This is a genomic window from Nitrospira sp. T9 (assembly GCF_052156535.1).
GTDB lineage: Bacteria > Nitrospirota > Nitrospiria > Nitrospirales > UBA8639 > Nitrospira_E.
This window is the reverse complement of the sequence record NZ_JBQKUP010000032.1, coordinates 1-115,343: the sequence shown is the minus strand read 5'-3', so window position 1 is coordinate 115,343 and position 115,343 is coordinate 1. Positions and strand designations below refer to the sequence as shown.

Here is a 115,343-nt window from a genome sequence, read left to right as displayed (position 1 = left end):
CATCGGTACGGCCAGTGCCTTCATCCCCAGTCGCAACAGCAATCGCAACCTGATCTTCTGAATCAATCACAACTGAATAATTGTTTTCATCTGAGCGTCGCCAGCCAAGGGGAAGGACGTACTCTCGCAGAGCGCGAACCGTTTCTCCCCACGCCCAAATTGGGGGAATCAATGGAGGATGATTAGCAGTGCAGGTGATATAGGCCAGATACCCGCGCCGCACAACATTTCTTAGTGGCTCTTCCTCAAGACCAAGATCGGCCAGACGGTTACGAACTTCCCAGGGTTCACTCAACGTTAAAATATTCATAAAATCCTTTCTCGGCCATTGGCCTTGATGTTAACTTCCTATTTTAATACCACAAATGAGGTAATAAAACAAGAAGTAGCCCGTATATAAGCTTGCAGCTATGGCTTTCAAAAGAACATGTTTAGAACCTTGCTGAGCGCTCCTTCGACATGGTTATTCCCTCAACTCAGCTTGGAAGAATGATTTTTTATTCACAAATTTCCGAATGATGAGTGACAACACTATAATTTAATAAATCTCACGGGGGCGGTGCTCGTTTATAAAATAAAGTTCAGGGATCTAATGGGAAAAGGCTTTTTTTTGTTAAATCTACTGGTAGTGGAGTAAGAACCAAACGAGAGTGGTTTATTTTAACCACTTGATAAAGCCGCCCCAACATAGATGTTTCACTTCTAGTTCCTCTTTGTTGGCTCGTGCGATTGATAGGGAGCAGGTCATGATCGACCAGAGATTAGGAAGTCTTGTGAAGAAAGTTGACCAGGCACCTCAGATAAATTCCACATTGATCTTTGTGAGAGGTTAAATCAAGGCTTTTGATTTTATTGATTAATTTTACTAGACTTGCCAAAAAAAGTATCGACAAAACATGTATCGACAAAATTTTTAAAGCGACAGGAGAAGAGAACCATGAAGGTTAAAAGCATATTGGAGTGGGGATTGGTCGTAGTCATTGTATTCAATAGTAGCGGCAGCTGGACGAGCAATGCCCAGGCCGAAACTGCTGTTCCTTTCAAGTGGGAGAATTGGGAAGAGACCGATCGAACCTTTTTAGAGGAACAACGGACCACTTTGGAAAAGGGTGGAGGAAAAGTGGGACAAGTGGAGGAAACCCATCCCGGTGTCAGGAATCCGGCGGTTGTGTGGTTGGTATTAGCCGGGACAGCTGCGGTAACGGTCTTAGCAGAAACGGTTGTAAAGGCTGTCAAAGAGTTGAATCAATGTGGGGTAGTAGTTGATGCCAAGGGAGAAGAACTCAACATCAGGCGTAATTGTGATTTAGATGGCAATATACTCATTCGTAGAGCTGATGGAACAATCGATTTAGTTAAAAAAGAGCAGCCTGACTCTCTCGCTATTGCAGTCCTCAAGACCGTGCTTGAGGGATTTATGAGCAAACTGGATAAATAGATGCATGAGGGAGAGTTATTTTCAGGTGAGATTGAAGGGGACAATACCACCAGTCAAAGAATTCTAAATGATTCTCTTCCCTTCACAAAGCAATTTTGAGATTGATTCATGAAACTTTTTCTCTTCCCTTGCCTAGTTCTCCTTTGTGTATTGGTTTCTCCCACTGATTTCACAAAGGTTGCCCATGCCGAGAAGGAAAGATCGTGGGCGGTCGTGATCGGAATTAACGATTATGCCATAGGGATCAACAGATTGAACTATGCCGTCTCAGATGCAGTGGCAGTGGCTGGATTGCTCGAACGTCAAGGGTTTTCGGTGACTACACTCTACAATGATAAGGCCACACGAAAAGCCATCTTAACAGAATTAGGAACCAATCTTCCGATACGGGTGGGATTAGAGGATAAAGTCCTCATTTATTTCTCTGGGCATGGGCAAGATTGGCAAGTCCCTGGTGGGGGAATTAGTGGATATCTGCTCCCCGTGGATACAGAACTGGGAGATTTAGCGGGGACCGCAATTAGTATGGGGCGGATTCGAGAAATCGCGAACATTTTACCGGCCAAACATGTGTTATTTCTCATTGACTCCTGTTTTGCAGGCATCGGCGGACAACCTAAGAGCTCTTATCACATGGGGGAACTCAAATTAAAGGAAATAACCAAAGAACCCGGACGCTGGCTCATGACGGCGGGGACGGCCACCCAAACAGCCTTGGAGGTATCGGAATGGGGGCAAGGATTATTTGCTCATTATGTGCTGGAAGCTATCGGAGAACAGCGTTTAGCTGATGCAAATAAGGATGGCATTATTCCGGTTGGGGAGTTATATACCTATGTAGAGGATCGGGTATTTCAGGAAAGCAACCTGAGAGGCAATACCCAGCAGCCTATGTTATTTCCCTTGAGTGGATCCCAGGGGGAATTTGTGTTTGTGTATACCCAATCCACGTCACACCCAATCAAAAATTTACCAAAGGAAATTAAAGGAAAAGATGGTGCGCCGATGGTCTGGATGCAAGCAGGAGAATTTAGGATGGGTTCGCGAAAGGGAGAGGGAGACATTGATGAACATTTGCAACATCAGATTTCCCTTGATGACTTTTACATAGATAGGCATGAAGTAACAAATCAACAATTTCGACAATTTGTTCAAACAAACGACTATAAAACGGGGGCCGAAAAAGAAGGTAAGGCCTGGGGATATATCTCTATACCTGCCTTTGGATTGACACCTAGAATGGCTTGGAAAGAAATTTTAGGAGCCAATTGGCAAAAACCAACGGGAAAACAATCGGTTTTCGAATCTGCTCGGGACAACCATCCGGTAGTATCCATCTCTTGGGAGGATGCAAGGGCATATTGTGAGGGAGTGGGTAAGCGCCTCCCGACAGAAGCTGAGTGGGAATATTCCGCACGTGCTGGTACTTCCACACTATATTGGTGGGGTAATGAGCCTCCCCCAAGTTCAGGCAGCCGTGTGGGAAACTTCGCTGATCTCTCGTTCACTTATGCATTCGGATCAAACCAGATACCCGATGGCTATGATGATGGCTATGCTGGCACAGCACCTGTTGAAACGTACAAAGCGAATCCTTGGGGTTTACATGATATGAGCGGAAATGTGTGGGAATGGGTTGCAGATTGGTATGCCGAGGATTATTACCTGAACAGTCCTCAAAAGAATCCTCAAGGGCCAATGAGCGGGGAGCGCAAGGTCATGCGGGGTGGGTCCTGGTATAATCGTCCGGCGCATGCCCGATCAGCCGTTCGAGCCATGAATGATCCGAAGGTAAGTCATGAGTTTATTGGGTTTCGTTGTGCCCAAAATATTCCTTAACCCTCAATGATATTTTTCTTATACCCAGTTAGCCAAAAAAATAAGAAGGGGCCGGAATTTTTTAAAGAAAAAGTTGAACAAGCCATTGCACAAACGACTCTATCTATACCGTCCATTACAAGCTATCTTAAAAACGAAACCGGCTTAAAAAGACGGTTGAATAGGTAACCCAACGGTCACAATGTTCATTCATACCGTAAATCCTCGGCGATAACCTGCCGACTGGCCCACCTGGCCGGCCCCCACGCCCCCAGCAATGCGGCCAACAGCGCCACCAGGACGGCCATCCCCAACGTTTCTAATTGCAGGGTGAACTGAATGGTCCAGCCAAATGATTGCTTATTGATCACGTTGATTAACAGTACCGACAGCGCCAGGCCCACCAGAATGCCCAGACCGGCACCCAATCCGGCCACATAGCAGGATTCCCAGAAGATCAGGCCTTGGATTTGCCGGCGACTCATGCCCAACGATCGCAACGTGGCCAGTTCCCGACGACGTTCGGTGATGGCGGTCATGAGGGTATTGATAATTCCCAGCACCGCCACGCTCAGGGCAATCAACTCCAACACATAGGTGACGCGAAACGTGCGATCAAAAATCTCCAGAATCTCGGTTTTCAATTCCCCGTTACTGATCGTGACGACGGGGATATCGTTTTTCAATACCTGTTCGATCTCACGTCGCACGACCGGCAGCGCCTGACCGGCCTTGAGATAGACCGCAAAGACGGTTGCATCAGACTCCCCCCAATACCGACGAAAGAGTTGGTCGTCCATAACCACTTTTCCACCATCGGTGGCATAATCATAAAATATACCTTTAACAGGAAATGCCTGTTGTCCTGAAGGGGTCCTCACTTCAATATGCCTACCTACCGCCAATCCCAACCGCCCGGCTAACACTTCAGACACAATCACGCCCTCACCTTCAATCGTTTCTTGTAAGACAGAAGTGGATTCACCTGTCTCAAACAGATATTGGCTGCGCGCGGCATGAAGGGCCATGTCGCGTGCGACCAAGGACACCGACTCCCCTGAAACCTCCCCCGTAGTTTCCAAATAGGGATCAACCGCCTCGACCCCTTGGACCGTCATCACCGTCTTGACTAGAGACAACGGCAGACCAAGCTTGCCGTTCTCGCCCTCTTGGTCTCCTAGCCAGGACACCGGCGCCACGATAATATCTGCCAGCATCGTTTGCTCAATCCAGATTTCTACCGTATTCCGGAAACTCTGGATCATGATGCCCACCCCAACCATAATGGCAAGACCGACGACAATCGCGGCCATGGTCACACTGGTCCGACCGGGATTGCGACTTATTTGTTCCGCCGCCAGGGAGGGAAGAAGGCCCCATCGTCCGCTTTGCCATGTTCTCTTCCACTCATGCACCACTCCGCAGAGCACAGGCCCCAGGGCCGTTCCTCCCACCAGAAGACAAAACGCCGCGGCATACCCTCCGATCGGAATACCGTCCACGGGAGCCATGGTACTCAAGGCGGCACTCCCACCAAAGGCGATTACCGCAATCCACCCTGACCTCCTAAACGTACCAGTTTCTTCATCTTCCGATTGGCTTACCGATAAGGCTTGAACCGGGGCGATCGTGCTGGCATCCCAGGAAGGGCGCAGCGCTCCCAGAAGAGAAACCCCGACCCCAATTCCTATCGCTTCCAGTAACAGCCAGGGATGAACCTGTGACACCGCCAAAGACGTGACCCCATATAATTCACCGACACTTTGCCCGATGAGCGTCGTCAACCCCCCAGCCAGGAAGACCCCGAACCAGCAGCCCAACACTCCACCCACAAGGCCGAGCAGACCCGACTCCAAGAGAAACAATCTCGTGATGGCTCGCCGTTCCATGCCGAGTGCCCGAAGAATGCCAATCTCCCGGCGATGATGGGCCACCGAAAATGCCATCGTGTTATAAACCAGAAACACTCCCACTAACAGCGCAATTCCACTGAGCATGGTGAGATTAAACTGGAAGGCTTTCAACATCGATTCCACTTGCTCCGTCCGTCGCGAGGATTGATTGATTTGAATATCCGGCGGCACCACCGTTTTCAAAGCTTGGATGAGGGTCGCCCCCGACACGCCAGGGTCAGAAACGACCGCAATGGAATGTAGACGCCCCAACCAATTGAACTCCCATTGGGCAGCAGCAATATCCATGATCGCCTGTCGTTTGGTGCCCTGGAGAAGGGCATCGGAGGATCTCAACAGACCCCCCACGATCAGATCATGGGAATTGCCCTGACTCGTCACAGTCAGCGTCTGCCCTTCGGTCACCCCTAATTCCCCGGCAAACTCTTCCCCCAAAAAGACCGTCTTCGGCGAAAAAAACTGCTTCCACTGATTATCCGTGATCGCATTTGTCGAATCCCCTGATGGCCTAACCTCCTCAAATTCCAGAAGATCGACTCCCCAAATCACGAGCGTGAGACCCGTGGAGGGGCCTTCCTGGATCACAGACTCAATTTTCAGAGCAGGCTGAGCCGATTGGACACCGGGAAAACGTTGAATTTCCTCGATAATGGACTCATCCATCCCCTCCGACCCGCGTGATAGGGTGATGGACGCCTTTCCAACAACAGACTCCACCGAATCCTCAAAGGATTGATACACTGCGCCATTGGCCAGGCGAATGGCCAACCAGGCCGAAACCCCGATCGCCACCCCGACCGCTGTGAGAAAGGCTCGGAAGGGCCGATGGCGCACATGGTCAAGGACCAATAGAAGAAGAATTCGTATCATGGGAACGGTTGTCGGAAGTAATGGACGTATGTTAAAACAACTAGAAAATTATGCGTGGGGCACGGACTCAACATGCCAAAAGAGAAAGTGACTGAATCGGAATCAACAGAAGAACTCTTGGAATCAAATTCCGAGGGACAATCTCTCACCGCTCGGCAAAAGGAAATCCTGAGCCTGGTGGCTCAAGGATTTACCAATCGTGAAATTGGTGAAAAGCTTGACATTAGCGTGCGAACGGTTGAAGTCCACCGCTTCAATTTGATGCGCAGGTTACGGGTCAGAAACGTGGCCCAATTACTCCGGCAAGCCATTGCGCTTCGTATCATCCCCCAAGGCCCGACGACTCCGACACCCAAGACCTGAGAGACATGTCTCGACCTGGCCTGTTATTTAAGCGTTGAAAAACGCAGCTGAACGCCTATATTGACTTTACCCTGTGAAGGCGTTCAATCGCATTTCTCTTCAATCCATCTCCCGTAATTTCCCTCGACACGCCATCAATGACGGATAACCTTTTCGTTTCAGGCAATCGGCAATCTCCCCTTCGAGCCTTGCAAACACTTCACAACCTTTCTCAACCAGCACGGTGCCTATCTGAACCGCCGAGGCGCCACACAACACATGCTCGAACACATCCACACCATGTTCCACCCCACCTGTGCCGATAATAGGAATCTGATCGCCCCAGATCTTCCAAAACGCGCGAACATTGGCCAGGGCCACAGGCTTAATGATTCGTCCACCCAACCCACCAAATCCACCCTTGGGTTTAATTATCACCGTTTCTTTTTCCGGATCGACCACCAGCGTATTCCCAACTGAATTGATGACCGTCACAAAGGCCACCCCGCTTCGCTGAAGCACCTCGGCAATTTTCTGATGATGGATCGGATCAAAGTAGGGCGGGAGTTTCACTCCGTACGGCACCGTCAGCAACGCACGAATTTCTGTTAATAACCGTTCCGTTTCCTCAAAGTCATAGCCGATCTGTGGCTTACCGGGAATATTGGGACACGACAAATTCACTTCTACCAAATCCGGTCGAGCGATCTCCAAGGCCTTGGCCCCTTCTAGGAAATCATCGGGATGAAGACCGGCCAGACTGGCGATGACGGGTTTCCCAAACCGCTTCAACTCTGGAATGAGTTTCGCGTAGACGGGAAATCCTAAATTGGGAAGTCCCATTGAATTGATCGAGCCGCCGTCGAACGCCACATACCTCGGTAGAGGATTCCCCTCACGGGCTAGCGGCGTCATCGATTTGGTTACAATCGCACCGGCATGGGACATGCCTAGGGCCTCCAGCTCTTCAGGTGTCACGCACAAGGCTCCTGACGCGTTCATAACACCAAAAGGAAACGAGACACCGGCAATTACTGTTGAAAGATCCATTTCGTATTACTCCAATTGTCCGTCTCGAATCGCGATGATCCGATCCGCCGCCTGAGCGGCGCGCAATGAATGGGTGGCCAAGAGCACCGTCTGGCCAAATTCCTTGGCACATTGGCGCAGCAACGACACAATCTTCTCTCCGGTTTCACCATCCAAATTGCCGGTGGGTTCATCGGCCACAATCAGTCGGGGGCGATGGCCGAAGGCCCTGGCAAGCGCTACCCGCTGCTGTTCTCCTCCGGATAATTCATGCGACCGGTGACCCAGCCGATGACTCATCCCTACCCGCTCCAGCATGTCAGCGGTCCGAGTTCGGATCGTTCCGGATTCCTCACCTCGTAAACGCAAGGGAAGCGCCACGTTTTCTTCGATCGTCAATCCCGGGATCAGATGGAAAGCCTGAAATACGACCCCCACCTCCTCCCGACGCCATCGGGTCCATTCCTGATCACCAAACCCCAGACAGGAACGCCCATCCAGCAGGATATCTCCAGAGGTCACCCAGTCCAGCCCGGCCACCAAATGAAATAGCGTGCTTTTTCCACTCCCGCTGGGTCCCATGAGCGCACAAAATTCTCCCTGCTGAATTTCCACACAGACATCCCGTAGCGCCACGACCGAAGTGGGTCCGCGCTGATATTCCTTATAGACATGTTGAAACTGAATCACGTGAACCTATCAGAAATTTCTGCCCTTAGTTACGCTCTTGAATCATGGCATATTCACTATCTCTCCTATATCATAACGAAGGTAAATGGACCAAGACGCCCCACGAATATTAGGTTTCTTTCCCGGTTGCCATCAGCCCGGAAAGTTCGCCTCCGTTGCTCCACTATTTACCATGACACGTCTACTCCAAAGGCTCCTGCATGTCATTTTTCCCACCGCATGTGCCGGTTGTCAGAATCCCTTGGAGGACGATCCCGTTCCCTTTTTTTGCCGCCGGTGTTGGGATAGGCTCAAACCAATTCCAGGCCCGGTTTGTCCGCGATGTGGACGCCCTTTTGCCTCCCCCATTGCCCTATTACATAGTCCCACTCATCAGTGCGGAGCCTGCCGCGCACGACCAATGGCTCTTACGCAAATCTGGAGCCTCTTTCCCTACCAACCCCCACTGAAAGAAGCCATTACGCTGTTCAAATACCGGGGAAAACTGTCCTTGACTCAACCACTCGCCCAAGTCATGGTTGGAGCGTTGCCCGCTTTACCAACCGTAGATGCCATCATTCCCGTCCCCCTTCATCCGCAACGCTTACGAGAACGTGAATACAATCAATCCCTGCTGCTCGCAAACCAACTGAGTCACCACCTGGGGATTCCTCTTTTCCTGGCGTGTTTACTCCGGATTCGTCCCACAGTCCCCCAAACCTCCTTATCAAGGAAGGAGCGACTCACGAATCTGCGTCGGGCTTTTTCTGTCCCCAAGCCGGCCCGTATCAAAGGCAAACGGATTTTATTGGTGGACGATGTCTTAACCACTGGCACAACCCTGCATGAATGCGCCAAGACGCTTCGGCGTGCCGGCTCAGGCCCGGTGTATGGGCTGACACTCGCCAGAATGGTGTAAGGGGCTGTTGAAAAATGCCGCCAGCGGCGTTCTCGCCATTTTCCCGTGCTCACGTACTACGCCTACGCTCCGCGCGTAAAAACGGCTGCGGCCTTGCTGGACGGACCCTTCGGGAAGACTCAGGGCATGCTTTTTTGAACGCCCCGAGGCCTCTGATATGCAACATACCTGTGGTTCAATATGCCCTTAAAAATTATTATTATTCCACACTCCCTGTAAGGAATTGGTTGCCAAATCCCTTTTGGAGGTCGAGAAAAATAGTCTGCCAACATGGATCTATTGTTGGCCGTTTTCTCTGAATAAATCCCCACCTCCATTCCTTTTCCCCTTGTCTGTCTTTTCTCGATTGGTCCTTTTCACCAGCCCCTTCTTTGAGGGTCATAGAAGAATAAGTCCGATACCTCCGCACCATTCACGTGATTGAGATCTTGCGATTCGCATAAATCAATTTTCGACTCTTCCCAAAGAGACCATTTTGCGATATATACAGCCCGTACATTGCGATCAGGAGGAACGATTCAATGCCCATTTACGAATACCGTTGTCAGGATTGCCGGAAACGCAACTCCTTTTTAATCCTCACCTCGAAAGCCCCAGTCCCATCTTGCAAGCATTGCCAAAGTACCAACCTTGAACGCATCATGTCCCGCTTTGCTGCACCCAAATCGGAAGAAGCCAGAATGGAAGCCTTGGCCGATCCCAGTAACTTCGGGGACCTGGACGAAAACGATCCACAGAGCATGGCCCGCTTCATGAAAAAAATGGGAAGGGAGATGGGTGAAGACCTGGGAGATGACATGGACGAGGCCATGGACGCGATGGACACAGACGAGATGGATATGGGGATGCCTGCTACCGAAGGCGACTAGCTCGACTACTCAAGCAAAACTACTTGACTTTTCTTAAACTTTCGGTAAGCTACACTCACAGATAGGACTTTCAGGAGATCCCAGGAACATTCTGCATGTTTGCCGGACAATATTATTGTAAAATCGACGAAAAGGGACGATTTGTTGTCCCGAGTCCTATTCGTGAAGAAATCGAAATTCACGGAAATAGTCTGATGTTTCTCAAGGGACAGGATATGCCCGTTTCCGCCTATACCAATCCGGAATGGGCCAAAATCCTGGAAAACGCCAAACAATCTCTTGATGAAGATCAACGACGCCTTTTCATGTATCACATGGTCTCGGAAGCCTCCGCCTCAGAAATGGATAAGGCAGGTCGCATCCTCATCCCGGGCCGGTTTCGCAAACTCGTCCCGGTGGATGAGGATCAAGAAGTGGTATTAGTCGGCATGTTTCATCGCCTTGAAGTATGGAATCCATCGGAATGGCGACGTTTTGTCCATGTAAACGAAGACACCTTTGAACACAGCATGAGCAAAATTCAGAGCCTCCTCTAACAGACCCTTTGCTTCTCGTTCCACCACCGATACCATACCCCTTTCATAGATGCTCCATTGAGAACGATTCGTATTCCCTCCCTTCCCAAGCTTTTGCAGTCCAAAGGGAAAGGTGGCCTGGTCCTTCTCCACAGTCATAAACGAAAAGCCAAAACTTCAGATTCTGGGATGGATTGGTCGAATTTGGGCGGCGATACTCTGTCGACTCGCGAACTTTTTGTTGTCTTACCGCTTCCACCCAGCATCAATCATCAATACGCCACCGTCAACGGACGGAGGGTCCTGGCCTCCCCAGGCCGGCATTATAAAACAGCCGTGTCCCGACACTTACTCACCATCTTGCGGCAATCATCCCATAGGACGGAATTTTTAGGGCAATTGGAGAACCACACCCTTAGCCTCTCCCTCCGCTTCCACTTCAAAACTGCCCTGCGACGGGATCTGGATGGCGGGCTCAAAATCGCACAGGATGCCATTTGCCAAGCCATCGATTTAAATGACAACCGCATCACCGAAATTCATTTACACAAAGACCTGGATTCGGTCCGTCCCCGTCTAGAATGCTTATTAGCTATTCAGGAACCCATCGCCCGGACAATCCGATCCCCCAAAACTCTCTCGATGGTCACCAAAACCAGTCCTCGAACTGTCCCTCAGTCCTCAACAGACCATAATCCTCGTTGAAATCTAGACAGCCCGACTCTCTCTAACGGCGGATATTCTATGTACCGTTGGTCCTTCCAATCCTCATTCGCCAGACTTCGCTTTTCTAATTAGCTGAAGACGGAACCAGTCATGGGTGGTGCCTTGGACGAGAACGTTTCATGCTTACTGTTCTGTTCAGGAGTCAGATGAATATCTGCCCAGGATCGGGGACCTGGCTGAAATGATGGAAAAGAAGTAGGACTTAGAGAGAGGTGACTGCGCGGGAGAGAGAATGCAGAACGATGGTCAATGGGTGCTTGGTCGCTCTCGATGGATGGTTGGTCAGGGCCGGGAACAAAAATCCCATCTTTTGCCCCTTGCAGTGCCGGACACGTCCAGGCAACCAAATGCTATCGCCGAGGTAATGCAGTTTGACAGACACCTGCGTGCCCCTTAGCACAGGAGGAATTTGATTGTCAGGGAATTCAACGAGCATGCCCTGAGGACTGAGATTGAGGACACGGCCCCGACACACTGTGTCTTGCCCATAACGTATGGCAACCGGAAGCATTTGGTAGGGTTTGACGGACATCCGGCGAAACGACCGTCGATCTCCTTGAGGAATTGGTATCGGTTGGCGGAGATCTTGTCTCAGTGCAGTCGATGATCCCATCGTCACGACTCCGCTGGATGTTCTTTGCTAGATTCAAAGATCTTCAAGGCTTCATCCTCACTGGAAAAGATGGGGATCCATTCCCCAATTTCAGTGATTTCCAAGACATCCCGTACAAACCCTATCGGAGAAATAATGGCCAGTTTGCCACCAATTCGCTGAAAGCGCCGTTGGGCGAGAACCAACCATCCGAGGGCAGCGCTGTCAATAAATGATACAGCCACCATATTTAACATCACAAACCGATAACCTTGCAGAATGGCATGATCAATCCGCCATTTAAAATCCTGTCTGGCATGTTGATCAAATCGACCCATAAAAGTCTCCACCAAGGTATCGTGGCTGAGACTCCGTTCGGAAATAACCATAGACGATTCTTTCGGGGTGATATTGGGTGGTGTCTTCCTATATCGGTTTTCCTCGCTCCAGTCTTTACCCGGCATGCCGGCAAAGAACAGACTTTATCTTCACAAAGCTCAAAGCTTAAAGGGACCGTTCAGGGTTCGGAAAGGAGTTCCACTACGACATCATCTATAAACTGTACCGGTGACGGCTTGCCGGCACCGCTCTGAAAGGGACGGGTCACCCGAAGCTGTATGGTATGGCGACCTGCTGCCACAGGGACTGTTCCAATGAAATGGTGCTGAACCGTGACACCATCCTCCATCGGACCGACATCGAGATCGGCTATGACTTGATCATCAACGACCCATTCAAACAATCCCCCATTCAGATTCCTTTTATAATCGGGAGAATGGTAGGTGGCCCCCACACGGGCTGAGAGCTGAATAAGGCCGGCAATAGTCATTGTGGTAAGACTAATCCCTCCACCTTGTTGCACGGCATGGGCAGGAGCAAAATGAAGCTGGCCGACTTGGACCTGAAGGCAATAAGAGGTAGGACCTGGGTTCCCAAGATCACACTGGGAAATGGTAGGAAATCCCTTGCCCCCTAAGGTTCCATTCGAGGTAGAAAACACCCTCCAGTCAGAAAGGGTCCCCGATTCAAAATCCGTGGCCATGTGGACCTCGGCCGAAACAGGGCAAATTCCCATCGACACTATGCCAAGGAGAAAAAAGAAGCCCCATCGTTGAACAGCATGTAGGCACAATTCGATTTTTGAAACCATAGCGATATTTCCTTCCATAACCTGCACCTTTTTGCCTCACCTAGTTTTTTTAGACCTGTATGCTTGATAAGATAGGTGATGGGTGGCTAGTTTCTCCATTTGAGTCTCTACTCAGACCACAGATTCTCCCCTTAAGAACCCCCTTTTTTTCCGTTCTTACCGACGGTTTCAAGGACCGAGTAGATTCGTGAACGACATAATTCATTTTTTCACTCACCCGAACATCAAGGTCCATACCATATGAGCACACTCTTCACACCTCTTTTCGTCTTTTGCCAAATAGTCGGAGGAATTTCCTGTCTGCTGGGTCTTTCCTCACCGTCCTGGGCTCAACAAACACCACTGGAGGCTCATCCGGTTCATCCCTTGATTGCAGCCCAAGTCTTAGTGGTCGAAACCATCGCGCTTACGGAGCGAGGGCTCAAGGACTCCACGGCTATCACAAAGACCGTCACCGACCGATTGGCCGACACAGGATTTACCATCGTCTCAACTCCAGAAGAACCTCACGATGCGGACATACGGGTGAAATGCGAAGAACGACAGACATTCACCGGCCCGAGTAACCATCGGAATACCAGTCCGGCCCTTACTTCGCGATTATGGAAAGGCCCTGCCTGTCATATCTCTTATCGCTATGGAGAACAATATCCTCCTTGGAACTGGGATGTTCACACTTCATTTGAAGATACAAGTGAGGCTGCGGAAACCGCAGGAGCCTCGGATACGGGAACCTTCGCCATGACTGCTCTAAACACCCGACTTCAACAGGATGATTTCCCATTGTATCTAGTGGCTGAATGGGAACAAACCGACAGATTGCTGATGCTCTTTCAGAAATCCTCAGACAATATTGAACGACAAACGACAATCCTCAAACTTTTGGGAACTCTGGCTTCCGATCAAGCCTTCGAAACCCTCAAGCAAGCGCTCACCAACCCCGCCCTGACACCGACGGCACTAGCGGCCCTTGGGCAACAAGGAGAAAAGGCTATCCCTGCCTTGGCTTCTTTTCTGGAATCCTCCACAAACTCAGACCACAGATTAGCCGCTATGCAAGCCTTGAGCGCCATTGCCACCCAGAGCAATGCTCCCGCCTTATTCACTCAGTTTATGAAAGCTTTGGATACAGAAGAGCCCAAGATACAAACGGAAGCCGTCAAAGGCCTTGGTAACCTGGCGGATCGACGCGCGATTCAACCTTTGGAAAAACTTAACCTAAAAACCTGGACAAATCCTTCCACCAGTCCTGACATGGTGGCTCTCCGTAAAATGCTAAGTTGGAGCCTCTGGCAACTAAGTCCCAGCGCTCACACCGCAGAATGAATCACACGTGGATATTTCAGCGTGGGAGAAACCATGTCTGAGAATTTCACCCAAGACTCTTCTAATTTTTCAAACATGAATCAAAAAAAATTCTGGAAGTCGCCTTTTCTCTACCCTACTCCCCACCGCAGCCAAAAAAGTCCTCGCCATATTTACCAAACGACCTCGTAGGCTGATGACGGATCGGGGTTAAGAAAGACTCTTCGAAAGCCAATACGGACAGGAGCAAGCAAACGGCTCAGGGGAGTGTTGAATAATAAAGATGTTCAAGGGCAAATTTACCCAGGATTAGATTACTCATCAAAGGCTACGGGTCGGTTCAAAAAAGCATGCCCTGAGTCTTCCCGAAGGTCCGTCCAGCAAGGCCGCAGCCGTTTTTACGCGCGGAGCGTACGCTGAGTACGTGAGCACGGGAAAATGGCGAGAACGCCGCTGGCGGCTTTTTTCAACAGACCCCTCAGGTAAAAAATGCCTGGAGGCCCCTCAATCTTGCCCCCGACAAATCAGCACGTCGGGATTTGGAAAAGATCTGTAAGGGGTTCTAAAAATGAATAACCGAAGATGGTGCGCCCGGCAGGAGTCGAACCGGCAACCTCTTGATCCGTAGTCAAGTGCTCTATCCATTGAGCTACGGGCGCATTTACTGCATTTTCAATACGTTAGGTGAGCTCGTCAAGCAGGGTCAACTGACTAGCGTGAAATTAATGCTAACCCGGGAAAACCGTCCCCCTTAATAGTCTTGGTGAAATCCACTCTACCATTTACCAACTTTTCATGTCTTAATTTTATGGAAAGAAATTTTAAAAATCGGATAAGTGGTCAATCTCTTTTCAACCTGAAACAACCAGCCTTATACCCGTTCTTTCCTAAACGCGTCAATTCGTTGGGTAGGAACAGGCCCACCCATCCTCGGAACTTTTGACTCGCCAATTCTTGTGTGAGGGTCCACAATTTAATTAAGGAGAAAAGTCCGATCATTTTGTCTGGAGATTCATTTTTTTCTTGTGGTGTCAATGATTAATTTCCTGCCTGAGATTATTCTCCGCTCGTTCTCCGGTTAATCCGACCGCCGACTCCTCCTGAACTTCGTGGCTCGAGGGTGGGATCGCAAAAACACTGCTCAAACCTTAGGCTCGCCGCACATAGCGGGTCACTTCTTACCATCTGATGGCACCCTGGTGTGCCATATCCCAGAATGGGACAACCGGAACCTCTAGGAAATACCAGGGTTTCATACGCTTCGTTCAACAGTAGATTCTCCGTTGTGACTGGTCATTTCAATCGGAACGCTGATGCTCCTACCTGACCCACGGGCAAGTACCCATAAAGTTAGCACATGGGTCAGGCATCCTGGCCTTGAACCAGACTTATGAAGACGGAAGAGGGTCCATGCGGTTCGGCAAGCGGACGGAATGATAATTTTTTTGAATTTAGCCGAATCCGTCCTGTTTTCCTTGGCGGAGTTCCCCGATTGAATATACGTATTTTAATTTAGCCTGTCTGTGGAATTGATGCCCATCTCCTGGGAGCGTCAACTGTCAATAAAGCATCACCATAATCTCTCCACGATAGACCCGGAAAATATCAGTATCAGGAATTTAATTTCCGCTAGTCATATGGGAATCAAAAAATAAGGGAGGAATTACCCATGCTTGCCGTCAGAGAGCATTGTCAGCAGAACACAAAAATTCTGGACCTCTCAGGAAGTTTTGACGCCAGTTCCAAGTTAGGCCTTGAAGTCGCCATCCTCGGAGCAAAGGAAATGGGCTGTCAACATATCATCTTGAATTTTTCTGAGATTACCTGGATTGATTCAATAGGATTAGGGCAATTATTCCTTTGGTATCACAAGATGAGACCCAATCACGTGCACCTCAGTATCGTCAGCCCGCAACCGACGGTCAAAGATCTCTTAGAGTCGACCCACCTCTCAGAAATTGTTCCTATCTATCAATCTGAAAAAGAAGCTGTGGAGGCTCACCCCCAGACTCCTTATGTATGAACAAAACCATTTTCAGCCTTTCAGAGAGGGCGGAAGACCTCACTTTGAATTACCCTCCCCACTTTCTTGGAATACCTATTTCCGCAATACTTGATTTTACTGAGCAAGAAACCGGACCACAGCACATGAAGTCAGTAGAGGTGAGCTATCCATTTTCCTGTTGCTATCCAGCAATTTTTCAGACAATTCCTTTCCCTTATTTCGTCACCGATGCTCCAGGAAAATGCTGAAGAACCCGAAATTACGAACACCCGATTTCAGATGCATAGAAGCCATCCTAAAGAATGACCTTTTCTCATGCACCTGTTGTCTTCTTCTCCCCATAGGACAAACGAAATGGAGAATCCAGGAATGAACACACCAGACCCACCGCGGGATTCCCTACATGATTGCTTACATACCAGGAAAACCCGGCCGTGTATTTTGGTGGTTGAAGATGATCCTTCAGTGGCAGAGTTACTAAATACGGTCCTTGAAGATTGGGGATATCACGTGTGTGTGGCAAGAAATGGACGGGAAGGCCTGGACACGGTTGTGAATCATACGGTTGACGGAATTTTGCTGGATATGCATATGCCCGTCATGAACGGGCGAACCATGCTCGATGAATTACGATGGTTGGGATATCAAACGCCGGTACTGGCAATGTCCGGTGGGTTAGACCTTCCAGCCCTTCGGCAGCTTCTAAGGGAAGGGGCTCAAGGCTTCTTCCTTAAGCCCTTTAATCTGCAATCCCTCAAACAATCCTTTCGACAGATCTTTGAAAAGGAAGGATCGTCTTCTTTCCACAACCACATTCGTCTGACATAAAAACTAGAGAGAGAAATTAAACATGTGGCATCAAGACCTATGCGGTCAAACAACTTATAGCCACTCAAGATGTATGGCAAAACCTTTCTCCTTTATAAGCGGCATCACCAACTTCGTGTCAGGCTGGATTCCTCCAGGACGAAGCTCTATGCGGAAAAATTGGTCTAACAAAAATTCTGAAACGCAGCCTTTACAGCAAGGGTATTTTTTACTTTTTGTTGAAAATAAGGCCAGTGAATGATTGGCCGTGATGATGGTTTGTGGGTTTTTTCACAATTGCTGCCGTGTTGGAGTTGGCCGGTTCTTTTTCTAATTTTGTAGCCAGGCCGTTTTAGAAGCGATTTATGCTGATGAAAATCGTAGCCCTAAAAAGGCCTATTTTTTGCTTTTTACATATTCACCTGTTGCAAGCGACTGAGAAGGATCCAATAAGAAAAGCTCGTCACATGAAGCGACAAAATTGGATATATTTACTGTTGATAGTGGGTTTAGCGAGTTCACTTCTTTTGACGTTGCCCTTAGAGAGTTTGCATGCGGCAACCGTGCCGGATATTCGAGGCACTTGGACAAGTGGTCCCTCCAGTGTAACGGTAATGGGATGCCAGGATCCTGATGATAATGGGGTCTATTTTGATCCGGGAGGGGATACTTACAGTATTACCAACCAAACTGGCGCCAACTTTAGTTTCACAATAGTGGTCTCGGAGAGTCAGGACGGAAATACCATTATGCAAACTGGGACGTGCTCCGGCACCGTAGCCGTGGATAGCACAGTGAATGCTTCATGCCCCTATGCGGTTACAGTTAACGGAGGGTTTTGGTTTAGCGGAATCGTTATTATAACGGGTTCCCTTGCGGGTAATAGCTGGACCTACACAAGTGCCGGTCAGGATCTGGCAGGAGATACCTGTCAGTATAATTATTCGACGGCCACAGATACCAGGAGTGGGCCCGTTCCTCCACCTATTGCTTTAGCCATGAATACGCCTTATGACCTTAATGGAGATGGGAAAGGCGACCTGATCTGGCGCAACACAAACACCGGGAGCACGGCCATCTGGTTGATGAACGGGACCGCCCGGGCCTCGGTCGGCTTCCCGGGCGGGGTGACGCTCAATTGGCAGATCGCGGGGATCGGCGATGTGACGGGGGACGGAAAAGCCGATGTCATCTGGCGCAATACTACCAACGGCACAGTGGCGATCTGGGTGATGAACGGCACGACCGTGACGTCCTCAGGTTTTCCCGGAAGTGCGCCGACTGCCTGGGTCATTCAGGCGGTCGGGGATGTCAACGGCGATGGGAAAGCCGATCTGATATGGCGTAACAGTAATGACGGCAACACTGCCATCTGGTTGATGAACGGAACCGCCCTGGCCGCAGTTGCCTTCCCGGGCGGGGTACCGCTCAACTGGCAGATTGCGGGGATCGGCGATGTGACGGGGGACGGTAAGGCGGATGTCATCTGGCGAAACGGCAGCAATGGAGCCGTGGCCGTATGGGTGATGAATGGGATCACTGTGACCGGCACGGGCTTTCCCGGCAGCACCTCCACGGATTGGAAAATTGAGGGTGTTGGCGATTTCAATGGTGATGGGAAGGTCGATCTTATCTGGAAGAATGACACAAGCGACATCGTGGCCATCTGGCTATTGAATGGGACCTCTATTGCTTCGTCTAAAATTCTGGGCGGCATCGCCTCGGCGTGGGAGATTGAGCAGGTGGGGGATATGAATGGAGATGGGAAAGCGGACGTGGTCTTGAAGAATACGTCTACAGGAGAGGTGAAAGTCTGGCTGATGAATGGGGTAACCCTGATTGGAATCGGCTCTCCTGATACAGTCTCTACCGACTGGGACATTCAACCCTAGAGCAATGACAACGCACTTGCTGAACCACTGAGGGAAAGAGAACAAATCTCAAACACGAAGAAAACCAAGTTAACTTTCGGTGATCTCCCAAGAGCCTGCCCCACATCGGGGCAGGCTTTTTTTTGGACCCACTTGCTCATTGGAAAAGACCCATCCCACAACAAACCCTGCCTCGAATGTAGGTCGCATGTGTAATGGCCACCATCAACATACACCTGTATTTTGAAAATCATCAACTGGGGAGATATGAGATGGACAAACGTTTTTATTACCAAAGCGAGGGAGAAAAACTCTCATTGAGTGTCCGGTGGTGGCTCTTTCTCTTTGCCGCAATTCTTTTTTGGGTTATGAAATAATCCTACCTCCATCTTCATGCGATGATCCTCTTTCCTATCGGCAACTCTTTCCCAATCCCAAAAAAGAAGGTAAAAAATCGGACTTTCCCAACGAATTCTTTCGTCTTTGATTCATGAATCTCCCTGTCTCATAGCTCTCCTTTCAGATTCAACATGGCACTCTCCCCCAGCCATTATGAACCAGGGTAGAAATGAGACCTCCGTTTGATCAAATCCACTTGCAACCCAATGTTTTTTTGATGGGGTACGCCACCCCTCTGGTGGGTCAAGCAAAAACACGGCACCAAGACGATATGTCAATTAGCCACAAATCTTTGCACACATTTCCTTTACCTTCCAATTTTTGTATGGTGTAGGAAATCTTGTTTGATCGGAGTTGAATCCAGCCTTATGCACCACGACCAAAGGGAGGACCCTGTTGAAAGAAATAGAACAAAAGGCATGTTTTCATGGGAGAAGTCCCCATTTCTGCCCCTTAAATCAACCACATAGATACAGCTGAAATATGTCGGAACGAAAAGCCCATCAGAATATTGTCATGCCTGAAGGCATTTCTTTCTTGCCCCCAATTCAGGTCGGGTATGAAATCTACTATGAAAATCTTGAGATTCAGGGAATTCAAGAACGGCAGACCATTGTCTGGCAATTTATCCAAGGCTCCAAGCACCTATTGGACTGGGAACAAGAACCGAGCAATCCCCAAGACCCTCATGCCATCAAGATATTTGGGGTATCGGAGCAAATCTTTTCTACGAAACGGGATATGCTGGGCTATGTTCCAGGTGATGTAGCCAAACAGATTGTGACCAGCGGGCTTTGGCCATTTTTGCAACTCAGGCTGGATTCTATCTCTGTAGCAAATCAAGGGTTCGTTGCCATCAAATTTCAAATCCTTGGGCCCATCAGGAAAAAAAACGGTGACGAGCAACCACCTGGTGGACCAGGCATCAAGGGGGAACGAAGGCACACCCAGGCCACGAGACCAACACTCTTGTTCGGTAGAGAAGCAGAACGTCCAAAAGCACCTCGAAGCAAGGTCAAGCATATCGCATTCTTCATTATAAGGATCATCCTGATCACACTTGGTACCGCGCTGGCTTTTGTGGGCGGGACAATGGGCACAGCAGCATGGCAAGCCAAAGGGAACCTCTTTGTATTGATGCTCGTACCATTGGCATTGATCATGATTGGAGGCCTGCTCATCTGGACCGGAATTAAACCCTCAAAACCAAAAGAAAGGACCTCTACATAGAAATACTCCTTTGGGCCATAAATGCGTCATTCAGGCACTACTCGACAAATCTGAAAGGTGCGTATGGCAAGCACGTATCACCTCTGGCTGACACCTACTGGTCAGGCCTGCGACATTCTCATAAAGACCATTGCCGACTTGAGCAAAGCGTATCACGCTCCAATCTTCTACCCGCATGTGACGCTCCTGGATTCTCTTCCAGGAACAGAGGAGGCTATATCCCTTCGATGCGTAAAACTCGGAAAATCGCTTACACCTTTCGATATTTTTTTGGCCGAACCGGCCTATGGTGATCAGTACTTTCAATGCGTGTTCTTAAAGGCTCAGGAAACACCGGCACTCATGAATGCGCATGAACTGGCAAATAGACTGTTCGTCAAGGCATCTAACCCCTTTATGCCCCATCTCAGTCTCTTGTATGGTCATTATTCCCTTGAAATGAAACACAAAATCACGTCCACCTTATCTCAATCATTGTCCCTCAACTTCACAGTCGACACGATCCATCTTATCCATTCCAAGAGCGAACATCCCATGGACTGGTCCTCAATCCTATCAGTCCCTTTGAGTGGATAAATTCTTTTTCCCTCTACACATATTCGCGAGAGAATGTCGCCTTGCGCCTCATGACCCCCTAGGTCAGATCCTCGGCATTTCCTGGTAAATCGACGGACTTGCCCCCCCTTCCCCTCTAAGATAAGAAGCCACGTACAAATCCATTCGGCTAATGGAAGCGATATGGGTTAAATGCTGGGAGACACTCAGGAAAAATCTGGGAGGAACCACTGACTTAAATGGCAGGGATGGGTTCTGAAATTTCCGGTTGAGAGATGCCCGTTACGATTTGTATAAGATGCCCCAACACTTTTTGAATGTCTTCGGGTTTACCCAGGCTGATCTGGAAAAAACTGGACATATCGGGGATTCCGTCAGCAATTTGTTTGGCCACTTCTACAAGTCCGTCAGGTTCGATTTCCAAAAGCTCCTTTGATAATTGAATGGCCGATTGAATAGCCACCTCGGGTTGTTGGTGGCACCACATATCGGCTAACCGCCCCGACAAGGCCACGCATTGAATAGTTAAACGGGAAACGTCATCGCTTCCTGACGCCAAGGAGGGGTCATGGCTCCCCTTGACGGATTCTCGCAATAATTCAGGCAATTCCCACGTCTCGGCCAACCATGCCCCGATCTCGCAATGATCCGTTTTCCACCGATCTTGTTCCAACGCCTGAAGTGCCTGATGATCCTGCGCAGCTTTCTTAAAAAGCAACCCATATTCCATGCCTAACGCCTCGCTCATCACCAATACGCCCAGGTCCTGCAATAATCCGGCAAGGAAGACCTCTTCTTCGTTTGTCACTCGAACGCGTTTGGCCAAAATCTTCGCGGCCAAACTCGCCAAAATACATCGATGCCAAAAGTGGGTATGATCAAATGCACCACCACCTTTTTTTCGTAAGTCCCGATATAACGAAAAGCAAAACGCTAACGTGGCAATGGAATTCATGCCCAATAAGGTCACCGCATGGGTGACCGTCGTCACTTTATGTCGACTGCCCCCGTAAAAACTGGAATTCGCCACATTCAACAGCTTGGCGACAAAGGACGGGTCTTTGCTAATGACGTCACCAATGCGTTGAGCAGTCGTCCTCTCATCCCGACACAGTTGGAGGACTTGCAGAGGCAAGGCGGGGATCGCCGGGAGAGTCTTGCAATTTTTTATACGCTGCAGAATCTGGGGATCCATTATTTGTCAAACCTCATGCCTTGTCTCACCATCTCCCACAACAGCATGCCTTCGAAAACCAATCATCCTGACTTATCACCGTATAAGCTTGTCTTCATCGATCGATTGGATAGGGAATTCTTTTCCGAATGAGCATCAGGAAGTTGAAAAGGACAATCCGTTCCGGCATGCGACCGGAAATCCACAAGTATTCAAAGATTTTATCGGACAATGAGTACCTGACTTGAGGTATAAACCAGCTTACAGTTTGACGGATTTCTCCAACGCAAACACGGCCTCAATCGGGAAAAAGAGACAATTTAGGAGGAACCGAGCATAGGGAATGGCAGAAAAATCGAAGGCTTATAAACGGAGGGTGGGGTTAAGAATGTTTTTGCCTGCGGGAACACACGAAATCCATCAGGATTGGACATGCCCATAGAGGGTCGAAGGCGAGGCATCCATGACCAGAACTGGCACAAGGTCTCCTGGTTGACGGACTTGGTCATCCTTGGGCCAGACAACCGTCACATTGTGGTCGCTATGCCCCATCCATTGAAGGTCTGATTTTTTGGAATGCCCTTCCAGCATAACCTCCACCGAGGTGCCGATGAGTTCTTTATTTTTTGAAAGGGAAATTTCTTTTTGCAATTCCACGATCTGGTTGGTCCTGTATCCCTTCACCTGCTCAGGAACATCGTCCGCAAATTTTCTGGCCGCAATTGTGTGCTTTCGTTCAGAATATTTGAATACGAACGCCGCTTGATATTCCACCTCTTGCATGAGACGATAGGTCTCCTGGAACTCCTCATCGGTTTCTCCACAAAATCCACAAATGATATCGGTGGTCAAAACAAGAGGACCTTTTTTTCGAATGGCCTCAACCAGCTTACGGTACTCCCGTTGAGTGTAACCCCGCCCCATACGTTCCAGAATTCGATCATTCGCCGATTGCAGCGGCAAATGAATCGTCTTACAGATGGCGGGATGCTCCGCAACGGCTTCAAGCAGGGCAGGAGGAAAATCTTTAGGATGGGGAGACATAAAACGCACACGCTGAATCCCTGGGACATCCCCAACGGCGATTAACAATCGGGCGAAATCCCATTCCCCGGACCGGTAGGAATTGACATTTTGTCCCAATAACGTGATTTGCCGAACCCCCTGACCGACCAATTGATGGGCTTCCTGAATAATTCCCTCAGGGTCTCGTGAGCGTTCTCGTCCTCGTGTATAGGGCACCACGCAAAAAGAACAAAAATTATCACAGCCCCGCATGACGGCGATCCATCCATTAATTCCATCCGGCCGGTCCGGGACGATATGGGCATAGGTTTCGTATTCGGACAGATCAACGGCCAATCCTCGTTTACGATGCTCCAGTGCATCCATAAGAAGATCAGGCAGTCGACGGTATCCATCCGGCCCGACCAGCACATCAATGAACGATCGGGTATCCATCAGCTCTTGTTTCAGATTCTGCGCCATACAGCCTAATACCCCGATGACCAATCCACGTTCCTGTTTTCTATTGGTGTAGCGGGCTAAATGGCCATACACGCGATTATGGGCATTCTCACGAATGGCACAGGTGTTAAACAGGATCACATCGGCTTCATCATCATGCGGCGTAAATTGAAATCCCCGGTTTTTTAACAGCGACCGAACGATTTCCGAATCATATTCATTCATCTGACACCCGAAGGTCTCCATATACACCTGATAGCCACTTTGACCAGGGGAACGGGTCCGAGCTTTCAGACTGGTAGGGAGGAGTAAAGGGGGTCCGCTCACAAATATCGCCTTTCTATGACACGCACACAAGTGAAGAAGCAGGAAAAAGATCCTGTGCCGGCGGAGGACTTTCAGAAATTGCCTCCAGCAGCCCCAACGTCGTATCCGACATCATGCCGGTCACGACAACCGGCTGAATAGTATTCCGTAGCGGATGTGGAGAACGAACGGTGACACGAAGAAAATTATCCGTGAGCCCCGGCCAATACCCGTCGGCTTCCGCTGCTTCAAATAACACCGAGACTCGTCGCCCTAGAAACCGCTGTTGGAACGCCATTCGCTTGTGATCGGACATTTCCCGCAAAGATCGACTCCGCTCTTTCGTCGTAACGGGAGACACGGGATGGGGTAATTTGGTGGAAGCCGTACCGGGCCGAGGCGAGTAACTAAACACATGCAAATACGCAAAAGGAAAATCCCTGACCACCGCTTCCGTATTCGCAAATTCTCGTGGGCCCTCCCCAGGAAATCCCACCAGCATATCCGTGCCGAAACACAGGTCTGGAATTCGTTTCAGCGCTGAATCCATGGCCTCCTGGTACTCTCGCACGGAATACCGGCGATTCATGGCCTGCAAGATACGATCGTCACCACTCTGCAAGGGAACATGTAAATGCCGGCACAGCTTTGCGGAACTACTCATATAGTCCAGGAGACTCTCAGGAACCGTGGTGGGTTCAATAGAGGAAATACGGATCCGCTCCAGGCCTTTAATAGCTTCAAAGCGTTGAATGAGCGCCAGGAGATCGGCAGCTCCATCACGGTATTGCCCGATGTTCACCCCCGTCAGCACTAACTCCCGATGCCCCCTTTCCACCAACAGCTCGGCCTCACAAACCGCATCCTCTAGAAACCGACTCCGCTCCCGGCCTCTGGCAAAGGGAATTAGGCAAAACGAACACATAAACTGACACCCGTCCTGAATTTTTAGATTTGCACGAGTCGTCGTATAGGCTCCAACGCCTTCTATCGAAAAATTCTTAGGATCAATCCGTCCATGATGCACCAGTGGCACAGGTTGTTTTTTAAGCTGTGAAAAAGGCGGAATGATCTCAGGCAGCTTCATTTTGAATTGATTGCCGACAATGAGGTCAATATCGGCCATGCGACGAAGCATTTCCAAGCCGGTCTGGGCATAACACCCGGTGACGGCGACAAAGGCATGGGGGGAATGACGGAGGACCTGGCGAACGATTCGTCGACAATCCACCTCAGCCCCTTCGGTGACGGTGCAGGTATTGATCACAAAAACATCCGTTTCCTGGCCAAACTCGACCGGGATAAACCCGCTTTGCTGAAACCCGTCTTTAAGTAGAGCCGTTTCAGCCTGGTTGAGTCGACACCCTAACGTATACAACGTGACACGTGGTTGGGGTTGTTGAAAATCCTCGGAATTCATAGGCAAAGCATTATAAAGAAGGCCTTTCCACACAACAAGGCAGGGGAAACCAGGTTTCCATTGCCGATCGAACATGCTAATATTTTTAAATCCTAGATGCAGCCGGGCACATTCGGGGATTGCCCTACAATTATCTATCGTCTTTCAATCTTGTCTCCCGCCCACTTCTATTTTTTATAACAAAAGGCCTGTGCTTGGATATGGACCACAGCTTGGCAGTCCGGTTGGTTCGAACACCATGACCCTATCTGCCTGTCCTGATTCACGTTCAATCGAACCCTCTCCCCTCAAGCAATGACTGACGGTTTCGGAAGACTCCTGATAGCTCGTTTTGTCGGCTTTCGGTTACTACCGGGCCAGATTGTGGCATTAGCCGCCCTCGGGCTCATTCTCTTCGGTGCCTGCCTGCTCATGCTTCCATTCGCCACTCATCCCGGAGTGAACATTTCATTCCTTGACGCGCTCTTTACGGCAACCTCTGCGGTCTGCGTGACGGGTCTCATCGTCGTGGATACTCCTCAGGATTTCACCTTGTTTGGGCAAGGCGTGGTTCTCGGATTGATTCAGATTGGAGGATTAGGATACGCCTTGATGGCCACGATGATCTTACTCATTTTAGGGCGTCGCCTTGGGTTGCGAGACCGCATGATGCTCAGCGAATCCATGAATACAATGGATTTACAGGGATTGGTCCGGTTCGTGAAGCTGGTCGCCATGATTACTTTCGGGTTAGAGGGCCTTGGCGCGGTGTTGCTCACGCTTCGCTTCTCTGTCGATTTCCCTTGGGGGACCGCTGCCTATTACGGGATATTCCATGCCATCTCGGCCTTCAATAATGCCGGGTTTGCCCTTTTTTCTGATAGCTTTAAGTCCTTTCAAACAGATTGGACGATCAATGGAATCATTACCATTTTGGTGATCTTCGGAAGCATCGGGTTTTTTGTCTTTGAAGATCTTCTGGGCAATCTTCGTGGGCAACGCTTTCGTCTACAGACCCATACCAAATTGGTGCTGGTCACCACCGCCCTGCTTATCGTGGGGGGAACAATAGGCATTACCATATTGGAGTGGAACAATCCCTCCACATTCCAATCTGCCTCCATTGGGAAAAAGCTGACAATTTCCTATTTTCACTCCGTTTCCCGTACCGCAGGATTCACCTCCATCGATATCGTCGACATGCGCGATGCCACCCTCTATTTCCTGTTATTATTGATGGCCATCGGAGGATCGCCAGGGAGTATGGCGGGAGGCCTCAAAACGACCACTGCCGCTATCGTATTTCTGACGATCTTAAACATGCTTCGTCGAGATAGAGACGTCGAGGTCTTTAACCGGCGAATACCCCAGGACCTCATTACCCGAGCCCTTTGCTTCACCGTCCTGGCCATTGTCATGATTACCGCCATGACCCTCCTGTTGGATTCCACCGAATCACAACCGTTTTTATTTCTGATGTTTGAAATCACTTCAGCCATGGGCATTGTGGGTATGTCATTAGGAAACGGCGAAACACTGAGCTTATCGGCTCTCTTTACCGACTTTGGAAAAGTGATGATTATGCTGTCCATGCTATTGGGCCGGTTTGGGCCGTTAATGATCGGGTTATTTGCCGTGAAAACGGCGGTTAGCAAACCCTATCGTTATGCCAAGGCCCGTGTGATTATCGGGTAAATCGACTCAGACAATCCGTCGCTGAAGCCTGAAAATAAAAAATGCCAGCGTCGGAAGCGGAAATAAGACATAGGGCACGATCCACAACCACACATTTTTTCCTCTCACCCTGGCTTGATCATACATCCAGACAAAGATCCAAATCATGAGCAACACATAATTGGCCGTAATCCATTGAGTCGTTCGGACATGCAACTGGCTTTCCCCCTCCCCGCCGATCAGGAAGAAAAACATTCCCTCCAACAAGACCAACGCCAGCACTAATCCAAGAACCAAGGGTTTACTCCACACATACATGATTTGGCTCCTTCTTCAAAAAATAGTTTTCCCGGTCTCCTTAGGGACCCTATCCGGTCCACCTGCGACAAGTCCTAACGTGGCATAAGATACCTTCGCAAATCAAAAAATTCTCCAAGGGACATACTATCGATTCCCTCCTGACGTCTTTCACACCGACACACTGAACAGATTTTTCCTCTATAAATTTTCAGATCATTCATTGTTTTAGAAATTGTCGTGAAAATTTCAAACGGCAACCTGAAATTTTTCCAATATTTTTTTCTTCTTGGGTCGTATGCGTGTGCATAACTTGTTGGGTGAAAATTTCAGCCTGTTGATAACCATGAAAATTCATTCAGAACTCCGCACGAAATATTAGGTTTTTTGAACTCACATGTTCTGCACAGAAATCCCCATTTATGAGGCACCAGTCACAACATTTAGTATTGACATTTTTTTCGATCCGCTATAGATTGTGGGCCATTGGTTTATACCAATTATTTCTTCCGGTTTTATTTTTTCCTATTTTTCTGATGTGTGCAGGCATTTGGCATACGCCCATTCTTTCCTGCTAGAGGCCAGTCATTCGACGCTACGCTGCATTGATGGCTTCTAGTTGCACTGCTTGTTGTATGACCTCCAGGTTCCCTGAGAGAATACCAGGCAGTAGAGAGGCACAATTCCAATGTGCTCTCTTGGAAGGCAGGGACGCCAGATGAGGCGGAAAAAATGACCGAAGAATTACCCCTCAGGTTTGCAGTCTCTTCCAAAGGAGTCCTACATGAAAATTGACCGTCGATTCACAAAAACCGGTGAAAGCCCGTATCAAACCATTCCCTTTTCACACCGATCATCAGAAATTCGCAATCCGGATGGCTCGGCCGTGTTCCATCAAGACAACATTCTGGCCCCGGAACATTGGTCTCAATTAGCGGTCGATATTTTAGCCCAAAAATATTTTCGCAAAGCCGGAGTTCCCCAATTTGACGACCAAGGACAACCACTCCTTAATGACAAAGGCGGCCCCCTGCTGGGAGGTGAACGGGATGCCCGGCAGGTGTTCCATCGACTAGCCGGTTGTTGGACGGAATGGGGCAAGACCCATCACTATTTTGATACCCCTGAGGATGCGGAAACCTTTAAAGACGAACTCAGCTACATGTTGGCCTGGCAAATGGCCGCTCCGAACTCTCCCCAATGGTTCAATACCGGCCTGCACTTTGCCTACGGCCTGTCTGGACCCTCACAAGGACATTTCTACGTAGATCCGAATACCCATCGGGTCAAACAAGCCCGCAATGCGTATGAACGCCCTCAAGTCCATGCCTGCTTTATCCAATCGATCTCTGATGATTTGGTGAATGAAGGCGGGATTATGGATCTGTGGGTTCGGGAAGCCCGCCTTTTCAAATACGGGTCGGGAACCGGCACCAATTTCTCCAAGTTACGGGCCGATGGAGAATCGTTATCGGGAGGCGGCCGCTCGTCAGGACTCATGTCCTTTCTCAAAATCGGCGATCGGGCTGCTGGTGCCATTAAATCGGGAGGCACAACCCGCCGCGCCGCGAAAATGGTGTGCCTGGATTTAGATCATCCCGACATTGAAGAATTTATTGATTGGAAAGTCATAGAAGAACAAAAAGTGGCGGCCATGGTCACCGGATCGAAAGTCTGCGCGCGTCATCTGAATGCCATTTTAAAGGCCTGTCACGTCCCACGTCAGGACGGGACTACTCAGGTCGATACCAATCCCCGAGATAACCATTCCTTGCGTGAGGCGATCCAAGCCGCACGGGAAGCCGCTGTGCCTGAACCCTATATTCACCGGATGTTCAGCTACGCTCAGGAAGGATTTACCCATTTTGTGTTTCATGAATATGACACCAATTGGGATAGCAAAGCCTATCAGACGGTCTCCGGGCAAAACTCGAATAATAGCATCCGAATTCCCAATGAGTTTTTTGAGACCCTTCAGGCAGGCGGGGATTGGAAGTTGACCAGACGCACCGACGGTGCGGTCTGCAAAACCATGCCGGCAAAGGAATTATGGGATCGAATCGCCTGGGCGGCCTGGATTTGCGCCGATCCCGGCGTGCAATACGATACCACCATTAATGAGTGGCACACCTGCCCCCAGGATGGTCGGATTAATGCCTCGAATCCTTGCAGCGAATACATGTTTTTAGATGATACCGCATGCAATCTGGCCTCTCTCAATTTAGGACGATTTCTCTCATCGGAAGGACAATTTGATATTGACGGCTTTCGACATGCGGTCCGGTTATGGACGATTGTCCTGGAAATCAGCGTGCTGATGGCTGGATTTCCGGGTCGTGCAATTGCTGAAAAAAGCTTTGCCTATAGAACCCTCGGCCTTGGCTATGCCAACTTGGGCTCCATTCTGATGAAAATCGGGATTCCCTATGATTCGCCACAGGCCTTAGCCTGGACTGGCGCCATTACGTCCCTGATGACCGGGGAGGCCTATGCCACCTCCGCAGAAATGGCCAAAGAATTGGGGCACTTTAATGCCTATCCACGTAATGCCGAAGCCATGCTTCGAGTTATGCGAAACCATCGCCGAGCGGCCTACAATGCTTCGGCGGATGAATATGAAGAGCTCACAATTCCCCCGGTGGGCATTCAACCGGACCACTGTCCCCACACCCTCTTGCAAGCCGCACAAACATCCTGGGACCGGGCATTGGCACTAGGGGAACAGTACGGGTATCGAAACGCACAAGCCACGGTCATCGCACCGACCGGCACGATCGGCTTAGTTATGGATTGCGATACGACCGGGATCGAGCCGGATTTCGCCCTGGTCAAATTCAAAAAACTGGCCGGCGGTGGCTATTTTAAAATCATCAATCAAAGTCTTCCACCCGCATTACGGCATCTTGGATATAGCTCCAGCCAGATTCAGGATATCATCACCTATGCGACGGGAACCCGAACGCTCAAACAGGCCCCCTATATCAACCATGACACGTTGCTGGCCAAGGGATTCGACCGCGAGGTGCTTGAACGCATGGAGGCCACGCTGGACGGAGCCTTTGATATTCATTTTGCGTTTAACAAATGGACCCTCACCGAGGAATTTTGTCGAGAAAAATTAAGTTTGACCGAATCGCAGCTTCAGAGTCCTCAATTAAATATTCTCAAAATCCTAGGTTTTACTCAGGAAGAAATTCTTGCGGCAACGGACTTTTGCTGTGGCACCATGACCGTCGAAGGCGCACCCCATCTCAAACCTGAGCATTTGTCAGTATTTGATTGTGCCAACCGGTGCGGACGGATAGGACAACGATTTATTTCTCCTCCGGCACACATCCGGATGATGGCAGCCGCCCAGCCTTTCATCAGCGGAGCCATTAGCAAAACCATCAATATGCCGGCAGAGGCATCCGTGGACTCCGTGAAAGAGGCCTATATGCTGTCCTGGACTTCCATGGTCAAAGCCGTGGCCCTGTACCGGGATGGATCGAAACTGAGCCAACCGCTCAATACTGTGAGTGAATGGGGCGATTTATCCGCCCAAAATGAGCACATCGCCTCCGTGGCAAAACAAGCGGCTTCCCGGGTGCTGGTCCGTTACCTGGCGAAACGCCGCCCCCTACCGACCCGTCGAGGCGGGTATACCCAAAAGGCGATTGTCGGTGGTCACAAAATCTATCTCAGAACCGGCGAATATGAAGATGGCACTCTGGGCGAAATATTCCTGGATATGCATAAAGAGGGGGCCGCATTTCGAAGTCTGATGAACTGTTTCGCCATTGCGATTTCCCTGGGATTCCAACATGGCGTACCTCTTGAGGAATATGTGGACGCATTTGTGTTCACTCGATTTGAGCCAAACGGACCGGTCAAGCTCAATGACCATATCAAAATGTCCACATCGATCATCGACTACATTTTCCGCGAACTGGCGATCACCTACCTGGACCGGCATGATTTGGAACAAGTCGCCCCTGAAGATCTTCGCGTGGATGCCCTTAAGAAGGAAACGGATATGCCGGATGATGGCGAAGAAGGCTTAGTGGACCCACGCTCACTCAGCTCAACCTCGATCAGTCCTGAGGTGTTTCCCTCCCGGAAGCCCGTAGGAAACGGGGTAGGAAAGAACGGAGAGCATGGGAAAGTCGCCAGAAAAGTGGAAATGAAGCGCGAGACCCTCACTATCACGGAAGTACAGGAAGCCCGGCAAAAAGGCTATGAAGGCGACCCCTGTCCGGAATGCAAGCAATTTAAGATGGTAAGGAACGGAACCTGCTTGAAGTGTGATAACTGCGGATCCACCAACGGGTGTTCGTAAAAAGCATTTATCTCGTGAGGATCTCTATAATGGAATTGAGCGCTATGTCAGAAAAGAAATTATTTCGTTGTTACTGTGGTTATGAGTTTTATTTAATCTATGATAAGTCTGCCTCCAATCCAGGGAGGAGGTTTAAAGACTTAAATGGAAAACCACTGGGTACCATGAAGATCTGCAAATGTGGGAAAAAACTTTCGCTTGATGACAATCCACTAAGCAGGGAAAATTAGAGCACATTAGGTTTTTTGGTACAACCAATTTTTCTTGCGTTATGCCTGAGCAATATAGAAGGATTCGGGCATAACCCAAAATTCACCTCTAGCTAAGTCTCTTGGGATTACGAAAACGTTGCGAGATTACACATTTTAGTGCCTGACAAGAGTCTTCGCATGAATTACTGCCCCTTGCTAAAAAGCAAATAGCGGGCACGCCTAAGGATCACGACCGCAAGGGAAGTGGCAACTCCTTCGGGGCGGGTTTCTCTTCCGGCTTTCTGACGAGATCGGGTCGGGCCTTCAGTATCCATGAAACGGCCTGCTCGTTATAGCTTCTCAGCTGGCCGTAAACAATCCACCGCATGCCGTGAACGGTATCAATGTAATCATTAAAATGGTCCTGCGTGATTTCGTTTGGGGCCAATTTCAGTAATGTTGGCAGCAGGCAACTTTCACAACCGGAGGCTTGCTCCTGAAATGACGGGTACACAAAGTGTTTCGCCAAATCAAGCCGGTGACACAAGATACGGGCGAGTTGGTTGTAATTTCGTTCTTTGTTTGCCTTCCCGGCAATCCCGAGAATCTCTTCTCCATAAAGGTAGATTTTTTCCCATGTCATAGCGTACGGCGCTTTTTCTAAGAGCTTGTCGAGTAAATGGGTATTGACCCCCAACAGTTGCTCATCAAACGCCGACGTCACCACATGTTTGGCCATTGCCGGATGTTCGCATAAGATATCGGCCATCCAGACAAAACACCTTTCCTGGGTAATTCTATCAAGATAATCGATAATGGATTCAATCAGCTTTATCTCTTCTCTGGTAATGAGCGATCGATCTCGGAGAATGATGTCTTTGGCTCTTCGGACCCGGCTTCTGACGAGTTCAATTTTTGACCCGCCGTTCAGCATATACCCGTTATCGTAATCAGCCCGTTTTTCTTCGTGACTGAGCACGGCATAGGCTTCGTTGATCCTGAACATCCTTTCCTTGGCGGCCTGTCGTTCTGCTTGTGGGACGACATCCTCATGATTTTCTTTGACAAACTTCCGCCATGCGCTCTGAACTTCCTTCAGGAGTGCATCTTCAGGAATCCCCAGAATTTGGTAATAGTTCAATCCGTCAATCATGTTGGTGTACTAAGAGTTAATTCCTGATGCGAACCATAGTCGCGTAAAAATATACGCGAAGGACAGGGCTCCACACCAGAGAATCTGTTGTTAGAATTAGGAAATCAGCCACCTTTTTTTCGATTTTTGCAGATGTCACGCTGGTGCGAACCAATAAACCTGGACACCGCCTACCTCCTACCTTAACCATACGTATTATTTGGCTTGCCTCATTCACATATTGCAAAGTCTTCAAAAAAATATTTATCCCCAGAATTCACATAGTGAATTCCCTTTTCACAAAGGACATTGTGACTTCATAGTGAAATTATCCACCACCGTTCACATCTTTTCCACAAATTGTGACATTGACAGAGGTATCTCCCCTCTATATAAGAGGTCGCATTCATAGAAAATTTAACTCCCTTGCATTCTCTTATCTCTACCCCCATGAATGCACTGCTGGTGCCTTTCTCTGACTTTCCTTCAGTAAGAGTGACTGGCGTATTTCCCTGCCAGCCTTGTTCCTCTCCGCCCTTCTTCCTCAAAAGGAGTCGATGCCTAAATTTCGGCGGGCATCAGCGTATTCATCGGAATTTTTTATAAGGTTTTTATTCTTTAAGAGGCCTATCATGGAAAGCCGTCCTATCATTGACCGTGCAATCGTTGCAAAAAACTGGCATGCTCGCGGATTTTCCTGTGGGGTGTGGATTGATCATGCCGGACGTGAATGGAGAGCCGCCACCCAGGATATGGAAGAAATATTTATGGCAATGTCAGGAGAATTGGAATTAGAAATCGCAGGAGAGCGGGTTCAGACATCTGTGGGAAAAGAAGTTCTTATTCCCAGCGGTGCACCTTATACCATTCGTAATATTGGGGGTACAACGGCTCGTTGGCTCTATGGGCAAAAACGGTCGCCTTCTGCTCCACTCCAACCCATCGAATCAAATCGTGATCTCATCCATACCCCACTGTAGAGTTTGACCGAGTGTGGCCACTCTTAGGAGTAGCCGCACCGTCACTTCGCATCCTTGGCACAACGAAATCCTGTTGTCAGGTCCTGAAAATCAACTTCCCCTTTTGAGCGGGCGGTTACCCGCAAGTTTACCGGCTGATCTTCCCACGAGCCCCCGCGTAATACTTTATAATCGCCTTCCGCCGGCCCTTGAGGATTCTTTTTAGGGCTGTCTTCATAATAAAAACGTTCATACCAATCATTGACCCATTCAGCCGCATTCCCTGCCATATGGTACAAGCCGTAGGCGCTTTTTCCGCCCTGTTTTAACCCGTGACGAATACTCATGCCCCTGGTCCCACTGGTGACCGGAGAAAGCGTCAATTTATAACTTACCCAGCCCGTCGTCCCCTGATTATAGTTGGCAATATCCACAAATGGCTGCATATGACCCCATGGATACCTTCGCCCATCTGTACCCCGAGCGGCTTTCTCCCATTCTGCCTCCGTCGGCAGGCGTTTTCCCACCCACTGACAGTACCGTTGGGCATCGTTCCAGGAAATGCCCACGGCCGGTCGAACCCCAAATTCTCCAGTGGCAATACCATCATCCCACAGCGGTGGAGGTTCAATGCTGTAGTCTTCATCCAATAATTTCTGGTATTCCGCCATGGTCACTTCGTACCGATCGATAGAATAGGCATCCAGCCACACGGTATGTTCAGGACGTTCGTTTCGAGGACCGTCATTATCTCCCATGAGAAATTCCCCTTCAGGAATCAGTATCATTGAACCCGGCGGTCCATCATCCTGCACCGGAGCATCCAGCCAAGAGTTTCCTGCATTGGATTCTTGAGCCAAGGTGGGCTGGCTCAGACCATTGAACATGAAGAATACCGCCATTATGCCCAATAACCATGTGTGCGTCATAACACCTCGCCAGAAATTTGAATTATTAAATTTTGGTCCGCAACACGCGTCACATTCCTTTGTCAAACAGCCACTGGAATCGGAACTGATCATCAAACACATTTAAGTACTTTCAGCGATACCTCGGCCGGTCAAATACCATACGGCCGGATTGAATGACGACTCTGGTGATGATGCTCGTTTACAACATGAGGTGGCAATCAAAAGAATCCCTCTCTCAAATAGTAGAGTAAAATTCGACAGGCCCGAAAAAAGTACGACTGTTATGCTTACCATATCGAACTTCACTGAACGAGTGAAGAGGCCTCAGTCGATTTCCTTCATGACCCGCTACATACTCTGTCATCAATCACCTTCACTGATTAAAATAATTAAAAAAAAAAGCCGTTGAAGAAACCTTCAACGGCTTAAGCTATGGCGTCCCCAACGGGATTCGAACCCGTGTTGCCGGCTTGAAAGGCCGGCGTCCTAGGCCAGGCTAGACGATGGGGACGCAGTAATTCAGGATGTGCGTTAGGCCTTTGTATGATAAACACGGAAGCGATGGACCCGGCATTCTATCAATGGGGAAAAGACGAGTCAAACCAGGAAGTTATTCTCAACCCTCTGAATGCTATCAGCTCCCAGAACAGTACGTGGATCCGACTGTAAGTTTTGCCTCCCTTAGGGGATCTCCCGGAAAACTCCTCGACCCCACGTGAGGAGAAACCACCATAATTTTGGCCAAAAACATAATCAGTAAAGATGGTGAAGGAGTGGGCCTGTAAGCCGGATTCTGTACTAGATGAAACGAGTTTCATCCAGTGGTGACCATTTCTCTGGAACCTAGGTTACCCTAGGCTTCAAGCAACCTACCCGAGAACCTCGACCGGGCCGGTCTCTCTCCCGATCCGAGAAGAAATCGCTTCCTTCGACAAACCGGGAATCGTCCCCCTATTTGGTTTTGCTCCAGGTGACGCTTACCCTGCCACCTGTGTCACCACAGGCGCGGTGGGCTCTTACCCCACCATTTCACCCTTACCTGGCAAAAACCGAGGAATTTGCCATTGGCGGTATATTTTCTGTGGCGCTGGTGTCGGATTGCTCCGCCTGGGCGTTACCCAGCACCTTGCCCTTTGGAGTCCGGACTTTCCTCTCACGAAAAGTTCCGTGAGCGGCCACCCGGCCCACTCGCACCATCAGTAACTATCGTAGGTTGAGAAAATAATGAAAGCAAGAGGCGCGTTACATGGAGAAAAGCTATTCGGTCGTTTCCTCTTCGAGATGCCGAGCCAAATAGAGAATGCGGTGGCAATAGGAACAATCCAATAGTTCGTCACCGCGCTTCACCTCTGCAACCAGTTGAGGAGGAAGCTGAAGCTGACATCCTCCACAGGCACCGTCACGAAGCTGGGCGACGGCATATCCTTTTCTCAAGGTTTTTAATCGGTTGTATCGAACCAGGAGTGGCTTATCCACCAGTTGGGAAAGAGTTGTTTGCTGACGGTCCAAATCGGCTAATTCATTCGCCAAATTGGCAAAATGAGTCTCCAGCCTCGCCTTTTCGCTATCAAAAACTTTCTGGGCTTCTGTGGATTCCTCCTCCAGCTCTTTAAGGGCCTGCTCGTTCTGTTCCACCCGCTCCATGATTTCCAGCACATTCTCCTCAATCGAGTCTTTTTTCTTCCGAGCTAACTCTATTTCAAACAGATGCGCCTGGTATTCTTTGTTCGTTTTTAATTCAGAAAGCCGATTTCTGATTTTCTGGAGTTGTTCTTCTTGAGTAGCGAGTTCCCGTTCAGAGCTTCGTCGTTGTTTGACGAGAGATTCACCGGTATTTTTAAGGACTTGCAGTTTGGCAAGAATATCTTGGAGCGGAGTTTCAGCGGATTTGATAAGCTCTGGAGCTTTCCGCAACTGGTCTTGAATCTGAAAAATTCGAAGATCAAATTTTTGAAGATTAATCAGGTATTGCAACTGCAAATTCACAAAGTCCTCAATATCCTAGAACATGTTTGCTCACCGGTTACTCAAGTCCGGCCCTGTCTCGTGGTGGGCCCACCAGGACTTGAACCTGGGACCAACTGATTATGAGTCAGCCGCTCTAACCAACTGAGCTATGGGCCCGAGATCATCACGGCGCACACACCCTTTTACCATAAATGGCGCTCAGGAAAAACTCCCCCTTGCGAATTTTATTCCCTCGCAGGAGGGAAACTCAGGTGGAAGCCGTTAATAGGGCCTTTTTCTGACGAAGCTCATTGGACTCCGCGACCAAAGCATCGACCAGGTCCTGGCGTCCCTCCCGTTGTGCAACCTTAAGTTGACTAATCACCTCGTCCATGAGGCGTTGGATCTGGTTTTTCTTTAAAACACGGAGGCATCCGGTGACATGAATAGACACTTCGTCACAATTGTATTCCCCCACGCTCAACCGGGAAATGACCGGTTCATAAGCCGGATCCTGACTGAATTCCGCATGCAATGCATCGAGGTTCAAGTGCCCTTCCTCATCCGTATGCTGAAAGGCCTTGCCAAGAATATGGCGATACAGCGGGACAGTAAATACACCCTCATCGAGTTGACGAATCTGATGCGGTTCCAGGCGACCTTGGAGTAATAACACAATAAGATCCCGTTCCTCTGGCTTGCCCTGAGGAATGACCAGAATGGTGGCAGCTTGCTCCTTCCCCTTAGCCGACGGGGCCACACTCATCGTCCGGGAAATAGTCGGGAGACGTTTACGGAGTAATTCCGGTCGAATACCCAATCGTTCTGAGACCACTTTCAGATATTCTTCTTTTTCTATGGGATTTTTAGTCTTATGAAGAATCGCAAGAATGTCATCCGCCCGCTTGACTCGATCCTGAATAGAATCATTTTTGGCTTTATTCAACACAGACATGATGGCAAAATCCAGTAACGTGGCGGCTTTCCCCTCCAACTCACGAAACGCCGGCACCCCGTTTTTCCGAATAAATGAGTCCGGATCTTCCCCAGCAGGGAGCAGCAGCACTCGGACTTCAATGCCGGAATTCATAAACAAATCAAGCGTCCGTAAGGCCGCGCCGATCCCTGCAGCATCTCCATCAAAGACGAGCATCACCGACGGGGCCAATCGGCGGAGAATCTGGACATGATCGGAGGTTAACGCCGTTCCCAATGGTGCCACGGCATTTTCAATCCCGTTTTGATGCAGAGCAATGACATCAAAATATCCTTCTACCAAGTAAAACCTCCCCGCAGCGGTGGCTGACTGCCTGGCCTTGTCCATTCCATAGAGGGATCTCCCCTTAAAGAATAAGTCGGTTTCGGGTGAATTGAGATATTTGGGAGAGGCCCCATCTTTCAGGATCCGACCCCCAAATCCCACCACCTGCCCACGTGGATCAGTAATGGGAAACATCACCCGATCACGAAAGCGATCGTAGGTGGATATTCTGGTGCCATCCTCAGACTCTTTCCGCACGACCAACCCGGCCTGTATGAGTTCTTCCGGCGTGACAGACTGCTGTTCCAACCATTTGGAAAGGCCATTCCATCCTTCCGGAACGAATCCCAACTGGAATGTGTTCCAGGATTCCCTGGTAATCCCCCGCTGATCCAAATAATCCCGGGCGACTTGACCTGCAGGATTTTCCTGAAGATTACGGTGATACCAGGATGCGGCCAATTGATACAGATGAAAATACCGTTCACGAGATAAGCCTGATGTGGTCTTCCCCGCTGATTCCCGGCGTTCAGGCAGAGGCACCCCTGTCCGTTGGCTTAACTCACGCAGAGCCTCCATGAAATCCATGCCTTCCTGTTTCATCAAAAAGGTAAAGGCATCTCCGCCGACACTGCAGCCAAAACAATAAAACATTTGTCGAACGGGGTTGACCGAAAATGAGGGAGTTTTTTCTGAATGGAAGGGGCACAGCCCTTTAAAGTTTTGCCCGGCCTTGGAGAGACTCACGTAGGTGGAAATGAGATCAATAATATCAATGCGATCTCGAATTTGTTGAAGAATCTCTGGAGGAACTCCTCGTTTTTCGCCGGTCATCTCACTTCTCACCACGAACTACGTTAGGGACACATCACGAATGTCGTTCCCTTCGGATACCAAATAATTTCTGGGCGCTTTGTCCCCGGCAAACCAGCTTTACCCTGGAGGCCACGCAAATGTTCGCCCGCCCATGACGTGAAAGTGCAAATGAAAGACACTCTGCCCGGCTTCCCGTCCGGTATTCGCAACGACCCGATATCCACCACCGGCAATGTCCCGCTGCCTGGCCATCTTGGCACAGACCACCATCAGGTGACCTAACAAGCCGGCATCCGTCTCTTTGGTATCATCCAAAGACACCACGTGCCGCTTGGGAATCACCAACATATGCACCTGCGCTTGAGGATTGATATCGTTAAACACGAACGTGTGTTCATCCTCATACAGTGTGTCGGCGGGAATAGCCCCCTTGACGATTTGACAAAAAAGACAATCACCCACGTGGAGAGCCTCCTTCTGGCTGTCGAATTCCTGATTTCCCAAACCGCTTGCCAAGCTCTTGATAGACGTCTTCGGGAGGAATGGAAAAATGCCCGAGCATGATGAGGGTATGAAACCACAAATCAGCCATTTCGTAAATAATTTCTTCCCGATCGCCATTTTTCCCAGCGAGAAGGACTTCGCCGGCTTCTTCCGCCACCTTTTTCAACATACGATCGAGGCCTCCCTCCATTAATTTGGACACATAGGAATCAGGGCTCGGGTGGGCCTTCCGATCGCCTACCATTTCATACAGACGCCGGGTAATCCCCCCCCAGGCCGTACCGGAGAAGAGAGTGGCTGGCTCTTCAGAAGTCGAAGAAGGTAGGGGAGAAAAAAAACATGAACGGGTTCCGGTATGACACGTCGGTCCAATGGGCTGGGCTTTCACCAAAATCGTATCCCGATCACAATCCACAAACATTTCCTTTACAAGCAATTCATGTCCGGACGTCTCACCTTTTTTCCATAACCGTTTTCGAGATCGACTCCAGAAATGCACCCGTTGGGAATCGCAAGTCATCTCCCACGCTTGTTGGTTCATGAATCCCACCATCAAGACGGTCCCGTCCAGCCAATCCTGCACAACACAGGGGAGCAATCCTTGTTCATCAAATCGCAATGTGCTTATCGAAGAAATTTCGCTCATTGGTTGTTATGAAATTGAAACCGGCACGGTTACCGGGCGCACAGGGATACCCTGTTGAGCCAAATACGATTTGGCTTGCCCGATGGAATAGGTTTGATAATGGAAAATTGATGCCGCCAGCACCGCATCTGCTTTCCCCACATGGAACGCCTCATACAGGTGCTGAAGCGTGCCAGCCCCTCCGGAGGCAATGACGGGAATAGAGACGGACTCGGAAATAGCCGCCGTTAAGGCCAAATCATATCCGTCCTGCTTTCCATCCTGATCCATACTGGTCAAAAGAATCTCTCCGGCGCCATACTCCTTCATCCGTTTCGCCCACTCAACGGCGTCCAGGCCGGTCGAGTTCCGCCCACCATGGGTAAACACTTCCCACCCGGGTTCACCCCCTTCACATGTCATTGCCCGTTTCGCATCAATAGCCACAACGATACATTGCGAGCCGAAACGATTGGCAGCGGCTTTTACGAAGTCGGGATGTTCCACAGCAGCCGTATTAATGCTGACTTTGTCGGCTCCCGCTTCTAATAACCGGCGAATATCCTCAATGGTCCGTATCCCTCCCCCAACCGTAAGTGGCATAAACACCTGCTCAGCCGTCCGAATCACCACATCTAAAATCGTATCCCGTTTTTCATGTGAAGCGGTAATATCCAGAAAGCACAGCTCGTCCGCACCTTCTCGATCATACACCTGCGCAATGTGAACCGGATCTCCCGCATCGCGTAAATTCACGAACGAGACGCCTTTCACCACTCGCCCGTCTTTAACATCCAGGCAGGGTATGATTCTCTTCGTCAGCATGATGTTTGGGACGCTTCTGCTAAGGCCACCATTTCAAGAGCTGATTTCAAGTCCAAGGTGCCTTCATATAAGGCCTTTCCGATAATGATTCCTGAAATTTTGCTTCCGAGGGCCTGAATGGTCTGCACATCTTTCAGGACCGTGACTCCACCGGAGGCAATGACGGGAAACGGCGAAATGTCCGCAGCTTCTCGCAGAGCTGAAATATTTGGTCCTGCCAACATGCCGTCCCGGGATATGTCCGTAAAGACCATGCCTCCCAAGGGCAAATCTTTTACTGATTCAAAGACCTGTCGTGGAGTCAGACTGGACACGGTCTTCCACCCATGCACCGCGACTAAACCCTGTTTGACATCAATCCCGATTAAAATTTTATCAGGAAATTCTTTCGCGGCTGCGGCCAAAAAATCCGCATCCTGTAAGGCCGCTGTTCCAATTACCACCCGGTCCACTCCACAGGACAAGTAGGCGCGAATGGTTGACGTGTTTCGTATGCCCCCACCGACCTGCACCGGAATGCCTAACCGTTTGGTAATGGCTTCAATGTGTGAGAGATGCTGAGGTGTTCCAGTCACCGCCCCGTCTAAATCCACCACATGAAGGTAGCGGGCCCCAAGACTCTGCCAATGTTCCGCCATCGCCGCGGGATCATCGGAATACCTGGTGACCTGATCCATCTCGCCCTGTCGCAAGCGGACACATTTCCCGTCCTTCAGATCAATTGCAGGAATCAGTAGCATCAGTTAGGGATTCTCCTTCAAGGATGGAGCAGGAAGAGGAGGCCCCTGTTCGCCCAAGCCGACGGGGAAGGCCTTCATCACTTTGTTGACACCCAATTCAGCAAGTGTATCGGCAGTCACAAACCCTCCACCCTTTTCAAAAAATCCTACTACATCCTGGTTAAGTGGTTTTTGTTCCTCAAAAAATTCCCCGGTCCACAAGACCATACCATCGGACGGTCTCAGGAGGTACACTTCAAACCCTACTGCAGCCGGCTTGGCTCCAAGCTTGCTCCCTTCTCGCTCACGGTATGTCCGGACGAGCCCCGTCACAATTCCATCCACCTTCAAGCGCGTTCCAACCTCTTGGGCCAGGACGGAGAAGGAGGATTCCGCTTCCGGGCTTTCCTTACCTATCACGGCAGAAGACTCCTCTGGACCGATCACCCGCAAGGAAGGCCGGCCGGCCAACACAGAAGCCACCTGTAAGGTAATTCGATGTGCGGCCGTTTCAGGCACTACATAACGAACTTTTCTGAATTCTGTCCCATCCGCCTGATCAGTCCCCGGCAACCGAAATTGTGTACGAATTTCTTCCGGATCCCTTATGCCTCCCCGTGAGCTACTCGCCAATTGAGGCGTTTTGATGGTCTGAAAAGGAAGGATGGCGAGACTGGATATACGGGAGGGGTCAAATTGTGGAGCGGCCTGAATTTGAACTTTAGGGGGAACACAGCCTACACCGAAACACCACCACCCGATAAGGCTCATGACCAGGAACCGGGCAGGCAACGGTCTCGACCGCCCATTGATCGCAAGACACATTCCCCTCATTGCCAATCACCAAAATTCTTTAAGACCTGCAACCCGACGGCCTGACTTTTCTCGGGATGCCATTGAGTCGCAAACACATTGTCTTTCCAGACACTACTCGCAAAAGAAATTCCATAGTCGGTTTGGGTACTGACGAGAGCACAATCCATCGGTTCCACATAGTAGGAATGCACGAAATACACATAGGAGTCGGAGGCAATGCCACGTAAAGGCGGAGCAACCGTGTTGACCTGAATCGTATTCCAACCCATATGAGGAATTTTAAACGACGTCTCTCCATCCTCGGACGGACGGGGAATCGCTTTCACCTTCCCGGCCAGAATCCCTAACCCTTGATGATAGCCAAATTCTTCGCTCTCCGAAAACAGCAATTGATACCCTAAACAAATGCCGAGAAAAGGTTTTCCCGAAGCTATGGAACGGTATATGACATCCATCAACTCAAAGCGAACCAGGTTATCCATGCAATCCCCAAACGCGCCTACACCCGGCAACACGACATGACTGGCCTGGTCAATCACGGGAAGGTCTCGAGTCACGACCGCTTCATGGCCCACACATTCAAACCCTTTCTGCACGCTCCGAAGATTTCCCATCCCATAATCAATAATGGCAATCATGTCCTGGCTGTTTTCCTCTCTCTCCGCCCACTGATTCTCACCATTTAGAGCGACCCTTTGGTGGAGAGCACTCCCTTAATTCGTTCTTCCCGCCTAACCGCTTGATCCAAGGCTTTCGCAAACGCCTTAAAAATCGCTTCCATGATGTGATGAGGATTTCTTCCATACAGCACATTCACATGAAGGTTTAACCCTCCCTGACTCACGAATGCCTGAAAAAAATCTTCAAACAATCCTAAATCAAACGACTTAATATATCGCGTGGGTAACACCACATTGTATACAAGGTACGGCCGGCCACTCAGATCTACGGTCACCTGAGCCAGCGTTTCATCCAACGGAACCGTCGCACACCCGAATCGGGTGAGGCCCTCTTTGGTCCCGAGAGCCTGTGTTAAGACCTGCCCCATGACAATCCCCACGTCTTCGATCGTGTGATGGTCATCAATCTCGATATCCCCTTTCGCTTCCACTGTCAGATCAAAAAATCCATGTTTACCGAATAAATTCAGCATGTGATCCAAAAACGGGATCGAGGTCTTAATCTGATTGTTGCCGCACCCGTCGAGGCCCCATTCCACTCGAATGGCCGTTTCCGCGGTCTTCCGTTCTTGAGAAGCCGTTCTGGGAACAAGATGTTCGTTCATGTCCATCGACTCTCCATTGATCGCCCATGTGCATCCAGGCCTTCCAGCAGAGACAGCCGCATCACTGGAGCATGGGCTTTGCGCAACGCGGCCTTCGAATAGGCCACCACATTGCTGGTTTTCATGTACTCATCCACACCCAAACACGAAAAAAATCTGGCACTTCCACCAGTTGGTAATACATGATTGGGCCCTGCCACATAATCCACCACCGCGGGAGGGGTATAGCGGCCAACAAAAATGGCACCCGCATGACGTATACGTGACACATAGTCTCCCGCCCGATCCATATTTAATGATAAATGCTCAGGCGCAATCCGATTGGCTAATTCAAAGGCCTCATCAAAGGTTCGCACAACAAATGCCAGGGCATGATTTTGAATTGATCGGGACGCAATCGCCTGGCGTCCCAACTGTGCGAGTTGGCGGGTCACTTCAGTCACAACCCGCCTGGCAAGAGTCAAAGAAGTCGTCACCAGATAGACACAGGCTTCCTCATCATGCTCGGCTTCACAAAGCAGATCAGCCGCCACATGCAGCGGGTTACTGGCGGAGTCGGCAATGACCAGCAACTCACTCGGACCCGCAATCATATCAATGTCGACCTGGCCGTAGACCAGGCGTTTGGCCGTGGCCACATACATATTCCCGGGACCGACAATTTTATCTACGGGCCGGATTGTCGAGGTGCCGAAAGCCAAGGCCCCAATGGCTTGGGCTCCACCGACCCGATAGATTTCATCCACTCCAGCGACATCCGCCGCCACTAACAACGCGGGGTGGATGATGCCATTCGGAGTCGGCGTACACATGACGACTCGCTTCACCCCAGCCACTTTCGCGGGGATGGCATTCATGAGCACCGATGATGGATACAGGGCTTTTCCGCCTGGAACATACACACCGACGGTATCTAACGGCGTGATCCGTTGGCCTAATTGAATCCCCTGTTGACGATAGACCCAGGATTTCCTTCGTTGTCGACGATGAAAGGTCCGAATACGATTCGCCGCATATTTCAGGGCTTTAATATCTGAGGACGGTAGTTCAGCGTAGGCACGCTCGACGTCTTTTGACGTCACACGAAGACTGTCAGGACTGATTCGGACATGATCGAATTTCCAGGTCAATCGCTGGAGTGCCTGATCGCCCTCTTGCCGAACAGCATCCAATATGTTCCTGACGGCTTTTTCAACCTTGTCGTTTTGTTGAGCGGCCCGCTGACAGACACGATTCACCGATTTCGAGAACTCTTGATCCTTGTGGGAAACAATTTTCATGCATGAACCTTTTTTGGGGAGCGGGAACGAGAAAGAATTTTCTTCACCCGGGCAATCAGTTCGGTAATCACAGCATGTTTCATTTTTAAGCTTGCCCGGTTCACAATCAACCGGGCAGATGACCAGGCGATCACTTCATCCTCGACCAGATTATTGGCTTTCAGAGTGTTTCCCGTCTCAACCAGATCGACAATCCGATCGGCCAATCCGACCAATGGAGCCAACTCGATCGATCCGTAGAGCTTAATCAATTCCACAGGCAACCCTTGCTGGTTAAAATACCGTTCGGTGATCGTGGGGTATTTGGTTGCCACCCGAAGCTTGGAGGACATCCGTTGCCCAAGCTGTGGCCCGTTCGGCCTGGCGACCACCAACCGGCAGACTCCCAAGTTCAAGTCAACCGGTTCATACACATCCGGACTCTGTTCCAACAGAACATCTTTCCCAACCACCCCTAAATCCGCTGCGCCATATTCAACATAGGCCGGCACATCACTTGGGCGAACAATTAAGACCCGGTGCCCATGCTCCGGAAATTCCAAAATTAATCGACGGTCGTTCGCTCGGACATGATATCCCGAATAGCCTGCCTGGCGGAACAATTCAAGAGTCGGATCAAGAAGTTTACCCTTGGAAAGGGCAATGGTAATCCCTTCGCTCATACCACCTCACGCACGCGAACAATCCTCGCACCCAGGGCTTGAAATTTTTCTTCCAGCCGTTCATAGCCGCGGTCTAAATGATAAACGCGGGACACAATCGTTTCGCCATCAGCCGCTAACCCGGCCAGGACCAAGCCTGCACTGGCGCGTAAATCCGAAGCCATGACGGGTGCACCGGTGAGCAACGGCACACCTTTGACCACGGCATGTGGGCCATCAATCTCAATCGACGCTCCCATCCGGTGAAGTTCCGGAACGTGCAAAAATCGCCCTTCAAAAATTGTTTCGGAGATCACGCTCACGCCTTCTGCCACCGACATCAACGCCATCATTTGGGCTTGAAGATCGGTCGGGAAGCCTGGATAGGGGAGCGTCTTAATTTCCACCGCTTTGAGCGAACCCGACCGGCGGATTCGCACACCGTCATGACTTTCGGTTAACTCAGCACCCATTTCCTGAACTTTTTTCAGGACGCTTCCTAAATGATCTGATACGCACCCCTTTACCATCACATCCCCACCGGTAATAGCTCCGGCCATTAAATAGGTGCCGGCTTCAACTCGATCAGGGATCACCCAATGCCCTGCCCCATGAAGTTCCTTCACCCCTTCAATTGTAATGGTGTCCGTTCCCATCCCATGAATTTTGGCACCCCGCTTGGTTAAGAATGCACAGAGGTCCGTGATTTCCGGTTCCCGTGCGACATTATGCAAACTCGTGGTCCCTTGTGCCAGGCAAGCCGCCATGATCAGGTTTTCCGTGCCCGTGACCGTCGGGAAATCCAAGTCAATCCTTGCTCCTTTAAGACGACCGGCTTTCGCATGGATATATCCATGCTCTACTTGAATTTCAGCCCCCATCATCTCCAATCCTTTGAGGTGAAGATTGACCGGTCTGGTGCCGATCGCACATCCGCCCGGCAGAGAAACTTTGGCTTCTCCCAGCCGAGCGAGTAAAGGGCCTAAGGCTAAAATAGACGCTCGCATCGTTTTGACTAAATCATACGGCGCTTCAATCGAATGCACCTGAGCTGCATCCAGTCTGACCCTGGGGCCTTCCTCTTGAACCGTCACTCCCAACAGGGCCAGTAATTTCCCCATAGTCATCACATCACGAACATGTGGAACATGGTCAATGACGCATTCCCCGCCCCCTAACAATGTCGCTGCCAAAATAGGCAAGGCGGCATTCTTGGCTCCGCCGATTTCCACGGACCCCTTTAATGGCAATCCACCGGTGATTCGAATTTGATCCACTGACAATATTCCCTGTCTACACAAGATGCCGTTGCACGCATACCACTCGTGGAATGCCTTGGGAATCCGGCAGGACCTTTACCATCTTAAACGCATTCGTCAAGGAAGGGTCCCGGCACAGAAGGTCAGCCTGACCAACTCCCACTTCCATCAGGACATATCCCTTTGAGGAAACAAGACCCGGCGATTCATCCAATAATCGCCGGTACACATCGAGTCCGTCCGGCCCTCCATCCAACGCCAGCCGTGGTTCAAAGTCTTTGACATCTGGAGAAAGGTGTTCCCATTCCGCATGGGAGATATACGGCAGGTTAGCAATAATGGCGGTCACTTTACCTGCTAAATTTCCGGATAACAAGTGGGAAAGCAGGTCACCAGCCACCCATAGAATTCGTTGCGCAACTCCATGGCGCATGGCATTGACCTGCGCAAGATGTAGCGCGGAGACTGACTTATCTGATGCGATAATCACCGCTGCAGGAAGGTTGACCGCTAGACTGATCGCCAGACATCCAGAACCCGTCCCGACATCCAGAATCACCGGACGCACATCAGCCCCTAGAAGTCCAATCGCCTCCTCCACCAGCAATTCGGTCTCAGGTCTTGGAATGAGCACCCCGGGTTGGACGAGAAAATCCAACCCAAAAAAATCTTGATTCCCTAATACATATTGAAGTGGTTCATGTAAGGCACGGCGCTGAAACAAGGCCACAGCCCGCTGACAGACTTCCGCATCAACGGGAGCGTCTGGATTCCCATGCAGTTGCAATCGCGTAATACCAAGAGCCTCCTCGAGAATCCACAACGCTTCATGGCGGGCGTTGGCAATCCCCGCTTGAATCAGCGTCTCAACCGCACCACGATATAACTGTGAATAGGAAGTGAAGCAGGGCATCTGAGCCTCAAAAAGCACATGCGCGTTGAATCGTTGAAAGAAACGGAATGGCGCTACACGAAAGACATCATTGGGCTTTGAGGCCGGCGATTAACCCGTCAAGATCGCCTTCCATCACTCGATCCAATTTGTGCAACGTCAGCCCGATTCGATGGTCGGTCACTCGATTTTGTGGAAAATTATACGTGCGGATTTTTTCACTCCGCTCCCCTGTCCCGACTTGGGAACGGCGTTGTTGCGCAATAGAGGCTTCTTGTTTTTCGCGCTCGGCATCACCGATTCGTGTTCGAAGGGTTCGCATGGCCTTCGTTCGATTTTTTAGTTGGGATCGCTCGTCCTGACATGTCACGACCACTCCTGTCGGAATATGAGTAATCCGGATCGCAGAATAGGTCGTATTCACACTCTGTCCACCAGCTCCTGATGAACAATAGGTGTCAATCCGTAAATCTTTCGGATCAATGTGCACCTCCACCTCTTCAACCTCCGGCATCACCGCAACCGTAGCCGTGGAGGTATGAATTCGTCCATTAGCCTCTGTCGTCGGGACACGCTGCACCCGGTGCACTCCACTTTCATACTTAAAATTTCCAAAGGCTCCCTTGCCTTCAACCAGCAAAACCGCCTCTTTGACCCCACCAAGACCGGTTTCCTGGAATTCCATTAATTCGACCCGCAACCCCTTAGCCTCGGCAAACTTCGTGTACATTCGAAGGAGATCGCCGGCAAAGAGTGCGGCCTCACTTCCACCCGTCCCTGCGCGAATTTCAATGAACGAATTTTTATTATCACCTTCATCAGCCGGGCAGAGCAATTCAATGACCTGGGTCTCCATGGCCTCACGTTGACTTTCCAGGCTTTGCAATTCTTCACCGGCCAACCGGCGCATATCGGGGTCTAATTGCAGATCTTCTGTCATCAGGCGAGTCTGGGCAATCTCCTCGACTACCCGTCGGTACCCGCCAAACAACTGTGCAATGGGCTCTATCTCTGATCGCTCTTTATTGAGGGCAACCAGAAGAGTCGGTTGAGACAAGACGGCAGGATCTGACAACTGATCGTTGAGCGTGTCATATTTATTCGCAATGGCCTCCCATTTGCTAAATAAACCGCCCTCTTTCAGCTCTGTCTTAGTAATTGGTGCCATTGATCTAGTTTAACAGGAAATTAAATAACACGACATGTACCCTTTATCCTAGACAACCATTACCCGCTAGCCTCATACGAAAATTTTCATAGAAAGAGGGGATTGAACGGAGGGGAACCGTGTCAACACTCAGGGGAGCCGTTGCTGGGAAACCTGGTCTTCTAGTCCGCAAATCGAGAAAAGCAACAGCCAGGACTGCTTCAGCACCATGCACAGACATCATCCCCTGGGGAATGTTTAGGCAGGACAATGGAGGAGAAAGAGAAAACGGTCTTTACGCTTTGGCTTTGGGCTTCGCCGTTTTGGCGTATTTTTTATTGAAACGTTCCACCCGTCCTTCGGCATCCACAATTTTCTGAGTACCCGTGAAAAACGGATGGCAACTGGAACAGATATCAACCTTTAAGTCTCCCACGGTCGTCCGGGTTTGGTAGGTCATACCGCACGCACAACTCACATTTGCAAATTCATAAGCCGGGTGAATGCCCTTTTTCATACTACCTCCTTCTACGCCATCTCTCGATTCAACATCTAAATATGAAAAGCCCTCAATGCCAAACCTCTATTGTGAATTATCGATTCATAGATTGCAAGAACTCATTATTACTCTTGGTTCCGCCAATTTTATCCATGAGAAATTCCATCGCCTCCATGGTCCCGAGAGGGCTTAACACCTTTCGGAGGATCCACATTTTGTTCAGACGGTCGCGATCAACCAGCAACTCCTCTTTCCTCGTGCCGGATTGACTGATATCGATGGCCGGGAAGAGGCGTTTATCCGCTAACCGACGATCCAAGTGCACCTCCATATTGCCCGTGCCCTTAAACTCTTCAAAAATAACATCGTCCATTCGACTTCCGGTATCAACCAATGCTGTGGCCAGAATCGTCAAACTTCCACCAAATTCGATATTTCTGGCGGCACCAAAAAACCGCTTCGGTCGTTGCAGGGCATTGGAATCCAAACCTCCGGATAACACCTTACCACTGGGGGGGGAAATCGTATTATAGGCGCGCGCCAATCGAGTCACACTGTCTAACAAAATCACCACATCCCGTTTATGTTCGACCAACCGCTTGGCTTTTTCCATGACAATCTCTGCCACTTGGGCATGCCGCTGAGGAGGCTCATCAAAGGTGGAACTAATGACTTCGGCGGCTTTAACTTGGCGCTGCCAATCGGTGACTTCTTCTGGTCGTTCATCAATTAGAAGGACAATCAAGACAATTTCAGGATGATTCGCAATAATGGCCCGCGCCACCGCCTGCAAGAGCATGGTCTTTCCCGTTCTGGGTGCCGCCACGATCAATCCCCGTTGCCCTTTGCCAATGGGGGTCGTGAGCTCCATCACTCTCGTGCAATACTCTTCAGGATCAAATTCAAGGTTGATCCGCTCTTCAGGATACAGCGGAGTAAGATTATCGAACAGAATTTTATCCCGCTGCACCTCAGGCTCATCATAATTAATTTTTTCGACTTTTAAGAGCGCGAAATACCGCTCTCCGTCCTTCGGTGGACGAATCTGCCCTGAGACAATATCACCGGTTCGCAAATTAAATCGTCGAATTTGAGACGGAGAAATATAAATATCATCGGGTCCTGGTAGGTAGTTGGAATCAGGGGCCCGGAGAAATCCAAATCCATCTGATAGAGTCTCAAGGACTCCCTCTCCGAAAATGACTCCGTTCTTGTCGCTCTGCCCTTGAAGAATAGAGAAAATCAGCTCTTGCTTTCGCAAATTTGGCGCGCCATCAATTTTAAGATCACGCGCGATTTCATTTAATTCTCCAATGGACTTTTGCTTCAATTCGGCAAGATACATTAGGTTACTCCATTCATTGGCCGGAAGGGTTTTCTCGTGGGCTTAGCCTGTTACGAGGGGTGGAAAGGATACGAACATTTTCATCTGGGTTATGCGCTGGGAACTTTGGCGATCCCCGAAAAGGGAACCGTACCAGACTTTAATAAAGTTAAAAATTTAGACCGGTATTGTGTATTTTAGGAAGAATGTTTAGAGAAACTGAAGAACCACACTTGTCAAAACCACCGTGTTGTCCTATCTACGATTTGAAATAATACGTGAAGTCCGAGAAGTTAATTGGCGGAAATGGATTTTGCTATCAAATGGGCAGGTCTTAAGTAATTATTTATCTCACTATTGAACAACTTGTCAATAGGCTCCTTTCGGAAGTTGCGACACGAAACTCAAATTTTCCCCAAACCAATCATCGAAAAGTTAGCCCACTCTCTTATGGTTGGCACCCTTAATCTCATTATGTTAAACCATCATAATGGTAATTGAAAGTCAACAAGGAAGGGTCCTCTCCCATGTCTGATTCAGGTTTTCCCTTTTCCAGCGAACGGATTTTCACCCTCTCCGAAGCCAACGGATTAATACCGGAGCTGGAACAATTTTGGGACAATATTAAGGCAGGACGGCAAATACTTATGGACACGAGGGAAGAAGTCAAAAAAGCCAGCGCTCAAGCATCCTCTGGAGGAGGAACGGTCATGGGCGTCCAATATATCAAAGGGTTACAAGACATCAATGGCAGCCTGCATGCCATTCAGGAACTCGGCGTGGTGATCAAAGATGTCGAAATTGGATTATGTGATTTCCCATTTTTGCTTGATGACCGTCTGGTATTTTTGTGTTGGAAGTCCGGAGAAAAACAGGTTCGCTGGTGGCATGATATTGACAGCGGGTATGCGAACAGACAACCTTTAGAAGACCCGAATCCCTAGACCTGCCGCACATTCGCCTATTCGTTTTAATCACACTCTCCGGACAACCGGAGCTTCCGACGCAACATATCCATACGACTGCCTTCTGATATGATCGAAAAGTCATGCCCGTTGCCGAAAAAAGGCCATTGATTCGACTTCGGAAAAGGAACGAGGAGAAAGAATGAAATTCGTCATTTTGGGTAAAGATGGTCCTGAAGGCGCACAAAAACGCCCCCTCTATCGAGAAGCCCACCTCAAACGACTTGAGGCGTGGGCGCAACAAGGCAAAGTTATTTTGGCTGGGCCTCTGACCGATAAAATAGGAAGCTTAATCGTGGTTGAAGCAGAATCACTCGAAGAAGTCCAAGCATTTGCCAAGAATGATCCCTATGCCCTTCATGGGGTTTTTCAGGAAGTCACCATCCACCCGTTTTTACAGGTGTTTCCCAAAGTGAATTTTTCACTTTAACCAGGGAGAAAGTGGAAAAAGAATGTACCAACGTTTGGGAAAATCCTGGTGGTCTACTTTGGGGTGGACGAATATTTTGTAGTATTTTGAGCAAAATCCAACACCCGTTGCCATTCATCCGGACGCACTGGTTGAATCGAGAGCCTGGAACCTTTACGAAGCAGTTCCATTTTTTCTAATCCCTTAACGGCCCGCAATTGATCCAAATGCAAGGCCTGAGGAAACTTTTTGACGAACTGGACATCAACAAGGAACCAACGGGGCGAATCCGGAGCACTACGCGGATCGAAATATCGGCTCCTTGAATCGAATGCAAAAGAGTCGGGATAAGCGGCCCTAACCACTTTAACGATTCCAACTATAGCTGGAGGGTCAGCATTGCTATGGTAAAAAAATCCCAAATCCCCAACATTCATGGATTTAAGGAAATTCCTAGCCTGGTAATTACGTACGCCTTCCCAACATGTGGTCTTACGGGGAGAGTGAACCAGATCATCAATGGAAAATGTTGTCGGCTCTGATTTAAACAACCAATACTGTACCATCATGCCTCACTCAATCATTGGCTTTGAAAACCACCAGCACCATTAAGCAATTATAAAGTGTATATTTTTCAGAGTACAATTGGACCCTTTCCTATCACTTCCACCGCGTGATGGCGTAATATTTTTAAGGCATCATGACCAACCATGATTGATCAATTAATTCAATTTGCCGAGTCTTGGGTTCCCAGGGAAATCTGGGTCGGCATGATCACTCTTTCCCTGATTGCGTTTGTCGGAACCCTTATTGCGATCCCTGCTATGTTAATTCGCCTGCCCCCTGATTACTTCGACAATCACGGCCACCGCAAGTGGTTTGCCAATCATCATCCAATTATTCGCGCCATTGGGTTGATGTTAAAAAACGGCCTGGGACTCATTTTTCTGGTAGCCGGAATTGCCATGCTGGTTTTACCAGGACAAGGGATTCTCACAATGGTTCTGGGTATCTTGTTTCTGGATTTTCCGGGAAAACACCGTGTCGAACAAAAACTCATTCGGCAACCCCAGATTCTTAACGCCATCAACGCCATGCGAGAAAAAGCAGGCAAACTGCCGTTTGTGTTTCATGAAAACACCCCGACCTAACCACACGTCGACCTGAACCTCTCTCAGTCAACACCCGTTTACACCCTTTTCTCCCGTTGATAGGATGGCCCGCATGTCTGTATGGAACAAGATCGGATGGCTCGGACTCGCCGGACTCTGTGCCGTCGCCTTCGGTCATGTCGTAGGCCTAGTCAATCCTCACGAAAAGGTGAACGGACTCTGGCTCGTGGTCGCCGCCTCCTGCTTCTACGTGTTGGCCTACCGGTTCTATGGCCGATTTTTGGCACAGCGAGTCATGAATCTGGACGATCGACGTCGCACTCCCGCCCACCGGCTGGAGGACGGCACCAATTTCTATCCCGCCAACAAATACATTCTCTTCGGCCATCATTTTGCGGCTATCGCCGGAGCCGGCCCATTACTCGGTCCCGTATTGGCGGCACAATTTGGCTTCCTCCCGGGGTTTTTATGGATTGTCATTGGCGCGGTTCTGGCAGGCGCAGTTCAGGATTTTATAATCCTTGTCGCCTCCATGCGGCGAAATGGCCGTTCACTCCCGGAGATCGCCCATGCTGAATTAGGTCCCATCACCGGGATGGCCACGGCGATTGCCGTGCTCTTTATCGTGGTCGTCGCGCTAGCCGGATTAGGCCTGGCAGTTGTCAATGCGCTTTATCACAATGCCTGGGGCACTTTTACCATCGTCATGACCATTCCCATCGCCCTGCTCATGGGACTCTACCTTCAAAAATTTCGCCAGGGACAAGTCGGGGAAATGACGCTGATCGGGTTAGGACTCTTGATAGTGGCCATTCTCGTCGGCCGAACCGTGGCACAATCAGAATGGGCTGAATGGTTTTTATGGGACCGCACCACGCTCACATGGAGCCTTGCGGCATATGGATTTCTTGCCTCAGTCCTCCCCGTCTGGATGTTATTAGTGCCCCGGGATTATCTCTCAACATTTATGAAATTGGGTGTGATCGCCCTTCTGGCCGTCGGCGTCATAGTGCTCGCGCCCACCATTGAAATGCCTCGCACCACCATATTTACGGCGGGCAATGGACCGATCATTCCAGGAACGCTGTTTCCGTTTCTCTTTATCACCATTGCCTGTGGGGCCATTTCCGGCTTTCATTCCCTGGTCTCTTCAGGGACAACGCCCAAGTTGATCAGTCGGGAAACTCAGGCCATCGTCGGCTACGGTGCCATGCTTCTGGAAAGCTTTGTCGGAGTTGTGGCGCTCATCGCCGCCTGCCTTCTCGTTCCCGGAGATTATTTTGCCATCAACACCAGCCTGTCCGCAGACACCCTGCAAACTATGGGATTTCCAACCGCCCACATTACGGAACTCTCCACGCTTGTTGAGGTAGATGTATCGGGCCGTCCGGGAGGTGCGGTATCCCTGGCCGTTGGCATGGCCTCGATTTTTTCAAGCTTGCCGGGGATGTCCGGGCTCATGGCCTACTGGTATCAATTCGCACTCTTGTTCGAAGCCCTGTTCATTTTGACCACCATTGATGCTGGGACACGGGTCGCCCGGTACCTGGTTCAGGAATTAGGGGGACGATTCTACGCCCCGCTCAAACAGATCAATTGGTGGCCCGGCGTATTAGGCGCCAGTCTGTTCGTGGTTGGGGGGTGGGGGTATCTCATTGGCACCGGATCCATTGCGACCATCTGGCCTATGTTTGGCGCAGCCAATCAATTACTCGGTATGCTCGCGCTCTGTATTGCCACGACCGTGCTCATTAAGATGAACAAAACATCCTATCTGTGGGTGACAGTGATCCCGATGGTGTTTGTTGGCGTGATCACGCTGGCCGGATGCTATGAACTCCTGGTCATCTTTATCAGTCGGGCGCTCTCAACAGACGGGTCGCAAAGCCTGACCATGGCCATCAATGCCTCCCTCGTGGGCCTGGTGGCCATACTCGCACTCATTGTCCTCACAGACAGCGCCAGAAAATGGTACGGGTATCTTATACACAAACAACCACTGAACAGCACCGAAGTGATTGAAGGCGAAGGCATTCAACTTCCTGCAGGACGGTGCTGCTAATCCAGGGGCCTGTCACAACACCTTGAAAGGAGGCTTATGGCGGACAACTATTCCTTCGACGTCATTTCTCGCATCGACATGCAGGAAATGAAAAATGTGGTGGATCAAACAGAAAAAGAAGTCGGACAACGCTTTGATTTTAAAGGATCCAAAACCGAATTGACGTTAAAAGAGAAGGACAAACAATTAGTGGTGATTTCGGATGATGACTACAAACTCAACGCGGTCTTGGATATCCTTAAGTCCAAATGCGTCAAACGTAATGTGTCCTTGAAAGGGCTGACGTATGGGAAAGTGGAAGAAGCCTTAGGCGGAACCGTACGCCAAACCATCACCATTCAGAGCGGGCTTCCCGAAGACAAGGCTAAAGCCATCACGAAATCGATTAAAGAGGCCAAATTCAAGGCCCAGGGACAAATTCAAGGGGAACAAGTCAGAATCCAAAGCAAAAGCAAAGACGAACTGCAAGCCGTCATGAAACATCTCAAAGAACAGGACTTCGGACTCGATCTGCAATTTGAAAACTATCGGTAAGAGACAATCGTGGTCACACCGCAGGCTCACATTCGGCCCCTACGTGTTCCAGTGCCCGGTCGAGAGCCTGTTGCCCGGCTCGGGCTCTTAATATGTCCCGAGCCTCCATCGGGGAAGGGCGATTTTTCCCAATAGGAACATCCAGTTGTTCTAAAATTTCAGATGCCGACCCCTGCGTCCAATAGACCATTTGAAAATCCGATAGGCGAAGAATACCCACCTCAGCTATTGCTGAATTTTCAATGACCATCCCGCCCATTTGATTCATCATCGTCGCTTCTCCAATTTTTACGGGACCAGTGTTCTCACGACTTGAGAACACCACGACAATTTCATAAGGGACGTGAAAGTGTTGGCCTTGGACTTTCAATTCTTGGGAAAAGTTTACCGGCTGAGACAACCGTGGAACAGTCATAATGTTCTGAAAAGAACAACGCCGTTTAAGAAAATCTTCGGTGCGTCGAGTAAGCGTCTCAAGATACTCGGCAATGATCACCGGCGCGGCATTTTGCGCCGTGGCATCTGCATGCACGACCAGACCAATGGTAGGGACCCGGGGCCACTCACCATTCTTGTGAGATAATTCCTGTGATTCAAATGCCTCCTTTCCGACAAGATCCATCAGACGGGGTGTGGAACCGGCCCCACACCCCGCCAGCATAGAAACCAACACACATATAAACAACATTGTTGAAAGGGCCATCGATTTAAGCCACCTGATTCTTCCTCCATAATATTTCTAAATGCATCACCGCCTGGGCAATGGCATCCTGCCCGGAAACCCATCGAAGCGTCTCATACTCTTCACCCTCTGAATTGGGATAAATGGGGGGTTGGGTCTGAGCTCGTCGGACTACGGGATAGACATTCGATTCAATCGGGACAACCAGCCGTTCAAGAGTCGCCCACGCTTGGCCATCAGTAGTGACCACCGATTGACCCGTCCGGACATCCAGCAAAGCAAGTTCCAGACGGGCATAATTTTCCGCACGGTACCCTGGCATTCCCCCACCCCGCATACCCGTCGGCTGTTGCACCCCGCCCAGAGGAAAATGATCAAAGACCTCATACTCGGAACTGGATAATACCGCCAACAGCAGGTAGGGCACCTTCTGCTCCTTCCCCAATTGAATAAATGGGTCCACAGAGCCCTTGGGTTTCACATCATCCGGATACACCACGGAATGAATTTGAATCGGTAATTGTTTATGCAGTTCCGCCTTCAAATGTTCTCCGAGATTTTCCAACGTCCCTCGGCGAAGTTCAGGAGCTGATTTTTCAAATCCCGAATCGTTCAGGACGACCAAGACGGCGGTCACTCCTTCGGCTGGAAGCGCCATTGTTGCCACGCTCCCGCCTGACAGACCGGTGGCTTGGGGCAGGTAAGCCGGCAACCGCTTGGGAGTGTTATCCAACGAACAGCCAAGGGGAAAAAAAGCAGAAAGGAACCCGACAATCAACCAGATGTGACGCCACATAATGAAGCCTCCATTGGTAAAGAAAAAAAATGGACGTCTTAATGTCAAATTCTCTTCCCTTGAATCAAGGATCGTCAAGAAAGGGAGAAACCGTGAAGATGATATCTGTCAAAAGCTGCCAAGCTGAAGACCGGGATCCCTTGTCCTCTCTGGATTATCCATACTGTTGGTTCCCAGATCTTCCCCTCTGTCTCTCATGGTTTTCAGTGTCTTTCCCTCGAAGCCCATTTATGGTTTACCGTGCCAACCGGATACCCGCTAAGATTCGGACCTAGCAAAGCAAGAGGAAAATCTTTGGAAAAACAGGGGATCCAGTTGCCATCTTTCAGGATCTTGGGGTAGGGTAAGGCGGTGTGCCCACTGCTTAAAAAAAATTTCCATTACGTTTTACTTGTAGTTGTCCTGTCCGTTCTTACCGCCTGCGACAAAGTCTCCCTTCCCCGACTGACTCACGAAGATCAACACGAACCAAGAATTCCTGTCACGATCACCTACGCCTTTGCACCCAACCTTCTGACCTATACTCAGACTGTGGGCGGGTGTGGGTTACCTTATACTATTCCAGTAGGGGAGATCATATCCAAAACCTTTCTCCAGGTCGGCCAAGAACGATTCAATGGCGTGAGAGCCGAACCCCCAGTCGGAGAGGCGCAAGGCGTTTCTCCCGATGGCTATCGAATCATCCTGAATCTCCAGGAGTTTGGGTTTGATCCAGTAACCCGTTCGGGACAAGAAGATCGGTACGATGTCTTTGTAGATCTGAACCTCCACGCCGTCTATGAAGATGCGAACGGCACCTCCCTTGCCCAGAGTCCCCTGACCTACCACCAGAAAGTCAGGCTATGGGTGCCGGAACTCACCAGCCAATCCGTTTCATGCCACACCGATCAAATTGACGGAACGGTAGCAGACGCCGCTGAAACTCTGGCTAAACAGATGATAGGAGTTCTCCCCCAATTGGTCCAACTCAATACCGGTCAGCAACCCGTCGCCCCGCAACCAGGTTCCCCTGCTCCGGCTCTTCAAGGTCCCGCTGTAGGCGGGCCGCCCACGGCCCCACCCGTTGCAAGCCCATCGGTTCAATTTAGAACCAAATTAATTGATGCCAACCGCAATCTGGTGTTGGAGGGCGGAGAGGCCATCATCCTTTTAATTGAAACGACCAATACCAGCGAAACATCCATTCCATCTGCCTATGTGGAGTTACGGGGGACCCCTACCTTGGTTGAGGCTTTTAAACGGGTAGCCCCTCTTCCCGTCCCCCTAGGATCATTTAAGCCGGGGGAAAAGCGGACAGCCGAAATACGGGGACGATTGGGTCAGGTGACCGAACACGTCCAAGGTGAGTTGATCATCGGAATTATCCTCTCTGAAGGCCTGCCGCCTGGAACCCATACCATCCGCACTGAAATTCAACCAGGACCCAGAAAACCATCCTCCAGGTAGCCAACAATCGTTCCCCAAAATTTTTGAATCCCAGCCACGGTAATTTGTTTGAGGGGATACAACCGATTTATACATTGGTGGTGGGGTAAAACACATTTTAATCCCGTCAAATCATCAAATGGACAGAAAGACCGGGATGGGATTTCATATGAATGATCAAGAAACATTAGTTGTCCCCTTGTGAGTGCTTCAATCCCAAATACATCAGAAGAGCCCCAAGCAGTTTAACCTTTGAAGTCCCCTGAGACTGTTCATCCTTCTGATCCAGTATCTCCCTGCCTGATTTGAACTTGGAATGAAAGGCGGTTGGGCCGAATAGACTGGCAGATTTTGATCCTGTCTGATCCGAATCCACCACTAAGGACATGCCCTCTAAAATTGAGGGCTCCTCTCCAAAGATACTGCGATAATCGGCAAGCACATTCCGTTCTTCTGTTACCCACCTTCCTAGCTGGGAAGGCCCGCTGCGCACGACCACATAATGAACTGACGGGGATCTTTGGGCCGCACAAGGGTTGTCCCGACCGGACGAGCTTTGTCCCAAATATATCCAAGAATGGTTTTCCTGCTTGGCGCTTCCTTTGATGAAAATACCAAGTATAAGGCGACCCCGTGATCATCTCGTGAAGATTGGCTACTCGCTGTGGCCGTAGGCAGCGGAGCCACGTTCCATTCCCAGGATACGACAGGACTTGCTTCAAGATTGACCGTCAGCGAACGGAACAGACTAATACATCCCTGCTCGGTTTCAAGACGCAAGACTTTTCGATGATCTTCCTGCACCACCTGAAGCTGTCCGATCCCGTCCCACACTTTCATAGACCACCTATGAGGCAAAGCCTCCAGACTGGACAATGATGTCGGTTCATATAAAGAGGGAATGGGAGTCGTGGCGCCAAAAGTCGTCGGTACAATCCCAAAAATAGCACTGCTCAAAACACCCAATCCTCCCAGAAGGAAAGTCAAAGAAATTTTATGAGTTAGCATCGTGTTATGAGCCTTTCCGATAAAATTGTGTGGAGAGGGGTTCCTTACATTTCTGATCAATACAAGCCTAATGCCAGTGAGAAAGAACACAATATGTCTTAAGCTTTTCAAAGACTTATAATATTATCGAACTGTTCGTCGCCGCGCTGACGAGATCTTGTGATACAGAATACTGTTCCACGAATCTGGCAAAGAAACAGAATTTGAGATGAAACAGAGGTCTCAAACACAGGAAGGTAAGAACGACCGGCTTTTAACTGTGAGAGAACGCGTCCTCAAAAGGAGATCAAACCCTTGGAGCGTAACTGCGGCCAAAACAACACCTATCGACCCCAATGATTCTTAATGGATGGATCGTCAAAAAGAAAGGGATTTTTGCTCGCATTCGAATGCCGGTATTGAACGATTGCGGATGGTTAGGACCATGATGTCTGCTGAAATAAACCGGCCGAGAGTGGTATTAGGATACCGGATTTCGAAAAAGTGAAGACCGGTACTGGATCTGAGTGACAAAGATTATGGGGTTTCTTTCCGAGAGACAAGACCTCGGCTGCCTGATAGAAACCAAACCCTGTCAGCCACCGAGGGAGGACAAAGAAAAAAAACGCCCCGGTTGGGAAAATACCAACCGGGGCGCTCAGGATAACGGGGAGGGTTATATCCCCTTATTAAAAAAATGACTCTTAGAAGTTGATCCAGAGTTGGGTGTAGCCCCAGTTCTGATCAGCCGTACCAAACCCGTTCTTCTTCAAATAATCTCCGGTGAAGAAGTGGCCGTAGCCCAATTGCCATCCCACCCTATTGTTTTGGAAGAATAAGGTGTAAACCACATCGATTTCACCACCCAGGGACTTTTCGTCATTGCCTGCAGGAGTGCTAAAGAAGGTGGCCTGAGAAGCCGTGTACCAGTTGTCCCTCTTGTTCGCCAACCGCATGATATGCCCGGCAATTTCGAAATGGCTTTCCGGCGTCGGACGCAATTGCAAGTTTCCGCCATAAGTCAACATATTTTGCCAGGACATCAAGTCCATGTACCCGAAATGAATGTGGTTCGTCGGAAACAATTGGCTGAAGGTATGGCCACCATCCTTATTGCTGCTACCGGTGGCGTAGTTGATTTCCGCACCGATACGGGGCTGCATTGGAACCGGCAAGGTAATACCACCGTCCAAATGTCCGGCCAAGGCATTGATACGAGTCTGACTCGCTCCGCCGACAGGCCCGATTTCTCCAAATTGCCAATAACCTTCTCCCGTAAGATCAAACATTCCCTCTTTGAACGCGACACGGCCACCGACGGTGCTTCGTTCCTGATTAGATTGCTGTCCACCGGTACCGAAGGCCGGTGAACCGGCTCCCGTGGTTGCACCACCGTCTTCATAGATATAGGCGGGTTCGACTGCAACAGACCCGAACTTCATCGGGAGACGTAAGAACAAAATGTCGCCATCACCCTTACTGGCCTTCCCGGTTGTACATCCGCCTGCATTTTGCACGCAATTGCCTTCCGCTACGCGCAACCAGCCCAATTCCACCGGCACGGTAGCATGGTTGTATCGCATCGTCACACCATCGAAAGAGAAACCGACGTTGTTCCAGTCAAAGTGACCGAAGATCCGGTGATTTCCCCACACCATGAGTTGTCGACCAGCTTTCAATGTCAAATTTGGCATTAAGAAATTTCTGACCAACATGAACCCTTGGCGAAGAAATAAATCAGCATTCGGACTATTGGGGTTTCCTGCTCCACCCACATTATCGGGGTTCGGCATCGCACCGAAATTATTGGACACCTGAGGTTGGAGAAAAAACACGACATCCGGGGAAACATCGTAATTAAATCCCAACCGGATGAGTTGCTGCGTGAAGTAGGCATTGGAATCGCCATTGTTGCTAAAGTTCCCATTCGTCCGGAACTCCGGCCGAACACGCATGTCGCCGGAAATCGTCAATTTGCTGGGATCAAACACCCCTTTGGGTGGATCAAACTTGCCGTAGGGCACCAGATCTGGAATGGCCCGTGGCACGGCAGGCACGTTGGTGTTTTTGTCGGTCGCCGGAGTGGTCTTGGCGGCCAACCCTGGTGCTGCGGACATGGCGACAATCAAAGCCGCTGCTGTCAACCTGGTAAAGGATCGATAAAAAGTCCTCATTGCACTCCTCCTGTTGGTGAATAGCCCTGTGGATTCAAGATCCAACGCCCTGTACCCCATTTCCATCCAGAGCTGTTGGTTTCTCTCATCCGCTTCCGTCTTGACTGCGTAACTTTTGCCATCTCAAGCACTGACATGTATTCTCGAACCCAATGGATGCCTTGTTCTTCGACTCATCCGTTCACTTGTTGTTTGCCATTTAGATGCCAAGTCACATTATTTGTCGTAAATCATTAAAAAGTAATGCCTTTTCGCTGACTTTCTCGATGATTTTGGTATATTGCCCCATCGCTTGAATGCTACGATAGTTGCAAAAACAACACGACAGAAGAGAACCGTAGACCCGCCCGCAGTGCGCACAATGAACAGTCTGATGACCGTCCGGAAGGATTTCGTAATGACAGATAAATTTTAAAAATCGAAATAAAGCTTGGGTGTCAACGAAACGATCCAGCAGTCAATGTCCTCACGGAGTCGCACCTCCCCTGGCTACCCCATTTTGGATCCACCGGACTCGGTGGCTTGTTCTGTCGCCCCTTTGATCTCTGCTTCGGCCTCTTTGATTGACGATTCCAAATCTTGTTCGACAGATTTGAATTCCTGCGTAATCATATTGATTTCCGGCTCAACCGATTGCCGAAGATCTTCCGTTGTTTCCTTAAACCCTTTGACCGCTCTTCCGACCTGCTTGCCGATTTCCGGTAATTCCTTAGGACCAAAGAGCAGGAACGCGATGACGAGGATGATCAAAATTTCCATCGCTCCTAAACCGAACATCTTCCCACTCCTCTATAATTTGCCGGCTGAACATATACCTTGAGCGTTGATCAGGCTTGGGTCCATGCTGCCTGTCTCTTCGGTGTGCGGTCTTCACCGTGTCAATCTCACCCGCAAATTATCCCTGTTTGGATTGCGTGGATTCCGTTGGCTGCGGCACCCCTTGCGCCGGGGGCGGCGGGGGAACCTCTGCTGTCTGGTGTTGGCTCGACAATTGTTCCGATTGGGGCGGTGGGGCCTGCCCGCCTTCGCCTTGCTCATTCGGGGTCACATCCAACGCATCCGCTTCGGCAACAGACTTTTTAAATCCCTTAATTGCTTTACCTAAACCCTCACCAAGCTGCGGGATTTTCCCTGCACCAAAAATGATGAGCACAATGATGAGGATGAGCATAAGCTCCATCCATCCAAACGATCCAAACACAGCAACCTCGTTTTATTGTGAATGAGTGTCTACGTTTTTAGAAAAATCCGCCGCAGTATACACAACCCTTTTCAAAAAATCTACCTGATTGCCAATTTCTTGCGTAGGCAAAGACTTTTTTCAGATTGAGGTTTTGCCTTCACAGGATCCACTCCTCCGTCGAGAGACTTCCAATTACACAATCATTATGACGCGCGTTCTGCCCTAATCATTGGCACACGACAAAACGCATCCCGCAACCGTCAGGATGACTATGAATCCTTCAAGGCAAAAAACATGTGAATGTAGTCCACCGGCTGTAGGGGAAGTTCCAACATGCCTTTGATGCCTTCTGAATCGTACCCCAATTTTTCCAAATCGGGCATGGCCTTCCAAATTTCCGATTCCGTGAGATAGGCGATGGTATCCGGCACACCATGAAGAGGTAACGATTGCACCAGTTTTTCTAGTTCGGCGCGTTCGTGAGCGGGAGTACTTTCGGAAAGCGGAAATTCGATATGACGTTGGTATGGACTCCGGTACGTGCGGTTCAATACATCAAGGGTTCGAAGAATCAACGCATCCAATTGCCAGGCCTGGCCTTCCGGCGGCGAAGGATGTGATGCCAGCAGATCCATGACCGTGATCACATTGGTTGACAAACTCCGTCCCACAAAATCCCGTTGAGATTCAATCACGCCCGTGTGAATATTCAAATGCCTGGCCACGTCTTGCATCAACTGAAAATTGACCATAAAGCTGAATTGGCCACCCTGCACCGTATAACAGGGCTTTTCCGGGTCATTCAGCACATGCGGATCGACCGTTCCTGCGTCAAAACCGCTAAATCCGATCGCGTTCGGGGCCAACAATCGTTTGGCTTCCTTAAGGCTCTGACAGGCACCCACGTTGTAGGGTACGAGGACTTCTTCATCGATCTGTTTGAGAAACTCTGCGACCGTCCGGCGAAAGGGAAAGTCCTTGGTCTCGATGAGGCGATATTCCCGCTCCCAGACAAGATCTTCGAGAAACGAGGGTAACCCGGTGAGAGATTCAATATCCTGCTGACCAAAGGCCTCAATAAACTTTGGCCAATCTGGGAAATCCGCCAACCGCTTTTCGTTCAGATTGGGACGAAGCTGTTCCTCATGGATCTCACCGCCTTTTCGCAGAATGAGCTTGGTTGGCAACTCGCTCCAGAGTTCATTGCAGATAATCCGATCAATACTCCCATCCGGAAAGTCAGCAAGATCCTCGATAGACACAAGGTCAAATGTGACCCGGTCACGATGCTTGGCCAGATCCGTGTTGTCTTTGGCCTGCTCCAACAAAACCGGCTCGCGCTCTATACAACGATAGGTGATTCTCGGAAATATCCGTTTTTCCTGATCCAACTCCTGGAGACGATCCAAGAAACACGCCGCGAGATTCCCATTCCCGGCGCCCCATTCCATCACGGTCAATGGTGTGGTCGCTTGATCGGCACTTGGAGTTTTCGCTCGTTGTCCACACCGACGCCAATAGTCCTCGGCCAAGGCAAAGCCCAACCGGAAATCGGCCGCAGCCACTGTTTGGTAATATTCCCGAACACGACTTCCCCTCAATCCGTAAAAAAGACGATTAATGTGGGCTTGCCACATATCGACCGGTTGAAAATCTCCTACGAGTTGCGGCAATGCATCGGGATCCATACTTGGTGAAGCACCCATAGTTCTAACCTATATTCCTTAGAAAGAATGAATGAAAATGCCAGTGGCAACAAAGTAGATGAAAATGCGTAGAACCGGCCGGAATCTTAACAAACACCTCATGGTGCTGCAAGACAAGATCGAAACTCCTTGACTCAATGACGCCATCGAAGGTAGAGAACGTGGATTCTTAAAAAAAGCGGGAAAAGAGTTTTGGAAATCACGATTGTCTGGTCACGCACACTCTACACAAAGACCTGTATGAAACCTGCTTTGTCCGTCATGCCACGCAACCTCCTGTGGGGAATCTTGATATCAATCATGCTCTTGACGATGCTCGGCCCAGCTTTGGGCAGTGATTCTCCCGTTCAAACCGACTCCCCTTCCGTATTTCAACCGAAAGATACACAACACGGGTTTTCCCAATATGATACTCCGCCCGATCACTTTTCTGATGTTCCATCCCTTTATGATAATTACTCCCAATCTCCTCTTATTCCCTCATTAGACAAAAAACCAGGGGGAGTATTTCTGGGATTAGATTTCGCAGAAAGTTTCGAGGTCAAACCGACCACCAGGGGCGGTCATACACATATCCCCGTCAGGCCAACCGAGACATTCCTGCCAAACGTCACATCAGTATACCTGGTGTTTACCGTCCATGAACATTTGTCGTCCTATCAAATCATTGGCCGTCTGTTCTCTGACTCAGAGACCGGGATGAATGCTCCTCAATGGCTCGACGAGGATATCGTCGATCTGGCCACGGAAGACGAGAGCGGCTTTCTGAAATTTTTCCCACCGGACGGGACCTGGCAACCAGGCCAATACCGCGTCGAAATCTTCGTGGGGTATATCGCCAATGACGTCAATAAGTTAGGCACCATGCGATTTACCATTGCTCCTCACCCTGTCGCGCCCGCTTCACCCTAAACGCTCTCATGAGGCCACAGACCTTTTGCGCCCGGCTATTTCTTGACTCAATTCCATGTTTCTTGTAAGGTATTCAGCAGTTTACCCTAAGCATATTCTTGGGCCATTCCAGCCATCATTTCGTGCAAATTTCTGATACATTCCAGCGTTCACATACACACAAGTCCCTGATCCCCAACAATGCGCCGGGAGGCAACGGGTGTTAAAAAAGAGTGGAAGCTACTTACTCTTATTTATTTTTATTGGCGGGCTGTTAGGCAGTATTTTAGGGGAAATTCTTCTGGTCGTGGCTCCTCAGGGCACCGTGCAAAATATTTTCATGCAGGCGTTAAACTTAGGCTTAGACCCACCCGTGACCGTCAATTTGGTCTTGATAAAATTCACACTCGGTTTCCTCTTGAAAATGAACCTCCTCACCGTGTTGGGAATGTTCCTCGGGGCCTACGTTTATAAACACATATAGAGGAATTCAAACGCTCGGACCGTATCTCTCGAAACACACTCTTTCCAGCATAGTCATTTCCAACCGTCTGCATGGTGAATCCCTGGTGGGCTCGTTGCGGATAGATCACCACTTGCTTCCGACAGGGTAACGGAATAGGAAATGGAGCGGGTCACTATCCCGGATTTCAATAGTAGAAAATGAAAGAAGGCGGTGATGTTGATTTAAATTCCGACCTGGATCTGCTTTTGGCGGAGAACACGGAGAGTATCCCGCAACTGGGCGGCTCGTTCGAATTCCAAAGCCTTGGCCGCCGCCTTCATATCTTTTTCCAATGCGGCGATATTCTGTTCTAAATCTTTTTCGCCCCCGTACGCCGCAACCGCCTCTGCCGCCAGTGACACATCCACATAATCGGCTTCTGCCAATTGGTACTCCAAATCGTGGATGCGTTTTTTGATCGTTTCCGGCGTGATCCCATGCTCGGCGTTGTATGCCAATTGAATGGTTCGTCTGCGGCCGGTTTCGTCCAACGCCCTCCGCATCGAATCCGTGACCACATCCCCATACAAAATCACAGTGCCTTCGCGATGCCGTGCCGCGCGCCCGGCTGTCTGTACTAAGGCACGATATCCCCGGAGGAAACCTTCCTTATCCGCATCCAGCACCGCCACTAAACTGACTTCCGGCAAGTCCAACCCTTCACGCAATAAATTAATGCCGACCAGCACATCAAACACACCCTTACGCAAATCCCTGATGATGTCCGCCCGCTCGAGCGTTTTAATATCCGAATGCAGATAGCGCACCTTTAACCCCTGGTCGTGATAATACTCGGTCAGATCTTCCGCCATGCGCTTGGTCAACGTCGTCACCAGCACCCGCTGCCCCTTTGCCACTCGCAGCCGGATTTCCCCGAGCAACTGTTCGACCTGGCCCTTCGCCGGCTTCACGTCCATCACGGGATCAATCAGGCCTGTGGGTCGAATGATTTGCTCAACCAGCGCCTTGCCGGCATGTTTCAGTTCATACGGTCCCGGAGTGGCGGAGACATACACCACCTGATTCATGCACCTTTCAAATTCGGGAAATTTAAGGGGCCGGTTATCCATCGCCGAGGGCAAGCGAAACCCGTACTCGACCAAGGTGTTTTTGCGTGAACGATCTCCCTCGTACATCCCGCCAAATTGCGGAACGGTGGCATGCGATTCGTCCACAATCAGCAAAAAGTCCTTGGGGAAATAATCCAACAGGGTCGGCGGCGGCTCGCCCGGCGCCCGTCCGCTCAGGTGACGGGAATAGTTCTCAATCCCATGGCAATACCCCATCGTTCGAATCATCTCCAGGTCAAATCTCGTCCGTTGCTCAATCCGTTGCGCTTCAAGCAATTGATTTGTCCGGCGAAAATAGGCAATGCGTTCTTCCAGTTCTGTTTCAATGCCGGTAATGGCCTGTTCATAGCGATCGGGCGCAATCACATAGTGGCTCTTAGGGTAGATGGCAATTTTCGGCAGCTTCCGCAACGACTGGCCGGTCAACGGATCGATTTCATACAGGGCTTCCACTTCGTCGCCGAACAATTCCACCCGGACCGTATTCGAATCGGACGAAGCGGGATAGATCTCAATGACATCCCCCCGAGCCCGAAACATCCCACGTTGCAACTCGAGATCATTCCGCGAATATTGAATATCCACCAGCTTGGCCAGAATGCGCTCCCGGCGAATCTCCATACCCGGCTCCAGATATAACAACATGTCGTGATAGACCTCAGGCGATCCCAGACCATAAATACACGACACGGACGCCACGATAATAATGTCATTGCGTTGCAGGAGCTCCGTCGTAGCCGCATGGCGCATCTGGTCAATGGTGTCGTTGATGGCGGAGTCTTTGGCGATATAGGTATCCGTAGTCGGAATATAGGCTTCCGGCTGATAGTAGTCGTAATAGCTCACAAAATATTCGACCGCATTGTCAGGAAAAAATGATTTAAACTCCTGATACAACTGAGCCGCCAACGTCTTATTGTGGACCACAACCAGTGTAGGTTTTTGCACGTTGACGATCACATTGGCCATGGTGAAGGTTTTCCCCGAACCCGTGACCCCCAACAACACTTGATGCTTAAGCCCTTGCTCTATGCCATCAGTCAACGCAGCAATCGCATTCCCTTGATCACCTTTGGGTGTGTAATCGGATTTGAGAGAAAAGGTATTGGTCGCTTGCATCATGACAATGTATCACAAGGCAAACAGGAGGGGCAGGTATGGATCACACGACATGACTCGACAATCTCTCAACTCCCGCAGTTTTCCCGGGCAAGTAAATTGGTGTGAACTCAATTCCCAAAGGAAGGACGGCGAACCAGCGAGAGAAGCTCTTCGTAGACATTCCGACGCTGTCCAATGAAAATCACGTCAATAGTTCGTTCGTCGTCATTGAGTCGATAAATTATTCGGTAGGACCGCACACGGTATGATCGATAGCCGAAGAGTTCTTGCTGGAGAGAATGCCCGGTTAAGGGTGCATCCTGCAATGTTCGAATTGCATCACGGATTTCCTGCTTAACCTCAGGATGCAGTTTGCGGATGCGGCCCCCGGCCTCCGGGGTATACCGAACACGATAGGGCGTCATCCACTCTTGCCGGCAAAGACGGATTCATGTGTTTCCCAACGACCGGATTGAGCCTGCTTGAGTGACTTCCGAAGCGGGCGCATGGTCCTCGGATCACTCAAAATGTCCAGAGTTTCCATCAATCCTTCGAAATGCTCCATGCTGAGAAGCACGGCCGTCGGCACTCCGTCTCGTGTAATGCCAACCGTATCCTGACGCTTTTGTAGTTGACGGATCAGTTCAAGGAGTTGCGCCTTTGCCTGCGTCACTGACACATATTGATCCACATGCGGCATCAGAAATCCTCCCCTCCAAATAGTTCGATATCTAACCATTATACTGGTCATTCTAAAACCAGACAAGATGACACAATCCGAAAACAATCGAGCAGTGGAGTCCGCTCTTCAGTACACAACCATGGTATAAGAAAAAAGATTTACGCGGCGGCCTAAGGGCAACGCCGTGGATCCTCTTGACGCTCTTGTGCTGGTCAGTCCAGGATCATCCAAGAACATCCGGGACAAACCGCCTTCAAGAGAGGAGGACGTATGACCACAACCACAATTGCGGAGTTTATGGGACATGATCATGACCGCCTGGATGACATATTCACCCGGTTTCAAGCATTCAAGAAGCAGGATTCTCAAAAATCCCGATTACTGTTTCAAGAATTGTTAACCGGACTGCACCGGCATATCAGGTGGGAGGAGGAGGAGATTCTTTTTCCGGTATTTGAGGCTCAAGCGGAAATGGTCAGAGACCATGGGCCGACCGGAGTTATGCGAAATGAGCATCGGCAGATCAAGGACTTTCTGGAACAGATTCAGGCAAAAGTTGCAGAGGGAGACCTTACCACTGAGGAAGCGGAAGAAGGTTTACTTCAGGTGTTAACTGCACACAATGTGAAGGAAGAAAAAATCCTCTATCCGTGGATTGACAATTGCGTCAGCGACGAAGAGCGGGCCTCCCTGCTCGCCCGGATGGGCAACTGATCTCCTCGATCGGCACACCCCCTGCGGCCAGTCACGTTCCCGTGCTCCTTCCTAAAACAACCCCACAATATTCCCTTTTGCGTCGATGCCGATCGATTGAGCCGCCGGGACACGCGGAAGGCCGGGCATCGTCATCATATCCCCGGTAATGACCACCACAAATCCTGCGCCCATCGCGAGGCGAACCTCGCGAACCGGAAGCGTAAACCCGGTCGGGGCTCCTTTTTTGGCAGGGTCGGTGGAAAAGCTGTACTGCGTCTTCGCCATACAAATGGGGAAATGCCCAAACCCGTTTTTTTCGAGTTCAGCAAAACGGGCATGGACAGCCGGCGGAATCTCTACATCCTCGGCCCGGTAAATCTCTTTGGCGATAATTCGCACTTTTTCTGCCAGTGGCATCGCATCAGGATACAGCACGCGAAAGTCGGCGGGCTCCTTTTCTATGACCTCACGAACGGTTTCGGCCAGGGACATCGCACCGGCTCCGCCTTCAGCCCAATGATTCGCCAGAGCCATTTTGACCCCATGATCCGCGCACGCCTGCTCCACAAGTTCCAACTCCCGCTTGGTATCACTCGTGAATTGGTTAATGGCTACAACCGTGGGCACCCCGAATTTCTTCACATTTTCCAAATGGCGTAATAAATTCGGCAACCCCTGCCGGAGCGCGTCCAGATCTTCCTGTTCGAGTTCGTTTTCCTTGGCTCCACCATGAAGTTTTAACGCCTTGATCGTCCCGACCACCACGGCACATGCCGGCGTGAGACCGGATCGTCGACATTTAATGTTAAAAAACTTCTCGGCCCCGAGATCGGCACCAAACCCTCCTTCTGTCACCACATAGTCCGCGAGTGTGAGAGCCGCCTTGGTCGCCACGACGGAACTACATCCATGGGCAATGTTCCCGAACGGACCGCCATGAACCAGGGCCGGATTATGCTCCAGGGTCTGCACAAGATTGGGATTGAGAGCCTCCTTGAGTAACACGGTCATGGCTCCCTCCGCCTGGATATCTTTCGCAAAGACCATTTCCTTGTTGGCCGTTCTCCCCACTTTGATATGACCTAAACGTTGCTGAAGATCCTGGAGGTCGGTTGCCAAACACAGAATCGCCATGACCTCCGAGGCTGCGGTGATGTCAAACCGTGCTTCTCTGGTAAACCCGTTGGATTTTCCCCCAAGTCCCGTGACTACGGATCGCAGTGAGCGATCATTCACATCCAGCACCCGACCCCACGTCACCCGACGCGGATCAATCTGGGGGTTATGCCCCCAATACAAATGATTGTCTACCAGGGCCGCCAACATATTGTGCGCAGATGTGATCGCATGAAAGTCCCCCGTGAAATGCAAATTGATGTCGGTCATGGGAACCACCTGAGCATACCCTCCCCCGCATCCGCCGCCCTTCATTCCGAAACAGGGCCCCAGGCTTGGCTCTCGAACGGCCGCCACAGCCCGTTTGCCGATCTTATTCAAGCCGTCTACCAGACCGATGAGTGTCGTGGTCTTGCCTTCTCCAGCCGTCGTCGGACTCATGGCGGTCACCAAAATAAGCTTACTCTCCGGCTTGTTAGGAAATGGCGAGAGGGACGCTAAGGGAATTTTGGCCTTATACCGCCCATACAATTCGATTTGACTCGCATCCAGTTGAAGTTTTTCCCGGGCCACTTCGGCGATGGGTTGCAAGGGAATGCGGTTGGCGATGTCGAGGTTAATGGAAGAATGGCTCATCAGGCTGACTCCTCAAATACGTGCATGGGGTTACGGTCTGGATGTTGTATTCATTATCGCATACTTGAAGCGGACGGCGTCCCTGTTCTCCCGCCCCGGCGCCTGCCGGCCCGAGATATTAACCTCGCTTGGGCATTCAAGCATGCCATCCCGGTATGATGCAGGGGACGCCCGGACAATACCGAAAAAGCAGCAAGTCTATGCCCGATAAATATGGTGGGTTTGACCGGGAGGCAACGAGAAGGAAGTCGGCTCAGGGCCTATTCCCGCATGACAGGCACTCCGGGGCCCCGATTGGTATTCTATCCCAAGTTTTGGTAAGTAGAGGACATGCATAAACTTTTCTCTACATTCGGCTTTGTATGTTGGTTCACCATGTGTGGCTGGACCATCACTTTCGCCCAAGATTTTGAGGTTGGGCAATCGGTGATTCTTGAAGCCATTAAACCAATCGGAGTGCCTCTCCATCGCAACCCGGCCCCGAGCTATCTGAAGCATGTCCCGACGGGCACCAGCGCTACCATTGAGGAGACTGCACAGAATGGACAATGGCTTTCCCTTCGCCTACCAGATGGGGAAACGGCCTGGGTGCATAAAAAATATCTCAAAGCCGGTTCACTGACGCCGAAACCACCTGCCAAACTCGGCCTTCCCCTGACCGCTGAGGGAGAAGAGCACGAAGTATGGGCCAGCCGGGATCAGTGCGAGACCGCCATCAAGCAAGGCAGCCGTATGGCTGCGCAATCTTCTGCCAAGATCCGGCTGGCTACATGGAATATTCGATGGTTTCCCATCGGTCAGCCCACAGATCACAAGGAGAATCATGCCGATCCGACCGACATCGACTGGCTGATCTGTGCGATCCGTTGGATGCAAATTGATATTCTCGCGGTCCAGGAAAGTCTGGCGACCCCGGAGGCCACCAAAGCCTGGGACAGGATCATCGCTTCGCTGAATCAACAGACGGGGGACACATGGCGGTGGTATCGCCAACCATGCGGCCGGCCCGAGGACCATCATGTCGGCCTCTTGTGGAACGACGCCCGCGTGTCCTTGTCGCAATTTGAAAGCTTGTGGCAGTTTAACGCGAGGGCAAAATCGGCTAATAACGCCTGCACCTTCGGATTACGCCCGGGGCAATATGCGTGGGTACAAGCCAGAGAACCCCATGGCGTAGATTTTCATCTGATTGGACTGCATTTAAAATCCGGTCCCACGGTGTTTGCCGTGGAGGATCGGCATCACGCGTTGAACGGGATTGATGAAGCGATCGGTCCCCTCCTCGGTCGCGATCGGGATGTGGTCATACTCGGGGACTTCAATACGATGGGTGCCGGCGATTGGCAATCAAGGAACTCCGAACTGAAAAACTTGCGTAGGAAAGTTGCCAAGGAAAAACCCGGGTTTGTTGATCTGACCTTACATCCGCAATGCTCCCACTATTTTCGCGGACGCGGTGGCTGGCTGGATCATGTACTCGTGCCTCAAGAGATGCAGGAAGTGACCGTCACCACAGTCCAGGTGACCGGCTATTGCGCCGTGGCAGGCTGTGAACGCATACGAGGAAACTATCCGCTCGCCTACCGCTTTCTCTCCGATCATTGCCCGGTCGTGTTGGAAATCGAGAATACCGATCAGGATTAAGCATCCTTCCACCTAACCCTCTCTCATTGCTCTCGATTGCCTCGCAATAATATGTTGGAATTCAAACTGATGGAAATTTAACTATTCAACAATTCCATTCTCTATTTCCGACGAAATCTTACCGCTTGCGTGGCTTCGATTTCTTGGGAAGACCGGCCTCGCCCCAACAGGAGAGAAAGGCCGTGAGAAAGGCATGCTCGCTTGAAGCTTCCACTGCCAGCGGTGCCAAGGCCATCCCCACCGCCAGGGCAATATGATAGCCGACCGACCGCGTCGCCACGGCCCGTTGATAGGCAGGATGGGCACGATTCACCCACACCGTTGACTCCACTAACCGCCCGATTTCTTGATCATCTACCCGGTCTTCAAATTGAATACCAAGCCCAAACCGGGCCGGAGCCCTTCGGCTGCCCCGGTCCGGCAGCAGAAAGTCAGACACAACCGAGGCATCTTCTCCCGGCTCGCGAGGCTCACGTGGGGTCTCCCCACCTGGGAGTTCAATGCCGGGAGGTTGAACGACGAGTTCTGGTTCCGTTTCCTGATCCTGCGGGACTTCTCCGGGAACCAACACCGCCCGCATAGCCTCGTAGGGGCCCGGCGTTCCCAACGGTAACCGCTTCTGCCCGCCCTTCCGATGTTCGACCAACGATCCCAGGAGCGGAAAGAGGTCGGAGAGATCTTCCAGCACGCGCTCAAGATCCCGTTCCAGCGGTCTGATTTGGCGGGGTGGCGTTTCCTCGACCGGACTATCCACCACGCCCCATTCTGAAAGTTGACGCTGAACGGCTTCCTGGATGGCTTTCCGATAGGCCAAATATGTCGCGCCTCGTGCTCCCACACGAATGAAATCCCCCTTATTCAATGTGAGGCTGGCCGCCAGACCAGGCACCTCAATCAGTCCGGAAATGTGTTCCCGTGCCTGCGGGGTAATCCCCAACCAATCCCACCCGGACTTGATGACTTTGCCAAAGGTGCTAATGGCCAATCCTTGGAGATCGTCGGGCAAAGAATTTCCCGTTCGCACCAGATATCCCACCGCAGAGGGTTTCCGTTTGCGCGCCAAGCGAATTTCCAAAGGCGCATGCAGCGGCGCCTCAAAGCGTTGAGGCGGCAGATCCACCCCATTGATTTCAAACGTCACCCCGTGGGGGTAGTGAGCATTCAGGATGGTGGAAAACGTGGGATCCAGCAACGGTTGGAAATGTCTTGAGATGGCCGCCTCAATAAATGCCTGATCCAGGAGTGGAGAGAGAATATTGTGGAGTTTCAGACGAACAGCAGTGCCTTGTTGGATCACCATGCCGATCGGAGGGACCCATTTCCAGGGAGCCCGATGCCGTGACGACAAATGCCATGTGGTCGACACATGCGTGTGTCCTCGCTTGGTTTCCGTCAGGACTTCCTGGCACACCAACAACCCCAGCTTAATACCCACACCGGCAAAGCCAATCCCCTGTCCCCGTCGTTTAGTGCTGGAGGCAATGTCATGATAGCGGGCTAAGTCTTTCCGTTGCATGCCCGACCCGTTATCTCTTACCATCAACGTTCCCGCGGACGGATTCACTTCCATCACAATCCGGCTGGCTCCTGAATCCAGAGCATTCGCAATGATTTCGGTAAGAATGGTGTCTTCGAGCGCGCCCGGATAGGCATCCCGCAAATCTTCAAGCAGATGAAGCAAATCAACCCGGGTTTCACCCATCGCGATCGTCTATCCCTTTTCTTAGGCCTTAAGCATCCCGTTGAACCTCATCAACGCAAAGACCGTGATGCATTATTCCGGACTTTTGAGGACCCGTCTGGCTTCGGCCTCCACAAACACCCGTTTCACCAGGGGATGCTTCACCTTAATATCCTTATCCAATGTGGCCACGCCGCGTTCCACCTCTTCGGACGTGACCCCGTCTCGAAAGTCCACACTCAGATTCACCAAAATAAAATTCGGTCCCATGTGCATGGTTAGGACTTCATTCACATGCTCCACGCCGGGAAGCTGATTGGCCATGTCACGAATGCTCTGAACCACTTCCTTATTAGCGCTTTCGCCAATCAACAATCCCTTGGTTTCGTACGCAAGCCACATGGCGATCCCCGCCAAAATCAACCCGATGATACAGGTTGCAATGCCGTCAATATAAACAATACCGGTCACCTGTCCCAACCAGATGCCAATAAAGGCCACCGCCAACCCCAGCACCGCCGCCGAATCTTCGAAGAGCACCATAAAGATGGTCGGGTCCTTTCCCCGTTGGACCGCTTGCAAATACGACCACTTTCCCTTGGCACGGGAAAATTCACGGAAGGCCATGTACCAGGCGGCACCCTCAAAGACGAGGGAGAGACTCAAGACGATATAGTTGACCATGGGGTTGATAATCGGTTTCGGATGGAGGATGTGCAACACGCCCTCATAGAGGGAAATTCCCGCGCCCAAGGCAAAGACCAGAATGGCCACTGCAAAACTCCAAAAATAGATTTCCTTGCCATACCCGAACGGGTAGCGCTCATCAGCCGGTCGTTTGGCGCGGTGGAGTCCATAGAGCAGCAGACCTTGATTGCCGGTATCCACCAAAGAATGGATGCCCTCGGCCAGCATCACGGAACTGCCGGTCATCGCCGAAGCGGCGAATTTGGTGACCGCAATGAGACTATTCCCAATTAAGGCCGCGTAGATAACTTTTTTTGAGGATGATGCCATCGGACCTGAAATTATACGAATAACATTTTGGGCGAGAGAACGCGCAATGTTACCTGATAGCCCGGATAAAAGTCCGGCCTCTGGTGTCTCATGGGATGCCTTTCCCTTCCGGCTTCCTGATGACGCGTAGGCACAACAACCAGATCCCAACCGGTATGCCAATCCACACCAGTTCACTGAGAAGCACGCCCATTCCCTCCTGGGATAAAAAGGCCGAGAGCCCAATCGGCGAAACGACTATCGGTCTCAAGGGAAAGAAATATCTGGTCGAGTCGAATGGCGCAAAAAAGGCAATGCCGAGCCCCCCATTGGTCAGGGCATCCAGAAACCCATGGGACAGGGTAACGAGACAGAAATACACGGCAAACACCCAATACGGTCCGGTCCCAAACGCAAGAGTTAGAGTGACCCACCGGGGCACCACCAAACCCACCAGCATGGCAAAGACAATGGAATGGGTGAATCCACGATGCCCCAACATATGCTCATACGGAATCCCGAGTGCCAGTCCCAGCACATCCACATCCGGAAAAAGACAACAGGCCATCGTGAACCACCAAAACCTTGCGGTGTGGAATGGAGTCCTCAGACTTTTGCCTATGGCATACGCCACCACCACATGTGCAAATGCTGAAGCCATCACCTTCTCCTTCTCTTCACACTCTTGCTATCATGAAGCCATTGGCGATTCCACCGGAACATTTATCCTTCCGTTTTGTCATTATGCAATCCGGTGTCGATGGGTACAGTAGGGATCATGCAGAATATATGGCTCCTCACTCTCTCATGTGATCCCCTGAAAGGTTTGCCTCACGGAAGTTTTGAATGATAATTTCCAAGGGCATATTGACTCGCAGTCGCGTTGCATATTAGAGGCCTCGGGGCGGTTCAAAAAAGTTCGTCCAGCAAGGCCGCAGTCATTTTTGCGCGCAGAGCGTACTTCCAGTACGTGAGCACGGGAAAATGGCAAGAACGCCGCTGGCGGCTTTTTTCAACAGCCCCCTCTCATGTCCGACGCCTGCCGTCTGGCCCTCAGGGAGGGACGCTCTCCTCAGTGGGCGGGCCTTGTTTGAGCCCTGCGAGTTGGACCGCCCTCTTAAGATTGGCGTCCGGTCGCTCTCCTAAGGCCAGACGGGGCGTCCATGGTTTTGCCTACTTTTGCCAAAACAAAAGTAGGTCGCCTGCCGGGGCGAAACCCGGCAACGCAGAAAATCGCATTAGACACGGGAGTAAACAAGTGCGATGCGCTCTTCACAACGCGTTTTACTGGCAAACTCCAAGAGGGAATCCAGATACACATTCTAAAGCTATAAGGCCAGAACCATAAATTTTGTATCATCCAACATAAGCTTCATCACTGCTCGCTCAACCATCAGCCCTCCTGTGTGAAGCAACCCATCCATCTCCATATGTTTAGACGAAACGATCCCAACTTCCTATCTACCAACCGCTTCTTTCGATTCCCTCTGTTCGGACTCTCCGTTCAGGGGTGGGCACTTCTCATCTTGCTATGGTTCACTTTCCCGTGGCTGACGAGTTGCGCCAACAATACCGTTGAACATGCCGCTCTACCCGATGGCAGGCCATCATCCTCTACTATCAGCAGCGCAGAATCCAACGGGACATTTCACCGTACCTCGCAGTATCTCACGATGCGGGACGGGGTCAAGCTTGCGGTGGATGTCTATCTCCCCGCCGACCTTACGCCAGGGCACACCGTTCCCACCCTCTTACACCAAACCCGGTATTGGCGGGCGATCGAATATCGCTGGTTGGTCTCCGCCGTCAAAGATGACGGTCCACGTGGGCTCATCGGGTCCTATGCCAAACGATTCCTTCAACAGGGCTATGCGTGGGTCGATGTGGATGTGCGCGGCTCCGGCGCGTCATTCGGAACCAGACCGATCGCCTATTCCCCTGAGGAAATCAAAGACGGCGCGGAAATTGTGGACTGGATCATCGCCCAACCCTGGTCGAACGGAAAGGTCGGGGCCATGGGTATTTCCTATAGTGGCGGAACCGCTGAAATGTTACTCGTCAATCAGCATCCGGCCGTCAAAGCGATTGCCCCGATGTATTCAGGATTCGATCTCTATTCAGAAATTATTTTTCCAGGTGGCATCCATCTCAACTGGTTTACCGAAACCTGGAGTGCGATTACTCATCGGCTTGACCACAATCAATTACCCCACGGAGGCGTCATCGCGAATCTCTTTATTCGTGGAGTGCGGCCGGTGGATGGCGATACGAGCCTTGATCTCTTGTCCCTCGCTCTGCAGGACCACGAGAAGAATTGGAGTCCGTACCGGGAAGCCTCGGAAATTGTCTTTCGAGATGACCCTCCACCATCGAGACAGGCCGCCAACATCGACGCGCTCAGCACGCAAACCTATGCCAACGACATTGCCAAATCAGGCGCAGCCATCTACAGCTACAGCGGGTGGTTCGACGGGGGATATCAACTGGCCGCCATCAAACGGTACCTCCACTACCAACAGCCGTCGCATCGGCTCATGCTCGGGCCATGGGACCACGGAGGGAAACGCCGGATCAGCCCCTATGCGCTGGGACCGGCGACATTCGACCATGCGGCTGAACTGCTGAAATTTTTCGATATTCATCTGAAGGGCGTGGCCACGGAAAACGCGAATGATCCACCGATCCGCTACTACACCATGGGCGAGGAACGATGGAAAGCATCGACTCGCTGGCCACCTGACTCCTTTCCACTTTCGATGTATTTCCAGAACGAAGGTGGGCTCTCGATGAATGCTCCTTCGGCAGAAAACATTCCAGATCGATACCAGGTAGATCTCACCACGGGAACCGGCAAACATTCCCGGTGGAACACTCTGGTGGGTATTTCGCTGAAAGATCCCTACCCCGACCGGAAAGAACAAGACCAAGATTTGTTGCTCTATACCTCGGAGCCGCTTTCAGACGCCCTCGAAGTCACCGGCCATCCGGTGGCCACCGTCTACCTTTCTTCCACCACTCAAGACACGAATCTTTTCGTCTACCTGGAAGATGTTTCACCCGAAGGGGACGTGCACTACGTCACCGAAGGCGAGTTGCGGGCCATCCATCGGCAATGGCAACCAAGCGACACCATCTTCACTTCGACAGGTCCCCTCCCCGTTCACACGTTTCGCCGTGCGGACGCCGCCCCGCTCGTTCCAGGTGACGTAGAGCCACTACTAGTCGAGTTGCTTCCCACGTCCTATCAATTCAAAAAAGGGCATCGCATTCGCATCGCCCTGGCAGGAGCCGACAAGGATCATTTTCAGAATTTGGATGGCCCGGCACCCACATGGGAAGTCTGGCACACACTCGATCGCCCCTCCAACATTGAATTGCCGGTAGTTCGCTGAGAGTTACCAACCCTAACAAGTTGCTGGAAAAGCGTATCCAAGAAAAATTGTCATCTTGAGTGAAACGAAAGATCGGAGCCCAGCCAAACTCGCATTCGCGTTTTAAATCGTCAAGAATTCCTCTTGGGTGTTCCCCCCCTAAAACGTTTAGACAGGTGAACGCATCCAGGTGTGTCCCCCATTCTCGTGTCAACGTGATGTTCGGTGTTGCCGGGTTTCGCCCCGGCAGGCGAGGCCCTTTTGTTTCGGCAAAAGGGCCCAAAACCATTGACGCCCCGTCTGGCCTTAGGAGAGCGACCGGACGCCAGTCTTAAGAGGGCGGTCCAACTCGCAGGGCTCAAACAAGGCCCGCCCACTGGGGAGAGCGTCCCTTCCTTGGGCCAGACGGCAGGCGTCGGAGCAGAGGTGAAAAAGATCAATGCCGATCAACCAGATCTGATTGAAAGTCTGCGTGATGCCGGTGAGGCGGAAGAATACCTGAACGCGGCGCTGGAGGAGGGCGATTCCGAATTGTTCCTGCTGGCGTAAAGGAAGGTGGCCGAAGCTCAAGGTTGGGTGGCCCAACTCGCCGAAAAGACTAAACTCAACCGCGAAAGCTTGTACAAGATCCTCTCCGAACGGGGCAATCCTGCACTCAAATGCCTCGATGCCCTCCTCCACGCGTTAGAATTCCGCCTCGCCGTCACGGCAAACCGATAGGCTTAACGAATTAAAAAGGGAAATGAGATCGCCACCGCCCGCGACGAAATTTTTAGATATTGAGTTGGGAGAACTGACCTCAAGCCCAAAAAAAGAGAAGAGTTTCAGGAATTTGGTGAGATAACTTTGTCTTTTGTCGGAAGACGCATGCGGATTAAAGGTTATCCTGGCTTGCACTGGCGGAGCTAATTGATGTTACTTGAATCGTAGGGTCACCAGGCATCCGAGGGGTGGCTTTTTTGCCATGGAAAAGAGGACTCACCAAATGGTTTAAGGCTTCTACCCGAAGATCCTCCACTGTACCCATAAGGTCAAAACCCGAGGCTGTGATAGTCTTTACTGCCTTATCTAAGTATTGAGAGTCAGGAGGCCACACAGCTGGTCCAAAGCCATCTACTTTTACATACGAGAGGGTCTGAAAGAAAAATTTTCTGGCTTCGGTGGTGGCAAGCGTCAATTGTTCACTTAACTTCTCTTTGAAGATCCCAAAATCACTCATTGCCACTTCATAAATTTCAATTACCGCGATAAGCGAGCGAATCGTATTCTCAAGGTCATTCGAAATCGCCAGAAGATCCTGTTTCGGAAAGGAGCTCTCTGGCATATCACCTGGACGAGACCCCAATGCATTTAATTCATTTAACGATTTCAAACCCATTACAAAGAGTACCGGGGAATTAATAAATCTTGCGAGTGGTACATGGGTGGCCTCAAGACGATTGGCTATTTTTTCATATACCTCTAACCTTAACTTGTCCGCAGCCTGTTTCCTATTGGCCTTAATCGTATTTTCATTTTGTAACTCAAGTTGCCAATGCAGATACAAAAATCCGACTACCATGCCAAGTAGTGACAAAACTGCTCTCGGCTCAAACCAATCAGTCCACTTTCCTCCACCTACATTGTGCAACATCACCGCCAGTAACAGAGCGGCAAAACAAGTAGCAGCAACAATGCGTCGCTCAAACCTCCCAAAGAACCTTTTAATACTTTCAGCTTTTTTCTCCATACCTTATCTCCACAACAGTTTAAGTGTCATATCCTGCAATCATACACAATTCCTATTGCGGGATTTAGAGCCGCCCTGCCAAGGACAATGAAACAGGATGCTGGAAAAGGCTACAGCTATCATAGGAGAAAGTAAAAACCAAGACAGGTGTGTTTTGCGGGGATATCGAAGGATAACTGAATCTCCACTCATATTGGGCAAGGTGGGTGGCTGAAGCCTCAGCTTTATCGTGGAGGCTCTACGATAAAAGATAATGTTTGACTGGTCTCGCGGAGAAAGATCGCCCAGAAAAAACCTCCACCGTTATCGGTTATAGTGAATCTATGGCGTTGAGGCGCAAACGACCGACTTCCAAACAATCTCACCCACGAACGAGGCGCAAGCGTGGGCTCACATTTACTCTGCTCTGGGGTTTCGTGTACCAGGGGTGGCGGGTGAGCCGTGCGGTCATGAGGAGGGTGCTGGCCTCCCATCCGATCGTTCGGGTGGTCCTGATCCCGACCCTCCTTTTTCTCCTGTGGCTTGGCCTCAACTGGGCTTTTCATACGTTCAATAAACCCACCGAAATCTTCTTTCCCTTAGACCAATCACTCAACAAGAGCCCGGTCCAGACCTGGAAGGAATACGAATCGCTTTTTCGGGAGCATGCGACTGCGGTCATCACACCGGAGTTTCTGGCCGCGCTGGCGCAGGTCGAGGGCGGGGGGAATCCTGTGGCGCGGACCTACTGGCGGTGGCAATTGACGTGGAATCCTTTAGAGCTGTTTAAACCGGCGTCGAGTGCGGTTGGAATGTACCAGATTACCGACGGGACCTTTAGCGAGGCGAGGCGCTATTGCATCCACGATCACGAGGTGGTCGAGGACGGCCCGTGGCACGATTGGAAATCGTGCTGGTTCAACAGCCTTTATACCCGCATCCTGCCGAGTCATGCCATTGAGTTGACTGCGGCGCTGCTTGATCGCCAAGTCACTCAGACGTTAGGACCGAAGCGGATCGGCAAGGTCACGCTCCAGCGGAAGCAGGATCTGGCTGCCGTGATTCACCTCTGTGGAGCGGGAGCGGGGCGCGCCTATGCCGCACGCGGGCTCAAGTTGACCCGCAATCAACGGTGCGGCGACCACGACGTCAGCGACTACCTGGCACGCATCAATGAGTTGAAGTTCGAGTTTGCCAAGCCAGCGGCCGGAGACAAAACAATTCGAAAGGGACGCTAGAAACCGTTATGAAAGAAAGATCTACACTCCACTATTCAGACATTGGCGGGGGTTATTGGATGGACAGCCGGTCCTCAACCTAAAGTCCACAAAGGAGGATCGGTGCCCAGGTCGAAAATCCCACTGCTCTGCTAGATCCTTCGTTCCACTCAGGATGACAATTTTTTTAGACCTTGGTCTGAACGTGACACACACTTGGCGGGGCTTTCGTTGCTGACCGACGCCTGTCGGCTGGCCCAAGGGAGGGACGCTCTCCTCAGCGGGCGGGCCTTGTTTGAGCCCTGCGAGTTGGACCGCCCTCTTAAGATTGGCGTCCGTTCGCTCTCCTAAGGCCAGACGGGGCGTCAATGGTTTTGGCCACTTTTCCCGAAAGAAAAGTGGCTCGCCTGCCGGGGCGAAACCCGGCATGTCTCGGTTAATCAACGAATTCCCGGTTAATGAAATGTGAGTACAGCCCTGAATGTTTGGCTTTGTGTAAATGTAAAGCAAAAATGTATTGGATTTTGCAGGCACGCCCTCTTCATCATTTTGATCTTGCCCACACATCCCATGGTTCCTTGATTCTGTGATTCATTTTATTGCCTGCACGTATTAGGTGATCATTACAAAATTCTACTCCTGCCAAAGGTTAGGAGTTTTTAAACCGGTCGATTATCTTTGTATTCGCCATTTCCCCATTCATGTTGCCTCCGGAGTATTCGTGCAGTTGAACCAGCGTTTTTTAGTCTCACTGTTCTCCGCTACGATCACATGAGGAACCCTCGTTTAAAGAGTCCGGGTGTCAATCCATGTGACGTTTCCGGATCGGCGTTTCACTTCCGCATACATATGCGCGGTACCGCCCTTTCCATCACCTCCGCCGCCATTCCACAAACAGATGAAGTGCACCTTCTCCACCCCATACCCCAATGCGGTGTGAAGCAGCCAGAGATTGCACCGTTCATACGGATCGACACCTTCGGATAGTGAGCCAAGGTGTTCGGGGGCCGAGCGGATTGCGGTTGTGAGCTTGGCTTTGGCGGCCACATACCGATCGCGCCAGGTTTCATCCCTACAGATGACAGACTTTTGAATAAACTCCGACTCGTGAAACGGTTGCATCCACTGGACGATCACCTTGCGATGCTGACAGGCCTCTGTGAACAGGAGATCGCCGCCACAAGCGCCTTGCGTGAGCGCAAGATCATCAGAGCCTGCGCCCAGTTGGTCTAAGACTTCGGCGATTTTCTGTGCCGCCACGGCTTCTTTATCTCTTGGGAAACGCGGAGGCTGTCTTCCCGGAGCATCAATCATATGACCGCTAAAGAGCAAAACCTGCCGGGGTTGCCACTGGTCTTGAGGTTCCACAATCGGATGTCTTGCATGGCCAAGGTTGGCTTTACCCATGTTTGTCTGATTTACCTTGTGCTGCGTGTTTGCCGCTCAATCGGGCTCGCTGAAAAACCCGTCAGTGCGAGAAGCATTTCTGGGAAATATGTCATTGTTGGACTTGCTGTTGCGCTTGGTTGTTTCCCCTTGGGAAGGATTGCGGCTTAATCAAGAAAATCCCATCGCGAATGGTCAACAGGGCCGCTGAGACCCGCGGCTCGGCATGCACCACTCGATTGAGTTCTTGAATGGCGGCCGTATGGCTATCCGGAGCAGGATGTATCAGCACATCTCCATTCCACAACACATTATCAATAAGTATGACGCCGTTATCCGATATTAACTCTAATGCCTGACGAAAATAATTTACATAGTTGGCCTTGTCGGCATCGATGAAGATCAGGTCAAACTTTCCAGTCATTGTCGCCATCGTTTCCAAGGCGGGACCGAGGCGAAGATGAATCTTCGTCCCATGAGGGCTCTGAGCCCAATACCGCTTGGCCATGTCCGTGGACTCAGGATCGATATCGCACGTGATCACCATGCCATCATCCGGAAGACATTCCGCCATACAGAGGGCGCTGTAACCGGTAAAGGTGCCGATTTCCAGCACCCGCCTGGCTCCCACACTCAATGCCATGACCTTTAAAAATGCGCCTTCCAATGGACCGACCACCATCTGGGGGCAGTCCATGTTTCGATAGGTTTCCTCCCGAAGTCGCCGACACACCTCCGATTCCGGCAAGGAGTGCGCTTCGGCATAGGCTTCAATGTCCGGCAGCACCAAGGATTTCATGTTGTTCCCCCTTTGCAGTCAACTCATCGCCATACGATTGATCTTCAATGACCCACATTGTCCTTCCCTTCATCCTCCTGCCGCAAGCCATCCCGTCCATTCTCTTATTTTTTCTCTCACTATTGCTTGGTTCGTCTTTCTGTGTCCGGGCCAATGGTCACAGGCTTCCACGCCCGGCCGGTTCTTTTCGTTCATCGGCAGATGCTTCTTGCCAATTTCTTGAGAGCTGCCTTACAGTGGTCCGGTTATCCGCTGAACCTTTTACCACTCTTTGAGGAAACGCTCATGTCCGCTGACGCTGCCCTTGATCCCCTGAAACAGACCTTGCGACAGATCCATCACCTGCATGATGCCGCAGCCGTGCTCTCCTGGGATCAGGAAACCTATATGCCTCCAGGAGGTGGAGCGGTTCGCGCGGAACAACTGGCCACTCTTCAAACGCTGGCCCATGATCAATTTGTTTCGCCTGAGATGGAATCCCTGCTTGGAACGTTTGTGGATCTCCCCACCGGCACGATTCATTCTCAGCACGCGTCTGCCTTGGACGAACCCTCACACGCTCTCCTTCGCGAGACCTGGCGGGACTTTTCCCGTGCGAAAAAATTGCCGTCGGCCTTCGTCAACCAGCTTGAGCGGGAATGCTCTTTAGCGCAACAAGTATGGGCGGAAGCCAGAAAGACGAATGACTTCCAACGGTTTTTGCCGAATCTGCAACGAATCGTGCACCTGAAGCAACAAGAGGCGGACTATTTGGGTTACGTGGATTCTCCCTATAACGCCTTACTCGACACCTACGAACCGGGATCGACCGTGGCTCAATTACGTCCACTCTTTGCCACCTTGCGGACGGAGCTGATTCGCCTGCTGGACCACATTCGACAGTCCCCTGTCCAACCCAATACCCACCTCCTGACGCAATCGTATGAGCAAACCCCACAAATGGACTTTGGCCGGCTTGTGCTCAAGCACATGGGCTATGATTTTCAACGCGGACGCCTGGATTTATCGGAGCATCCGTTTACGACGGCGTTCCATCCAACCGATGTGCGGGTGACCACGCGCGTCTTCGAAACGGATCTCCCCTCCTGTCTCTTTAGCTGTATTCACGAAGGAGGACATGGCCTATACGAACAAGGGTTACCCGCAAAACAATATGGCACTCCATTAGGTGAAGCCATTTCTCTGGGTATTCATGAAAGCCAATCCCGATTATGGGAAAATTGCGTGGGGCGATCCCGGCCCTTCTGGCAATATTTTTACCCGAAACTTCAGGAGGTTTTTCCGGCACAGTTGGGGCAAGTCAGTGCGGAAGATTTCTACCTGGCGATCAACCGGGTGGCCCCGTCGTTTGTCCGGGTCGAAGCCGATGAACTGACGTACAACCTGCATATCATGGTGCGATTTGAAATTGAGCTGGAAATTATTGAAGGCCGTTTGCATGTTGATGATCTGCCGGAAATCTGGAACGCCAAAATTCAGGACTACCTGGGGATCGTGCCTTCCTCCGATGCAGAAGGTGTGCTGCAGGACGTGCACTGGTCCTTTGGGGCGTTTGGCTATTTCCCCACCTACACACTTGGGAATCTGTATGCGGCCATGCTATTTCGGCAGGCCCACAAGGATCTCCCGGATCTCGACCAATCCATCAGTCAAGGTAACTTGCTTCCATTGAAAGGCTGGCTGAATGATAAAGTCCATCGTTGGGGACGACAGTATACGGCAACCGATTTACTCACCCGTGTGACGGGGCAGGCCCTGACTCCTGAACCCTTTATTCAAGACCTCAGACAGAAATTCGGCACCTTGTATCAATTTCCGACAACCGTTCCTTCGTCTTCCCCTCAGTAAATTTTCACATTTATTGGGCTTTTCACACTTCCAAGATACCACCTTCGACAGATTGCCCTTCAATCGTACCGCTCCCTAGCCTCACTCATTCATTCGTGGCCTTCTCCCTTTGAAAGGGAAGAACGGCAACGACACGTTTCAACCATTTTGAAAGGAGTGTGTGCCGTGAGGCTTCATTTACAACCAGTTTCGGTCTTCATGTTTGCTCTGGTTCTGTCGGTTGGCCTGTTGTTCCCTATGTCCTGGGCAGAAGCTACCGTGAACAAGATTGACATTAACACTGCCAGTCTTGAACAACTCGAAGCCGTCAAGGGCGTGGGACAGGATATCGCCCACAATATCCTCGCCTACAAAAATGATCATGGCGCCTTTAAATCATTCGATGATCTGGGGAAGGTGAAAGGCGTGGGGAAGGTCAGACTGGAAGCGTTGCGGGAAACCTTTACGGTTGGCTCAACCGCTTCGCCTGAAGAAGCCTCTCCTAGCAAGTAACCACAGCATTTTCAATTCACAAGAAGACCGAGGCCGGACCCATGTTCGGCCTCGGGCCTCTCATGGTCTCCTTACCCTCAATAAGCGGCACAGCCAGGATACACCGTCATCCGGATGTCGATGAGGCCTTAATACCCCATCGCCGTATTTAAGGATTTTACCTGTGCGGGTGAAAGCGTGATGGCTTCGGTCGCTTCAATCCGGGAGGGCACCAGCATAATGGTGTGGAAGGAAATATCCCGGATGGCAAGTTTTTGCTCCGGATTATCAGCAGGACCTAATTCCACTGCCTCCACGGCACTCATGATGGCGCTGGTATCCATAGGCCCATATTTCTCAACCACCGTGTGAATAATTTCCATAACCAGTTGATTGGCTTCGGGTTCCTTCATGATCTTCTCAACCAAGCCTACAACCCCCTCAGCCTGTTCCGTGACATCAAAATTCTCTATCCGTTCCTTTCTACGCAAGAAGAGCAAATCATTATCCACATCTTTGCTAAAGGCCCCATAGGGAAATCGGACAAATTCAAAATGCAACCCTTTCAATCCTTTCCCCAACATTTGCAATTCACAGAGGAATAATAATTGTTGAAGTTTCACGTCACTCATCAGACCCATCGATTCGGTCAAATGCAACGTATAAATCAGCAAAGCGCGGTCACCGGTCACTTCTGAGGGTTTTCTCATAGGTACTCCCTAAATTTCTCCACCAATACCAAAACGGAAAAATAATTCTTGATTACCCAGGATGATTGGGGTTTAATATATTCCTTCTTCATCTTACGAAAGATTTCACCATGCCTAAACCGGTCAAAGAACTTGAAACACTCAAGCATCATCTCCAAAAAAACAGCCTCAAACTGACTCGTCAACGCGAATTAATTCTGACAACCTTCCTGAAAATGGAGCATGTCACTGCCGAGCAGTTATATCATATCCTCGCCAAAAAAGACCCGCATATTGGCCTGGCCACCATCTATCGTACGCTCAAATTATTCTGTGAAACGGACCTGGCACAGGAACGCCATTTCGGCTCACAAACGCAATTCGATAATGTGTCTCATAAGGGTCATCATGATCACCTCATTTGCACCTCCTGCGGAAAGATAGTCGAATTTCAAAATTGCCAAATCGAAAATTTACAAGAAGAGGTGGCGAGAAAAAACGGCTTTACCATTCAAACCCATAAGCTGGAACTGTACGGTCTCTGCAATACCTGCCAAAATGCCTGATAAGGCTGGCTTTCTCTTTCCCTTCGTCCACAGATTTTTCCTTTTGATAACGAATACTTTTCAAATCGACATTGGTTCGACCCCTTATCGAACCAAAAACTACTTCATCCACAGGCTCATCTCCCTTCCTTGTCACCCGAAACAGCGTCTCAAATCAATGGGGGTTGTGTAACCTCTTGAATTTTTGAGATAAGATAGAGGCTCACGTGCTACATTTTCGGCATTCCAGTGTATAATACGAATTAGTCAGGAAATTCATAGATCAGGATGAATTGTCCCCTCATTTTTTCTATCAACATAGCGTTTTTCTCTTCGCGAAAGGAGGCTGTTCACATGACCACTACAGGCAACACGAACCACACACGAATGATCCCACTTTGGTCCGGTGTCTTGTCCTTAATTCTGGGATTCCCTGCTATGGGTCTGGCCACGGGATATGCAGGAGATGCGCACCACCCATCCGGGTATAGCACATCCCCCCACGGAGCAAGGACCTATGGTCATGGCCAGGCTCATCATGGCACGAGCATGTCGTATGGCACAGGAGGGAGCTCTCTCAAATCCGGACACGGCCCTCATCAAAGTGCCTCTGAATTCATCGAACACATTTTGAAATTCAAAGAAGGCATGGCCCTTACCGAGGAACAGGTCACCAAACTTCAGACGATTAAAACCGATTTTGAAAAAAGCAAAATTAAAATGAAAGCTGACATGCAACTGACCAGCCTGGATTTGCACGAATTGTTGCGGAATGACCAAGGGGACTTGGGCGCTGTTGAATCGAAGCTGAAGAGTCTTTATGAGATTCGTGCCGGCCTTTACCTGGCATCAGTAAAAGCCGGGCGGGAAGCCAAGGCCGTATTAACAGACGAGCAACGCTCCCGCATGAAAGCGGTCCATGATCGCATCAATGCCCATCAAGATGGCGGGATGACGAAAGGTCATCCAGGCGGATATTCCCACCACTCCAAGGACAAACAAGGCTAAGCAGCCCACATTTATGCTCAAAAAAAAGGAGGCTTCTTGCCTCCTTTTTTTTGATTGAGTGTTGAAAGCCTTGTTACGGCTCGAGGCTTAAGCGATTCTTCAGACCCGATGAGACAAACACGGTGCCTATCTGATCGACAATCACCCCTTCAACATCCGGCAGAGACTCAATGAGGGCCATGCCCTTGTCAGGACCCATGACAAAAATACCGGTGTCCAACCCATCGGCCATTACACCATCCTTGGCTATGACCGTGACACTTTGACATCCTCGAGCCGGATGAAGGGTCTTGGGATCAAGGATATGGTGAAAGCGAACTCCGTCTTTCATAAAATACCGTTGATAATCTCCCGCAGTGGAGACCGCTTCATCTTCCAACTCAATCCGCCCTAAAACTTGGCCCTGCTCCTTTCGGGGATGCTGGATACCAAAAACAAAGCGTTGGGTATCCGGCATACGTCCGAAGGTCTTAATATCCCCTGATAAAGCGACCACGCCTCCGGTCGCTCCTGCCGAACGCATCACGTGGGCAGCGAGATCGGCCGCATACCCTTTCCCGATCCCCCCAACATCAATAGACATCCCAGGACGCCTCAACCATACACTTCGCGTTGTTTCATCCAATTGCACGTTTGATAATTCTATTTGCGGGCGAAGCGCTTCCAGATCTTCCTGAGACGGAAGATGTCCTTCCCCGCTGACATCCCATGCGTTCACCGCTGGACCAAGGGCGATATTGAACCCTCCCTGCGTGAGTTTCGCCACCTCAAGCGATCGCGTGAGGACTTCAAAGGTTTCCTGACTCACCTGTATTGATTTCCGTCCCGCCGCAGCATTCACCTGTGATAATTCACTGGTTGGAATCCAGGTGCTCAGCAACTCTTCCAATCGCCGGATTTCATCAAGTCCCGCTTTGACCGCCCTCTGCGCAATCCTCTCATCTGCTCCAACCGCAGTGACAAACACCACGGTTCCCATCAGCATCTGACTGCGCTTCACCAAATGAGGCGTGCCCTGGCAGCCCGCCAGGAAGAGAATCAAAAAGCAGAGTCCAAGTATATTCTGCATTCGCCCCATGATAAATCTCCTATCTATAACAATAACGTTGATGGCAGAACAGCCGGAATTCAGGTTGAAAGAATTTATGTGGAATTATGGCGATTGAAGTATCGGAATCTGGGATAGGGCGTGACTTCGAACAATCGTGCCCGTAATAGGGGAGGTTCCGCCAGGGAGGACAGGACCACATTGGAAGAAAGAGATGGATAACGAACCGTCATTTCCACGATGGCTTTTACTGATTCGGAAACAATGGTTACCTCTAACTCTCTTGTATAATTCGGAGGATCGACCTGGAATCGCCAACCGCCGAGATACACTACTCCCTGGTCCGGAACTTCAAAGGTTAACGGAACGTCCGCACTGGATCGAAATACGCCTTCCTGAATAAATACCCGGGTCACTTGATACCGCCCGGGCATCAAGGACAGAAAAAAATAGGAGGAAGCCGCCTCAATTCCCACACGATACCTCCTTTGACCATCCATTGAACTGAATTCAAGTGAAGCTAATTCCGGGAGGTAAATTCTTCCTGACGGCTCTCTCTGCCACACCTGAATGTGTCCGAAAACCAGGGGCTCTGTGAGGTCTTCTTGAGAGGGATGGGACGGGAGCTGATACGCGCATCCCATACTCATTCCAACAAGCATCCCTAAAAATGCCAGACAACAAGCACGAACATTCAGCATGGCCATCCCGTCATCATACCGCCTATCTTCTCCACAAATTGGCACACATAAAAAAATACGAAAAAATTAAGGCCTTCTTGACAGAAGCCAGACTCATGCGGTATTAAGGGCCTTGTTAATAACAGTTATCAATTTCAAAATTAACAATAATTACATTCAACATCAAGATGATTCAAGGAACAGAAATAGCTTCTCCATGCACCACCAGCTCAGAGGCACGCTGTCATTGCGGGCAACTGATGGCCATCTTAAAAAAAGATGGAGTGGAATTGAAATGCAAACGCTGCAAGCGTCTTGTTTTCATTCCTTTTACATTACTGAACCCCTAATGAAGGGGGTGACCTTTCGAGTGAGGGTACTCCTGAAAATGCATTGCATTCCGATTTACGGTTCCTTCTGATTTCTTCCATCGAGGACCCCGAGTCCCCTACCCTTTTCCTGAGGACCTCCGCGTCCCAATCCTATTATATAGGAGGTTTTCATTCATGAAGAAGCTCGCTATCGGGGTCCTAATGGGCCTCTCGGTGTTTTCAGTTTTTCCGGCCTTCTCTGCCTCAGGCGAAGAAGCTCTGACGCCGGCTCAACAGGAAGCGGTTCGACAAGCGGTCCAAGACTATCTGAAAGGGCAAGGGTCTCCAGAGGCAACCAGGCCACCGATGCCCCAACCAGGAACCGCCCCGGACCCACTAGATTCGGGTAAAAACCTTCAGGACCTTGGCACGTTTAAAGGGAAGCGTCAAAAAGCCGATTCCTCCATGCAAGGGTCAGGAGGTCTGATCTATGCCCGTCCCTTTGTCTCCTCTCCCAAAGCCATCGTCGGCGGTTACATGGATATCGAGTACTTCAATCGCAAAAATCAAGGGAACAGCTATTTCGATCAGCATCGATTGGTACCTTTCATTTACGGGGATATCAGCGAGCGCGTGAAATTCGCGGCGGAAATTGAATTCGAGCATGGAACCAACGACATTAAGGTGGAATTTGCCACCATCGACTATCTCTTACAAGAACCCATTAACTTGCGGGCGGGCATCATCCTCGTTCCACTTGGAAAATTCAACCTCCTGCATGACGCCCCACTCCGTGATCTCACCGAACGCCCACTCGTCAACCAACGGATCATCCCAACAACGCTTCACCAACCTGGCGTTGGAGCTTACGGCACGTTCTATCCCACCTCTCTCTCAAAGCTGGATTATGAATTCTACGTCACCAATGGATTTACCAATGCCTTTGGAGGAGACGGAAATCCTAATAACACGTCCAATATCAACCAAACCAACGGAATCCGCTCGGCCCGCTCAAGCAACACCAACTTTGACAATAATAACGGCAAATCCCTAATGGGACGTGTCGCGTTCAGCCCCGTTTTGGGGGTGGAAGTCGGTGGTTCGGGATTTTATGGAAATTATGGCTCAAATGATGATAATCAATTGGCCATTTGGGCTCTGGATTGGACCTTCCAACGAGGCCCCTTTGAATTCATCGGAGAAAGTGCCTGGGCTTACGTCAAGGACAATAATATCAATCAAGACGGAACCCAGAACGGCAATCCACGCAGAATGCAGGGGTATTATTTACAAGGGAATTACCATTTCCTTCCGGAATGGCTAACCAGAATGGCCCCCAGCTACTTCAAGCAGGAAGTCTCTACCTTCACAGCTATAGTCCGCTGGGAACAAATGAATCTGGGACAGGACTTAAATGACAACACCGAAGCCGGAAAATTGGGGGAATGGCAACGCTGGACCTTCGGCCTAAACTTCCGTCCCACGGAGGATACCGTCTTTAAAGCCGACTTCCAATACACTCCGGTCGGTCGTGATGGGAATGAACGTATACACGACACGGCGTTTGTGGCATCCTGGGCCACGTACTTCTAAGAGTTCTCTTTAAGGGGGGGGCAGGAAAACAGAGAGAAAAGGCTAAGCCTTTTCTCTCTGTTTTTTATATTCAACCAGTCTCGAAATATATGGACCACATCAGACCAGAATTCAAAGACCCTACCGGTTGACCGCCTTGAACATCGGGTGATACAATTCGAAATTATTTATCATAATGAGAATCATATTCAAATAAATCGAAAATCATTCTCGTTTTTTAATTCATCCAACTCGATCATACTTTCATATTGTTTTTTATGTGGAATCTTTCTCTTTCTTCCCTGATTCGTGGAATCTCAATTTTTGTATGCCCAATGTTTTTTCTGAGCTGCGCCTTCCTTTCCGGTCAGGACCTGGTTGTCGATCGATACATGGCCTGTCCAATTGATTCCGTATGGAATTCGTCCCTGGAAACCCTCAGGGCCTATCCGGTAACTAAGAAAGACAAGTCCAACGGAGTAATCGAAACCGGATGGCGGGTGGAATATGTGGAAGGCGCCAAGTATGGCCTTTTCCAACGTGAAGGCATGGGGGATAAAGAACGATCGCAACTGACCCTGACCATGAAGTCCCTCGATTCCAATGCCGTGCGCCTTCAAATTGCAGAACGGCGGCAACATTGGGGATTCCGTGGCGGGGCCAGACTTTATGATTGGTATCCGGTCGAACCTTCACAACAAGCCGTGAATCACATTTTAAACAACTTAACCGAAAAACTTGAGGCTGAAGGATGTTTCATCGAATCCTGATTATCCTCACACTACTTTTTCTTGGCCTGACCTCAATGACTCAGGCCCAAGAGGAGCGAATTTGGGATCAGGATTTGAACCGATACCTCACGCCCCAAGAAATGGTTCAAGAGGACATCTATCTGACTCCGGAAGAAGCCGCAAAATTGACATTTCCTGAATCCAATTCCATCCGATTGGAGGTCATCAATCTCACCCAAGACCAGAAACGACTCATTGAGGAACGAATTGGATGGCAATTTCCGGAATCGACCTTTGAATGCTTCATTGGAGAGACCAATGGAAAAATTGATGGATGGGCCTTCATCCAAAATACAATTGGTAAGCATAAGGCGATGACCTACATGGTAGGCGTTGACCCCGATGGAGAAGTTACCAACGTGGAAGTATTGGTATACCGAGAATCACGGGGAAGCGAGGTGGGAAAAAAACGATTCAATTACCAATACCAAGGAAAAACAGTTGAGGACCCCATTCGGATCAACCGGGATATCATCAACATTTCCGGCGCCACCATGTCGGTGCGTTCCATGAGTGCCGGCGTTAAACGCGCCCTGGTCCTGGCCCATGAACTCTACTTACACACCCAGAGCCCAGGCTCTTCCATCAATACTGCCAGCCGATCGGACAAAAACTTTTTGGAGTCCCTGCTGGGGTTCTAACCTCCTGCAAGAATGGAATGCGAAATTTCAATGCCCGCTTCCGGCTTCGTGATACCGACCGCCATATCCGCTTAGTCTATACCTGGTTTCTCCTGCTCATGCTCGTAGGATTTATATTCACCTTTTTCTGGGCTCATAGCATGACCGAATTAAGTCTCAAAGGTCTTGCCGAACATTACCGAGGATCGGATGCAACTTTTGGTGAACCAATGCCGTTTGGTCAACTGGCCGAGACCACACATTTCCATCTGTTTACCATGCCGGTCACATTCATGATTTTGGTCCATGTGCTCTATCTCACAATGGTCAGCCCCACACTAAAAGTGGTTACGACATGGATGGCCTTTGTCGGGGTTACCCTGGATTTGATTTCACCTTGGCTGATTGCCTATGTATCCCCAATCTTCACCATCGCCATGTTGACCGGAGACATCCTGATGGTTGTGGGATTTCTCATCATGTTCGTCATACCCATGTATGAAATGTGGTGGCAAAAATCCGCCTTTATGATGCCGGAGTCGGATGACTGACTTTTGCCATTTTCCCGATTGGAGGAGCATTCTTTACCAGGAACCATGGCTAGACGCGGGTCACTTCAGCCACCAGTTGGCTTAAAACGGCTACTGGATCTTATGATGGAATGCGACAAGAACCTTCTCACTCAATCGAATCAGACGGCCAAGCTTTCATGAGAGAGGAACAGATCCTTCGTCCACCTCCTACATCGGCATGGCCAAGGGTTCCTTGTTATCATGGATTTGGAAAATGGATAGGCATCATCCTCTTTTCCATGCTTCTTTCTGCTTGCGCACCAGATTTGTATTGGGCAAAACCAGACGCAGGCAAGGGTGAATTCGAACAGGATCTGCGCTCATGTCGGGAAATCCTGATCAATGAGGTACAGTCCGAGACTTCATTGAACCCATTCAGCAAAGGAATAACTGATGATGCCTTGGCACAATGCATGAACAGCAAGGGCTGGTTTTTGGCTGAAAAACCATAAATACTGACTTTTGGAATGATTCATTTTCCAAAAGTCGCCCATGTTTGCCTTAACTTGTTGCCCGGATATTTTCCAATAGGCAGTAGATTTCCATGGATGTTCGTCGCACCGCATAAATGAATTCCTTGCCAATGAGAGCACTGATGATGCCAGAGTCTGACGACTAAGTACGTCTCACCATATTTCTAAGGCCCGAGACTTTTTGAGTCCAGAGCCCATGAGCTGCCAGTGTATGCTCATGGGCTTTTTTTGTGTTCAAGAATGGTATTGGGCTGATTCTTAAAATATCCCGAGGATGAATACCCTTACATTCATCCTCATGTAGGCGAGGGGGTGGGCCTCCTCCTGTCCCCCTCGCCTCGCTCCGCCTCAACACATGACGTGTGAGGTTACGTTCACCATTAATCCATAAGGGAGATCAAAGAGGATTTCTCCGACCATTCATTCATTTTAAAGCGAGGTGCCCCCGTGAACGTCAAAAAATCTATTCTTTTCTCTTTCGCTCAGGTCTTTTGTATTACAGTACTCACCTCAACTCTATCCTTTTTCGTCAATGCACCTCTGGTGTTCGCCCAGGAAGCCGAAGAAGCAGATCCTCCGGAAGTTACCAACGGTGAACGGTTGTTTCTGGAAACCCGATTTGCTCAATTATTTAAAATTTTTCTGGAGGACGGGGGCGATGTGAATGATCCCTTGACGCAAGGTGATTCCGCCCTCGACAACGTGGCGAATGCCAAACTCCCACCCGATCAATTTGCCGATGGCCCGTTTACGGGTCAATCGATGAACTGCCGGAGCTGCCACTTTGTAGACGAACTTCTCGATATTCCGAACTACGGAATGAATACCTATTCGGATTTTGCACGACGGAGTCCTATTCCAGCCCGGGAAGATGGAAAACTCACCGCGGTCCGAAACGCGCCACCGCTCGTCAATGCCGCTCTTCCTCGACAAATGTTTTTTCTTCATGCCGATGCTGAGTTCCCAACGATGGTAGATTTGGTTAAAGGCACACTCACCGGACGGAACTTTGGATGGCTTCCCGACGAACAGGAAACCGCCATCTCACATATTGCCAGGATTATTCGAGAAGACTCAGGAACCGGAGATCTGGCACAGGAGTTTGGTGGGCTGTCCTACCGTGTCCTGTTCACCGGAACCGACCCAGCTATTCCTCAAGAATTTCTGATTCCTGAAGATTTTCGTGTTGAGGTTTCTCAAGCCACCGACCGACAACTTGTCCAGGCCGTTTCACAACTCATCGCCGCCTATACGGACCAACTCCTTTTCTCACAGGATGACGAGGGAAGCTTCAATCTTTCTCCTTATGATGTCTTTCTTGAAATTAACAGTTTGCCCCGTCAACCCGATAAGTGGGAGTCTCCCAGTTCATATGCCCGTCGATTGCTTCAACAGATTAAATTTCTCGAATCATACGATCCGGACAATTACTCCCGATGGCCCTCAACCTCTTCTTCCGATGGCCCGACTCTGCAATTCGTTGAGAAGAATCCCCATACGGCAGATGGCCAATTTCAATTCCATGATCAACCGTTCACTTTTGGGCCTGAAGAATTAACAGGGCTGAAAATCTTTTTCACCCAACCGGGTCGACACAAGCATCGTCATAAAGGTCATCACATTCGGCCCAGCGACCAAGCCAAGGGAAGAATTGGGAATTGCATTGCCTGTCATACGCCACCAAATTTTACCGACTTCCGTTTTCACAACACGGGAATTGCCCAAACGGAGTATGAACGCATCCACGGCCGCGAATCGTTTTCCATGTTGGAAATACCAGGATTGCATCAACGAAATAATAATATCGAAGTCTACCTGCCTGCCACGGCAAAGCATCCTCATGCTCAAGAACCATTCCGCGCTATTCCCTCGCCGGACAATGCCCAATGGACTGATCTGGGAATTTGGAATATTTTCTGGAATCCTGATTTCCCCGAATCTCAACTACCCATTTGGTCAATCCTCTGCGAGGACGCCCTCAATGAACACTTTGGGATATTTCGTGGCTTCCAATCCTGTCGACCAGATCGACTCCTCCCGAGAGCAATTGGGGCTTTCAAAACTCCCGGCCTCCGGGATTTAAGTCATTCGGCTCCATATGGTCACGCCGGTATCGCCGATACCCTTAAAGATGTGATTCAAGGGTATATTACAAATTCCGATTTAGCGCGAAAAGGCATGCTTCGCAATGGCGATTCCCAACTGAAAAGCATTGTCTTAATTGAAGAAGACATCCCGGCCTTAACGGCATTCCTACGATCGTTAAACGAAGACTACGAGTAAACGAGGAACATATCGCCTCAACCAAAGCCTTCCAAACGGAACTCTACCAACTGGAAGAAACTGAACTTCCTAAGGCCCACGGTGAATCATTCACCGTGGGCTTGTTTTTGACTACTTCATCTTGCAGGAAGCTTCTATCGCTTCCACCGCTCGGAAAGGCAAGAACAAAAAATCACCTAAAGCCCTACACCGGCAGGAACTTCCTTTGAAGATGATTTGCCCTGGTTCTTTCCTCTTCCCAATCCGATTCAGTCCTATTTTCATCATTTAAGTGACTTGGTTTTCAGTAAATTGCCCGAATATCCTTCACCTTAAGGCCGATTTCAATACGTTCAGGAAGGTTCGGTCCATTAGGGAGAAAAGGCTCGAAAGCATGGACGACGGGTTGGCGCGATGTTGGCAACATTAACCATCAAATGGCCAGCTATTCCGGGAGAAGAAGAGGGTGTAAGAAAGATCCTTCTCGTAAGGCAGGGTTTTGTTGAAGTCGGCCAAGTACATACAAAGCGACACGGTAAAAAACCAAACTTAAATATCCCTCTCACCGAACTCATGTTTTGTTGCGGGCTGACGAATGCGATGCGTCTTCCTGAGCCCTCTATATTAAATGAAAAGAGGAATGGCCCCTTCAAATCCTAGGTTCGGCAGGAAGGCCCCCGAAGTATGCGCGCGACTAAATACGGCAAGGATCTGGCCAAATCCTGCAGCAACAGGTGAAGAACCCGTATTGCCCGTTTATCGCCGCACAAAGCCTTATAATTTCTGTGGGTCGGCATCCTGATGCCTCTCAGTCAGACGGACCTGGAAGGTTCCAGACGAAAACACCTTCTGACTGAAAGAGAATCGCTCCATTTAGTTTATAGACTCAAAACATGGCTTTTCTGCCTTTTGAGCATAGCCAAATATTTATTTCAATTTAATATTGAAAATACAAATGATTTTCATTATCATTAAATTGTGCAATCACAATTACAACAATCTGTTTCCATTCGACGAAATCCAACCCGGACCACATGCCAATGAACGCCAACAATCATAGATACAAACAAAATTCCAGGGCGAGCGAGCTACCCAGTACTTGCCCAAAAAGGTTGGGGGATCTTTTCCTCCTCCGGAGCGCCCAACCTCTTCTTTTTAGTCGGAGGACACCAACAATGGAGGCTATTCCCATGAACATAGGACATTCCACCCTGCCACACATGAGAGTTCCTGCTCTGCTGAAGGGAAATATGATGGATTTGGATCTAGCCAGCCTAGAAGGACAATGGGGCATATTGTGTTGCCTTCCCAAACTTGAATTTTGCGATGCCGTGTTTCTCAATCAGTTTCGCAGAACCGTCAAAAAACAGGGCGCCCTCCTATTGGGTATGCAACACCCCGCTCACTCGTTTCACGGATCGCACCTCCCCACAACCAAAATCCTTTCCATCCCTTTGTTAATTGACTCCACACACCGTTTAGGTCGAACCCTGGGCTTATGGAGTAAACCTCCCTTTAATCAATGCCAGACCTTCATCTTCGACCCAGAGGGAGTAATCAGAGACCGACGGAACCATTTGTTCAACTGGCATGGCATGACCCTCCTTTTGGGCATGTTGAAACAATGTCAGGACTTTTCGTTTCAGCCTGCTCAAGAACGAAACCATACTCCTGCCATCACCAATTTCATGTTTGCCAAACAGGATCTGAACCCAACCCTTTGCTGATACTCACTCGCAAACTAACCTCATACCACTCAGGAGACACTTATGCCATCAAGTCAACAACTCAAGCTGAACGTCTGTGACTGTAGTCGTATTCATCTCACCTATGGGTCGATCACCCTTCATTTTGAGAAAGAAGAGTTCCTCGCCTATGCCATGCAATTGACCAGAATGGCGGCTCAGGTATCAAACACCGCTGGGTTTCGAAGAACACCCGACCTCGCTGACGCAAAAGCCACTACTTGTCATTGAGAAAAACATTCGTCATCCATCAAGTACGTTCAAAGAGAACGTACTTGATGGCCCTTAATCTGGTGAAGGAATTCAAGGAACATCTCATGAAACGGGATTCATTTATTATCGAAGGGGAAAGGCCCGTGTTCATCAGTTTGTCGGTATCCTTGGGATTCGTTTTTCTCAGCATCATTGGCCTGTGGGCATGGCCCGGAATCATACTGCTCATAAGCCAATAAGATCATTTGGAATGGATTGAAGAATGGGAAAAATTTGGCTGCGGGGCTGTTTAATGAATTTGGTCGGTTTTGATTGCCAAGACCAAATCATGGCCCAGGTTCCAGCGGGATGTCCGATTCATGCCATGCTTTGCGATCCCTTTCCAATGACCTCATGTTCATTGCCTATGAGCGTACGAAAGATGGTATTCCTGATTATTTTTCCTTCACCCTATTATGTGGTCATGCAGGTCAGTACAAGGGATTGGGGAAATTGAACGTCAAGCCAGCATGGATGAACAATGGGTTTTCATTGTAGGTATGACCAGGATCGGGACGTCTCCTCTCAACCAAACGATCCCAAAAAGAAGAGGTAGCTTTTTATGCAAGCAGGTCTTCACCAATCATTGAGGTAACCATCGGGTGGAGAGAAACCGGGGCCTTCCCCCGGTCTATCCCTAGTTTTCAACGAGATTTTTTCAGGAAACCATTTGCTCGGTATTCGCAATGGTCTCACTTTCCTAAAATCAGTCCCACTCAATCCTTAGATGGAGCGAACAGGACTGAACCAGCCATCCCAGGCATCCGGTCATCATACTATGAGAGTTTAAATATGGAGAGGGGGTGGTTGATCCGATATTTGCCAGGCCACTGATAATGTAACTTCTACATAGAAGGCCATTACTCCGTATCTCGGTTCAGGAAATGCAGGAAGAGTTCCCTCAAGAAAATCCGTTTTTTGACTCCCCAATCATGGAATCGGAGGTCTAACGTTGAACAAGGCCAACTTAACCTTTGCCCTCTTCTTTATTTGGTCAAGGGAAAAAGACCAGTTCAAAGATGGGATTACCCGCAGACAGAAATCAACCAAGGTTTCGCACGGAATGATAGCGAAATCCGATTATGAAATTTGAGAAGAGGGAGGAAAAAATACGGGCGGGAAACCGTCGGGCTGGAATGGAGAAAGACAGCCGTTACAACTTGTTAAATCTGGCCGAAGAGGTTTTATTCATTGATTCCCTTTTAAATGAATATCAACAAAATTGACAAATCTTTTTCTTTTTAGGTATCATAAATGATAATGATAATGGGTATCAAAATCATAAAAATCAATAAAGGAATGCAATTTTGGCACTCCAACCCGAATGCTCACGAATATCCTGACGCAACATTGCCCAATGCCTGATTTGCTCTAACCCAGAAGGTTTTTACTGATTACTAAGGAGGGAACGCATGAAGATCGGAACACGCGCACCAATGTGGAAAACCCCATGTTTGCTGAATGGCAGATGGCAGTACCTTCCCCTGACAGCGTTTCAGGGGACCCAATTTGTGCTGTGCTGCTTACCTGCCTTTGCTGAAACCGATGCCTGGTTGCTGGAACAACAGGTCAACCGGTTTCAGGCAGGAGGGATCGTGCTCGCGGCCTTAGTACCGAACAACGCCTTTCTTGTGAATTCCTGGGGTCGTCCTCCGCAAGACTTTGGTCTTCCCTTTTTGACTGATCCTCTCAATCGCTTGGTACGGACCCTGCATCTCTCAGCCTCCTTACCGCCCCATCGATGCGAAACATTATTTTTTGACCATCGCTGCTGCCTACAATTTCGACTATTCCATGATCTGAACCTCCGAGGTATCACCACGGTGCTGGAGGTTGCAGAAAGTGATTTCTGTCGGAGATCTGCTCACGCTGATCTTAAGCCGAAGCTTACCTTCGACCATCTTCTGCCACACTGTTCATCATTTGAGGCTCCAACAGGCTGAAACTCCTCCCCCAACAATGGAATTCTGTACCAACCCTTGAAGGAGAAATACTAAGATGATTGCGCCAGCCTCTGCGTTATCCCCCGTTTCAAAAACCCAATCTCTTTCCATTCACCAATGGCTGTATCTCCTCTTGTGTCTAAGCGTGGGAATGTATGGTGGTCTTGGCCGGGCTTCCTCTCAGTGGACCGATGCCCTTCCAGACATTGTTCTCTGGGGAGCCACAGGCTTGTCAGTCGGCTGCCTGGCTCTATGGTTAGAACGGCATTTAACCGAATGTCACCGCTCTACCTTGATTGGTGGTAGTCTTGGCCTCATCGTTGCCTTGGCGGGGATCGGATTTGCATTGATCATGGGAATGGGGACAGGGCTGCTCGAGATGTCTTCTCTTACCCCGTGGATCGGGCTGCCTGTCTTTCTTTTCTGTCCTTACATCGGACTGATGGTCGGTATTCACATCTCCAACATGCTGTCGCTGACCCCAAAAGCGGACCTACCAAAAGAGGCCTTTCCTCACGATTCGCTAATCCCATCGAACACCGTTCAAAAATTGCTGGATTCTAGCGCCATAATCGATGGCCGAATACTACCTCTCTGCACCACAGGTTTTTTGGAAGGCCCTTTCCTGGTTCCCAAAAGTATTTTGCATGAACTCCAAACATTAGCCGACTCCGCTCACCCCTCTAAACGAATTAAGGGGAAGCGTGGGTTGGATATCTTATCCCAAATGCAGGAACTGCCAAATATGGACGTGATGATAATCGAGGATTGGGAACCCGACATATCAGCGGTTGACCATCAACTCATCGCCATAGCCAAAAACCGTGGTGCCAAGATCGTGACCAACGATTGGAATTTGGCAAAAGTCGCATCAGTTCAAGGCGTGCTTTCTCTCAACGTGAACGAATTAACCTACCAATTACGCCCTTTGGTATTGCCTGGAGAAACCATACGTGTCTTCATTCATAAAGAGGGTCAGGGGCAGGAGCAGGGCATTGCCCATCTAGATGATGGCACAATGGTCGTCGTCGACCACGGTGCGACTCTGGTTGGTCAAGCGGTTGTGGTGGTGGTGACCCGATTTATGCAAACGAACACGGGACGAATGATTTTCTCGACTCCCCAGTCCAAAAACTCTTCTTTGTTTGTCAATCTTCAATCACCTCTCAAGGTAGCTTCGGGATACTCGCGCAGCCTCGTAGAAGGCCATGGATGAGGACGGACAGATGACACAATTACCCAACCACGATTTTATGATACGACATCAATATTTATTTATCTGGAGGTCTCCATTAACCAAACTGTCAGTCTATCCCGGAGAGGGCTCTTCCCCTCTCCAAGCTAGTGGGGGGCCCACCCGCACTCCTGGGTCCCCTACTTTCTTTGATGCTGGCCTTTGACACGAATCACCTTAAGAAAGGAATCACCAATGTCATTCCAACGTTGTCCTCAATGCCAGAACAGTACACTTGCACCAACCGGAGCCTTTTGGTGCTGTACGAATTGCGGATCTGCAATTACTTCCCAGGCCCTAGCCGCCCTAAGGGAATCTGTCAAAACCAGAGGCCATCGGCACGCTCACCTCATCCATGAGATCCTCTAATGCTCTCCTGGCGAAAATAGGTTATTCTTCAGAGAGGGTGAGTTCATCGCAACCACTGAGCCACTGCAGTCACCTGGCACCCATAGGGAATGGGCCAATACCTGGAATACGATCAGTCTCATCTTTTGCCCATGGTGCCACGAAAGCGTTCGTGACATAACTACCGATCAGGATCAAAGCCAAGCTTCCACCTTCTGATCTCATGGATGGGACCCCCTTTTTTTTTCACAATGGCCTATCTGTTATGCTGTTTACTATGCGGGATTTCCTCACACACTTCCTCTCCTGTAGAGAAATTCCTTCTGCATTCATCCGCCATGGTCCATTTGCACGCTTCAAATCTTTGGGCTAAATCTGGTTCTCAATCAGGGGGATTTGAGGAGGATACAAGGCTGTGTCGCCAATTATTTATTCAACCCTGACGATCAGGGAACCGAACCGTCAACGCCAGTGTATTGAAACCTTCTGAAGATTCCGTGGCAATGCTTAATGACTAAAGGCTGGTTTTTGGCTAAAAATTCCTAATCTATGCCAAATGCTCTCCTCCATAACTTACCACGCCGGCAAATGGTTCATCTATGAAAGAACGACCTAAACTATTCATCCAGAAATTGATCAACCGCGGCGTGAAGAATCTGTTGAATTTGCTCACAGTCTTCACCGGAAAGAATTTTTTCTCCCTGGAAATTGGTCACATAAAAAACATCGGCCACCTGATCTAACCTGGTCCCGATTCTGGCCATATGAATTGAAAGACCCAATTGAACCAGCGTTTTGGCGATCACAAAGAGCAACCCTTGCTTGTCATCGGCAAAGAGGTCAATCACCGTAAAGGCATCTGAGACCCCATGATCAATATGCACTTCCGTGAGATGCCGGCCCGTAGGAAAGGGACGACCAAGGGCCACGCGCCGTCGTCGTTCAACCATTTGATGAACTGATTGTCTTCCCTCCACGACCTCTTGAATTTCCTTTGCCACCTCCTCTAGGCGCCCGGCAGATGGCGGCCCTTCATAATCTGAATCATGTACCGAGAACACATCCCACACCGTGCCATCCTTCAGTGTCATAATTTGCGCTTCCAATACCTGCAAACCCATGGCGGCTAACACTCCGGCCACTTGCATGAAAATACCTGGTTTGGTCTGTTCACGGGTGATCAGCACATACTCCGAAACGCCTGATGCCTGATTGAATCTGGCTTCCACATGAGTCGGCTTGACTGGTAGAGCACGAATGGCTAAGAGATACGCCGCCATTTGGTTAACCGGGGTCGACAGAACGTACCGGCTGGGGAGTTGTTGAAGTTTGGCATTCACCCATTCCGACCAGTCGGGTTCAGGAGAATGGCCCTCGCTTTGATCAGCCCTTAAAATCCTGATAAGTTTGTCTCGAGCTTCGGGCGGAATATTCTTACTCCCATCACCGGAATTCGTTGAACCTGCATCCCCGGCAAGCTCGGCGTAGGTCAACGAATACAGTTCCCCTAATAAGGACTCTTTCCATTTCGTCATCACCTCAGGTCCCACCGCTGATATATCTGCAATAGTCAGAATAAACAGCTTTTGAATCATCCCGACAGTTTTTACCAATCGGGCAAATGTGACAATGGTTTTAGGATCGTTGAGATCTCGGCGAAAAGCCGTATGAGACATCTGCAAGTGATGGCGAACCAGAAAAGCGAGAGTCTGCCGTTCCTTTTCAGATAAATCCAACCGATCAGCTGTAAGGTGGGCAATCTCCTGACCGACTTCGCTATGATCCCCAGGACGCCCTTTGCCTAAATCATGCAGCAACAGGGCCAGATGCAAAATGTCTTTATCGGTGATGTTTCGATAAACCTCTCCTATGATCCCTTGGTGATTTTGAAGTCGTTCCGCTTCCCTCACTGCGAGCAGACTATGCTCATCGACCGTGTATTTATGATATTGATTGAACTGCATGAGACCACGTACTCGGGAGAAAGCCGGCACGAGCTTTTCCAGTAGACTAGCCTGATGCATGGCTTCAAGAGTTTGAACTATCCGACCCGGACTTGACAGAATATGTCGAAAAAGCCGACTCACCGGCTTGGTATGAAACCGCTCATTGGGTAAGGTTCCCATGTGCTGGGACAATTCATTGAGAATGCGCGAATCGATGGGGACTGCTTGACGATGGGAGATCACAAATAACCTCAGGAGCAACATGGGGCTCTCCATCACCTCAAGGAGCTTATCCGTCTGAATTGTCAACCGATTTTCCAGTATACGGAAGTGCCCTTCAATTAATGGAGGAGGCCACCATTGGCGAACCCGGTCCAACCAGGATTTCGCCCTGGCTTGATCAAGAAACCGCCGCCCACGGTCAAACAACCCGGTCGTATGACGGAAATACACTTGCATAAATTGCTCAACGGCCAACAAATGAGGATGATCCACAAATCCCCAAAGTGCAGAGAGCCGAACCTGATCGTCGAACGTGAGAATATCTTGAGCCCGTCCCGCTTCAAAATGCAAAAAACACCGAACCCGCCAGAGAAATTCCTGTGCGTCTTGCAGAACCTGATAATCCTGAATAGCAATGATTCCCCGATTCGAGAGTTCTTGAATCGTCCCCGCTCCATATCGGGCCTGGCCAACCCATTGCAGCAAATGCAGATCCCGAAGCCCACCCTTACTTTTTTTAATATTCGGTTCCAGCATAAAGACAGTCTCACCAAATTTGGCATACTCTCTTTCACGCTCTTGAATTTTATCCAGAACAAACCGTTGCGCCCGTTTCTTGATGATCCGACGTTCGAATTTCCGTTGAAATTCCTGAAACACTAAAGCACTGCCGATAAGAAATCGCGATTCCATCAGTGAGGTACAGGCCGCCAGATCGGCTTCTGCAATCGTCAGACATTCTGCGAGGGACCGCACACTATGCCCAACTTGAAACCCAAGATCCCAAAGCCGGTGAAAGACTCCGGTAGACAGGGCCTCAGCGACTTCCCTTTGATTGCCCTGAGTGAGAATCATCACATCAATGTCGGAATAGGGAGCTAACTCCCGCCGCCCATACCCCCCCATGGCCACTAAACAGCATTGCTGCCAGCCGGCTCGCACACCTGCATTGCCTTGCTGAATGACCTCCCGAAATCGCGCGATCAGTAAAGCATCCATGAAATCCGAAAAAGCCTGGGTGATCTCACTGCCGGTCGCTCCTTCAATTAAGCGTTGGCGAAGAGCCTCGCGCTGGGACTGGAGAACATGAAGCCCCAGAGAGGAGTCCTTGTGTTCCGTCAAACCGGTAGGGGGCAAAGGTATCCCTTCATTCATCGAGGGCAACTCCCGCCAGCACTCACCATGTCACACATTCAGGTTAAGCTCCAGAAAAATATCGGTTCGTAATCGGCATGCGCCGATCCTTTCCTAACGCTCTCGAGGTAATTTTAATGCCCACTGGCGCTTGTCGACGCTTGTATTCGCTCCGATCCACCATCCCCATGACCGTTCGCACAATATGAGAATCATAGCCCATCTTCACAATTCTGCCCATTGACTCATTGTCCTCAACATAGGCTTGTAGAATTGCATCTAAGACCGGATAGGGAGGGAGGGTATCCTGATCCGTCTGATCGGGCCTCAACTCAGCGGAAGGAGCACGCACCTGAATTCTTTCAGGAATAATCACCCGGTCAAAATTTGAGCCCCTATACTCACTTCGCCAACGAGAAAGCTCATACACCTTCGTTTTGGGAATATCTTTGATCACGGCAAACCCACCAGCCATATCGCCGTACAGCGTGGCATATCCCACACTCATTTCGCTTTTATTTCCCGTGGTCAGTACTAAATACCCGAATTTATTGGAAAGAGCCATCAGCAGTGTTCCTCTGATGCGAGCTTGCAAATTTTCTTCCGTCGAATCAGTCTGAGAACCCTGAAAGGACTTGTTCAACACCCCAAGCAAAGCCTTGAACACTCTCGTTATCGAAAGTTGCCGCATCTCGATTCCCAAATTTTTTCCTAGCTGACGAGCATCCACACGACTTTCCTTAGAGGTATAGGGGGATGGCATCATTACACCCATCACATTGGACGCGCCTAAGGCATCTCGGGCAATCAATGCAGTCAAAGCCGAATCAATCCCTCCGCTGATACCGACAAGAACATTTGAGAAGGCATTCTTCCGCACATAATCTTGCACTCCTAGCACGAGTGCCCGGTATATCTCCTCTAACTCACCCATTACCGGTGTGAGCCTTCTGACACCTGGAGCGCCGGACTTCGGCCACCTCGGCGTCCATCCCATCCGGATCATCGGAACCCGAACATCTTCGCCATCAACTTCAGATGCTTTTCCTGGCCCCTTTGATTTCCCCGTTCGTGTTGAAGGAATCTGAAGGTCGGTCAGCAGGAAATCTTCTTCAAAGGCTTTGGCTCGCGCAAGGACCGCACCGGTGGAATCCATGACGAGGCTATTCCCATCAAAAACCAATTCATCCTGTCCTCCGACCATATTGGTATAACTGACCATTACATTGTTAGCTTTTGCCCGAATGGCTAACATGCGTTCACGACTGTGGGTTTTTCCGACCTGATAAGGAGAGGCATTAATGTTGAGAACCAGGTGAGCGCCCCCACATGCTGCCTGCCGGCTGGCCGGACCATCAGCAAACCATATGTCTTCACAAATATTGATTCCAATTCGTAACGGGCCCAGGCAGTAGACCGGACTGATTCGTCCCGGTTGAAAATACCGTTCTTCGTCAAACACCCCATAGTTGGGGAGCTTGCATTTGGCATACGATCTTTTCACCTGACCATCGACCAGGACCCACGCCGCATTCATAGGCTTCCTTCGATTCTGTCCATGATTCCGGAGGGGATGTTGAGCAGGACGATCAGATGCAATCACGCTTCCCACTACCGCCATAATCCCCGTCGTGACTTTGGTAATACGGTCCCGCATCCGACTAATATCGAATAGAAACTTCGGCATGAGGAGCAGATCTTCTGGAGGATACCCACACACGGCCAACTCCGGAAAGACAACCACATCGGCTTTGGCTTTCTTCGCCTCGCGAATCCATCCGCAAATGGTGCGGGTATTCCCCCCAAGATCCCCAACCACCGCATTCATCTGCACCATCGCCAATCGAATCATCATGATAAAAAAAACGTCCTCTGTCCCATCGGAACCGAGGACGCCATTGTCCTTTGCGCTGACATATACGGGAAGACGTCGTTGTCGCCCCTCAAGGGATTATACAAGCAATGAAAGATCCGTTCAAAGAATCTCTCCTCAAATTCCTATTTCAATGGTAAATCGTCCTAGGGATACTTAATGAGTCGCCCGCTGAAGTTCCTCCGCGAGAATAATCGCATCGGCAATTTCTCTCATGGATTTTCGAAGATTCATGCTTTGTCGTTGCATAAGACGAAATGCTTCAGGCTCTGACAATCCCCTAGAGGCCATTAAAAAACCTTTAGCACGCTCTACCAATTTTCGCACTTCTAGAGCCTCTTGCATCTCAAACGACTTTTCCATAAGCCGAGTGTGCTCAATGGCGACGGCAGATTGATTCGCAATGGCTTGAAGCGTGGTCACCTCTTCATCTGAAAACGCATGATAACTGGAAGTGTATACATTAATAACCCCAATCGGACTTTCCTTCATGAGCATGGGAATGGACAATAAAGAATGCAATCCTTCCTGTTTCGCCAAATCCCGATAAAAATACCCATCTTCAGCCTTCACATCCGGAACATACACCGGATGGTGATCCTGCACCGCTCGGCCGCTCATGCTCTGTCCAACCTTCAACGGTGGCTTCCGCCGGTATGCATCACTCAGGCTTTGAGTGGCTGCGATACGAAGTTCCCCCGAAGGCTGGTCGACAAGCATGATCGAGCAAATTTTTGAATTCATCAGCTGAGCCGTCATGGTGACAATTAATTGCAGCACATCCTCTATCAGTCGATTAGAAGCCACCGTTTCCGATACTTGGGAAAGGGTTTCAAGTCGACGCGCTTTTTGCCGCATATCGTCGTACAATCTGGCATTGGCAATCGCGCCGCCGACTTGATTAGCAATGGTCAGTAAGAGCGCGAGCGTTTCTTCAGCATACCGCTTTGACCGCTTATGCTGAACATTAATGACACCGACCATTTTCCCCTTACTCGTAATGGGAACTGACACAAACGCCTGATAGCGGTCTTCCGGCAGACGATGAAAAAACTTAAATCTGGCGTCATCACTTGCATTGCGAGGAATCACCACGGGAACTTTTTCTCGTGCCACCCACCCGGTAATCCCTTCTCCCAAACCGATGGATATCCGCCCGATAAGACGGGGATGCGGATTTTTCGATGCACGCAAAATAAGCTCTTCTGTTGTTTCAGAAATCAAATATAATAGACAGGCATCCCCCTTCGTCACTTCCACAACCACTTCCACGATTTGCTTTAATACCGTTTCCAGCTCCAAAGTACTACTAATGGATTCACTGATTCGGTGAAGAATCTGCACCTCACGGGTCCGCTCCCGAACAAGGTGCTTGAGGTCTTCTATCGTCGAAGGACGGATCGCAGCCATGTTATTTTTTCTTGGATAGACGTGGACGGCTCACTGCCTGTGAAACAGGCCCCAATCGTTTCCCACGAGTGGACTGACTGGCAATAAACCATTGGCGAATACGTTGTCGAACCAAGGGAACGACCTTGACCTTCCCGATTGTGGTGGGCAACACGCAATTAATTTGACCCTTTATGACCTTTTTGTCGTGTTGCATGGCCCCCCAGAGATCCATAAAAGTCATGGAAGGCATGGCAATGGGCAACCCAACATCCTGAATCAAGTCGCGTTGCCGCTCAATCAGCTCCTTTGCACACAACCCTAAAAAATGTGCCATTGAAGCTTCCTGCACCATGCCAATTCCCACCGCTTCTCCATGAATCCATGTTCTATAACGACCCCAGGTTTCCAGTGCATGGCCTACGGTGTGGCCATAATTCAAAATGCGTCTGCGTCCAGATTCCCGTTCATCTCCACCCACGACTTCAGCTTTAATTTCACAACACCGCCGAATGACGATGGGGATGACATCCTCAGCTTGTTCTCGTAAGTCATCAACGTGTTGTTCTAAATATTCAAAAAACTTCGGATCCGCAATCATGCCGTACTTAATCACCTCCGCTAACCCTGCTACCCATTCACGTTTTGGAAGAGATTGCAATGTCTGCGGATCAATAACCACGACACGTGGCTGATAAAACGCCCCAATCAAATTTTTCCCTATTGGATGGTTAACCCCTGTTTTTCCACCCACGCTTGAATCTACTTGAGCCACCAATGTCGTCGGCACTTGGACAAATGAAACACCGCGCAGATAAACAGAGGCAGCAAACCCCGCCACATCTCCCACGACCCCTCCACCTAACGCTAACACCACTTCCTGGCGTTCAAGTCGTTGCGTGACCAGTTCATCCAGTATTTTTGACAACCAATACATGGATTTGGCCTTTTCTCCATCGGGTATCACCACAAGAAATGGAGAAAATCCACACCGCTTTAAGGCACGGAAAACTACCCGCCCATAGAGTTCATTGACGACTGGATTGGTCACAATGGCAACTCGCCCTGACAATCCAACATCCTGAAGCACACGGCCTATTTGAGGCAGAATATGAGGTTGAATAAGGACTTGATAACTCCGATCTCCCAAAGAAACCGGAACGAGTTTCGAGAATTCAGAGGTCTTCATCTAGCGGAAGTCACCACAAAGCAGGTTTATTCCAAGAAACGATAGAAACCTGCCACGAGAGGAGCTCAGGACAAGAGGATTAAAACGTGCGGACATACTCTTGATAAGCCTCAAAGTTTCTTTTCATTTCATCCAACGTATCTCCACCAAATTTTTCAATCAGGGCATTGGCCATTTCATAGGCAATCACCGCTTCGCCCACGACGCCGGCAGCCGGAACAGTGCAAATATCTGAACGCTCTACCGTGGCCTCAAACGGTTCTTTTGTTTCGATGTCCACGCTGTCTTTGGGAGTATAGAGAGTCGCGATGGGCTTCATGGCTACTCGTAGAACGATCGGTTGTCCGTTCGTAATGCCGCCCTCCAACCCACCGGCATTGTTCGATTTTCTGGTAAATTGACCTGCGGCTTTATCAAAATAAATGTCGTCATGCACTTCAGATCCAAAACGGCGGGCCGACTCAAATCCCATGCCAATTTCTACCCCCTTCATCGCTTGAATACTCATCGCAGCGAACGCCAAGCGAGCACTTAGGCGCCGATCCCATTGAGCATAGGTTCCCAGCCCGATCGGAACGTTCGTGACCACAACCTCAAAGATACCGCCTAAGGAATCTCCTTTATGCTTGGCTGCCCGAATCTGTTCAACCATTTTTTTTGCCGTCTCAGGGTCATGACATCGCACTTCAGATTGTTCTGCATGTTCATACGCCATCAACGGATCATTAGGACTGGGAGCTGCGACCCCTCCAATGTCCATCGTATAACTGACCACTCGCATGTCAAACTCGGCCAGCAACGATTTCGCCACACCACCAATGGCAACCCTAATCGCTGTTTCCCTGGCACTGGCCTTTTCCAGCACATTGCGAATATCGCTATGACCATATTTGATGGCTCCAACCAAATCTGCATGGCCCGGCCGTGGACGAGTCACCACTCGTTCAGTGGAAGGGGGACCAGGTTCGGACGCCATGATGTCTTTCCAGTTTTCCCAATCCTTATTCCAGATCAAGAGTCCTAGCGGATTTCCCAAAGTTTTCCCTTTTCGAACTCCACAAATAAATTCAATCCGGTCCTTTTCAATTCGCATCCGCCCGCCACGCCCATATCCGCCCTGTCGGCGAATCAAATCCACATTAATCCCTTCGGCCGTAATCGGCAATCCAGACGGAACCCCTTCTACCACAGCCATTAGGCCTCTTCCATGAGATTCCCCCGCATTTAAATATCGCAACATGGCATTCCTTTTTGGCTCATTAAATACTCATGCCGGTAGAGCATGTTCCTTTTTAAAATGTTCCCACCCTTACTGACCAGGACGGTCTACCCAAGCCTGTAGCTGCAGACTTGGGATACGGATAATGATCAATCACCAGTTCCCATTGCGGAACGAGTCAAAGAGTTCCCCCCCGGATTGTTAGAGTACAGATTATGAAGGTTTTTTCAGGCTTTCTCAACCAGAATATTCATAATGATTATTGGATGGTGGGAAAGGAAAGAATGAAGGTTTTTGGCAAGGAAGCCCCCTTCAATGAGGCGGCTGAGGAGAGATACTCAAGGAGCACCTCCTCCTCACTGATGGTCTTAATCGTCCATCCTGATAGAGCGAGTTCAGATCCCGTTTGGACCAGAACTCGCTTCGATGGAGATACTTGAATGATCGCCTGGTGACCATCTCGGCCATGAATCACGCCAAGAAGTCTCCAATCCGGATTATCCAGCAAAGGAACAACTTTCGAGTCCTTATCTGATGGCGTCGTAACTTTAGGGGTTGATAGACGCGGCTGAGGTATCCGCTTGAAAGGGTCTCGACGACTCCCGTCAGTTCGTCGGGAATGGTCCTCAACGAGACTGGGTCTAACTAGCCTGTTTTGGTAAGAAGTCGATGAGGAGGTACCTTCCGCAGCCACCACTCCCATTACCCCTCCCAAATTAAGCACAATCCAAACACAGACCGAGTAGCCCGCGAACCTTCTCAGGTAGGCAGACATGGTGGAGACCTTGCGTCGAATGTCTATGCCTCCAGGATCTCGCAATCCCGCCTGACATTGATCGGTTCGATTATGTTCTAAGCAGCTGCTGAACATGTTCAATCCCTAAGGGAGTTAACCCGTGCATCACCAGATTCGTGCTGACGAGAGGTGAATGTTCGTTGTCTGGCTTTCCGGCCAGGGTAATGGAAGGGATACCTTCAACCCATGCAAGTTGCCGCAAGTCATCCAAAAATTGAACGGTCCCCTGGAAATCCCCTTCTACTCTGAGGACAATGGGTATCGAAAATTCAGAATGCTGAAGCTCGGTCAAAGGAGGTTCAGGTTTCCACACCCGAATGGTCACATTCCTTCGCTTCGCAATTTCGATGACATCCCTTCGAAAGATTTTTGATTCTATATTTTCAGGGAATTGTTGAACTCGAGTGGCTAAATTTTCACGCAAGCTGTTGACATCCTTCTCTATGGTCTTCAGTGATTCTGTTTTTTGGGTGAGCCCTCGACTCTCCTGATCGAGGCGAGAAACTTCCCCTTCCAACTGCTTGATCGAGTCACTCATCGCATCCCACATCACGAAGTGAATAACCAAAAGACAGACGAGCATCACTCCGACCAGAAAACCAAATCGACACCAAAGGGATAATGACTTCCACTGTGCCATCATGTAGTCACCCGTTGATCCCATACAAAACGAATCAAAAATGAAAAGACGCCTGATTCCCCTTCTGGGTGATCAAGAATTTCCACTACAGGTAAACTCACAATAATTCCATCATTCTCCAACCCCTCCATAAATTTACCAATATCTTCTAGTGCCAACGATTGTCCCCGCAATTCCACCACCCGTGAATCAAGTTGTACCCGCTCCAACCAGATATCAAGCTTTTCAACATTTCGACTGACTCCATCCAGCATTTTGACCGGCCAAGCCTTTTCTCTCTCCTGATCACTGAGCTGCTCAATGGAGGTCATAAGGAGGACTTTTTGTTCATGAAAAAGCTGCAATTTATCGAGGCGTTCCTTTATCTGAACCAGATCCTGTATTTTGACGATCTTTTCCTGAACCAATGCATCAACCTGTTCTTGCAAAGATTGCGTCCACCACCAACTCGCCCATCCAAATCCCATGAATACCACCACACCCACTAGCCAACAAAACAGCCTTAAAGACTCATGTGGATTAACTGGCCGCTGAAATGAACGAGCTAAATTAATTTCAATCATGAGGGATTGCCCCACGCAATGCCGCTCCAACCGCAACACCAAATAACGGCAAAGCTTTCTGAAAGCGAGAATCCTGTTGCATCTCCTGAGGGACTTTAATTTTATTAAACGGGTTAACCCTTGTCACAGAAACGTCCAATGAATCAGCGAGTCTCGATTGAAGTCCCTCCAGCATCGAATAGCCCCCTGACAGGAACACGCCCTGCACCATTCCCGTGTCAGTTCCTTCTGAAGCATGCTTGATAGTTTCGGCGACCTGCTTTATTGTTTCGTTGAAAAATTGTTCTAGAAGTAGAGTTTCCGAGGCGCCTAACTTAAAGCCATCACCCGCCGAGCCTAAAGCCGCTTGCACCCCGTCAAGCAAGTCCCCATACCACTCGACCTCGTAGGATACTTGATGCATATGCACCAGACGCCCTTCTTCCATCATCACCGAAAGGATGCCGGTTGGTCCGAGATGAATAATCATCCACGTTCCTTCATGGCCATAGTTGTAAGCAATCATATTCACCAGTGAAAAGGCATCCACATCGACAAAACGGACGGGCATCCCTTGCCCTTCAAATTGTCGCATTCGCGCCTCTATGAATTCTTTTTTTGCTACAACTAGAAATGTCTGAAGTTTTTCGTTGTCCAGGGCATCAGAATCTTTGTGTCGATACACATCCCACACGACACCTTGAACATCAAGAGGAATATACCGGTCAAGCTCCAAAGCGAGGTGTTCTCGAAGATCCTTTTCCGACATATAGGGAAGTGCCAGTCTCTTCAACAAGACGTGGGGACTCGAAACCGTAATCCCCACCGCACGAGGAGAAGGGGATAACTGGTTTCGAAGAAATTGGACTAGATGTCGATCATCCTCAAGATCAGCTTGAGAATTTGGATTAGGAGTAAAGGGAAGAGATTCAAGCACGATACCCTTTAGGATAGGGGAGGTAGGGCCCGGCTGTAGAGTCACCGCCTTCAAGAATCGAGATCCCACATCCACGCCTGTTACATTCTGGCTTTTCCACGAAAATCCTCTGACCCTTTCTACAATGCCTCCCCAGACTGTATTCATCTTTTTCGGTCCAACAATATTCGGCAAAGGACTCTTGACCTCAATTGGGTTTTATCGGGATTCTCCCTGTAAATGCCATCCCCCAATATGATGTCATGTTTTTACCTAGATTTGTTAATCGTTTTGCCTGGAGGAACTCACAACATGCTAGGCAAGACACCGCGAGTCGCATTCCCCTTACATTAGGAATGGCTCGATGATTCAAGACTGCTTAATGAGGGGTCAGAATGTTTGTTTCAGAAAAAAACTACGAAAAAAGTAGATACCCACGGGCTTACGCCGCGTGGCACTTAAAATTCAAATTCGAGGTGAATCTGCCATTTGTCCATTCGTTCTTGATGCTCCACGTACCGCCGGATGACGGCCTCATTCACCCCCACCGTCGAAGAGAAGAACCCCGGAGACCACAACACCGGCCCCCAGTACGTCCGTTTCAGGTCGGGATACCGCAACCGCAATTGCCGACTCAAATTCACTTGCATCTTGCCCACAATACTCGAGACCGCATATTTCGGAGGTATAACCAGCACCAGAGCTATTGTCAAATCTAGTGTCTGAGCCGGTGATTACGCGGCGACCGAGTTCATGGTGTTCGGGTCCATGCCATCAATAAACTGAATCCCTTCGATGACCTTCGGCAACTGTTTGAATCCTCGCACACGACGCCACGTCT

At 50.0% G+C, this 115,343-nt stretch carries 103 protein-coding genes, 3 tRNA genes, 1 other RNA gene and 1 pseudogene (1 of these 108 running past the window's edge); 44 read left to right on the top strand and 64 right to left on the bottom strand.

Annotated elements, in window-relative coordinates; all coding sequences use genetic code 11:
* On the bottom strand, positions 1-310 hold the 5' portion of the coding sequence (locus ACTRXD_RS07350) for a hypothetical protein (RefSeq protein ID WP_442431183.1). Its footprint begins 347 nt before the window's first position; only the first 310 of its 657 coding nucleotides appear in the window; the start codon lies at positions 308-310; its stop codon lies beyond the left edge, outside the window.
* Positions 311-937: 627 nt separating this feature from the next.
* On the opposite strand from ACTRXD_RS07350, the gene ACTRXD_RS07345 reads away from it, so the two are divergent.
* A complete protein-coding gene (locus tag ACTRXD_RS07345) occupies positions 938-1,438 on the top strand; it encodes a hypothetical protein (protein WP_442431182.1) in 501 nt (166 codons plus the stop codon).
* 108 nt (positions 1,439-1,546) lie between these two features.
* Positions 1,547-3,277 carry an SUMF1/EgtB/PvdO family nonheme iron enzyme gene (locus ACTRXD_RS07340; RefSeq protein WP_442431181.1) on the top strand — a complete coding sequence of 577 codons (1,731 nt, stop codon included), beginning with the start codon at positions 1,547-1,549 and terminating at the stop codon, positions 3,275-3,277.
* A gap of 185 nt (positions 3,278-3,462) precedes the next feature.
* On the opposite strand, the gene ACTRXD_RS07335 is transcribed toward ACTRXD_RS07340, so the two are convergent.
* The gene (locus ACTRXD_RS07335; protein WP_442431180.1) at positions 3,463-6,039 is read right to left on the bottom strand and encodes an FtsX-like permease family protein; all 2,577 of its coding nucleotides are present in this window, start codon (positions 6,037-6,039) and stop codon (positions 3,463-3,465) included.
* A 72-nt stretch (positions 6,040-6,111) separates the two neighbouring features.
* Between ACTRXD_RS07335 and ACTRXD_RS07330 the strand changes: the two genes are divergently transcribed.
* Positions 6,112-6,402, top strand: a complete 291-nt coding sequence (locus ACTRXD_RS07330; protein ID WP_442431179.1) for a response regulator transcription factor — start codon at positions 6,112-6,114, stop codon at positions 6,400-6,402.
* Between the two features lie 99 nt (positions 6,403-6,501).
* Here ACTRXD_RS07330 and ACTRXD_RS07325 read toward each other — a convergent pair whose 3' ends face one another.
* Both ACTRXD_RS07325 and ACTRXD_RS07320 read right to left on the bottom strand, forming a co-directional pair.
* Entirely contained in the window at positions 6,502-7,431 is a 930-nt protein-coding gene (locus ACTRXD_RS07325) for a dihydroorotate oxidase (protein WP_442431178.1), read from the bottom strand.
* A gap of 6 nt (positions 7,432-7,437) precedes the next feature.
* A complete protein-coding gene (locus ACTRXD_RS07320) occupies positions 7,438-8,100 on the bottom strand; it encodes an ABC transporter ATP-binding protein (protein WP_442431177.1) in 663 nt (220 codons plus the stop codon).
* 85 nt (positions 8,101-8,185) lie between these two features.
* Here ACTRXD_RS07320 and ACTRXD_RS07315 point away from each other — a divergent pair, with 85 nt between their 5' ends.
* The 4 genes from ACTRXD_RS07315 (at position 8,186) to ACTRXD_RS07300 (ending at position 11,087) form a co-directional block, all read left to right on the top strand.
* Positions 8,186-8,998 carry a double zinc ribbon domain-containing protein gene (locus ACTRXD_RS07315; protein WP_442431176.1) on the top strand — a complete coding sequence of 271 codons (813 nt, stop codon included), beginning with the start codon at positions 8,186-8,188 and terminating at the stop codon, positions 8,996-8,998.
* A 521-nt stretch (positions 8,999-9,519) separates the two neighbouring features.
* Positions 9,520-9,867, top strand: a complete 348-nt coding sequence (locus ACTRXD_RS07310; RefSeq protein WP_442431175.1) for an FmdB family zinc ribbon protein — start codon at positions 9,520-9,522, stop codon at positions 9,865-9,867.
* 95 nt (positions 9,868-9,962) lie between these two features.
* Complete coding sequence (locus ACTRXD_RS07305; protein WP_312744323.1) at positions 9,963-10,403, top strand: division/cell wall cluster transcriptional repressor MraZ; 441 nt, start codon at positions 9,963-9,965, stop codon at positions 10,401-10,403.
* Positions 10,404-10,460: 57 nt separating this feature from the next.
* Positions 10,461-11,087, top strand: a complete 627-nt coding sequence (locus tag ACTRXD_RS07300) for a RusA family crossover junction endodeoxyribonuclease (RefSeq protein WP_442431174.1) — start codon at positions 10,461-10,463, stop codon at positions 11,085-11,087.
* 223 nt (positions 11,088-11,310) lie between these two features.
* Here ACTRXD_RS07300 and ACTRXD_RS07295 read toward each other — a convergent pair whose 3' ends face one another.
* The 3 genes from ACTRXD_RS07295 to ACTRXD_RS07285 all read right to left on the bottom strand — a co-directional run bounded on the left by ACTRXD_RS07295 (position 11,311) and on the right by ACTRXD_RS07285 (position 12,850).
* Positions 11,311-11,721: a PilZ domain-containing protein gene (locus ACTRXD_RS07295; protein WP_442431173.1), complete on the bottom strand. Its 411-nt coding sequence runs from the start codon at positions 11,719-11,721 to the stop codon at positions 11,311-11,313.
* A 2-nt stretch (positions 11,722-11,723) separates the two neighbouring features.
* Positions 11,724-12,089, bottom strand: coding sequence for an STAS domain-containing protein (locus ACTRXD_RS07290; protein ID WP_442431172.1), 366 nt, complete (start codon positions 12,087-12,089; stop codon positions 11,724-11,726).
* A 128-nt stretch (positions 12,090-12,217) separates the two neighbouring features.
* Positions 12,218-12,850 (bottom strand): hypothetical protein, encoded by a 633-nt coding sequence (locus ACTRXD_RS07285; RefSeq protein WP_442431171.1) that lies wholly within the window; start codon positions 12,848-12,850, stop codon positions 12,218-12,220.
* 240 nt (positions 12,851-13,090) lie between these two features.
* Between ACTRXD_RS07285 and ACTRXD_RS07280 the strand changes: the two genes are divergently transcribed.
* Positions 13,091-14,176: a HEAT repeat domain-containing protein gene (locus tag ACTRXD_RS07280; RefSeq protein ID WP_442431170.1), complete on the top strand. Its 1,086-nt coding sequence runs from the start codon at positions 13,091-13,093 to the stop codon at positions 14,174-14,176.
* 562 nt (positions 14,177-14,738) lie between these two features.
* Here ACTRXD_RS07280 and ACTRXD_RS07275 read toward each other — a convergent pair.
* Positions 14,739-14,814: transfer RNA gene (locus ACTRXD_RS07275), tRNA-Arg, on the bottom strand.
* Between the two features lie 1,010 nt (positions 14,815-15,824).
* Between ACTRXD_RS07275 and ACTRXD_RS07270 the strand changes: the two genes are divergently transcribed.
* The 5 genes from ACTRXD_RS07270 to ACTRXD_RS07250 all read left to right on the top strand — a co-directional run bounded on the left by ACTRXD_RS07270 (position 15,825) and on the right by ACTRXD_RS07250 (position 21,043).
* Positions 15,825-16,178 (top strand): STAS domain-containing protein, encoded by a 354-nt coding sequence (locus ACTRXD_RS07270; protein ID WP_442431169.1) that lies wholly within the window; start codon positions 15,825-15,827, stop codon positions 16,176-16,178.
* A gap of 351 nt (positions 16,179-16,529) precedes the next feature.
* Complete coding sequence (locus ACTRXD_RS07265) at positions 16,530-16,988, top strand: response regulator (RefSeq protein ID WP_442431168.1); 459 nt, start codon at positions 16,530-16,532, stop codon at positions 16,986-16,988.
* A gap of 446 nt (positions 16,989-17,434) precedes the next feature.
* Complete coding sequence (locus ACTRXD_RS07260) at positions 17,435-18,859, top strand: FG-GAP repeat domain-containing protein (protein ID WP_442431167.1); 1,425 nt, start codon at positions 17,435-17,437, stop codon at positions 18,857-18,859.
* An 894-nt stretch (positions 18,860-19,753) separates the two neighbouring features.
* The gene (locus tag ACTRXD_RS07255) at positions 19,754-20,467 is read left to right on the top strand and encodes a hypothetical protein (RefSeq protein ID WP_442431166.1); all 714 of its coding nucleotides are present in this window, start codon (positions 19,754-19,756) and stop codon (positions 20,465-20,467) included.
* A 63-nt stretch (positions 20,468-20,530) separates the two neighbouring features.
* Positions 20,531-21,043, top strand: coding sequence for a 2'-5' RNA ligase family protein (locus ACTRXD_RS07250; protein ID WP_442431165.1), 513 nt, complete (start codon positions 20,531-20,533; stop codon positions 21,041-21,043).
* A gap of 214 nt (positions 21,044-21,257) precedes the next feature.
* Here the strand turns inward: ACTRXD_RS07250 and ACTRXD_RS07245 are convergent, their stop codons facing one another.
* The 3 genes from ACTRXD_RS07245 to mtaB form a co-directional block, all read right to left on the bottom strand.
* Positions 21,258-22,217, bottom strand: coding sequence for an HDOD domain-containing protein (locus ACTRXD_RS07245; protein ID WP_442431164.1), 960 nt, complete (start codon positions 22,215-22,217; stop codon positions 21,258-21,260).
* A 399-nt stretch (positions 22,218-22,616) separates the two neighbouring features.
* Complete coding sequence (gene miaB / locus ACTRXD_RS07240; protein WP_442431163.1) at positions 22,617-23,990, bottom strand: tRNA (N6-isopentenyl adenosine(37)-C2)-methylthiotransferase MiaB; 1,374 nt, start codon at positions 23,988-23,990, stop codon at positions 22,617-22,619.
* Positions 23,991-24,003: 13 nt separating this feature from the next.
* Complete coding sequence (gene mtaB / locus ACTRXD_RS07235) at positions 24,004-25,389, bottom strand: tRNA (N(6)-L-threonylcarbamoyladenosine(37)-C(2))-methylthiotransferase MtaB (RefSeq protein ID WP_442431162.1); 1,386 nt, start codon at positions 25,387-25,389, stop codon at positions 24,004-24,006.
* Between the two features lie 294 nt (positions 25,390-25,683).
* Here mtaB and ACTRXD_RS07230 point away from each other — a divergent pair, with 294 nt between their 5' ends.
* The gene (locus ACTRXD_RS07230) at positions 25,684-27,063 is read left to right on the top strand and encodes a TrkH family potassium uptake protein (RefSeq protein ID WP_442431161.1); all 1,380 of its coding nucleotides are present in this window, start codon (positions 25,684-25,686) and stop codon (positions 27,061-27,063) included.
* A gap of 6 nt (positions 27,064-27,069) precedes the next feature.
* Here the strand turns inward: ACTRXD_RS07230 and ACTRXD_RS07225 are convergent, their stop codons facing one another.
* A complete protein-coding gene (locus ACTRXD_RS07225; RefSeq protein ID WP_442431160.1) occupies positions 27,070-27,360 on the bottom strand; it encodes a hypothetical protein in 291 nt (96 codons plus the stop codon).
* A 763-nt stretch (positions 27,361-28,123) separates the two neighbouring features.
* Here ACTRXD_RS07225 and ACTRXD_RS07220 point away from each other — a divergent pair.
* Positions 28,124-31,657 (top strand): vitamin B12-dependent ribonucleotide reductase, encoded by a 3,534-nt coding sequence (locus ACTRXD_RS07220; RefSeq protein ID WP_442431159.1) that lies wholly within the window; start codon positions 28,124-28,126, stop codon positions 31,655-31,657.
* Between the two features lie 438 nt (positions 31,658-32,095).
* Here ACTRXD_RS07220 and ACTRXD_RS07215 read toward each other — a convergent pair whose 3' ends face one another.
* Entirely contained in the window at positions 32,096-33,001 is a 906-nt protein-coding gene (locus ACTRXD_RS07215) for a J domain-containing protein (RefSeq protein ID WP_442431158.1), read from the bottom strand.
* A gap of 611 nt (positions 33,002-33,612) precedes the next feature.
* Here ACTRXD_RS07215 and ACTRXD_RS07210 point away from each other — a divergent pair.
* Positions 33,613-33,960: a cupin domain-containing protein gene (locus ACTRXD_RS07210; protein WP_442431157.1), complete on the top strand. Its 348-nt coding sequence runs from the start codon at positions 33,613-33,615 to the stop codon at positions 33,958-33,960.
* Positions 33,961-34,001: 41 nt separating this feature from the next.
* Here the strand turns inward: ACTRXD_RS07210 and ACTRXD_RS07205 are convergent, their stop codons facing one another.
* The 20 genes from ACTRXD_RS07205 to rho form a co-directional block, all read right to left on the bottom strand.
* Positions 34,002-34,868: a formylglycine-generating enzyme family protein gene (locus tag ACTRXD_RS07205; RefSeq protein ID WP_442431156.1), complete on the bottom strand. Its 867-nt coding sequence runs from the start codon at positions 34,866-34,868 to the stop codon at positions 34,002-34,004.
* A 415-nt stretch (positions 34,869-35,283) separates the two neighbouring features.
* A tRNA-Glu gene (locus tag ACTRXD_RS07200) sits at positions 35,284-35,361 on the bottom strand.
* A 255-nt stretch (positions 35,362-35,616) separates the two neighbouring features.
* An RNA gene (gene rnpB / locus ACTRXD_RS07195) (RNase P RNA component class A) lies at positions 35,617-36,041 on the bottom strand.
* A 66-nt stretch (positions 36,042-36,107) separates the two neighbouring features.
* Positions 36,108-36,836, bottom strand: a complete 729-nt coding sequence (locus tag ACTRXD_RS07190) for a zinc ribbon domain-containing protein (RefSeq protein WP_442431155.1) — start codon at positions 36,834-36,836, stop codon at positions 36,108-36,110.
* A 61-nt stretch (positions 36,837-36,897) separates the two neighbouring features.
* Positions 36,898-36,974 (bottom strand) — tRNA-Ile (locus ACTRXD_RS07185).
* A gap of 91 nt (positions 36,975-37,065) precedes the next feature.
* Complete coding sequence (dnaG, locus tag ACTRXD_RS07180; RefSeq protein ID WP_442431154.1) at positions 37,066-38,892, bottom strand: DNA primase; 1,827 nt, start codon at positions 38,890-38,892, stop codon at positions 37,066-37,068.
* A gap of 99 nt (positions 38,893-38,991) precedes the next feature.
* Positions 38,992-39,336 carry a histidine triad nucleotide-binding protein gene (locus tag ACTRXD_RS07175; protein WP_442431153.1) on the bottom strand — a complete coding sequence of 115 codons (345 nt, stop codon included), beginning with the start codon at positions 39,334-39,336 and terminating at the stop codon, positions 38,992-38,994.
* A complete protein-coding gene (gene hisIE / locus ACTRXD_RS07170; RefSeq protein ID WP_442431152.1) occupies positions 39,329-40,024 on the bottom strand; it encodes a bifunctional phosphoribosyl-AMP cyclohydrolase/phosphoribosyl-ATP diphosphatase HisIE in 696 nt (231 codons plus the stop codon). The genes ACTRXD_RS07175 and hisIE overlap by 8 nt, the downstream gene beginning before the upstream one ends.
* Before the next feature lie 6 nt (positions 40,025-40,030).
* A complete protein-coding gene (gene hisF, locus ACTRXD_RS07165) occupies positions 40,031-40,828 on the bottom strand; it encodes an imidazole glycerol phosphate synthase subunit HisF (protein ID WP_442431151.1) in 798 nt (265 codons plus the stop codon).
* Complete coding sequence (gene hisA / locus ACTRXD_RS07160; protein WP_442431150.1) at positions 40,822-41,568, bottom strand: 1-(5-phosphoribosyl)-5-[(5-phosphoribosylamino)methylideneamino]imidazole-4-carboxamide isomerase; 747 nt, start codon at positions 41,566-41,568, stop codon at positions 40,822-40,824. The genes hisF and hisA overlap by 7 nt, the downstream gene beginning before the upstream one ends.
* Positions 41,569-41,571: 3 nt before the next feature.
* Positions 41,572-42,381, bottom strand: coding sequence for a hypothetical protein (locus ACTRXD_RS07155; protein WP_442431149.1), 810 nt, complete (start codon positions 42,379-42,381; stop codon positions 41,572-41,574).
* Positions 42,378-43,001 carry an imidazole glycerol phosphate synthase subunit HisH gene (gene hisH / locus ACTRXD_RS07150; RefSeq protein WP_442431148.1) on the bottom strand — a complete coding sequence of 208 codons (624 nt, stop codon included), beginning with the start codon at positions 42,999-43,001 and terminating at the stop codon, positions 42,378-42,380. Before hisH ends, ACTRXD_RS07155 begins: the two co-directional genes overlap by 4 nt.
* A gap of 44 nt (positions 43,002-43,045) precedes the next feature.
* A complete protein-coding gene (hisB, locus tag ACTRXD_RS07145; RefSeq protein ID WP_442431147.1) occupies positions 43,046-43,648 on the bottom strand; it encodes an imidazoleglycerol-phosphate dehydratase HisB in 603 nt (200 codons plus the stop codon).
* Entirely contained in the window at positions 43,645-44,928 is a 1,284-nt protein-coding gene (gene hisD, locus ACTRXD_RS07140; protein ID WP_442431146.1) for a histidinol dehydrogenase, read from the bottom strand. The genes hisB and hisD overlap by 4 nt, the downstream gene beginning before the upstream one ends.
* The gene (hisG, locus tag ACTRXD_RS07135; RefSeq protein WP_442431145.1) at positions 44,925-45,590 is read right to left on the bottom strand and encodes an ATP phosphoribosyltransferase; all 666 of its coding nucleotides are present in this window, start codon (positions 45,588-45,590) and stop codon (positions 44,925-44,927) included. The genes hisD and hisG overlap by 4 nt, the downstream gene beginning before the upstream one ends.
* Entirely contained in the window at positions 45,587-46,846 is a 1,260-nt protein-coding gene (gene murA / locus ACTRXD_RS07130) for a UDP-N-acetylglucosamine 1-carboxyvinyltransferase (protein WP_442431144.1), read from the bottom strand. Before murA ends, hisG begins: the two co-directional genes overlap by 4 nt.
* A 16-nt stretch (positions 46,847-46,862) precedes the next feature.
* A complete protein-coding gene (gene prmC / locus ACTRXD_RS07125) occupies positions 46,863-47,741 on the bottom strand; it encodes a peptide chain release factor N(5)-glutamine methyltransferase (protein ID WP_442431143.1) in 879 nt (292 codons plus the stop codon).
* A gap of 67 nt (positions 47,742-47,808) precedes the next feature.
* Positions 47,809-48,888 (bottom strand): peptide chain release factor 1, encoded by a 1,080-nt coding sequence (prfA, locus tag ACTRXD_RS07120; protein ID WP_442431142.1) that lies wholly within the window; start codon positions 48,886-48,888, stop codon positions 47,809-47,811.
* Positions 48,889-49,162: 274 nt separating this feature from the next.
* A complete protein-coding gene (gene rpmE / locus ACTRXD_RS07115; RefSeq protein WP_312646359.1) occupies positions 49,163-49,384 on the bottom strand; it encodes a 50S ribosomal protein L31 in 222 nt (73 codons plus the stop codon).
* A 76-nt stretch (positions 49,385-49,460) separates the two neighbouring features.
* Positions 49,461-50,711, bottom strand: a complete 1,251-nt coding sequence (gene rho, locus ACTRXD_RS07110) for a transcription termination factor Rho (RefSeq protein ID WP_312646358.1) — start codon at positions 50,709-50,711, stop codon at positions 49,461-49,463.
* A 506-nt stretch (positions 50,712-51,217) separates the two neighbouring features.
* Between rho and ACTRXD_RS07105 the strand changes: the two genes are divergently transcribed.
* Positions 51,218-51,634 carry a DUF2203 domain-containing protein gene (locus ACTRXD_RS07105; RefSeq protein ID WP_312646356.1) on the top strand — a complete coding sequence of 139 codons (417 nt, stop codon included), beginning with the start codon at positions 51,218-51,220 and terminating at the stop codon, positions 51,632-51,634.
* Between the two features lie 163 nt (positions 51,635-51,797).
* Positions 51,798-52,085: a YciI family protein gene (locus tag ACTRXD_RS07100; protein ID WP_442431141.1), complete on the top strand. Its 288-nt coding sequence runs from the start codon at positions 51,798-51,800 to the stop codon at positions 52,083-52,085.
* Between the two features lie 53 nt (positions 52,086-52,138).
* Here the strand turns inward: ACTRXD_RS07100 and ACTRXD_RS07095 are convergent, their stop codons facing one another.
* Positions 52,139-52,630 carry an EVE domain-containing protein gene (locus ACTRXD_RS07095; RefSeq protein WP_442431404.1) on the bottom strand — a complete coding sequence of 164 codons (492 nt, stop codon included), beginning with the start codon at positions 52,628-52,630 and terminating at the stop codon, positions 52,139-52,141.
* 144 nt (positions 52,631-52,774) lie between these two features.
* On the opposite strand from ACTRXD_RS07095, the gene ACTRXD_RS07090 reads away from it, so the two are divergent.
* The 3 genes from ACTRXD_RS07090 (at position 52,775) to ACTRXD_RS07080 (ending at position 55,772) form a co-directional block, all read left to right on the top strand.
* Entirely contained in the window at positions 52,775-53,215 is a 441-nt protein-coding gene (locus ACTRXD_RS07090; protein WP_312744245.1) for a PGPGW domain-containing protein, read from the top strand.
* A 73-nt stretch (positions 53,216-53,288) separates the two neighbouring features.
* Positions 53,289-55,238, top strand: coding sequence for a carbon starvation CstA family protein (locus ACTRXD_RS07085; protein WP_442431140.1), 1,950 nt, complete (start codon positions 53,289-53,291; stop codon positions 55,236-55,238).
* 36 nt (positions 55,239-55,274) lie between these two features.
* The gene (locus ACTRXD_RS07080) at positions 55,275-55,772 is read left to right on the top strand and encodes a YajQ family cyclic di-GMP-binding protein (protein WP_442431139.1); all 498 of its coding nucleotides are present in this window, start codon (positions 55,275-55,277) and stop codon (positions 55,770-55,772) included.
* Between the two features lie 13 nt (positions 55,773-55,785).
* Here the strand turns inward: ACTRXD_RS07080 and ACTRXD_RS07075 are convergent, their stop codons facing one another.
* Positions 55,786-56,475 carry a hypothetical protein gene (locus tag ACTRXD_RS07075; RefSeq protein ID WP_442431138.1) on the bottom strand — a complete coding sequence of 230 codons (690 nt, stop codon included), beginning with the start codon at positions 56,473-56,475 and terminating at the stop codon, positions 55,786-55,788.
* Positions 56,476-56,479: 4 nt separating this feature from the next.
* On the bottom strand, positions 56,480-57,250 hold the full coding sequence (locus ACTRXD_RS07070; RefSeq protein WP_442431137.1) for a hypothetical protein: 771 nt from the start codon (positions 57,248-57,250) through the stop codon (positions 56,480-56,482).
* Positions 57,251-57,601: 351 nt separating this feature from the next.
* On the opposite strand from ACTRXD_RS07070, the gene ACTRXD_RS07065 reads away from it, so the two are divergent.
* Entirely contained in the window at positions 57,602-58,696 is a 1,095-nt protein-coding gene (locus tag ACTRXD_RS07065) for a hypothetical protein (protein ID WP_442431136.1), read from the top strand.
* 166 nt (positions 58,697-58,862) lie between these two features.
* On the opposite strand, the pseudogene ACTRXD_RS07060 reads toward ACTRXD_RS07065, so the two are convergent.
* The 5 genes and pseudogenes from ACTRXD_RS07060 to ACTRXD_RS07040 all read right to left on the bottom strand — a co-directional run bounded on the left by ACTRXD_RS07060 (position 58,863) and on the right by ACTRXD_RS07040 (position 64,725).
* Positions 58,863-59,515, bottom strand: a pseudogene (locus ACTRXD_RS07060) (DUF3047 domain-containing protein).
* An 851-nt stretch (positions 59,516-60,366) separates the two neighbouring features.
* Positions 60,367-61,836, bottom strand: a complete 1,470-nt coding sequence (locus tag ACTRXD_RS07055; protein WP_442431135.1) for an alginate export family protein — start codon at positions 61,834-61,836, stop codon at positions 60,367-60,369.
* 489 nt (positions 61,837-62,325) lie between these two features.
* Positions 62,326-62,613 (bottom strand): Sec-independent protein translocase subunit TatA/TatB, encoded by a 288-nt coding sequence (locus ACTRXD_RS07050; RefSeq protein ID WP_376753403.1) that lies wholly within the window; start codon positions 62,611-62,613, stop codon positions 62,326-62,328.
* A 118-nt stretch (positions 62,614-62,731) separates the two neighbouring features.
* Positions 62,732-63,037, bottom strand: a complete 306-nt coding sequence (tatA, locus tag ACTRXD_RS07045; protein ID WP_442431134.1) for a twin-arginine translocase TatA/TatE family subunit — start codon at positions 63,035-63,037, stop codon at positions 62,732-62,734.
* A gap of 251 nt (positions 63,038-63,288) precedes the next feature.
* Positions 63,289-64,725, bottom strand: coding sequence for an SAM-dependent methyltransferase (locus ACTRXD_RS07040; protein ID WP_442431133.1), 1,437 nt, complete (start codon positions 64,723-64,725; stop codon positions 63,289-63,291).
* A 240-nt stretch (positions 64,726-64,965) separates the two neighbouring features.
* Between ACTRXD_RS07040 and ACTRXD_RS07035 the strand changes: the two genes are divergently transcribed.
* Together ACTRXD_RS07035 and ACTRXD_RS07030 are read left to right on the top strand one after the other, a co-directional pair.
* On the top strand, positions 64,966-65,637 hold the full coding sequence (locus ACTRXD_RS07035; RefSeq protein ID WP_442431132.1) for a hypothetical protein: 672 nt from the start codon (positions 64,966-64,968) through the stop codon (positions 65,635-65,637).
* Positions 65,638-65,836: 199 nt separating this feature from the next.
* Complete coding sequence (locus tag ACTRXD_RS07030; protein WP_442431131.1) at positions 65,837-66,100, top strand: DUF4321 domain-containing protein; 264 nt, start codon at positions 65,837-65,839, stop codon at positions 66,098-66,100.
* A gap of 203 nt (positions 66,101-66,303) precedes the next feature.
* Here the strand turns inward: ACTRXD_RS07030 and uvrB are convergent, their stop codons facing one another.
* From uvrB to ACTRXD_RS07015, 3 genes are all read right to left on the bottom strand, one after another.
* Positions 66,304-68,313, bottom strand: coding sequence for an excinuclease ABC subunit UvrB (gene uvrB / locus ACTRXD_RS07025; protein ID WP_442431130.1), 2,010 nt, complete (start codon positions 68,311-68,313; stop codon positions 66,304-66,306).
* A 107-nt stretch (positions 68,314-68,420) separates the two neighbouring features.
* The gene (locus ACTRXD_RS07020) at positions 68,421-68,717 is read right to left on the bottom strand and encodes a type II toxin-antitoxin system RelE family toxin (RefSeq protein ID WP_442431129.1); all 297 of its coding nucleotides are present in this window, start codon (positions 68,715-68,717) and stop codon (positions 68,421-68,423) included.
* Positions 68,714-68,992 carry a type II toxin-antitoxin system Phd/YefM family antitoxin gene (locus ACTRXD_RS07015; protein ID WP_442431128.1) on the bottom strand — a complete coding sequence of 93 codons (279 nt, stop codon included), beginning with the start codon at positions 68,990-68,992 and terminating at the stop codon, positions 68,714-68,716. The genes ACTRXD_RS07020 and ACTRXD_RS07015 overlap by 4 nt, the downstream gene beginning before the upstream one ends.
* 252 nt (positions 68,993-69,244) lie before the next feature.
* Between ACTRXD_RS07015 and ACTRXD_RS07010 the strand changes: the two genes are divergently transcribed.
* Entirely contained in the window at positions 69,245-69,688 is a 444-nt protein-coding gene (locus ACTRXD_RS07010; RefSeq protein ID WP_442431127.1) for a hemerythrin domain-containing protein, read from the top strand.
* 51 nt (positions 69,689-69,739) lie between these two features.
* On the opposite strand, the gene ACTRXD_RS07005 is transcribed toward ACTRXD_RS07010, so the two are convergent.
* Positions 69,740-71,422 carry a formate--tetrahydrofolate ligase gene (locus ACTRXD_RS07005; protein WP_442431126.1) on the bottom strand — a complete coding sequence of 561 codons (1,683 nt, stop codon included), beginning with the start codon at positions 71,420-71,422 and terminating at the stop codon, positions 69,740-69,742.
* A gap of 330 nt (positions 71,423-71,752) precedes the next feature.
* On the opposite strand from ACTRXD_RS07005, the gene ACTRXD_RS07000 reads away from it, so the two are divergent.
* The gene (locus ACTRXD_RS07000) at positions 71,753-73,066 is read left to right on the top strand and encodes an endonuclease/exonuclease/phosphatase family protein (RefSeq protein WP_442431125.1); all 1,314 of its coding nucleotides are present in this window, start codon (positions 71,753-71,755) and stop codon (positions 73,064-73,066) included.
* Between the two features lie 118 nt (positions 73,067-73,184).
* On the opposite strand, the gene ACTRXD_RS06995 is transcribed toward ACTRXD_RS07000, so the two are convergent.
* The 3 genes from ACTRXD_RS06995 to ACTRXD_RS06985 form a co-directional block, all read right to left on the bottom strand.
* Positions 73,185-74,768 carry an ATP-binding protein gene (locus ACTRXD_RS06995; protein ID WP_442431124.1) on the bottom strand — a complete coding sequence of 528 codons (1,584 nt, stop codon included), beginning with the start codon at positions 74,766-74,768 and terminating at the stop codon, positions 73,185-73,187.
* A gap of 72 nt (positions 74,769-74,840) precedes the next feature.
* Complete coding sequence (locus ACTRXD_RS06990) at positions 74,841-75,764, bottom strand: cation diffusion facilitator family transporter (RefSeq protein ID WP_442431123.1); 924 nt, start codon at positions 75,762-75,764, stop codon at positions 74,841-74,843.
* An 88-nt stretch (positions 75,765-75,852) separates the two neighbouring features.
* On the bottom strand, positions 75,853-76,404 hold the full coding sequence (locus ACTRXD_RS06985) for a metal-dependent hydrolase (RefSeq protein WP_442431122.1): 552 nt from the start codon (positions 76,402-76,404) through the stop codon (positions 75,853-75,855).
* 865 nt (positions 76,405-77,269) lie between these two features.
* Between ACTRXD_RS06985 and ACTRXD_RS06980 the strand changes: the two genes are divergently transcribed.
* The 3 genes from ACTRXD_RS06980 (at position 77,270) to ACTRXD_RS06970 (ending at position 79,834) form a co-directional block, all read left to right on the top strand.
* Positions 77,270-79,135 (top strand): CocE/NonD family hydrolase, encoded by a 1,866-nt coding sequence (locus ACTRXD_RS06980; protein WP_442431121.1) that lies wholly within the window; start codon positions 77,270-77,272, stop codon positions 79,133-79,135.
* A gap of 240 nt (positions 79,136-79,375) precedes the next feature.
* Positions 79,376-79,663, top strand: coding sequence for a hypothetical protein (locus ACTRXD_RS06975; RefSeq protein WP_442431120.1), 288 nt, complete (start codon positions 79,376-79,378; stop codon positions 79,661-79,663).
* 6 nt (positions 79,664-79,669) lie between these two features.
* Positions 79,670-79,834: a helix-turn-helix domain-containing transcriptional regulator gene (locus tag ACTRXD_RS06970; RefSeq protein ID WP_442431119.1), complete on the top strand. Its 165-nt coding sequence runs from the start codon at positions 79,670-79,672 to the stop codon at positions 79,832-79,834.
* 154 nt (positions 79,835-79,988) lie between these two features.
* Here the strand turns inward: ACTRXD_RS06970 and ACTRXD_RS06965 are convergent, their stop codons facing one another.
* A complete protein-coding gene (locus ACTRXD_RS06965; protein ID WP_442431118.1) occupies positions 79,989-80,843 on the bottom strand; it encodes a hypothetical protein in 855 nt (284 codons plus the stop codon).
* A 257-nt stretch (positions 80,844-81,100) separates the two neighbouring features.
* Between ACTRXD_RS06965 and ACTRXD_RS06960 the strand changes: the two genes are divergently transcribed.
* Positions 81,101-82,060 carry a lytic transglycosylase domain-containing protein gene (locus tag ACTRXD_RS06960; RefSeq protein ID WP_442431117.1) on the top strand — a complete coding sequence of 320 codons (960 nt, stop codon included), beginning with the start codon at positions 81,101-81,103 and terminating at the stop codon, positions 82,058-82,060.
* A 765-nt stretch (positions 82,061-82,825) separates the two neighbouring features.
* Here the strand turns inward: ACTRXD_RS06960 and ACTRXD_RS06955 are convergent.
* Together ACTRXD_RS06955 and ACTRXD_RS06950 are read right to left on the bottom strand one after the other, a co-directional pair.
* Positions 82,826-83,446 (bottom strand): hypothetical protein, encoded by a 621-nt coding sequence (locus ACTRXD_RS06955; RefSeq protein WP_442431116.1) that lies wholly within the window; start codon positions 83,444-83,446, stop codon positions 82,826-82,828.
* A 91-nt stretch (positions 83,447-83,537) separates the two neighbouring features.
* Entirely contained in the window at positions 83,538-84,224 is a 687-nt protein-coding gene (locus tag ACTRXD_RS06950; protein WP_442431115.1) for an O-methyltransferase, read from the bottom strand.
* Positions 84,225-84,509: 285 nt separating this feature from the next.
* Here ACTRXD_RS06950 and ACTRXD_RS06945 point away from each other — a divergent pair, with 285 nt between their 5' ends.
* Both ACTRXD_RS06945 and ACTRXD_RS06940 read left to right on the top strand, forming a co-directional pair.
* Positions 84,510-86,072, top strand: a complete 1,563-nt coding sequence (locus ACTRXD_RS06945; protein ID WP_442431114.1) for a carboxypeptidase M32 — start codon at positions 84,510-84,512, stop codon at positions 86,070-86,072.
* Positions 86,073-86,237: 165 nt separating this feature from the next.
* A complete protein-coding gene (locus ACTRXD_RS06940) occupies positions 86,238-86,564 on the top strand; it encodes a ComEA family DNA-binding protein (protein ID WP_442431113.1) in 327 nt (108 codons plus the stop codon).
* Positions 86,565-86,692: 128 nt separating this feature from the next.
* Here ACTRXD_RS06940 and ACTRXD_RS06935 read toward each other — a convergent pair whose 3' ends face one another.
* Positions 86,693-87,253: a hypothetical protein gene (locus ACTRXD_RS06935; protein ID WP_442431112.1), complete on the bottom strand. Its 561-nt coding sequence runs from the start codon at positions 87,251-87,253 to the stop codon at positions 86,693-86,695.
* Between the two features lie 110 nt (positions 87,254-87,363).
* Between ACTRXD_RS06935 and ACTRXD_RS06930 the strand changes: the two genes are divergently transcribed.
* Both ACTRXD_RS06930 and ACTRXD_RS06925 read left to right on the top strand, forming a co-directional pair.
* Positions 87,364-87,798, top strand: coding sequence for a Fur family transcriptional regulator (locus ACTRXD_RS06930; RefSeq protein WP_442431111.1), 435 nt, complete (start codon positions 87,364-87,366; stop codon positions 87,796-87,798).
* A 333-nt stretch (positions 87,799-88,131) separates the two neighbouring features.
* Positions 88,132-88,785: a Spy/CpxP family protein refolding chaperone gene (locus tag ACTRXD_RS06925; protein ID WP_442431110.1), complete on the top strand. Its 654-nt coding sequence runs from the start codon at positions 88,132-88,134 to the stop codon at positions 88,783-88,785.
* 73 nt (positions 88,786-88,858) lie between these two features.
* On the opposite strand, the gene ACTRXD_RS06920 is transcribed toward ACTRXD_RS06925, so the two are convergent.
* Both ACTRXD_RS06920 and ACTRXD_RS06915 read right to left on the bottom strand, forming a co-directional pair.
* Positions 88,859-89,863, bottom strand: a complete 1,005-nt coding sequence (locus tag ACTRXD_RS06920; protein WP_442431109.1) for an FAD:protein FMN transferase — start codon at positions 89,861-89,863, stop codon at positions 88,859-88,861.
* Positions 89,864-89,928: 65 nt separating this feature from the next.
* Entirely contained in the window at positions 89,929-90,534 is a 606-nt protein-coding gene (locus tag ACTRXD_RS06915) for a hypothetical protein (protein ID WP_442431108.1), read from the bottom strand.
* Positions 90,535-91,019: 485 nt separating this feature from the next.
* Between ACTRXD_RS06915 and ACTRXD_RS06910 the strand changes: the two genes are divergently transcribed.
* From ACTRXD_RS06910 to ACTRXD_RS06865, 10 genes are all read left to right on the top strand, one after another.
* The gene (locus tag ACTRXD_RS06910) at positions 91,020-92,417 is read left to right on the top strand and encodes a hypothetical protein (protein WP_442431107.1); all 1,398 of its coding nucleotides are present in this window, start codon (positions 91,020-91,022) and stop codon (positions 92,415-92,417) included.
* 371 nt (positions 92,418-92,788) lie between these two features.
* Positions 92,789-93,166 (top strand): DUF3576 domain-containing protein, encoded by a 378-nt coding sequence (locus ACTRXD_RS06905; RefSeq protein WP_442431106.1) that lies wholly within the window; start codon positions 92,789-92,791, stop codon positions 93,164-93,166.
* Complete coding sequence (locus tag ACTRXD_RS06900) at positions 93,148-93,828, top strand: FMN-binding protein (protein ID WP_442431105.1); 681 nt, start codon at positions 93,148-93,150, stop codon at positions 93,826-93,828. Before ACTRXD_RS06905 ends, ACTRXD_RS06900 begins: the two co-directional genes overlap by 19 nt.
* A 17-nt stretch (positions 93,829-93,845) precedes the next feature.
* Complete coding sequence (locus ACTRXD_RS06895; protein WP_442431104.1) at positions 93,846-94,358, top strand: hypothetical protein; 513 nt, start codon at positions 93,846-93,848, stop codon at positions 94,356-94,358.
* 110 nt (positions 94,359-94,468) lie between these two features.
* Positions 94,469-94,831 carry a hypothetical protein gene (locus tag ACTRXD_RS06890; protein ID WP_442431103.1) on the top strand — a complete coding sequence of 121 codons (363 nt, stop codon included), beginning with the start codon at positions 94,469-94,471 and terminating at the stop codon, positions 94,829-94,831.
* Positions 94,832-95,299: 468 nt separating this feature from the next.
* Positions 95,300-97,135 carry a hypothetical protein gene (locus ACTRXD_RS06885; RefSeq protein WP_442431102.1) on the top strand — a complete coding sequence of 612 codons (1,836 nt, stop codon included), beginning with the start codon at positions 95,300-95,302 and terminating at the stop codon, positions 97,133-97,135.
* A 1,169-nt stretch (positions 97,136-98,304) separates the two neighbouring features.
* Positions 98,305-98,841, top strand: a complete 537-nt coding sequence (locus ACTRXD_RS06880) for a redoxin domain-containing protein (RefSeq protein ID WP_442431101.1) — start codon at positions 98,305-98,307, stop codon at positions 98,839-98,841.
* A gap of 42 nt (positions 98,842-98,883) precedes the next feature.
* On the top strand, positions 98,884-99,090 hold the full coding sequence (locus tag ACTRXD_RS06875) for a hypothetical protein (RefSeq protein ID WP_442431100.1): 207 nt from the start codon (positions 98,884-98,886) through the stop codon (positions 99,088-99,090).
* 1,433 nt (positions 99,091-100,523) lie between these two features.
* A complete protein-coding gene (locus ACTRXD_RS06870) occupies positions 100,524-101,054 on the top strand; it encodes a hypothetical protein (protein WP_442431099.1) in 531 nt (176 codons plus the stop codon).
* A gap of 55 nt (positions 101,055-101,109) precedes the next feature.
* Positions 101,110-102,270 carry a PIN/TRAM domain-containing protein gene (locus ACTRXD_RS06865; RefSeq protein ID WP_442431098.1) on the top strand — a complete coding sequence of 387 codons (1,161 nt, stop codon included), beginning with the start codon at positions 101,110-101,112 and terminating at the stop codon, positions 102,268-102,270.
* 983 nt (positions 102,271-103,253) lie between these two features.
* Here ACTRXD_RS06865 and glnD read toward each other — a convergent pair.
* The 10 genes from glnD to ACTRXD_RS06815 all read right to left on the bottom strand — a co-directional run bounded on the left by glnD (position 103,254) and on the right by ACTRXD_RS06815 (position 115,215).
* The gene (gene glnD, locus ACTRXD_RS06860; protein WP_442431097.1) at positions 103,254-105,959 is read right to left on the bottom strand and encodes a [protein-PII] uridylyltransferase; all 2,706 of its coding nucleotides are present in this window, start codon (positions 105,957-105,959) and stop codon (positions 103,254-103,256) included.
* Positions 105,960-106,002: 43 nt separating this feature from the next.
* The gene (locus tag ACTRXD_RS06855) at positions 106,003-107,793 is read right to left on the bottom strand and encodes an NAD+ synthase (RefSeq protein WP_442431096.1); all 1,791 of its coding nucleotides are present in this window, start codon (positions 107,791-107,793) and stop codon (positions 106,003-106,005) included.
* 174 nt (positions 107,794-107,967) lie between these two features.
* Entirely contained in the window at positions 107,968-109,221 is a 1,254-nt protein-coding gene (locus tag ACTRXD_RS06850; protein ID WP_442431095.1) for a GAF domain-containing protein, read from the bottom strand.
* Position 109,222: 1 nt separating this feature from the next.
* Positions 109,223-110,389 (bottom strand): 3-dehydroquinate synthase, encoded by a 1,167-nt coding sequence (gene aroB, locus ACTRXD_RS06845; protein WP_442431094.1) that lies wholly within the window; start codon positions 110,387-110,389, stop codon positions 109,223-109,225.
* 79 nt (positions 110,390-110,468) lie between these two features.
* Positions 110,469-111,629: a chorismate synthase gene (aroC, locus tag ACTRXD_RS06840; protein WP_442431093.1), complete on the bottom strand. Its 1,161-nt coding sequence runs from the start codon at positions 111,627-111,629 to the stop codon at positions 110,469-110,471.
* A 238-nt stretch (positions 111,630-111,867) separates the two neighbouring features.
* Positions 111,868-112,479, bottom strand: coding sequence for a hypothetical protein (locus tag ACTRXD_RS06835; RefSeq protein WP_442431092.1), 612 nt, complete (start codon positions 112,477-112,479; stop codon positions 111,868-111,870).
* Entirely contained in the window at positions 112,454-113,047 is a 594-nt protein-coding gene (gene pilO / locus ACTRXD_RS06830) for a type 4a pilus biogenesis protein PilO (protein ID WP_442431091.1), read from the bottom strand. The genes ACTRXD_RS06835 and pilO overlap by 26 nt, the downstream gene beginning before the upstream one ends.
* Positions 113,044-113,607 carry a PilN domain-containing protein gene (locus tag ACTRXD_RS06825; protein WP_442431090.1) on the bottom strand — a complete coding sequence of 188 codons (564 nt, stop codon included), beginning with the start codon at positions 113,605-113,607 and terminating at the stop codon, positions 113,044-113,046. The genes pilO and ACTRXD_RS06825 overlap by 4 nt, the downstream gene beginning before the upstream one ends.
* Positions 113,600-114,670, bottom strand: a complete 1,071-nt coding sequence (pilM, locus tag ACTRXD_RS06820) for a pilus assembly protein PilM (protein WP_442431089.1) — start codon at positions 114,668-114,670, stop codon at positions 113,600-113,602. Before pilM ends, ACTRXD_RS06825 begins: the two co-directional genes overlap by 8 nt.
* A gap of 290 nt (positions 114,671-114,960) precedes the next feature.
* Positions 114,961-115,215, bottom strand: a complete 255-nt coding sequence (locus ACTRXD_RS06815; protein WP_442431088.1) for a transposase — start codon at positions 115,213-115,215, stop codon at positions 114,961-114,963.
* Between the last annotated feature and the right edge of the window lie 128 nt (positions 115,216-115,343).

What these genes read in the sequence shown, in the direction of transcription:
- ACTRXD_RS07345 (WP_442431182.1), top strand. Translation starts at nt 938, where the DNA reads ATGAAGGTTAAAAGCATATTGGAGTGGGGATTGGTCGTAGTCATTGTA.
- ACTRXD_RS07340 (WP_442431181.1), top strand. Translation starts at nt 1,547, where the DNA reads ATGAAACTTTTTCTCTTCCCTTGCCTAGTTCTCCTTTGTGTATTGGTT.
- ACTRXD_RS07335 (WP_442431180.1), bottom strand. Translation starts at nt 6,039, where the DNA reads ATGATACGAATTCTTCTTCTATTGGTCCTTGACCATGTGCGCCATCGG.
- ACTRXD_RS07330 (WP_442431179.1), top strand. Translation starts at nt 6,112, where the DNA reads ATGCCAAAAGAGAAAGTGACTGAATCGGAATCAACAGAAGAACTCTTG.
- ACTRXD_RS07325 (WP_442431178.1), bottom strand. Translation starts at nt 7,431, where the DNA reads ATGGATCTTTCAACAGTAATTGCCGGTGTCTCGTTTCCTTTTGGTGTT.
- ACTRXD_RS07315 (WP_442431176.1), top strand. Translation starts at nt 8,186, where the DNA reads ATGGACCAAGACGCCCCACGAATATTAGGTTTCTTTCCCGGTTGCCAT.
- ACTRXD_RS07310 (WP_442431175.1), top strand. Translation starts at nt 9,520, where the DNA reads ATGCCCATTTACGAATACCGTTGTCAGGATTGCCGGAAACGCAACTCC.
- ACTRXD_RS07305 (WP_312744323.1), top strand. Translation starts at nt 9,963, where the DNA reads ATGTTTGCCGGACAATATTATTGTAAAATCGACGAAAAGGGACGATTT.
- ACTRXD_RS07295 (WP_442431173.1), bottom strand. Translation starts at nt 11,721, where the DNA reads ATGGGATCATCGACTGCACTGAGACAAGATCTCCGCCAACCGATACCA.
- ACTRXD_RS07290 (WP_442431172.1), bottom strand. Translation starts at nt 12,089, where the DNA reads ATGGTTATTTCCGAACGGAGTCTCAGCCACGATACCTTGGTGGAGACT.
- ACTRXD_RS07285 (WP_442431171.1), bottom strand. Translation starts at nt 12,850, where the DNA reads ATGGTTTCAAAAATCGAATTGTGCCTACATGCTGTTCAACGATGGGGC.
- ACTRXD_RS07280 (WP_442431170.1), top strand. Translation starts at nt 13,091, where the DNA reads ATGAGCACACTCTTCACACCTCTTTTCGTCTTTTGCCAAATAGTCGGA.
- ACTRXD_RS07270 (WP_442431169.1), top strand. Translation starts at nt 15,825, where the DNA reads ATGCTTGCCGTCAGAGAGCATTGTCAGCAGAACACAAAAATTCTGGAC.
- ACTRXD_RS07265 (WP_442431168.1), top strand. Translation starts at nt 16,530, where the DNA reads ATGAACACACCAGACCCACCGCGGGATTCCCTACATGATTGCTTACAT.
- ACTRXD_RS07260 (WP_442431167.1), top strand. Translation starts at nt 17,435, where the DNA reads ATGAAGCGACAAAATTGGATATATTTACTGTTGATAGTGGGTTTAGCG.
- ACTRXD_RS07255 (WP_442431166.1), top strand. Translation starts at nt 19,754, where the DNA reads ATGCCTGAAGGCATTTCTTTCTTGCCCCCAATTCAGGTCGGGTATGAA.
- ACTRXD_RS07250 (WP_442431165.1), top strand. Translation starts at nt 20,531, where the DNA reads ATGGCAAGCACGTATCACCTCTGGCTGACACCTACTGGTCAGGCCTGC.
- ACTRXD_RS07245 (WP_442431164.1), bottom strand. Translation starts at nt 22,217, where the DNA reads ATGGATCCCCAGATTCTGCAGCGTATAAAAAATTGCAAGACTCTCCCG.
- mtaB (WP_442431162.1), bottom strand. Translation starts at nt 25,389, where the DNA reads ATGAATTCCGAGGATTTTCAACAACCCCAACCACGTGTCACGTTGTAT.
- ACTRXD_RS07230 (WP_442431161.1), top strand. Translation starts at nt 25,684, where the DNA reads ATGACTGACGGTTTCGGAAGACTCCTGATAGCTCGTTTTGTCGGCTTT.
- ACTRXD_RS07225 (WP_442431160.1), bottom strand. Translation starts at nt 27,360, where the DNA reads ATGTATGTGTGGAGTAAACCCTTGGTTCTTGGATTAGTGCTGGCGTTG.
- ACTRXD_RS07220 (WP_442431159.1), top strand. Translation starts at nt 28,124, where the DNA reads ATGAAAATTGACCGTCGATTCACAAAAACCGGTGAAAGCCCGTATCAA.
- ACTRXD_RS07215 (WP_442431158.1), bottom strand. Translation starts at nt 33,001, where the DNA reads ATGATTGACGGATTGAACTATTACCAAATTCTGGGGATTCCTGAAGAT.
- ACTRXD_RS07210 (WP_442431157.1), top strand. Translation starts at nt 33,613, where the DNA reads ATGGAAAGCCGTCCTATCATTGACCGTGCAATCGTTGCAAAAAACTGG.
- ACTRXD_RS07205 (WP_442431156.1), bottom strand. Translation starts at nt 34,868, where the DNA reads ATGACGCACACATGGTTATTGGGCATAATGGCGGTATTCTTCATGTTC.
- dnaG (WP_442431154.1), bottom strand. Translation starts at nt 38,892, where the DNA reads ATGACCGGCGAAAAACGAGGAGTTCCTCCAGAGATTCTTCAACAAATT.
- hisIE (WP_442431152.1), bottom strand. Translation starts at nt 40,024, where the DNA reads ATGAGCGAAATTTCTTCGATAAGCACATTGCGATTTGATGAACAAGGA.
- hisF (WP_442431151.1), bottom strand. Translation starts at nt 40,828, where the DNA reads ATGCTGACGAAGAGAATCATACCCTGCCTGGATGTTAAAGACGGGCGA.
- hisA (WP_442431150.1), bottom strand. Translation starts at nt 41,568, where the DNA reads ATGCTACTGATTCCTGCAATTGATCTGAAGGACGGGAAATGTGTCCGC.
- ACTRXD_RS07155 (WP_442431149.1), bottom strand. Translation starts at nt 42,381, where the DNA reads ATGAGGGGAATGTGTCTTGCGATCAATGGGCGGTCGAGACCGTTGCCT.
- hisH (WP_442431148.1), bottom strand. Translation starts at nt 43,001, where the DNA reads ATGATTGCCATTATTGATTATGGGATGGGAAATCTTCGGAGCGTGCAG.
- hisB (WP_442431147.1), bottom strand. Translation starts at nt 43,648, where the DNA reads ATGAACGAACATCTTGTTCCCAGAACGGCTTCTCAAGAACGGAAGACC.
- hisD (WP_442431146.1), bottom strand. Translation starts at nt 44,928, where the DNA reads ATGAAAATTGTTTCCCACAAGGATCAAGAGTTCTCGAAATCGGTGAAT.
- hisG (WP_442431145.1), bottom strand. Translation starts at nt 45,590, where the DNA reads ATGAGCGAAGGGATTACCATTGCCCTTTCCAAGGGTAAACTTCTTGAT.
- prmC (WP_442431143.1), bottom strand. Translation starts at nt 47,741, where the DNA reads ATGCCCTGCTTCACTTCCTATTCACAGTTATATCGTGGTGCGGTTGAG.
- prfA (WP_442431142.1), bottom strand. Translation starts at nt 48,888, where the DNA reads ATGGCACCAATTACTAAGACAGAGCTGAAAGAGGGCGGTTTATTTAGC.
- rpmE (WP_312646359.1), bottom strand. Translation starts at nt 49,384, where the DNA reads ATGAAAAAGGGCATTCACCCGGCTTATGAATTTGCAAATGTGAGTTGT.
- rho (WP_312646358.1), bottom strand. Translation starts at nt 50,711, where the DNA reads ATGTATCTTGCCGAATTGAAGCAAAAGTCCATTGGAGAATTAAATGAA.
- ACTRXD_RS07105 (WP_312646356.1), top strand. Translation starts at nt 51,218, where the DNA reads ATGTCTGATTCAGGTTTTCCCTTTTCCAGCGAACGGATTTTCACCCTC.
- ACTRXD_RS07100 (WP_442431141.1), top strand. Translation starts at nt 51,798, where the DNA reads ATGAAATTCGTCATTTTGGGTAAAGATGGTCCTGAAGGCGCACAAAAA.
- ACTRXD_RS07095 (WP_442431404.1), bottom strand. Translation starts at nt 52,630, where the DNA reads ATGGTACAGTATTGGTTGTTTAAATCAGAGCCGACAACATTTTCCATT.
- ACTRXD_RS07090 (WP_312744245.1), top strand. Translation starts at nt 52,775, where the DNA reads ATGATTGATCAATTAATTCAATTTGCCGAGTCTTGGGTTCCCAGGGAA.
- ACTRXD_RS07085 (WP_442431140.1), top strand. Translation starts at nt 53,289, where the DNA reads ATGTCTGTATGGAACAAGATCGGATGGCTCGGACTCGCCGGACTCTGT.
- ACTRXD_RS07080 (WP_442431139.1), top strand. Translation starts at nt 55,275, where the DNA reads ATGGCGGACAACTATTCCTTCGACGTCATTTCTCGCATCGACATGCAG.
- ACTRXD_RS07075 (WP_442431138.1), bottom strand. Translation starts at nt 56,475, where the DNA reads ATGGCCCTTTCAACAATGTTGTTTATATGTGTGTTGGTTTCTATGCTG.
- ACTRXD_RS07070 (WP_442431137.1), bottom strand. Translation starts at nt 57,250, where the DNA reads ATGTGGCGTCACATCTGGTTGATTGTCGGGTTCCTTTCTGCTTTTTTT.
- ACTRXD_RS07055 (WP_442431135.1), bottom strand. Translation starts at nt 61,836, where the DNA reads ATGAGGACTTTTTATCGATCCTTTACCAGGTTGACAGCAGCGGCTTTG.
- ACTRXD_RS07050 (WP_376753403.1), bottom strand. Translation starts at nt 62,613, where the DNA reads ATGTTCGGTTTAGGAGCGATGGAAATTTTGATCATCCTCGTCATCGCG.
- ACTRXD_RS07040 (WP_442431133.1), bottom strand. Translation starts at nt 64,725, where the DNA reads ATGGGTGCTTCACCAAGTATGGATCCCGATGCATTGCCGCAACTCGTA.
- ACTRXD_RS07035 (WP_442431132.1), top strand. Translation starts at nt 64,966, where the DNA reads ATGAAACCTGCTTTGTCCGTCATGCCACGCAACCTCCTGTGGGGAATC.
- uvrB (WP_442431130.1), bottom strand. Translation starts at nt 68,313, where the DNA reads ATGATGCAAGCGACCAATACCTTTTCTCTCAAATCCGATTACACACCC.
- ACTRXD_RS07020 (WP_442431129.1), bottom strand. Translation starts at nt 68,717, where the DNA reads ATGACGCCCTATCGTGTTCGGTATACCCCGGAGGCCGGGGGCCGCATC.
- ACTRXD_RS07015 (WP_442431128.1), bottom strand. Translation starts at nt 68,992, where the DNA reads ATGCCGCATGTGGATCAATATGTGTCAGTGACGCAGGCAAAGGCGCAA.
- ACTRXD_RS07010 (WP_442431127.1), top strand. Translation starts at nt 69,245, where the DNA reads ATGACCACAACCACAATTGCGGAGTTTATGGGACATGATCATGACCGC.
- ACTRXD_RS07005 (WP_442431126.1), bottom strand. Translation starts at nt 71,422, where the DNA reads ATGAGCCATTCTTCCATTAACCTCGACATCGCCAACCGCATTCCCTTG.
- ACTRXD_RS07000 (WP_442431125.1), top strand. Translation starts at nt 71,753, where the DNA reads ATGCATAAACTTTTCTCTACATTCGGCTTTGTATGTTGGTTCACCATG.
- ACTRXD_RS06995 (WP_442431124.1), bottom strand. Translation starts at nt 74,768, where the DNA reads ATGGGTGAAACCCGGGTTGATTTGCTTCATCTGCTTGAAGATTTGCGG.
- ACTRXD_RS06990 (WP_442431123.1), bottom strand. Translation starts at nt 75,764, where the DNA reads ATGGCATCATCCTCAAAAAAAGTTATCTACGCGGCCTTAATTGGGAAT.
- ACTRXD_RS06985 (WP_442431122.1), bottom strand. Translation starts at nt 76,404, where the DNA reads ATGGCTTCAGCATTTGCACATGTGGTGGTGGCGTATGCCATAGGCAAA.
- ACTRXD_RS06965 (WP_442431118.1), bottom strand. Translation starts at nt 80,843, where the DNA reads ATGGAGAAAAAAGCTGAAAGTATTAAAAGGTTCTTTGGGAGGTTTGAG.
- ACTRXD_RS06955 (WP_442431116.1), bottom strand. Translation starts at nt 83,446, where the DNA reads ATGGGTAAAGCCAACCTTGGCCATGCAAGACATCCGATTGTGGAACCT.
- ACTRXD_RS06950 (WP_442431115.1), bottom strand. Translation starts at nt 84,224, where the DNA reads ATGAAATCCTTGGTGCTGCCGGACATTGAAGCCTATGCCGAAGCGCAC.
- ACTRXD_RS06945 (WP_442431114.1), top strand. Translation starts at nt 84,510, where the DNA reads ATGTCCGCTGACGCTGCCCTTGATCCCCTGAAACAGACCTTGCGACAG.
- ACTRXD_RS06935 (WP_442431112.1), bottom strand. Translation starts at nt 87,253, where the DNA reads ATGAGAAAACCCTCAGAAGTGACCGGTGACCGCGCTTTGCTGATTTAT.
- ACTRXD_RS06930 (WP_442431111.1), top strand. Translation starts at nt 87,364, where the DNA reads ATGCCTAAACCGGTCAAAGAACTTGAAACACTCAAGCATCATCTCCAA.
- ACTRXD_RS06925 (WP_442431110.1), top strand. Translation starts at nt 88,132, where the DNA reads ATGACCACTACAGGCAACACGAACCACACACGAATGATCCCACTTTGG.
- ACTRXD_RS06920 (WP_442431109.1), bottom strand. Translation starts at nt 89,863, where the DNA reads ATGGGGCGAATGCAGAATATACTTGGACTCTGCTTTTTGATTCTCTTC.
- ACTRXD_RS06915 (WP_442431108.1), bottom strand. Translation starts at nt 90,534, where the DNA reads ATGCTGAATGTTCGTGCTTGTTGTCTGGCATTTTTAGGGATGCTTGTT.
- ACTRXD_RS06910 (WP_442431107.1), top strand. Translation starts at nt 91,020, where the DNA reads ATGAAGAAGCTCGCTATCGGGGTCCTAATGGGCCTCTCGGTGTTTTCA.
- ACTRXD_RS06905 (WP_442431106.1), top strand. Translation starts at nt 92,789, where the DNA reads ATGGCCTGTCCAATTGATTCCGTATGGAATTCGTCCCTGGAAACCCTC.
- ACTRXD_RS06900 (WP_442431105.1), top strand. Translation starts at nt 93,148, where the DNA reads ATGTTTCATCGAATCCTGATTATCCTCACACTACTTTTTCTTGGCCTG.
- ACTRXD_RS06895 (WP_442431104.1), top strand. Translation starts at nt 93,846, where the DNA reads ATGCGAAATTTCAATGCCCGCTTCCGGCTTCGTGATACCGACCGCCAT.
- ACTRXD_RS06890 (WP_442431103.1), top strand. Translation starts at nt 94,469, where the DNA reads ATGCGACAAGAACCTTCTCACTCAATCGAATCAGACGGCCAAGCTTTC.
- ACTRXD_RS06880 (WP_442431101.1), top strand. Translation starts at nt 98,305, where the DNA reads ATGAACATAGGACATTCCACCCTGCCACACATGAGAGTTCCTGCTCTG.
- ACTRXD_RS06875 (WP_442431100.1), top strand. Translation starts at nt 98,884, where the DNA reads ATGCCATCAAGTCAACAACTCAAGCTGAACGTCTGTGACTGTAGTCGT.
- ACTRXD_RS06870 (WP_442431099.1), top strand. Translation starts at nt 100,524, where the DNA reads ATGAAGATCGGAACACGCGCACCAATGTGGAAAACCCCATGTTTGCTG.
- ACTRXD_RS06865 (WP_442431098.1), top strand. Translation starts at nt 101,110, where the DNA reads ATGATTGCGCCAGCCTCTGCGTTATCCCCCGTTTCAAAAACCCAATCT.
- glnD (WP_442431097.1), bottom strand. Translation starts at nt 105,959, where the DNA reads ATGAATGAAGGGATACCTTTGCCCCCTACCGGTTTGACGGAACACAAG.
- ACTRXD_RS06855 (WP_442431096.1), bottom strand. Translation starts at nt 107,793, where the DNA reads ATGATGATTCGATTGGCGATGGTGCAGATGAATGCGGTGGTTGGGGAT.
- ACTRXD_RS06850 (WP_442431095.1), bottom strand. Translation starts at nt 109,221, where the DNA reads ATGGCTGCGATCCGTCCTTCGACGATAGAAGACCTCAAGCACCTTGTT.
- aroB (WP_442431094.1), bottom strand. Translation starts at nt 110,389, where the DNA reads ATGAAGACCTCTGAATTCTCGAAACTCGTTCCGGTTTCTTTGGGAGAT.
- aroC (WP_442431093.1), bottom strand. Translation starts at nt 111,629, where the DNA reads ATGTTGCGATATTTAAATGCGGGGGAATCTCATGGAAGAGGCCTAATG.
- ACTRXD_RS06835 (WP_442431092.1), bottom strand. Translation starts at nt 112,479, where the DNA reads ATGTTCAGCAGCTGCTTAGAACATAATCGAACCGATCAATGTCAGGCG.
- pilO (WP_442431091.1), bottom strand. Translation starts at nt 113,047, where the DNA reads ATGATGGCACAGTGGAAGTCATTATCCCTTTGGTGTCGATTTGGTTTT.
- ACTRXD_RS06825 (WP_442431090.1), bottom strand. Translation starts at nt 113,607, where the DNA reads ATGATTGAAATTAATTTAGCTCGTTCATTTCAGCGGCCAGTTAATCCA.
- pilM (WP_442431089.1), bottom strand. Translation starts at nt 114,670, where the DNA reads ATGAATACAGTCTGGGGAGGCATTGTAGAAAGGGTCAGAGGATTTTCG.